The sequence below is a fragment of the Amycolatopsis nivea genome (assembly GCF_004522235.1).
In the GTDB taxonomy this organism is placed as follows: domain Bacteria; phylum Actinomycetota; class Actinomycetes; order Mycobacteriales; family Pseudonocardiaceae; genus Amycolatopsis; species Amycolatopsis nivea.
Map to the genome: position 1 here is coordinate 1 of NZ_SDLT01000007.1, position 111,709 is coordinate 111,709.

Below are 111,709 nucleotides of genomic sequence, written 5' to 3' on the forward strand. Positions count from 1 at the left end.
TCACCCGGCTGACCAACCTCCCTGGACATCACAGCTAGCCCTCGTCGGAGATCAGGGCTTCCAGCGCGGGCAGCGCGGCGATGATCGACTCGCGAGCCTCGGGCGTGAGCCGGTCGAGGCGGCGGTTGAGTTCCTGCACGCGGGTCGACCGCACGCCGGAGACGAGGCGTTCGCCTTCCTCGGTGGCGCGGGCGAGCCAGGCGCGCCGGTCGACCGGGTCGGATTCGCGCGTGACGTAACCGGCCTCCACCAGGGTGGCCACGATCCGCGACATCGTGGCCGCCGCGACGCCTTCCTTCGCGGCGAGGTCGCCGAGGCGCAGCTCGCCGAAGTGGACGAGCGTGGCCAGCGCGGAAATCGACCCGTGTCCGGGCCCGGGCGCGCCCGCCTGGCGCAGCGAGCGGGAAAGCCGCCCCACCGCTAGATACAACCGGCCCGTTACGTCCTGGACCGAGGAAAGAGTCACGATCGGCTCCTTCTGACGCTGGTGCCCGCCGCTGGGTGCGCCGGAAAGGGTGCCGTCAACCATACGGCGTACCCGTGCTCAATCCGTGTCAAGCGCGGGCGAAATCACCACAACCCGGCTATTCGTGCAGCTTGGCCGCCCCATTCAGAGCACCGACACGTCGAGCGGCAGCTCCGCGGGCGGCGGCAGCGGCGCGGCGGCCTCCGCCCGGAACGACTGCAGCAGGTAGCCGGCGAGTCGCCGCGACGCCGCCGGTGCCGCGGCTCCCGCACCGGACCGCAGCCCGCCGTTCGCCAGCAAGATCAACGACAGGTCAGAAACCGCGAAGTCGGCCCGCAGCGCACCGGCGTCCTGCGCCCGGCGGATCAACTCGGCGAACGCCCGCAACGCCCGGTCCCGCAACTCGGCGAAGGCGGCTTGATCCGGCAGCGCGGTCACGATCGCGGCGGAGAAACCGTGGTTGCGCGCCTGCATCGAGCACACCTCCTCGATCACCCGGCAGAACCCGCGCCACGGATCGGGGTCGGCGAGCGCCTCGTCAAGCATGCCTGCGCACTCGGCCATCGGCTCCGCGAAAGCTTCCGCGACCAGGTCGGCCTTGGTCGGGAAATGGCGGTACACCGTGGCGACGCCCAGACCTGCGCGGCGCGCCAGCTCGCTCATCGACACGTCGAGCCCCTCGGTCTCGAACGTGCGCTCGGCGACCTCGAGGAGGTGCGCGCGATTGTGGGCGGCGTCGGTGCGCAACCGAGTCGATTTTTCCGGCACTCTCTCACTTTACGTGAATCGGAAGACCCTTTCCACTTTCCGTGCTAGAAGTGGAACATGCCTTCCATTTCGATGCGCGCCATCACCTACGACCGCTACGGACCACCGGAAGTCCTGCGCGAGACCACTGTCCCGACGCCGACGCCCGGCCCCGGCGAAGTCCTCGTCCGAGTGCGCGCGCTGACAGTCAACGGCGGCGAACTAGCCATGCGGTCCGGGAAGCTGCTTCCGTTCAGCGGCAAGCGTTTCCCCAAGCGAATCGGCGTAGACCTGGTGGGTGAGGTCGTCGATCCCGGAACCAGCCGGTTCACACCCGGCGACCTAGTCTGGGGCGGCGGGCGGCGGATGGGCACCGCCGCCGAGTACCACGTGCTGGCCGCAGATCGACTGGACCACGTGCCAGCCGGGCTGGATCCCGCGCAGGCCGCGTCGCTGCTGGCGGGCATCACCGCGATCACCGCACTGCGGGACAAGGCCCATCTGAAACCGGGCGAACGCCTGCTGGTCCGCGGCGCGACCGGCGGGGTCGGCTTCGTGGCCACACAACTCGGCAAAGCAATGGGCGCGCACGTGACCGGTCTTGCCAGCGCCAAGAACCTTGAACTGGCACGGGATCTCGGTGCGGACGTCGCACTCGACTACCGCGATCCGGGCGACCTGGGGAAGTTCGACGTCATCCTCGACACCGTAGGCCGAGACCTAGACACGTTCCGGCAACTGCTGACCCCGCGCGGACGGATGGTCGCGATCGCGTTCGACCTCAACCGTCCGGCCCGTGCGGTTGGCTATGTCGCGGCCAATTCGCTACGACGTCGGCGGTGGGTGCGGGGGTTCAGCGGCAATCCGAAGGCAGACCTGCTGGCCGACCTGAGCCGCTGGGTCACCGCCGGGTTGGTGCGACCGTTGGTGGACCGGGTATTTCCGCTGGCGGATATCGCGGGGGCGCATCGAGCACTCGAGGAAGGCGGGGTGCGCGGCAAAGTGGTGATCGCAGTTCCGTGAAGTGCGCGCACCGGCGCTGACGCACCCTGGCCGACCAGCTGTTAAGCCTTTCCCGCGTTAGCTTTGAAGAGACACTCGAGCTGGTCGCCGCTCTGATTTTCCCGATGAATGTGCAGGCTGGCGGCATCAGCGAAGCCCTTCCGCTCACCACCGTCAATCTCGACAAGCAAGCGCGGATACCTCGGCCGAGGTTGCTGGTCAACAGACCACAGAGCCACTGGGCCGCCGTGCCCGATGCTCAATCCGATTTCCGAAACGCCGGAAAACAGGAGTTCTCGCTTCAAGCCACTCACGAACCGTTCCTCCCACACGGCAATCCGAAGGCAGACCTGCTCACCGACCTGAGCCAGTGGGTCACCGCCGGGTTGATCCGACCTCGCTGACACCCCCATCACCTGTCGCTTTGCCGGTCGCGTAGATAAGTTCCCCTTCACCGTCATCCCGCGTTCCACGAGTAATGCGAACACCACCGGCCGCGACGAAGCCCCGCTGGTCGCTTCCATGAATCTCGATCAGCATATGCGGAAACTTCGACGTCTCCCGGTACGAAGGATGATGATCGACCACCACTAACGACAGCGGACCACTGTAGCGGATAACCGTCTCCACCATCGAAACAGTGTGGAACAGGATTCGAATTACGTCCGAACCCTCATCGAATTCAGCACTGCGAAACAGCAGTTGCGAGTGACCGGAACCGTAGCGCCAGAGCAGGAAGCTTCTCTCACTCGACCACAGCACTTCCTTCGTATGATCGTTCAAAGGGGGTCTCACCTTCGTCCCGACGCCGTACCGATGGAGGGCAAGTGCACATCAGCGAGGCGGACTGGACGCCTGCGCCCAAAACCGCTGCGGCACCCTTCCCGCCCCGCGCGCCAGATACCCGGCCTCCACCGCGCTCCGCATCGCCAAGGCCATTCGTTCCGGGTCCGCCGCCCGGGTCACCGCGGTCGACAGCAGTACCGCCGAGCAGCCGAGTTCCATGGCCAGCGTGGCGTCCGACGCCGTGCCGATCCCGGCGTCCAGCACGATCGGCACCGACGCGCGCGAGACGATCAGTTCGATGTTGTGCGGGTTCCGGATTCCCAGCCCAGTACCGATCGGAGCACCGAGCGGCATCACCGCGGCGCAGCCCGCTTCCTCCAGGCGCAGGGCGAGCACCGGGTCGTCGTTGGTGTACGCGAACACCGTGAAGCCGTCCGCCACCAGGCGTTCGGCTGCTTCCAGGGTTTCCAGCGGATCGGGCAGCAGGGTGCGGTCGTCGGCGTGCACCTCGAGTTTGATCAGGTTCGTTTCCAGCGCCTCGCGGGCCAGCTGGGCGGTGAGCACGGCTTCCGCCGCCGTGCGGCAGCCTGCGGTGTTCGGCAGCAGCTCGATGTCCAAGCGCCGCAACAGCTCCAGTACGCCCGAGCCGCCCTCGGCGTCGGCTCGGCGCATCGCCACGGTGGTGAGCTGGGTGCCCGACGCGACGAGCGCTCGTTCCAGCACTTCGAGATTCGCCGCGCCACCGGTGCCGATGATCAGTCGCGACGACAGCTTGTGTTCGCCGATGATCAGGTCGTCCATGCTCAACCTCCTTGAACCGCAGTCAGCACTTCGAGCTGCGCGCCCTTCGGCACGACCGCTTCTTCCCATTCGCCACGCCGCACGACCTCGCCGTTGACCGCGACGGCCACGCCCCTGCGTTCCGCTCCCAGCGCGTCGAGGACCGCGGAAACGGTGCTGTCGTCGGGGAATTCCCGCCATTCGCCGTTGACCTTGATCTCCATCAGACTCGCTCCTTCTCGACCAGACGGGAGGGCGTCGCCGCGGCGACCTCCGGCGGCGGGGCTTCGCCGGCCAGCCACGCGACCACGGCGTCCGCAGTCGCGGGCGCCATCAGCAAACCGTTGCGGTGATGTCCTGTCGCCGCGTACACGCCCTCGCTCACTTCGCCGATGTACGGCAGAGCGTCGCGGCTCGCGGCACGCAGTCCGGCGGCGACTTCCACCAGCTCGTACTCCGTGATGCCGGGCAGAATACGTTCCGCGCCTTCCAGCAACTCACGTACGCCGCGCGCGGTGACAGCCTGATCGAAACCGGCTTCGTACTGCGTCGCGCCAAGGACCAGTTCGCCGTCTTCTCGCGGTACCAGATAGATCGGCCGCCCTTCGACCATCGCGCGCACCGTGTACGGCGGAGGCGGCAGACAGCCACGACGCGGACGCAGTCGCAAAATCTCGCCCTTCAGCGGGCGTACGGCGTGCTCCAGCAACGGATGCAGCTTCCCGGTCCACGCCCCCGCGGCGAGGATCACCGGGCCGGACACGTCGGAAAGACTCTCGAGCCGCTCACGCCGGAACTCGACCCCACGCTTCGTAGCCGCTTCGCTCAGCGCTGCGAGCAGTTTCCGGTTGTCCACGGCTAAATCGCCCGGGACGTGCAGGCCGCTGCGCACCGCACCGACGCCCGGCGCGAGCCGCTTCGCCTCGCGGCCGGTGAGCGTCTCGACGTCGCGGCCGAGCGAACGCAGGTACCCGGCGAGGATGTCGAGGTGCCCGGCATCGGCGCTGTCGAACCCGACGACGATCGTGCCGTGCTCGGCCAGCCCGGGATCGGTGCCCTCGTCGGCGAGGTCGCGTGCGAAGCCTGGCCAGCGCCGCAGCGACGCTTCCCCCAGGCTGAGCACGGCTTCCTCGCCTGGCCACGCCTCGGTGACCGGCGCGAGCATCCCGCCCGCCAGCCAGGACGCCCCGCCGCGCGCGGGCTCCGGGTCGACGACCGTGACGCGCCATCCGCGAGCGGCCGCGCGCCAGGCGACGGACAGCCCGATGACGCCGCCGCCGACGACAGTGACGGTTGTGGTGCTGGTGTTCACAGTGGAATCACGCTCCCTGCGCCGGCATGACCCGGATCAGGTTCCACGGTCGGAGCGGCAGCTCCCTCTCAGCCCGTTGCCTCGGGCTCCCGTGCGGACTCCCACACCGTAGCGCGCGGGTAACGTCACCGCCATGCCTGCCTTGACCGGAGACCAAATTCGCACCCGGCTAGCCGACGCCCGGCTGTACCTGTGCACCGACGCCCGCGCCTCCCGAGGCGACCTGGCCGAGTTCGCCGACGCAGCCTTGGCGGGCGGCGTGGACATCATCCAACTGCGGGACAAGACCGGCGGCGCCCCGCTCGAGGCCAAGCAGGAGATCGCAGCACTGGAAGTCCTGGCAGAGGCCTGCGCCCGACACGGAGCGCTGCTCTCGGTAAACGACCGAGCGGACGTAGCGCTGGCCGTCGGCGCCGACGTCCTGCACCTGGGCCAAGACGACATCCCAGTCTCCCTGGCCCGACGAGTCCTAGGCGACGACGTAGTCATCGGCCGATCCACCCATTCGGAGGAGCAAGCCACAGCAGCCGCCACCGAGGCAGGAGTGAACTACTTCTGCACCGGCCCCTGCTGGCCCACCCCGACCAAGCCCGGCCGCTTCGCCCCCGGCCTGGACCTGGTCCGCTCAACCGCAGCGAGCAACACCGAACGCCCGTGGTTCGCCATCGGCGGCATCGACGAACCCCGCCTACCCGAAGTACTGGCCGCAGGCGCAACCCGAATCGTCGTCGTCCGAGCAATCACCGAGGCGGAAGACCCCAAAGCAGCCGCACAAACCCTACGAGCCCACCTGGGATAACCACGCCCGCCGACGCACCCAACGAGCGAGGCACCTAGCCCCACCCGCAGCCAGTGCACCCAACGAGCGAGGCACCCACACCTCCCCCGCACCCCGATACGAAGCTCTCCTGCGGTTCGGGGGTGCTTGTCAAGGCATCTTTCCCGCCTTGACAAGCACCCCCGAACCGTCAGCACAATCAAGCTTCGGGGTGCCCCACGCACGCCAGAGAGCAATGTCGCCGCCAGGCGACGAGCTACTCCCCACCATTAGACGGAACCACAGGCGCAGTAGCCGTCTGACTGCCACTAGGCGCCTGCGAACTACTAGACGGCTTAGACGAAGAAGTCGGTGCCTGACTCTCCCGCGTAGCCGGCGAAGACGGCGGCGCACTAGCCGTAGTAGTAGGCGTAGACGTCGAACCGTTAGACCGAGACTCCCCAGTCGGCGGCGCCTGCGGCTGAGTACTGGGCGTGTTGTCCGGATGATCATCCCGCGGCTGACTGGTCTCCGGCTGCCGAGGAATCAACCCAGTCGACACATTCCCCTGAGTCGTCCAGTCAATCCCCACCAGCACAACCAGCGCCACGACAAACGCGACCACACTGGACGCGATGATCAACGGCCACCGCATCTTCCGCAGCTTCTCGCCCAGACCTTCAGCCGCATCCGGCTGAGTAGGACGCAACCGAACCGTCGGCATGTTCGCCACGTCAGCATCGACATGCACCGTCGCCGCGTCGCCGGAACCGGATTCCCGCACCGCCTCCACCGGCACCAGCGCGCCCCTGCTGCGCCGGGCAGCCGTCTCCATCGCCTTCCGCGCGGCATCGCGAGTGCGCTGCAAAGACCGCAGGTACAACTCGCCGCCGACGGTGCTGACCACACTGGCCACCCCGGCGCCGATGACTGTTCCCGCGACCCCCAGCGTCGAACCCAGCAACGCGGCGGTGACCGCCGCGAGCGCCGCGGCGAGCACCGAGGTCATGCGGAGTTTCTTCTTGTCCTCCGCGGTTTCCTTCTGCTCCTCGCTCATGATTCCGATCTGATCGTTTCCCAGCCCTGTTCCCTGCTTCTTCAACGGTTAAGTCGTCCGAGGTGCTCCCTTCGTTGCCCCAGCGTGAGGGACGCCACGTTGACTGTCCACAATGGATAGACTAAAGCTCACACTTTCCTGACATACTCGCCTCATGCACCTCGTGACGATCTCCGACATCGAAACCGCGGCCGGACGGCTGAAGGGCACCGCGGTGCACACCCCGCTGCTGCGCCAGCTCTGGGTTCCCGGCGAATTCTGGGTAAAACCCGAGAGCCTGCAACCGATCGGCGCGTTCAAGATCCGCGGCGCGTACAACGCGATCGCCGCGCTCACCGACGCCGAACGGGAACGCGGCGTGGTCGCGTATTCGAGCGGCAACCACGCGCAAGCGGTCGCCTACGCCGCGCGCGAATTCGGGATCACCGCGGTGATCGTGGTGCCGGACGTCACGCCGCGGCTGAAGGTCGAAGCGACCCGCCGCTGGGGCGCGGAAGTTCGCGAAGTGCCGATCGCGGAACGGGAATCGGCGGCGCTCGCCCTCGCCGAGGAACGCGGCCTCACGCTGATCCCGCCGTTCGACCACCCGGACATCATCGCCGGGCAGGGCACCGTCGGGCTGGAGATCGCACAGGACCTCCCGGACGTCGAGACTGTGCTGGTCCCGATCAGCGGCGGCGGCTTCGCCTCCGGGGTCGGCGTGGCGATCAAGGCGAAGTGCCCGAACGCGAAGGTCTACGGCGTCGAACCGGAACTGGCCGCCGACACCGCCGCCAGCCTCGCCGCGGGCGAGATCGTGGAGTGGCCCATCACGGACCGCGCCCGAACCATTGCGGACGGCCTGCGCGCGCAACCGTCCGAGCTCACGTTCGCGCACCTGCGGCACGTCCTGGACGGCGTGATCACGGTGACCGAGGACGAAATCCGCGACACCGTCCGCGCGCTCGCCCAGCAGGGCCGCCTGGTGACGGAACCCAGCGGCGCGACCGCTCCGGCCGCCTACCTGCACCACGCCGACGAACTCCCCGGCGGACGCACCGTCGCGGTCGTTTCCGGCGGCAACATCGATCCGGCGATGCTGGCCGAACTGCTCGCCTAGCCGAGCACCCAATGCGGCGCTCGGTGCATCTAGCGCACCCAATGCGGCATTCGGTGCGTCTAGCGCACCCAATGCGGCGCTCGGTGCGTCTAGCGCACCCAAAGTGGCGTTCGGTGCGTTTAGCGCACCCAAAGTGGCATTGGGGATGTTCAAGGCCGGTCACCAGTTGACGGTCTGCGCCTGCCGGTCCAGGTAGTGCAGCCCGCCCTTGCCCGCCCAAGCTTCGATCGTGTCGGCGACTCCGGGGATGCTCTCGTCGACGGTCAGCCGCGCGCTCGGGCCGCCCAGGTCCGTCTTCACCCAGCCCGGCGCCATCAGCAGCAGGGTGCGCGGGTCGTCGGCGTGCCGTGCGGCGAAGCTGCGCATGAGCTGGTTCAGCGCGGATTTGCTCGCCCGGTAGACCTCGAAGCCGCCGTTCGTGTTGCCGGAGACGCTGCCCTGGCCCGACGACATCACGCCGATGGTGCCCGTCGAGGGAACCAGGTCCTGCAGGGTTTCGACAACGCGCATCGGGCTCAGCGCGTTGGTCACCATGACCTGGGTGAAGTCCTCGGTGGACACGTCGGCGAAGGTCGCCGAGGGGTCGGTCGTGTAGTTGGTCCCGGCGTTGACGAACAGCAGGTCGAACCGGCCCGACCGGGCACGCAGCGCGGCGACCTGCTCGGGCGCCGTGATGTCGACGGTCTCCACCGTCAACCTGCCCTCGGCCGATTTGGCCAGCTCGTGCAGTGCGGACGGCGTGCGTTCGGTCGCGGTGACCTGCCAGCCGCGACGGAGGAACTCGGCGGCCAGCGCGTAGCCGAGCCCCCGCGACGCCCCGATGATCAACGCGCTCTTGCCTGTGGTCATGACTTCCCCTTAGCTATCAATTGATAGTTAACCTACTTCGCCGGGGAGATACCTGTCAAACGATAGGTATTGGGCTACGCTGGCCGGGTGAAAGACGAACAGCTCTTCGAGTTGGCCGACCTGATCCTCGCGGTGGCCCGGCACATCAACGCCGCCAAGGAAGCCAATGCCGAGTCGGGGACGCCGCTGGAAGGAGCGGTGATGCGGTTCGTCGACCGGCACCCCGGAACGACGGTCAACGCCGCGGCCGAGGCGACCCAGATGATCTCCAGCAACGTCAGCCGAGCCGTGCGGGGCCTGGAGAACAAGGGGCTGCTGCGCCGCGAAGCCGATCCCGACGACGCCCGCCGAGTACGGCTCTACCCCACCGACAAGGCAGCGGAGAACCTGCAACGGCTGCGCGACACATGGTCCGCTCTGCTGGAGGGAACGAAACCGGCCGAGGCCAGCGCCTTGATCACTGCCTTGCAGAGCATCGAGACCCGGCTAGTCGCCCGATCCCGCAGCACCACGTAGGCCAGCCAGCATTCCCACAAAGAATCAGCGATGCCCGCCCGGATGGACGTGCGTGGGCGGCCCTTCCACCCCGCAATGCAGACAATCCCCGGGATGCGGCGAATCGTCCGGTTCGGCAGCGCCGAGCACCCCGTTGTGAATTCCTAACGCGATCAGCCCGCCGACGATCGCCAGCACCGCACAGATCACCAACGCCGTCTGCCATCCGGCGGTCAGCGCGGTCGGATCGCGGTAAGCCGAACCGGTCAGACCCGCCGCGGCGGGCAGGACTGCCACCGCCAGAAGTCCACCCGATCGGGCGATCGCGTTGTTGACCCCGGACGCGACCCCGGCGTACCGGTCCGGGGCGGCGGCCAGCACAGTCGCGGTCACCGGGGCGACCACAGTGGCCAGTCCCAGCCCGAACACCACCACCGCGGGCAGCACCGACCCGAGGTACGACGACCCCGGTCCGACCCGCGTCAGCAGCAACATCCCGACGCCGACGACGATCGGCCCGACCACCAGCTGCAGCCGCGGTCCGATCCGCTGCGCGAGCGCCCCTGAGCGGCCGGAGAGCAACAGCATGATCACCGTGATCGGCAATCCGGCCAGCCCGGCCAGCGTCGGCGAATACCCCAGCGACACCTGAAGCTGCAGAACCAGCAGCATCATCACGCCGCCGAGCGCCGCGTAAACCACGAACGTCAGCGCGTTCGACAGCGTGAACGTCCGGTCGCGGAACAACGAGGGCGGCACCAGCGGTTCGGCAGCCCGGTGCTGGAGCCACAGAAACATCCCGAGCCCGGCGACACCGACCACCAGCACGACCAGCACGACCGGATCGCCGATCCCGCGCACCGGCGCCTCGACCAGCGCACCGGTCACCCCGGCCAGCCCGAGCGCGCCGACCGCAGCGGCGACGTAGTCCGGATGCCCGGTCGCCGCAGTATCGCGCGACTCCGGCACGAACCGTCGCGCCATCAGCACGACGATCACCGCGAGCGGCAGGTTGATCAGGAACGCCAGCCGCCACGACCACGCCTGCACCAGCAGTCCGCCGAGCAGCGGGCCGACCGCCGCGGCGATTCCGCCGAGCCCGGACCACGAGCCGATCGCCCGCGCGCGGTCTTCGTGCGAGAACGACGACTGCAGGATCGCCAGCGAACCCGGCGTCAGCAACGCCCCGCCGATTCCCTGCAGCACCCGGAACAGCACGAGCAGCTCGGTCGACGTCGCCGCCGCGCACAGCCCGGACGCGAGCCCGAACCACACGACCCCGATCAGGTACACCCGCCGCCTGCCGTAGCGGTCGCCGAGCGACCCGGCGACCAGGATCAGCGCGGCCAGCGCCAGCAGGTAGCCGTCGAGAATCCACTGCAGACCGGCGACGGACGCGCCCAGCTCCTCGCCGATCCGGGGCAGCGCGACGTTCACGATCGTGCCGTCGAGCATCGCCATCCCCGAACCGAGGATGGTCGTCCAGAGCACGCCGCGAGCCGCGGGCGTGCCCCAGCGGATGCCGGTGTCCCCCGCGACACTCACGCGATCAGGGCAGCAGCGTGGTGACGAACTTGTACCGGTCGCCGCGATAGACCGCGCGGGCGAACTCGACCGGCTTGCCGTCGGTGGCGAACGAATGCCGGGTCAGCATCATCACCGGCATGCCGACGTCCGCGCCGAGGATCTCCGCTTCCTGCGGCCCGGCCAGCGACGTCTCGATCGTCTCCTCCGCGCGCTCCAGCTCGACGCCGTAATGCTCGCGCAGCACCGCGTACAGCGAACCGCCCGCGGTGATGTGCTTGCGCAGCCCGCGGAACCGGCCGAGCGGCAGGTGCGTGGTCTCGAGCGCCATCGGCTGGCCGTCGGCGAGCCGGAGCCGGCGCAGCCGCAGGATCTTCGCGCCGTTGCGCAGCTGCAGCAGCTTCGTCATCTCGCCCTCGACCGGAAGCTCTTCGAGTTCCAGTAACTGGGACGACGGCTTCAGGCCCTGCTTGCGCATGTCCTCGGTATAAGAGGACAGCTGCAGCCGCTGCGCGAGCTTCGGCTCGGCGGCGAAGGTGCCCTTGCCCTGGACGCGGTGCAGTCTGCCCTCGGCGGTGAGATCCGCCAGCGCCTGGCGCACGGTGGTGCGCGAAACGGTGAATTCTCCCGCCAGCGCCCGCTCGGTCGGGATCGGCGATCCCGGCGGCAGTGCGTCGAGCAGGTCCAGCAGATGCTGCTTCAGCGCCCAGTACTTGGGTTCGCGCTGCCCTCGCGCAGCAGTCCCCGCCTCGCTCGCGGGGGGTGTCTCCAGCATGCCCGGCTCCCTCAGTCTTCCCACATTAAACGCGCCACTGCCCCGTGAGGAAACGTACCCTTCTCCCGACCCGCTCCGCCCGGCTAGCATTGGTCTAGACCTGACCGGACGCCGCTCAGCACACCGGGACACCCGTCCCGGCGGAGAGGAAAGTGATGACCCAACTACGTCCCGGCGAGCACATGGCCGCGGAAATCTCGGAGCAGCCCAGCATTCTGGCCGGGCTGGTCGAGCGGCGGTCCGGCATCGCAGCAGTCGCGGAAAAGATTTCACAGAACCCGCCGCGGTTCGCCCTGCTCGCCGCTCGCGGTTCGAGCGACCACGGCGCGCTGTACGCGAAATACCTGATCGAGGTACTCCTCGGCCTCCCGGCCGGGCTCGTGTCGCCGTCCACCGCGACGCTCTACGGCGCCCGTCCGGACCTGCGCGACGTGCTCTTCATCACCGTCAGCCAGAGCGGCGGGTCGCCGGACCTGATCGAGGTCACCGAGGCCGCCCGCCGCCAGGGCGCGCTGACCGTGTCGGTCACCAACACCCCGGACTCGCCGCTGCGCGCGGCTTCGGAACTGGGCGTGGACATCGGCGCCGGGGTCGAGAAGGCGGTCGCGGCGACCAAGACGTACTCGGCGACGCTGATGGCGCTGTACCTCTTCATCGACGCGATCCGCGGCGGCAAGGGCGAGGACGCGGAGAAGATCGGCGAACTGGCCCAGCAGACGCTGGACGGCGCCGCCGAAGGCGTGCAGCGCGCGGTGGACCGTTATCGCTTTGTCGACCGCGTGCTCACCACTGGCCGCGGTTACTCCTACGCCAGCGCGCTCGAAGCGTCGCTGAAGCTCGCCGAGACGAGCTACCTCGCGGCCCGCGCGTACAGCGGCGCGGACCTGCTGCACGGTCCGGTCGCGGCGGTCGACGGCGAGACCGCCGTGCTCGCCGCCACCAGCCTCGGCCGCGGCGGCGAGGCCATGCGCGAGGTCCTCGAAGCGGTCGGCGAGCGCGGCGCGGACGTGCTCGCGGTCGGCTCGGCGGCGAACGACGTGCCCGCCGCGGTGCGCATCCCGGTCGCCCCGACCGTCGAGGAATTGGCTCCAGTGCTGGAAATCCTGCCGATCCAGCGGATCGCGCTCGGGCTTTCGCTCGCGCGCGGCGGCAACCCGGACAACCCGCGCGGTCTGCTGAAGGTGACCAAGACCCGGTGAGCCTCGTAGTAGGCGTGGACGCCGGCGGCACGTCGACGCGAGCGATCGCGATCGACGCCGCCGGCGTCGTGCACGGCACCGGAGCCGCGGCGGGCGCGAACCCGAACTCGCATCCGCCCGCGGAGGCGGCGGCCCGGATCGCCGGGGCCATCGAGTCCGCAGTGGACGGACGGACCGACGTGCTCGGCGTCGTGGTCGGCATGGCGGGCGAGAGCAAGCTGTCCGACCCGGCGGTCGCGGCGGAGTTCACCGCGGCGTGGGAGCGGATCGGCCTCGCCGGCCGGGTCCGGGTGACCGGCGACGCCGAGGTGGCCTACGCGTCCGCGACGGCCGAGCCGGACGGCACCGTGCTCGTCGCGGGCACCGGCTCGATCGCCGGGCGCATCCGCGGCCGCCGGATGATCGCCACCGCGGGCGGGCACGGCTGGCTGCTCGGCGACGAGGGCTCGGGCTTCTGGCTCGGCCGCGAAGCCGTGCGCGCCACGCTCGCCGCGCTCGAGGGCGACGGCCCGCTCGGCGGATTGCCCGAGGCGGTCCTCGCCGAAGCGTTCGGACCGTCCGCAGCGGACCTGTCCGATCGCTTCAAGGTCATGTGGGCACTGGTGACCCATGCCAACGCGGAACCCCCGGTCCGGCTGGCGCGGTACGCGCCGCTGGTGAGTGCCGCCGCTGCCGCCGGAGAGCCCGCCGCGGAGGAGATCGTCGCGCGGGGCGCCCGGCATCTCGTGCGCGTCGCTCGCGCCACGCGCGAGCCGGGAGAAAAAACTCCGATCGTGCTCGTGGGCAGCGTGCTGGCCGAAAACGGCCCGGTCGGGGCTCGCGTGCGGGCCGAATTCGCCGGTCTTAACGTTCTGACCAGCTCCGATGGGGTGCTCGGCGCGGCCTGGCTCGCGGCGGTGCACGCGTGGGGCGAGGACACCCCGCGACCATCCCGACGGGTGAATGCCACCAAAACTTGAGCGGAAGAGTCGAAACCGTCGACTCAACCCCTCCGGTCCGGGTACCGTAGGAACCGGCCCCCGGACCCTCCCCCCTCGCCGGGGGCCGCCTTAACTTCCGGGTCCGGTTTCGGACTCGCCCGCACCCGGGTCTTTCGCCAGGCGAAGGCCCGGGTGTTCTGCTGGAAGGCTCCGGTAAAGGACCCAGCCGCTCACCGCGACGGTGGCGGCCACCAGCGGCCAGGAGAGCACGGTGCGCGCCACTCCGAGCGCGACCACCTGCCCGGTCCACCACAACAGCCCGTAAACGACCACTCGCAGCAAGTACTGCAGCACCCACACGGCGCTCGCCCACGAGTACGCGCGCAGCAGAGCCGGGTCGCGCCGCCAGCGCGTCTTCTGCCCGAGAAGCAGCCCCACGATCACGCCGAGCAGCGGCCAGCGGACCGCGATGCTCGCCGCGAACAGCAGCGCGCTCGCCGCGTTCGAGAACAGCTGCAGCAGGAAGAAGTCCTCGGCGCGGCCGGTGTGCATCGCGATCAGCGCGGCGATCACCACCGCGGCGAGGCTCACCACCACCGCGCGCGCCTTGTCGCCGCGAATCAGCCGGTACGCGCCGAGCAGCACGGCGACGCCGATCGCGACGCCCGCTCCCCAGGCGATCGACTGGCCGGAAACGAGCCAGCCGACGACGAACGCGGCGGGCGGGATGCTGGCGTCGATCGCGCCGCGCCGCCCGCCGAGGATCTGCGTGAGCGACTCCCGCGCCGGCCCTTTCGCAGTCTCGTCTGTCACACCTTCCAGCCTGCCGCAACTCCCGGCGGAGCCCCAGGTCGGGAGACCTACCCCACATGGCGCCCGGTACGGGGCGGAACGTGAGGTTCATCCCGGTGAAATTGCCGTAATAGGGAGGCGCGAACCCCCGACAAGGTAAGAGACTGTGACGTCCGGCTGAACCGGTCGTGTCCGGCGGGAAGGATATGGGGATATCCGACTGTTAGTTGGGGTGTACAACTAGATCCGGGACTTCACGGGGAACAGGCGCGCACCAGCGGGAAAGGGGAACCCAGCGTGTACGGGATCAACAGCTACGTAGCCATCGGGGACAGCTTCACCGAGGGCCTCAACGACCATCGGGGCGACGGGACGTTCCGGGGCTGGGCCGACCGGCTCGCGGAGATGCTGGCCGGCGACGAGCCCGGCTTCCAGTACGCGAACCTGTCGCTGCGCGGCAAGATGCTCGACGAGATCATGGACGAGCAGCTCCCGATCGCCCTCGAGCTGAAACCCGATCTGGTCACGCTGTGCGCGGGCGGCAACGACGTCATCGTGCCGGGGGCGGACGTCGACGCCATCGCGGAGCGCTTCGAAGCGGGGGTGGCGAAGCTGCGCGCGGCCGGGATCCCGGTGGTGATCTTCAACGGGCCGGACACCAAGACGCTGTCGGTGATGAGCGTGCTGCGCGGCAAGGTCGCGATCTACAACACGCATCTGTGGGCGATCGCGGCCCGGCACGGCGCGAAGATGGTCGACCTCTGGACGATGGAGCCGCTGCACGACCGGCGCGCCTGGAGCGACGACCGGCTGCACTTCACGCCGGACGCGCACCGCCGGATCGCGCTGCTCACCGCCGAGGTGCTCGGCGTCCCGGTCACCGAGGACTGGCGCGAGCCGTACCCGGCGAGCACCGAACCGGCCACCTGGATCACCTCGCGGCGCTCCGATCTCGCGTGGACCAAGGTGCACCTGCTGCCGTGGATCCGCCGTCAGCTGCGCGGCGAGTCCATGGGCGACGGACTGTCGCCGAAGCGCCCGGAACTGGCTCCGCTCGTCCCGCTCGTGCCGGACAACCCGGCGAGCATCGACCTCGACATGCGGGGCGACGTGCGGGGCAACGCGACCGCCTCCTGAACGCCGTCCCCCGACAGTGCCCGCGCCGGTCACCACCGGTGCGGGCACTGTCGCGAGAGCCACCCGAACGGCGGCCTTTACCAGGTCGCCAAGCCGACCGGCCCGGCATAGGGTCCTGTTATGTCCGGTGCACGAGGGTGGCTTCGCTTGATCCCCGTGGCAGTGGTGGTCACGGCCCTGCTCGCGGGCCTCGTGACTTGGCTGCAGGGCAGCGGAATCCAGGACGACCTCGCCGCGCGATCACGCTCCGCGCTCGACGCGGCGGGCCTGCGCGGCGGCGAGGTGAAGTTCTCCGGACGGCAGGCGACCCTCGAAGGGTTCCCGGCCGAAGAAGCCGGCCGCGCGCTGGGCATCGTGCAAGGGGTCGACGGGGTCGAATCCGCGCAAGCCTCCGGCGGGGCCGGGCCGGTGCAGTCCGCGCCGTCGCCCGAACCGTCGACGACGCCGCCGTCCAGCCCGCCGCCGAGTTCTTCCGCCCCGCCGCCCGCGCCGCCGACCGACCGCGACGGGATCCAGGCCGAAGTGGACCGCAAGCTCGCGGCCGCGCCGATCACCTTCGAACCGGACACCGCGAAGCTCACCGACGAAGGCGAGCAGGCCGCGCGCGATCTCGCGCCGCTGTTGCGCGACGCACCGGACAACTTCCGCTACCGCCTCGTCGGCCGGGTCGCCGACGGTCCGGGCGGGCGCAGCGCGGCGCTGAAGCTCTCCCGCAACCGGGCGCTGACCGTGATCCGGTTGCTGATCCGCGAGGACGTGCCGCCCGACCGCTTGCTCGCGGTGGCCAGCGCGAGCGGTTCGGACAGTTCGGGCAGTGCGAGCAATGGGGGCGACAGCGACCGGCGGGTCGAGATCACAGTGGAACAGAGGTGATGGCGGATGCTCTGGCTCTTCGGGCAGATCTGGCTGTGGCTGCTCGTCTCGTTCCTGCTCGGGGCGGCGGTCATGTGGCTGTTCACGCGGGCCGCCCGGCCGAAGGCCGAACCCGAGGCTGAGCCGTACCGGCCCGCGGCGGCTCCGGCGGAGGAAGCGGCCGAGGAGACCCGGCACATCCCGCCGGCGAACCCGTACGAGGACTACGAGGACTACGAGGAACCGGCGTACCCGCATTACGAGGACCAGCCGGAGCGCGTCTACAACGACTATCCGGAAGTCGACCCGGACGATCCGTACCACGGGCAGCACCCGGCGCACGACCCGGCCGGGCACCCGCTGCCCGATCCCGAGCCGCGGCTGTCGGGCGAACTGAGCTGGCCCGAGGACGACCAGCGGAGTCCGCACTGGCCGGCCGACGAACCCGCGCCCCGCCGACCTGGACGCAGTGGCTGACACCCACCTGGTAGATTCGGCTACGCACGGTAAGCGGGCGCCGAGGGCCCCGGACGACGTCAGGAGGTCCGATGGCGCTTCCGCACTGGACGCCACAGAACCTGCTGCCCCCCGGCCGCCATCACGCCGACCTCGCCGACGTCTACGAGCGCCTGGTCTACGACGCGCCGCACCAGAACGAGCGCGAGATCCTCTTCAGCGCGCTCAACAGCTACCTCGGGGTCGCCCAGCGGGTGATCACGTCCGGGCGGGCCTGGCTCGGCGGCGCGTTCGTCACCCGCACGGCGCATCCGCCGCGCGGGCTCGACGTGGTGCTGCTGCCGGACGAGTGGGGCGCGTTGAAGCGGCTTGACGACAGCGGCCGCACCGCGCTGTACGGGCTGCTGACCCTGCGCGGCATCATCGTCGGCCAGCCCGCGATGTACCTCGACCAGATCCAGCCGGTGGGCGGCATGCTCGACGGTTTCCTGTGCCGTCCCGGCGACGAGGACGTGTGGGAAGCGGTGTGGGCCGACGGCGGCAGAGGCATTCCGGAGATGGTGTGGTGAGGAACGAGTTCCGGCGGATCGCCGACGAGATCCCCGGCGGCACGTGGCTGGACGACCTCGCGCGCGCCTCGGCGATGGCGGCGAACGCGAAGTTCGAGCGGACCTGCCGCGCGCCGCTGCTGCACGTGTCGGTGATCGGCGAAACGCACATCGACGCGTACACCTTTTCCGACATCAGCCGCGCGCTCCAGGACGCGACGGCGAAGATCGGGCACATCATCCGCAATCCGTCGAACGAGGTCACCTTCGTCCAGCAGGCGGACCGGGACAAGGCCCCGCTGATCCAAAAAGGACAGGCGGGCAACGCGATCTTCTTCGGTTTCCCCGAACCGGCGGTCGACGACGCGCTGATCCACGACGGCATCGAAACGCTGTCCGAGCGCGCGGTGAAGGAACTCTGCGATTTCCTGCCCGCCAACGGTTCCGACGACGGCGCGCTCGACGCGGTGCTGCTGCAGCGCGACACGGTGCGCAACGCGGTCAGCGACGTCGTCAACGCGGTCAGCAAGCACGCCGGCATCGGGATGGCGCTCACGCCCACCGCGGGCGAGCAGGTGACCCGGAGCATGACCACCGAACAGGCGCGGGTGCTGCAGGGCAGCCTGCGCGAGTCCCGCGAGGCGGTCGGCTACGAGACGGTGACCGGACGCCTCGACGGCGTGCGCACCCGGCGGCGGATTTTCTACCTGGAGCGGGAATCGGGCGGAACCATTCAGGGCGCGGTCGCCCCGGATCTGCTCGACCAGATCAAAGAAAACCTCGATCGGCCGGTGACCGCGCGGTTGCGCGTAGTGCGCACGACGACCATCGACGGACGGCGCGGCAGGCCGGTGCACGAACTTCTCGAGATCACTCCGGAAGTCAATCTTTTCGATCAGTGAATGGCGCGCGCGGTGCCGCGTCGCCAGGTCAGGACCGCCGGGTAAGCGCGCGGTCGCTCTGCGGAATCACGCTGCCTTTTTCGGGCAGCGAATGGCGCCGCTTCGCGCAATCCGGCGGGAAATGACCCCGTCCGCCCGGACGCGGTAAATGGATGACATTGTCAGTCGATAACGATTATTCCAACCACGCGGGCATCTGCGTTAGCGTCTTCGCCATCCCAGCGGAAGAGGCACGCATGACGACCGAGCAGCCGTATCCGGCCGCACCCGCGCGACACAGCAGGACCACTGCTCGTCCTGGTCCGCACCGTCCGCCCCAGCAGGAGCCGTCCCGGAGACAGGCCAACTGGCCCGGCGGACTCGCGGTCACCCTCGGACTGGCCGCGGCGGGCGTCGCCTTCCTCCCGGATTGGGGCTTCCTCGCCTGGCCGCTCGCCGGCATCGGCCTCGCCGGCGGAATTGCGGGAATCGTCCTTTCCTCCAAGGGAAAAATGCGCGGATTGGGCGTCGCACTCACCGGAACCACGCTTTCCGCACTGGCTGCCCTGCTGTGCGGCGCGATGCTGCTCTACCCGTCGATGTTCGGCACCGCCCGCGCGGGCGATCTGCACATCCCGCCGCAGCCGGGCGAGAAGCATTCGGTCGACTTCGTGGTGAGCTCGGCGAACGGCGCGACGGTCCGCTACGGCACGCTGAACGACCAGCGCACCGCGACCACCCCGCCGAGCACCGACGACTGGCACGGGCACGCCTCCTACGACGGCGGCAGGCCGGTGCTTTCGCTGACCGCGGACACCGCCAACGCGGGCGTGACGAACCAGATCAGCTGCCAGATCATCGTCGACGGCAAGAAGGTCGCCGAAAGCAGCGGCAGTTCGATCGCGCTCTGCACGTCGAACGTCGAATAGGGCCTGGCGGCCGGCCGGCCTACCCCCATCTCGGCCGGCCAACCGCCACCGAACCGCTCCTGGCGGCTCTTCCAGGTCCGCGCGGTACTGCCGCGGTCCCGTCGCCGGCTTCACAGCCTGCCCCTCCCCTAGGGCTCCGCCAGCGTCGCGGCCGACCCTACGCGCGCTGACCGCCTGATGGCTAAGAATCCGCTAAGCGGACGCGATTATTACCACGGTGACCTGGGTAAACACAGCTGAACATTGTACAAGAGCCGGGCGCGGACGACTGCCCGCTCACTGTGCGCCGACTGCGTCTTCGGCCGAGCGGCGAATTCTCGGGTTGACCCAGCCGAGGAGCGACCGCTGCTACGAACCGGCCAGGTCCGCCGCTTCCTTTCGCAAGTCCTCGACCTGCCGCGGGTTCATCCGCTCGTACAGCGCCACCGCCAGCCGGTACTGCTCGCGCGCCGGCTCCAGCCGTTCCTGGCCGCGCAGGATCCGCGCCAGGGTCACCCGCAGGATGCCCTCCTGCAGCTCGAACTGCCGCGCGACCGCCAGCGACACGGCTTCCCGCGCGTAGCGTTCGGCGGCTTCCAGCTCGCCGATGCCCAGATGCAGTTCCGCGAGGTTGTTCAGCGACACCACGGCATAGCTGTCGTCGCCAAGTTCGCGGTCTATCTCCAGCGAGGCCAGCTGATGCGTGATCGCCTCGGCCGGACGTCCCGCGCGTTTCTCCGTCTCCGCGCAGTTGTTGAGCGCCTGGCCGCGCAGTTCGAGATCACCGGTGCGTTCGGTCTCCGCGACCGCCTCCAGCAGCCGTTCGATCGCCTCCGAATAGCGGCCGAGCAGGGTCAGCACGCTGCCGAGGTGGATCTTGGCGACGATGAGCGAGCGGCCGTCGAGCCGGGTGGCCAGCCCGACCGCTCGTTCGGCGTCGGCGATGCTGCCCTGCGACAGCTCGAAGGTGAGCGCGATGGCGCAGCGGGAGATCAGCATCCAGCACTGCCCGAGCGGTTCGTTCGCGGCTTCGGCGGCGGCGAGGCCGAGGTCGACCAGCCGGATCCATTCCTCGTACAGCGGGCAGACGACCCGGTAGGTGTGCGCGACGCGGGCGAGCCGCCAGACGTCGGCGTAGCGGCCGTCGGCGTGTGCGGCGTCCAGTACCGCGAGCAGGTTCGGCCACTCCGCGGCGAACCAGTCCTGGGCCTGGGCGAAGGTTTCCAGCGGCGGCAGCGCGTCCGGCGGCACGAGGCCGGTGAGGTCGAGCGGGTCGACGATGCGCAGCATCTTCCGCCGCGCGGTGTCCGAGGCGGCCTGGTGATAGCGGATGGCCCGGTCGAGCACCGCCGCGCGTTCCGCCGGGTCCAGTTCAGTTTCCGCCAGCTCGCGCAGGTACAGCCGGACGAGGTCGTGCGGGGCGAAGGCGTCGCGCGAGGTCTCGGCGACCAGGTTGTGCGCGGCCAGCGTGCGGAGTTCGCGGCGGGCCTGCTCGACCGGGATCTCCGCGATCGCCGCCGTCAGGTGCGGACCGGTGTGCCGCGCGGGCACCGCACCCAGGCGCAGCAGCGTCCGGGCCAGTCCGTCCGGAAGGCCGCGGAACGAGACGTCGAAGGCGGCCCGGACACCGTCTTCGGCTCCGGTGACGTCGAGTCCGGCCAGCCGGGTGCGTTCGTTTCCCAGCTCCCCGACCAGATCCTTGAGTGTCCATTGTGGACTGGCGGCAAGCTTGGCCCCGGCGATCCGCAGCGCGAGCGGCAGGTAGCCGCACAACCGGGCCAGCGCGTGGTTGAGGTCGAAGTCCGCCGGCCCGGCCAATTCCTCGATCACGCTCACCGCGGCTTCCGGCGCGAGCGTGCCGAGCACCCGCAGCTTCGCCGCGTGGGACACCGCCAGCGCCTCCAGCCGCGACCGGCTGGTCACCACCGTCATCGACCGTGCGCCCGGAGGGAGCAACGGACGCACCTGTTCGGCCGAACGCGCGTCGTCGAGCAGCACGAGCATCCGCCGCCCGGCGATCAGCGAGCGGTACAACGCCACGCGTTCGTGCACCTGCTCCGGCACCTCGTCGGCGGGCACGCCCAGCCCGAGCAGGAACTGCGACAGCAGATCGCCCGGTTCCAGCGGCGGCTGGTGCGGATCGAACCCTTGCAGCGCCGCGTACAGCACCCCGTCCGGGAACAGCCGGGCCGCGCGGTGCGCCCACCAGATGACCAGCGCGCTTTTGCCGACCCCGGCGGTGCCGGACACGATCACCGTGCTGTCGCCGCGTTCAGCGAGCCCGTCGAGCCATTCCAGCTCCGCCTCGCGCCCGGCCAGCGTCGGCAGCGCGGGCGGCAGCTGAGAAGGCGCGACGGCCTGTTCCGGAACCGCGCTCTCGTGCGCGGCGAGATCGTCGTTGAGCACCCGCTCGTGCAGCGAGCGCAGATCCGCGCCGGGTTCGACGCCGAGCGAACCGAGCGTCGCCCGCGAGACGGTGTGGTACAGCTCGAGCGCTTCCCCGCGCCGCCCGGCGTGGTAAAGCGCGCGCATCAACTGCCCGGCGACGCGCTCGGCGAGCGGGTCGGCGCGGACGATCGGGCTCAGCTCCACGATCAGCTCGTCGTAGCGGCCGAGGTCGAGATCCGCGTTGACCCGGGCGTAGCGGATGGCGCGCCGCAACTCGTCCAATTCGGGCGCCCGTACCGAATCAGGCACACCGGACAGCGTCGGCCCCTGCCACAGCGCGAGCGCCTCGGCGAGCAGCTTCGAGGCGCTCTCCGGCGATTCCAGCGCGGCCTGGTCCAGCAGCGCCCGCGCGCGGTGCGCGTCGATCCGGTCCGGCGCGAGGGAAAGCTGGTAGCCCGGCGGGCGGGTGCTGATCTCGGCGACCGGATCGGCCATCTCGCGCAGCAGCCGGCGCAGCTGCGACACATTGCCGTGCACGATGGTGCGGGCGGTGGCAGGCGGATCGTGGCCCCACAGCGCGTCGATGATCTCCTCGAGCGGCACCACCTTGCCCACGCGCAGCGCGAGCAGCGCCAGCAGCCCCCGCACCCCGGGGCCGCCGACGGGAACCGCACGGCTGCCGTCGAGCAGCCGCACCGGGCCGAGCAGTTCGACCCGCGCGCCGGCATCGGCCATGCTCGCGCGCACCTCCCAGGCTCACCCCCAGCCAGACAGGTCAACTTACCGTCAGCGGCGGCCCGCAGACACCGCTCTTTCGTGAATTTCGACCCTGAACAGACGAGTCCGGCCCCGCACCATCAGTCCCGATCTGATGGTGCGGGGCCGGACTCAATGATCGTCGGCCGGGCCGCCAGGGGGCGCGGTCCACCCGTGCATCGCGGCCGTCCGCCGGCGGTTCGGGGGGCTCACCCCGAGCAAGAACCCGGACCGCTGCGGACAACCGTGCCTCCGCAGACGAACTGCGAAGTGGCGACAACGTAACAGGGCGCACATTCTTCGTTACGAGCGACCCGCCGGTTGGCGGAAGTAACGCTGGTCACCGCGTGATCGGCGTCGAGTTGCGGCCGGCGATGAACGACGGCCGCGGCGCGCTCGCGGCGAACGGCTCCTGCAACGCGTTGTCCACGCTGTTGAACACCAGGAAGATGTTCGAGCGCGGATACGGCGTGATGTTGTTCGACGATCCGTGCATGATGTTCGAGTCGAACCACAGCGCCGAACCGGCCGAACCGGTGAACTGGTCGATGCCGCAGTCGGCCGCCAGCTTGGTGATGTCGTCCGGCGACGGCACGCCCACCCGCTGGTCCTTGAGCGAGCTCTTGTAGTTGGCGTCCGGGGTCTCGCCCACGCACTGCACGAACGTGCGCTGCGAACCCGGCATGACCATGAGCCCGCCGTTGTACGGGTAGTTGTCGGTGAGCGCGATCGAGCAGCTCACCGCACGCGGCGACGGCATGCCGTCCTCCGCGTGCCAGGTCTCGAAATCGGAATGCCAGTAGAAGCCGGTGCCCTTGAAGCCCGGCATGTAGTTGATCCGGCTCTGGTGGATGTAGACCTCGGAGCCGAGGATCTGCCGCGCCCGGTCGAGCACCCGGGGATCGCGCACCAGCTCGGCGATCAGGCCGGAGATCTCGTGCACGTCGAAGATCGACCGGACCTCGCCGGTCCGCGCCTCGGTGATCACGCGCTCGTCGTCGTGCAGCTTCTCGTCCGACGACAGCCGGACGACCTCCTGCCAGTACGTCTGGACCTCACCGGGCGAGAGCAGTCCGTCCACGACCGTGTAGCCCTTGGCATCGTGATTAGCCAGGGTCGCGGCGTCGATCGGGCCGTCAGCCTCGGTACCCCACACCGTGGGGTGCACGCGCGGAAGATGCTCCGGCGTACCGGTGATCCGGGTCGGGTAACCGTCTTCGACCCGGGTGTCCATGATCGTCACAGTGGCTCGCCTCCAGTTCTTCTGGCGTTTCTTCTTTCTCGGGGTGGTGGGAGTGGCTCAGTCTCAGGAGTCTTCGGTGACGAGCGGGTAGACCCCGTTCTCGTCGTGCACCTCGCGGCCGGTGACCGGCGGGTTGAACACGCACACGCACTTGATCTCGGTCTTCGGGCGGACCTGGTGCTTGTCGTGGTCGTTCAGCAGGTACAGCGTGCCCGGCTTGAGCTGGTGCACCTCGCCGGTGGCGAGGTCTTCGATCTCGCCCTCGCCGGAGGTGATGAACACGGCCTCGATGTGGTTGGCGTACCAGAAGTCGTTCACCGTGCCCGCGTACAGCGTCGTCTCGTGCACCGAGAAGCCGACGCCCTCCTTCGCGAGGATGATGCGCTTGCTTCGCCAGTTCGGGGTCTTGATGTCAGCGTCGGTGTCGGTGATCTCGTCGAGCGTGCGGACCAGCAAGTGAAAGGCTCCTTCTTGTTCTTCGGGGTGGTTACTTGAGGACGGCGGCGACGGACTCGGTGATGATCGCGAGGCCTTCGCTCAGCTCCTCGTCGGTGAGGGTAAGCGGCGGCAGCAGTTTCATCACTTCGCCGTCCGGGCCGGAAGTCTCCATCAGCAGGCCGCGTTCGAAGGCCGCCTTGCAGACCGCGCCCGCGAGCTCGCCGTTCGCGAATTCGAGACCGCGCGCCAGACCGCGGCCCTTCGCGACGAGGTTCGCCTCCGGGTAGCTCTCCACCAGGTCCTTGAAGGTGCTCGCGATGCGCTCGCCCTTGGCCTTGGTCGACTTCTCCAGCTCGTCGTCGCTCCAGTAGACGCGCAGCGCCTCGGTCGCGGTGACGAACGCCGGGCTGATGCCGCGGAAGGTGCCGTTGTGCTCGCCCGGCTCCCAGACGTCCAGCTCCGGCTTGATCAGCGTGAGCGCCATCGGGAGGCCGTAGCCGCCGATCGACTTCGACAGGCACACGATGTCCGGCGAGATGCCGGCGTCCTCGAAGCTGAAGAACGGGCCGGTGCGGCCGCAGCCCATCTGCACGTCGTCGAGGATCAGCAGGATGTTGTGCCGCTTGCACAGGTCGTCGAGGCCCTTGAGCCATTCCAGGCGCGCGGCGTTGATGCCGCCCTCGCCCTGCACGCCCTCCACGATCACCGCGGCGGGCTCGTTCAGGCCGCTGCCGGAGTCTTCGAGCAGCTTCTCGAAGTACATGAAGTCCGGCATCGCGCCGTCGAAGTACTTGTCGTACGGCATCGGCGTGGCGTGCACCAGCGGGATGCCCGCGGCGCCGCGCTTCATCGAGTTGCCGGTGACCGACAGCGCGCCGAGCGTCATGCCGTGGAACGCGTTGGTGAAGTTGATGACCGATTCCTTGCCGGTCACCTTGCGCGCGAGCTTCAGCGCGGCCTCCACGGCGTTCGCGCCGCCGGGGCCGGGGAAGACGATCTTGTAGTCCAGGTCGCGCGGCGCGAGGATCTTCTCCCGGAAGGTCTCCAGGAAGTCCCGCTTCGCGACCGTGTACATGTCGAGCGCGTGCGTGACGCCGTCGCGCTGGATGTAGTCGATCAGCGCCTGCTTGAGGTGCGGGTTGTTGTGCCCGTAGTTCAGCGCGCCGGCGCCGGCGAAGAAGTCGAGGTAGGCCTTGCCGTCCTCGCTGTAGAGCCTGCTGCCCTGCGCCCGGTCGAAGACGACCGGCCACCCCCGGCTGTAACTGCGGACTTCTGATTCGAGCTCTTCGAAGATGCTCATAACGATTTCTTTCGCTCCTACTCGGCGAAATTGACGGGTTATTGGCGGTGCAACGGCCCGATGCGGTAAAGATCCTCGGGTTCGTGCGCCTCCCCCTGCGGAAAATCAGCGACTTCGAACAACCGGCGGTGTTCCAGATCCGCGTTCCAGCGCTTCGCGAACGACTCGAAGAGACGGATCGACGCCGCGTTGTCCGGGGTGATCGTGGTTTCCAGGTACCGCACGCCCTCGCCGACCAGACGCGTGTACAGGCTGTCCAGCAACTGCCCGGCCAGGCCCTTTCCGCGTTGCGACGCGTCGACGGCGACCTGCCACACGAGCGCGGCGTCCGGCGCGGACGGCCTTCGGTAAGCGATCACGAATCCGACTGGCTCACCGTCGACGCGGGCGACGACCGAGGTCTCCGCGAAATCCTTGCACCACAACAGGTACGCATACGGCGAGTTGAGATCAAGCTTCTGCGAATCGCGTGCGATTCGCCAGAGAGCGGCACCATCGGCCTTGGTCGGGGATTCGATCAAGTGCTTTCCGGACATACTTTGGAAACGTAACAGAGAATTTTCGCGCCGCCAGCGATCCATGCCACGTCCACCGCCCTCACCAGGGACGACAGGGATACCCCGGTGAGGAGGACCACAAACATGTTTAGCGGGGGAAAGTTCTGGGCATGCGTGCGCCTGGGCCGCACACCATCGGTATGCGACCTGTGACCCCAGACCATGGGCCTTCCGCGCCGCTACCGCAACTCCAGCGCCGGAAAATCGTGGTCTACCTGGGGTTCAGCGTGGACTGTCCGGACGCGACCGCCGCCGCTTCTTCCGGCCGAGCCCGGACAGCGGCGTCCAGACCGCCGGGAGCAGGAGCAGCGCGACCACAGCGAGCCACCACAGCGGGGCCTGCCCGCGCCGCCAACCGTCCACAACGGTGCCGAGCCAGCCGAACAACGGCTGCGCGATGGGCGGCAGGAAAGCCGCGAACAGCAACGCGGCTATCACCAGCACGCCCAGCACGGTGAGCACCATTCGCCACGTGCGCCTCAAGGTCAGCAGGCTCACCACGAGGAACACGAGCGCACCGCCCGCCACCGGAAGACCGAGCCATTGCAGAACGGATCCGCCTTCGCCGCTGAGCACGAACCCGGCGACCGCGGTGATGGCGGCGGCCAGCAGGTTCCATGGCCGGCCCAGCCGGGTCGCGCCTTGCGTGACCCACCACGAACTGCGGCTGCTGAGCTGCGCGAATTTCGCCAGCGGCTGGAGCGTTTTCGGAACCCGGGTGGCCGTCGAAGCGGCATTGAGCCCGGCCGCTCCGGCTTTGACAATCGTTTTGGTGAGCAGGGTACTGCCGAGTTCGCCTTCGAAACGTTCGGCGGAAACCTGACAGGCTTGGAAAGCGCGTTGCGCCGCGTCCTGCTGGCCGGAGTTTTCCGGCTGGGCAGCCGTTTCCCGTTCGAGCGGCCGGGCGGCCATCAGCTTCCGGAAACTCTCCGAAGCCTTTCCGTTGCCCTCCTTCGCATCCGCCTCGGCCTGGCTCGCGAGCACCGGCAGTTCCTCCCGTGCGATGGCCAACTGCCGCGACTTCGCCAGCACCATCGACGTCACCGGAAGACTGGTCGGCACCTCCTTGCCGAAGTCGACCGGGGACAGATTCGCGTCCAGGCCAAGGAAAGCCAGTTCGTCGCCCAGTTGCGCGAGCAGGCCGGGCAGGTCCGAGGGCATCCCGTTGTCCGCGGGCGAGGGCGGCTCCCAGCCGATCTCGCGGAACGTCGTCCTTACCTGCTCCCGGAATTCCTCCGGGCCGACGATGTCGCGCAGCACCCGCAGGCGTTTCGGGTCGAGCAGGCACTGCATCAGCCAGCCAGCGCCGTCGATCCGGCCCCACATCCAGTCGTTCGCGCGCCAGGACGCTTTGTAGAACGCGCCGAAGTTGTTCGCCTGGGTGCCGGTCAGCTTGTCCCGGCCGCGGGGGCGCGCGAGGTCCAGCAGGGTCCGGCTGTCCGCGCTCAGCTGCACCAGGTCGACCCGCTGGTCTACCGCCGGCGCTTCGGCCAGCAGCCCGCGCGTCGCCATGTGCAGCAGCAAAAACCGGGCCAGCACGAACCCGTCCGCGACGTCCGCGTTGTCCAGGCCGAACCAGTCCAGCAGCGCCGTCACCGTGTCGGCGGCATCCGCGGACCACTGGTTTTCCTTGCCCGACAACGCTTGCAGCACCGGAGCGGCCGACCGCAGCGCGCCGGTCACCTCCGGCCACGCCTCGCGGACCGCGTCCGATGCCCCGAGATCCGCCCATTCGGCGGCGAGCTGACCGATCCAGTCCGGCATCGAGGTGCCGGACGGCGGCGGCTCGTGCCGGGCCACCCACGCGGACAGCCGCACGTCGCGAGCCGCGCTCCGGCGGGCGGCGTGCATTTTCGCGCGGGCCTCGTTGAGCTGGGTCGCCTGGTCGAGGTCCGGGCCCATCCGGAAGCCCGCGTTGATCAGCTGGATGCCGGTCGCGACCGCGTCATCCAGCGTCGAGGTGCGGTAGCGGACCAGGTCGCCGACCGTGACCGATTCGCCGGGCAGCGTGCTGGGAATCCCGCGGCGCAGTCCGTCGGCGGCGATGTCCTGCAGCAGCGCCGAATTCCCGGCTGCCCACCCACTGTCCTCATCGGACAGTTCGTAGCGGCGGGTGACCGCGCGGACCAGGTCGGCCGCGTCGAGCGCGACCCGGCGGTCGAGGTACGCCCGGTGCACCCGGTCGTCCACCAGCTGCCCGCCGCGCAGGCCGAGCGACGCGAGCGCGACCCGGGTGTCCCTGGCGCGCGTGACGGCGGAGTTGTGCCTGCTCAATTCCTCCAGCTCGACGCTGATGGTCTGGCTCATGATCGTGGACGCGACCTTCGCCAGCGCGGTGCCGAGCATCGGCGGCTCAGCCGGGTCGCAGGTCATCGGCTTGGCTTCGCCGTCGACCGTCGGGACGACGTACAGCAGCAGCCGCCGCACATCCGTCGACGACGAGCGTTCGAAGATCTCCCGCAACGCGGGCCGCAGCGGTTTGTTCACCAGCACGCCGCCGTCGGCGAGCCAATGCGAACGCACCAGCTCGGTGTAATCGGTCATGTCCGGATGCAGCCGGTCCGCCGCCTCGGGACCGATCGGCATGCGCGACAGCTCGAACGCGCCCGGGAAGGACGCGCTCGACCGGGCGGCGAGCGCGAGCGGGCCGTGCACCTGGTTGTTCCACAATGGACCGTCGAAGCGGAACAGCATGCGATGTTCGGTGTCCCGCACCCGGTTTCCGAGCGCGTCGTCGTACTGCGTGGTCTCGCCGTCGAGCATGGTTCCGGTGAGCAGCACGGTCACGTCCGGCGGCTCGGTGGGCACGACGCCGGATCCGGTGATGTCGTGCATCGCCTGGACGAGGCCGCCGAGCAGCACCTTGTCGCCGTTCAGCACCGAACGCGGCCGCGTCTCGCCGGGGTCGCGGATCAGATTCTCCAGCGACCCGGCCGAGAACCAGGTGTCGCGCAAGATCGCGGGCGTCGACCGGTACGCCTCGGCCAATCCGAGACACGCGGCGTTGATGCCGCCCGCGCTCGTCCCGGTGAGCACGTCCAGGCGCACCGAAGCGTGCAAAAGGTCGAGCAGTTTCCGATAGCCGTTACCTTCGTCCGGCGTGCGCGAAGCGTGCAGCAACGCCGACGTCTCGGTAGCGACTCCCCCCATCCACACTGCCAGGCTGGATCCCCCCACCATGGCCATCGCGATCCGGATTTCCTGCGGCCACGGCACCGCCGTCTCACCCATGAGGGTCAGTCTCCCGGCCCGGCCCGCTCCTCCACAAGGGGGGCGGATTCAGGAGGCGAGGTGCTCCAGCACCAGAACCTGCGCCTCGCCGACCGCGAACCCGAGCACCGCGCCGGTCGCGATGAGAATCCATTCGTCCTGCTGGAAAGCCGGGCGCAGCAGCTGCTCGAACTCCTCCGGCGACAATTCCTTCATCTTGCCGACCAGGACGTTCCGGATGTCCATCGCGTCGGTGGCGTAATCCTCGATGTAGCGCATGGTGTCCGGCAGCCGGGTCATGATCTGCTCGGAGATGGCGAGCTTCATGTCCTGGTAGCGGCGGCTGCCGATGGCGAAGACCAGCAACGGTTTCGCGACGTTCGCCGCCCGGCCCAGCTCGCGGTCGAGCTGCCGCTGGATGAGCGCGAGCACGCGGTCGGAAAGCGGGCCCTGCAGCACCGCCTCGATGACGTTGTGCGGCGTGATGATTTCTTTCGCGATCAACTCGCCGTACGCCTCGGCGACCTCCGCGCGCCGCTTGAGGAACAGGCCCTGCCAGGTGACGCCGAAGTATTTCTTGGGCTCCAGCGGGTAGAAAATCATCCGCAGCGCCAGCCAGTCGGTGAACCAGCCGGTGAAGAGACCGAACAACGGCATGATCGGCGGGAACTTGAACAGCACCCACGCGACCATCTGGATCACGCCGATCAGGCCGCCGAACACGAGCCCGGAGCGCGCGATGAACTTGAACTCCTCCGCGCCCGCTTCCTGGAAGATCCGGTTGAGCAGCCGTTTGTCCTTGACGAGGCTGGTGACCACCATGCCCTTGAGGTCGAACACACTGTCCACATCGGACTGGATGAGTTCGAGCACGGCCTTGACCATGTGCGGCGATTCGGCCTGCACGCGCTGGATCACCAGCCGCTGCACGCCGACCGGCAGCGATTCCCACAGACCCGACTGGTAGTGCCCGGCCACCTCGCGCACGATGTCCTCGACCGCCGCGAGCAGCGGTTTCTCGATTTCCTTCGCGATCCGGTCGGCGTCGAGCCGGGCGACGACCTCGGCCGGTTTGATCAGCTGCTCGGTCATCGTGTCGCAGGCGATGCTCGCCATCCGCGCGGCCCGTTTGGGCACGATGCCCTGCCAGCCCAGGAACGGCTTGACGCCGATGAACTCGACCGGCTGGAACATCATCCGGATCGCGACCAGCTTCGTGCCGTACCCGATCAGCGCGGCGACGATCGGGATGGAGACATACAGCGGCCAGTGCCGGACGAAGTCGTCGAGGAGCCTCGAGACGAACTCGCCCATCGGGGTCAGCCCAGGCTCGGGTCGCAGGCCTGCCAGAACTGCGCGCCGAGCCGCGAGACGTGGATGGTGCGGCGGATGATCTTGATCCGCTTCACCTGCTTCTCCACCTCGCGGACCGACTCGTCGGTCAGCAGGATCTCGTACTGCGTCTCGAGCGAGGGCACCTCCTCGTCCAGTTCGACCAGCCCGAGGCCGATCAGCCGGGTCACGTAGCCGGGCACCTGGTCCGGCAGCGACACCCCGGCCGCCTTGCCGACCGTCGAGGCGTTGCGCAGCACGATCCGGCCGGTGCCGCCGATGGCGCTGCGCTCGGCGACGTCGATCGCGGGGAACGGGGAGCCGTCCGACAGCGCGGAGAGGATGCGCGCCTCGTCGGGCGTGAGCTGGCGGAGGATGATCGCGTACAGGTATTCGCGGGCGCGCTCGCGGCCGAAGCCGATGGAGTGGTTGAGCAGTTCGGCCATCGCCGCGCGCAGCGGTTCGACGTGATCGCGGGCGGGCACCAGCGTCACGGTCGTTTCGACGGCGCGGCTGCCGACGTCGGCCCGGTTCATCGCGGACGCCGCGGTCAGCGCCGCGTGATAGGGATCGTCGACCTCGTCGAGGCGGCGGCGCAGTTCGCTCAGCAGCCCGCGTTCGACCTGCTTGAGGCCGCGTTCGGCGGTGTCGATCCCGGGGAGTTTGCGGGTCAGGTCGAAGCCGGTGCGCGCCGCCCATCCGGCGAGCTGGCCTGCCCGGCGGGCCAGGTTGGCCACGTCCTCGGCGGTGCCCCGGCCGTTCGGTCGCTGGTAGTCCACGGGCTGCTCCCCTCACTGTTCGCGCTGATGCTACCTGCGAGTAGGCCGAATGGCCCTGTGATGCCTTGCCGGTGGGTGTTGGATGACGCGCATGACCGCGCCGTGGGGACCGCCGATCGACGTGCTGCCGCTGCTCGTGCGCGAGGAACAGGCGCTGATCGGGGTTCTCTCCGACCTCCGGACGCCCGAGTGGACCCTGCCCGCGCTGGGTGAATGGACAGTGCACGACCTGACCGCGCACATCCTGGGACTGAAACTCAGGCGGCTCTCGCGGGACCGAGACGGCCACCTCGGCGAGGGGACGTCCTGGGTCTCTGCCTGCCGGCAACTGTCGCCGGAGGTGCTGTTCGCGATGCTCGTGGACAGTACGACGCAGCTGACCGAACTGTGGAAGCACCGCGACCTGGACGAACCAGCCGCGGCGCCGACGTGGCTGACGGTCGCTCGCGATTACGCGGAGCAGTGGGTGCTCCAGCAGCAGATCCGGGAGGCGGTGGAAGCTCCGCTGCTCGACGAGCCGGAGTTCCGGACGCCGGTGGTGGACACGTTGCTGCGTTCGCTGCCGCAGACGTTGCGGGCGGTGCCCGCGCGGGCCGGACGTCAGGTGGCGTGTTCGGTGGAGGGGGCCGGGCGGTGGACGCTCCGCGCTACCTCGGCGGGCTGGACGATCGACCGCGGTGCCGCGACGTCACGGTCTCCGCTCGCGGCTTTGGCGACCGACGCGGACGCGTTGTGGCGGCTGTGCAGCGGGACGTTGCCCGCAGTGGAAGCGGACGCGCGAGTGCAGGTCAGCGGGGATCCCGCGGTGTGCGAGATCCTGCTGAGCCTGCGGGCTCGCGAGCCCTTCACCGCCGACGCCGCGCCTGCTTCCTGAGCTGCAGGATCCGCGCCCCGCCGATCAGCGCGACCAGCGCCGCGCCCGCGATCGCGGCGAACAGCATCGCCACCGCGAGCGGCATGCTGCCGGACGCGCCGAGGAAGTGGACGGTCGCCGTGTCCAGGTTCTGCAGGATGAACACCAGCAGGAACGCCAGCACGACGATCGCCACGATCACGGCGATCCAGGTGCCGCTGATCCGGGTGGATTTGACCTTGCCCCGGCGGCCCGCGGGTTTCGCGGCGGACGGCCGCGGCCCGGGTTCGGCTCCCGGTGCGGTGCCCGGGGCGGCGTGGTCGAGTGCGCCGGGCACCTCAGTGCCCGGCGCCTCGGGAATTTCCGATTTCGCGGCCTCGTCGGGACCGTCGTTTCGCGCGTGGGACATATCGTGATTGTCCGCCCACTCGCCGTGATGCGCTAATTCAGCGCTTGCCGTCGACCTCGCGCAGCACCCGCAGCGTGTTGCGGCCGGCGAGTTTCGCGCAGTCCTCGTCGCTCCAGCCGCGTTCCATCAGGGCGGCGATGAGCACCGGGTACTTCGACACGTCCTCGAGGCCTTCGGGCAGTTCGCCGACGCCGTCGTAGTCGCCGCCGAGCCCGATGTGGTCGATCCCGGCGACCTCGCGCGCGTGCTCGATGTGCGCGACGACGTCCGCGATCGTCGACTTCGGCTTGGGCGGCGCGTCCCAGGTCTTCGCGAACCGGCCGCGCTGGCCGAGGTCGAGGAATTCCTGCCCGGCGGCGGTCATCGCGTCCCGGAGCTGGTTGTCCCACTCGGTGACCGCGGCGGAGATGAAGGCGGGCACGAAGGTGATCATCGCGACGCCGCCGTTGCCGGGCAGCTGGGCGAGGACGTCGTCGGGGATGTTGCGCGGATGGTCGTTGACCGCGCGGCACGACGAGTGGCTGAAGATCACCGGCGCGCTCGACACCTCGAGCGCGGCGCGCATGGTGCTCGGCGCGACGTGGGAAAGGTCGACCAGCATGCCGATCCGGTTCATCTCGCGCACGACCTCGCGGCCGAACTCGGTGAGCCCGTCGTGCTCGGGTTTGTCGGTCCCGGAATCCGCCCAGGTGGTGTTGAAGTTGTGGGTCAGCGTCATGTAGCGGACGCCGAGCCGGCGCAGAATCCGCAGCACCCCGAGGGATTCGGCGATGCTGTGCCCGCCTTCGGCCCCGAGCAACGACGCGATCCGCCCGTCCGCGAACGCCGCCTCAGCTTCGTCGGCCGTGGTGACCAGCCGCAGCCGCTCGGGGTAGCGCTCGGCGAGCTGGTAGACCACCTCGATCTGTTCCAGCACCGCGGTGACCGCGCTGTCGCCCTTGAACTCGCACGGCACGTACACCGACCAGAACTGCAGGCCCAGCTTGCCTTCGGCGAGTTTGGGGAAGTCGGTGTGCAGCGTCGGCTGCGGCACCGTGAGATCCACGCCGGCCACCGCCTCGACCGGGTTCGGCCCGGCTTTGTCGCGGAGCGCCCATGGGAGGTCGTTGTGTCCGTCGGCGAGGATCGTGGAGGCGAGCAGGTCTTGCGCGCGGGTCAGCTCGGTCATGCCTCGACCCTAGCGAGCCAGGCCTTCGCCGCGCTTATTCCTTCGACGGTCACCTGATGCCCTCCCGGCCAGCGGTGCGTCGTCACGTCCGCATGCCGCTCGCGGAACTGGCGCACGAGTTCGTCGTTGGCGGGCAGCGGAGCCATCGGGTCGTGCTCGCCGTTGGAAAGGAATATGCGAGTTCCGGCGAGGTCGAGGCTCGGCAATTCCGGCAATGGAGACATCGACGAGAACAGAATCGCTTCCCGGAGCGCGTCCGGCCGGGTGAGCGCTACCGCCGCGGCGATATTCGCCCCATTCGAAAACCCGACCGCCACCGCCCTGCCGAACCCGTACTTTTCCCGGGCGTCGTTGAGGAAATCCGCCAGCTCGTCCGCCCGCGCCCGGACGTCCTCGTGATCGAACACGCCCTCCGACAGCCGCCGAAACCACCGCGCCGCCCCGTTTTCCGAAACCGGCCCGGTCGGCGCGAGCGTTGCCGATTCCGGACTCAGTTCGCGCGCCACACTGAGCAAATCGTCTGGACCACCGCCGGTTCCGTGCAGGAGAACAAGCACCGGGAGATCCGGGTCGCCCTCGATGTACCGGTGCATCATCGTCGCTCCTCTGTGGACACCGCTTCCTTCATTGTCTAGGGTAACTTCTCGCGCGCAAGATGTATTCCGGGTAGACTCCGGCAGATGACCCCGGATCCGCAGACGGACGACGACGAGATCGTGACGTGGTGGGGCCTCGTGATCGAGGGCTATCTGGCCACACAGAACGCACTGATGGGAGAAATCGCCGACCGGTTCGGCCTGGCCCCCGCGTCGTTCGACATCCTGCTGCGCCTGGTGCGGTCGCCGGAACACCGCATGCCGATGACCCGCCTGGCCACCGAAGCCGCCCTGTCGAGCGGAGGCTTCACCAAGGTGGCGGACCGCTTGGTCGCCGCGGATTTGATCTGCCGCATCCCGAGCCCGGAAGACCGCCGGGTGACGTTCGCTTCCTTGACCGAGCACGGGTTGGAGGTAGCGCTCAAGGCACGAGCCGCGTGCGCGGAAATCTTGCGCCGAATCGTGCTGACGCCGCTGGGTCCTGATGCGGAGGGGTTGGCGGAGGCGATGCGGACACTTCGCTCGGTGAACGGGTGAGCCGGGTCATGGATAACTGAAGCCCTCGGCCTCCAGCCGACGACGGAGGACCGTCAAGCAGCGGTGTCGGATTCGGCTCACGCTCGACGGCGAGATGCCCAGTTCGGCGGCCAGCTGGTCGTGTCGCAGCTCCGGGCAGTGCGCCAGCAGGAGCAGCATCCGCCGGTGGCGTTCCGGGAACTTCTCCACCGCTCGCCACAGCGCAGCCGCCAGTTCTCCGGCCAAGGTCTTCGCCTCGGGTGACTCCGTCGGTTCGTGCGCGTCCAGGCACGCGTCATCGACCAACTGCACCCGTGCGCGATTTTCGGCTGCACGGAGCGCGTGCCGCCGCGCGACGGTCGTCAGCCAACCGGCCAGGCCGTTCGGATCCTGCAAGTCCGGTTGGCGGCTGAGCAATTCCAGCCAGGCCGTTTGGCAAGCGTCGTCCACCTCGGCGCGAAATCCCGGGTTCGCGCCGACGATCCGGTTCATTCTCGTCGACAGACGGCGTACTTCGTCCTCATTCCGCATTCCTTGCACGGGAACGCTGACGGGCCGAGTGGCTCGGCGGATCCGTTTCAGCAGCGCGGATGCCGGATTGAGTGATCAACTTCGGCTGGATGTATCCAGGGGCGGGCACGCGTCTCAGGCCCGCAGAGAAGAGGTCGACAAATCGATCCAAGCCAGCCACGTCAAGACCGCGCGACAGCCTCCGAATAAGCGGCCGCCAAGCGTTCCGTTGCTGTCGGTCCGTCGCCGTCCGGCCGAGGGATCCCAAGATGCCGCTCCCGCAACTCAGCCATGAACTCTTCCCACAGCGCCGGACCGCCAGCCTCAAGCAGTTCCGCTCGCACGCGCAATTCCGGCGTCGTCGGCCGGTGCCGCAAACCCCAGCTTCCCAGCGCTACCAAAACCGGCACCAGCTGGATCGCCGCTTCCGTCAAACTGTACGTCGCGCGCTGTCCGCGACCGGCTGAATCTCGGGTGAGCAAACCGGCTTCGGTGAGCGTGCGCAGGCGGTCGGCGAGGATATTCGACGCGATTCCCTCCTCCGACTGCGACTGCAATTGCCGGAAATGCCGCCGGTCGCCGAACATCACGTCGCGCAGGACCAGCAGGCTCCAGCGGTCGCCGACGACCTCGATCGCGGCGTTGATCGGGCACCCCGAGCGCGGGCCGTCCGGCATCGCATACCTCCTCCAAACCACTTGCACTTTACCATCGCCTCCGGCATAGTGCTTGCAAAAGACAAGCAGGGAGTATCGATGCTGGTACGCGTCCAGTGCTTCAACGTTTCCGCCGACGGCTACGGTGCCGGTCCGGACCAAACGCTCGAGCAGCCGTTCGGTCATCCGGACCCGGGACCGCTCTTCGCCTGGGCCGGGGCCACCGCCAGCTGGCCGATGCGCGGCGAGCCCGGCGGCACTCGCGGGCTCGACGACTACTTCACCCGGGACATGCACCGCGGTGACGTCGGCGCGGAAATCATGGGACGCAACAAGTTCGGCCCGCACCGCGGCCCGTGGGAGAACCACGACTGGCAGGGCTGGTGGGGCGACGAACCCCCGTTCCGCACCCCGGTCTTCGTCCTCACCCACCACGAACGCCCGTCGATCACCTTGGGCCAGACCACTTTCCACTTCCTCAATACAACCCCGGAGGAAGCACTCGCGCAGGCGAAGAAAGCCGCCGGCGACAAGGACGTGCGCATCGGCGGCGGCGTCACCACGGTGCGGGAATTCCTCGATGCCGGGCTCATCGACACGCTGCACATCGCCGTCTCGCCGGTCGAACTTGGTTCCGGGGAACGGCTTTGGACCAGCCCGGACGAGCTGACCGACCGCTACCACCTGGAGAAAATTCCCAGCCCCAGCGGAGTCGTGCACCACCTGTTCTGGCGCAAGTAACCTCAGCGCAGGCCGGGCATCAGCCGTAACGCGTTGCCGGACAGCACCCCGTCCAGCACCTCCGCGGGCAACCCCAAATCGGCGACCGCGCGGACATTCACGGCGGTTCCCGGAACCCCCGGCCAATCCGTGCCGAAGATCCATTTCCGGGCCAACCGCACGAGATCGAACCGCGCGTAATACTCCGGCAGCTTCTTCGGCGGCAGCCCGGCGAGGTCGAGCCACACGTTCGGCCTCGCCTGAGCCATGAACGCCGCCACGTCGTACCACCAGCCCCGGCCGCCGTGCGCGAACACGAAGTTCACCGACGGGAAGTCTTCGACCACATCGGACAGCAGCGAAGGATCCCCATAGCTGGCACGGGATCCGGGAAACACCGACAGTCCGGAGTGGAGGATCACCGGCACCCCGCGTTCGGCGCACAAGGCGTAAACCGGGTACAGCTCCTTGTCCGCCGGGGAAAACGCGCCGTGCACCGGGTGGATCTTCAACGCCACCGCGCCCAGCGCGAGCTGCCGTTCCACCTCGTCGACCAGCGGATGGTGCAGATGCGGATTCACGTTGGCCACCAACCGAAACCGCTCGGGGTTGTATGCGACCAACGGGAGATTGTCTTCAATCGCCTGGATACCAGTAGCCCGCGGACTGTATTCGCAAAACAGCAGCACGCGGTCGACGCCCTCCTGCGCCATGAGGTCGTCCATCGCCGCGGGGATCACCGCGCCGTCCGCGTCGTAGACCGTGCGCCACGGGTACTCGCCGGCGAAGTCGCGCGCCCAGTCCAGCCACGCGGGTTTGAGCGTGGGCAGCCGCGGGGTGTGCACGTGGGCGTCCACCACGAAATGCTCGTCGATCATGCCGGCCAGTCGATCACGATTGCGGCTGCGGCACGAGCAGCGACTCGCGCACCATTTCGCGGATCACGTTCCGCCGGATCTTCCCGGTCGCGGTCTTCGGCAGCTCGGCCATCTCGACCACTCCACGCGGCCGTTTGAACGCCGCCAAACCCTCCCGGCAAAACTCGATCAGCTCCTCAGCATCCACAGTGGACGAAGGGGCGGCGACAACGCAGGCCACCGGTTTGTCCAATCCGTCCTCGTCCGGCGCGGCCACCACCGCCACCTCGGCAACCGCCGGATGTTGCAGCAGCCGTTCCTCCACTTCGGACGGAGACACCCAAATCCCGCCCGCCTTCAACATGTCGCCAAACCGGCCGAGACACGTATACGTGCCATCCGAGTTGCGCACGTAGCTGTCCCCGGTCCGCAGCCACGGACCCTGGAAAACCTGTTTCGTGGTCTCGTATCGCGCCCAATACCCGGTCGCGATGGACGGGCCGGACACGAACAGCTCACCCGGCCGTCCCGCTTCCGAAATCACCGCACCCTGCTCGTCCCGGAGCTCGACGGAGTACCCCGGCACCGCCACCCCGGTGCTGCCCGGCCGCACCGCACCCGGCTGGTTGGACAGGAAGATGTGCAATGCCTCGGTCGACCCGATCCCGTCCAGAATCTCGACCCCGAACCGCTCGCGGAACCGCGTGAACAGTGCCGACGGCAACGGCTCCCCAGCCGAAACCGCGTACCGCACCGAGGAGAACGAGTCGTCCGGCACGTCGCTGGCCAATAGCGCCGCATAGAACGTCGGCACTCCGAAGAACAACGTCGGACGGTCCGCCCGCGCCCGCGCGGCGATGATCCCCGGCGTCGGACGGGCCGGTTCCAGCAGCGTCGTCCCTCCACAAGAGAGCGGGAAGAACGCCGAATTCCCGAGACCGTAAGCAAAGAACAACTTGGGCACCGACAAGAACCGGTCCGAAGAGGACACTTCCAGCACCTGAGCGGCGTAAGTCGAGCACACCGCGCGGATGCTCCCGTGCCGGTGCATCGCGCCCTTCGGCTTACCGGTCGTACCCGACGTGTACAGCCACAGCGCGGGCGAATCCTCCCAGGTCGGCGAGGCCACGACGTCGTCCGTCGGGGTCAGCGGCCACCGGTGCGTCCGCACTCCGGCGGGGAATTCCGCCGGGTCCGCCCGGTCGAGCACGACGTCGGTCACCTCGGGCGCACCGGTCAGCGCGCCCGCCGCCTGCGCGGAGAACTCCCCGGACACGCACAGCACCCGCGCCCGCGAATCGGCGAGCACCTGACCCAGTTCCAGCCCGGTGACCATAGTGGACACCGGCACCGCGACCGCGCCGACGAGCATCGCGCCGAGGATCCCGCTCAGCAGTTCGACGTCGTCGACCATGCAGAACATGACCCGCTCCTCCGGACGCACGCCGAGCGCGCGCAGTCCGGACGCGACCCGGTGGGTCTCGGCGGCGAGTTCGCCGTAGCTGAGCGTGCGCCGCGGCGAGACGACCGCGAGCGCGTCCGGACGGCCTTGGCCGAGCAGGTACTCCGCGGCGTTGAAGTTCGCGGGAACCGTCATCGGTGCCCCCTCAGGTGAGGTACACGTACTCGTAGTCGAAAGGTTTGCCGTTGATGCCCTGCCTCGGCGGCGCGACCCAGCTGGCGATCTTCCCGCGCTCGTACACCGGGTGCATGAGCGACCGGACGAACGTCAGGTCCTCGGCCGTCGGCAGCCACTTGTGCCGCGCTGCCTCCCACGTCGCCTCGTCGACGATGCTGCCGTCCGGAGTGACGTGGTGGCCGGAGTTTATGCCCACCTCGCGGTTGAAACCAGGGTGCGGCAACGCGAACCGGAAGTCGATGCCCGCGTCGCCGAGGATCTTGTTCCACCGGTTGACCCCGGTCTGGCAATCCGCGGTGTACTCGCCGCGCAGGTCGAGATTGAGCAGCAGGATGGCCTGCAATTCCTCGGACGTCCAGGTCCCGTCGTCGCGCGGACGCTCCAGCAGCCGGCTGTCCTCGGTGAGTTTGTGGTCGTCCTTGCGCCGCGTCTCCTGCCAGCGGCCCTTGAGCCCCGCGGTGTAGTAGTTCGCCGCGTTCGTCGACGTTTCACTGCCGAACAGGTCGAGCGACACGGTGTAGTGGAAGTTCAGGTACCGCTGGATCACGTCCAGCGGGATCCCGCCGTGCGACGCGATGTCGTACGTGTCGTGCTCGCGGATGAGCTCGGCGCTGCGCTGCACCACCCGGTCGACGCCGGTGGTGCCCACCATCATGTGGTGCGCCTCCTCCTTGAGCATGAACTCGCAGGTGCGCGACAGCGGGTCGAACGAGCTTTCCTTCAACGTGCCGAGCTGGTATTTCCCATCGCGGTCGGTGAAGTACGTGAACATGTAGAACGCGAGCCAGTCGGCCGTTTCCTCGTTGAACGCGCCGAGGATGCGCGGCGCGTCCGGACTGCCGGAGTTGCGCAGCAGCAGCCCCTCCGCCTCGTCGCGGCCTTCGCGGCCGAAGTACGCGTGCAGCAGGTACACCATCGCCCACAGGTGCCGCCCCTCTTCCACATTCACCTGGAAGAGATTGCGCAGGTCGTACAGCGACGGCGCGGTGAGCCCGAGCAGTCGCTGTTGCTCGACCGACGCCGGTTCGGTGTCGCCCTGGATCACGATCAGCCGCTGCAGATCGGCCCGGTACTCGCCGGGCACCTGCTGCCACACCGGTTCGCCGGCGTGCTCGCCGAATCCGATCCGCCGGTCCGGTTCCCGTTCGGCGAGGAAGATGCCCCAGCGGTAGTCCGGGACGTTGACGTGGTCGAAGTGCGCCCAGCCGTCGCGGCCGACGCTCACCGCGGTGCGCAGGTAGACGCCCTCGGTTTCCAGCGTGGGACCCATCTCGCCCCACCAGTTCATGAACTTCGGCTGCCAGCCCTCCAGCGCGCGCTGGAGCCTGCGGTCGTCGGCGAGCTGGACGTTGTTCGGGATTTTGGCGTCGTAGTCGATCTTTTCGGGCATCGGTTCAGACCCGCTTCCTGTCGAAGACCGCCTTCTGCCCGGTGCCGTACCGGCGCAGCGCGCCGTCGGGCCCGGAGGCGTTCGGTCGGGTGAAGATCCAGTTCTGCCAGGCGGTCAGCCGCCCGAAGATCTTGGTTTCGATCGTTTCCGGGCCGACGAACCGGTGGTTCGCCTCCATCCCGGTGAGCGCGTCGGGCGACAGCGAGGCGCGGCCTTCCAGCGCGATCCGGATCTCGTCCTCCCAGTCGAGGTCGTCCGGCGCGTCGGTGACCAGGCCGAGTTCGACGGCTTCGGCGGCGCTCAGCGCACGGTCGCGTTCGCGGGCCAGCCACGTCAGGTGGTCGTCGTCGCCGTAGAACCGCGACTGGAGCCGGGACAGTCCGTTGCCCATTGGGAACACGCCGAAGTTGGCTTCCGACAAGGTGATCGACGCGCGTTCCGGCGAGTCCTCGTCGTCGATCGGCGGCCCGTCCAGCAGGTACTGCCGGTCCGCCGCGAAGGCCAGTTCGAGCAGGCTGCCCGCGAAGCAGCTGCCCGGTTCGATCAACGCGATCAAGGTGCGGCTGGTGACGTCCAGCCGCTTCAGCATGCGCTTGTAGTAGTGCAGGATTTCGTTGCTCAGCCAGTCTTTCCCGCTGAGCACGACCTCCTCGTGCGCGAGCACCTGCTCCGGGTCGCCTTCGGTGCGCAGCACCCAGGTGCCGAGTTCCGGTTCGTTCGTGCGCAGCCGCAGGATCGCGTCGTCCAGTTCGCGGGTCAGCCGCAGCAGCCAGCCGTCGAGCGCCGGTTCCCCGTCCGGGCCGAGCACGGTGAGCGTGACCAGCGAGTTCGGCCGGTCGTACGCGATCCGGACGTGCCGGTACTCGATGCCGTCGTCGGTCACCGACGGCTCCAGCGGGGCCAGTTCGATCCCCTGCTCAGCGGGCAACCGGTCGGATTCGGCGGCCAGTTCGTGCGCCCGCGACAGCACCTTCTCGCGGAACCCGACGCGCGGCACCAGCTCGTCCACCAGCCGCCAGTCGACCGCGGTCTTGCCCTTGACCCCGTCCGGCCGCGTCGCGAACACGTCCGCGAGATCCCGGCGGACGCGCCGTTTGTCGACCACGCGGGTGAGCCCGCCGGTGCCGGGCAGCACGCCGAGCAGCGGCACCTCGGGCAACGCGACGGTGGACGAGTTGTCGTCGACCAGCAGGATCTTTTCGCAGGCCAGCGCGATCTCGTAGCCGCCGCCGGCGCAGCTGCCGTTCACCGCCGCGACGTAGGTCTGGCCGGAGAACTCGGTGGCGTCCTCGATGCCGTTGCGGGTCTCGTTGGTGAACTTGCAGAAGTTCACCTTCCACTCGTGCGGCGACGCGGCGAGCATCCGGATATTGGCCCCGGCGCAGAACACCTTGTCCTTGGCGCTCGTCACGATCACTGCGCGCACCTGCGGATGTTCGAACCGCAGCCGCTGCGTCGCGTCGTAGAACTCGATGTCGACGCCGAGGTCGTACGAGTTGAGCTTCAGCTCGTATCCGGGCACGAGGCCGCCCTGTTCGTCGACGTCCATCTCCAGCCAGGCGACCTCGCCGTCGACGGTCAGCCGCCAGTGCCGGTAAGTGTCCGGATGCCGCTCGAACGTGACAGGTGTGGTGGTGGTCACGCCCTCGATTGTCTACATGGTTTCAACGAACGTCAATGTTGTGTAGACATTTGCCCGGCAACGCTCACCCGGTTGAGCCGCATGGCTGCCCAGCACACGAATACCCACAACGCGAACGCCGCGAACGTGTCGGTGAAGATCGTCGCGAACCAGAACGCCGGGACCTGCGGCACGCCGACGAGGAAATGCCCCGCGCTCGCCAGCCCGGACAGCGAGTAGACCAGCAGAAACGCCAGCGAACGCCAGTACCGGCCCTGCCGGTAGGCGCGATAGCCGAGCACGCCGAACGCGGTGAAGACCACCCAGCTGATCGCCACCACGATCTGCGTGACGGGCACGCTGATCCCCGGCACCTGCGGGTAGTCCGCCGCGCGCACGACGTTGTGGGTGTAGTGCAGGACCGTGCTGACCAGCGTGAACGCCAGGATCAGCCGCAGCGGGCCGAGCCCCCTTGCGCGCAGAACGTCCATACCGCTCGCCCCCTTGCGATTTGATAGATCGCTCTAGCGGGAGCGTACCCGGACGGCGGCGACCGGCCAAGCCGTGCGCGAAACTGGAGCCATGACCGAGCAGACCATCGAGGCCGACGGCATCACCCTGTGCCACGAATCCTTCGGCGATCCGGACGCGCCGCCGTTGCTGCTGGTGATGGGCCTCGCCGCGCCGATGATCTGGTGGGACGACGAGTTCTGCGCCCAGCTCGCCGAGGCCGGTTTCCACGTGCACCGGTTCGACAACCGCGACGTCGGACGTTCGCAGTGGTGGACCGGCCGGGCCAGCCTGCCGCTCGCGTACTTCCTGCGGTCCGCGCCGTATTCCCTCGGCGACCTGGCCGACGACGCGGGCAAACTGCTCGACGCACTCGGCATCGAACGCGCGCACGTCGTCGGCACGTCGATGGGCGGGATGATCGCGCAGGAGTTCGCGATCCGGCATCCGCAACGCGTCCGGACGCTGACCTCGATCATGTCGACCACCGGCGCGCGGACCGTCGGCCTGCCCAGCCCGCGGGCCGCGCTCGCGATGCTGGCTCCGGGACCGCGCACGCGCGAGGACTACGTGACGCAGCTGGTGCGCACGTCAAAGCTGATCGGCTCGCGCGAGTACCTGTTCGACGAGGACCATTTCCGCCAGCGCGCGGAACGCACGTACGACCGCGGCCTCAACCCGGCGGGCGTGTTCCGGCAGCTCGCCGCGATCCTGTCCTCCCGCGACCGGACCGCCGATCTGCGCCGGCTTTCCGTGCCGTCCCTGGTGATTCACGGTACGGCCGACCCGCTCGTGCACGTGTCCGGCGGCCGCGCGACGGCCCGCGCGCTGGGCGCGGACCTCGACCTCATCCCAGGGATGGGACACGACCTGCCGCGCGAGGTGTGGCCGCGAGTGATCGCCGGGATCAAACGGCTCGCTACCCGCTGATCGTCACCGAGCCCAGGTTCGAGAAGTGCGCGGCGACGCGGGAGCCAGGGCGCAGTTCGACGGCGTCGGTCATCCCGCCGGTCAGCACGAGCCAGCCCGCCTCCAGCGCCAACCCGCGTGCGGCCAGCGAATTCGCCGCCAGCGCCAACGCTTCGGCCGGGTGCCCCTGCACGGCGGCCCCGGTCGCGGTGTCGACGATCTGACCGTCCACTTCGAGCAGCGCGGCTTCCAGCGAAAGGTCCAAAGAGGACGGTGAACGGCCGACCGAGCCGAGCCCGAACAGCGCCGACGAACCGTTGTCCGCGACGACGTCCGGCAGCGTGAAACGGTAGTCGCGGTAACGGCTGTCGATGATCTCGATTCCGCCGTACACCTGGGAAACCGCCGCGAGCGCGGTGGCCGCGGTGACGCCAGGACCGGCGAGCCGCTCGCCGAGCACGAACACCAGTTCCGTTTCCGCGCGCGGGTGGATGAGCTGCGGCGTCGGCGCGCCCGCGGGCAGCACCATCGCGTCGGTCAGCCACGCGAGCAGGGGTTCTTCGACGCCCATCCGCTGCTGCTTCGCGCGCGACGTGAGCCCGAGCTTCACCCCGATCAGCGTCTCGCCGCGTTCCTGACGCAGCCGCAGAGCCTCGTCCTGGATCGCGTACGCCGTGGCGAGGTCGAGGTCTGCCCACGTGTCGGTGAGCTGCGCGCCTTCGTCCGTCCGGTTGAGCAAATCCTGCGCGGCGGCAACGATTTCGGCGGTCACTTGTCCTCCTCCGGCGCGAACACCGCGGTCACACTGCCCAGTCCGGCCATGGTCGCCACGACAGTGTCGCCGGGGCGGACGGTCTGCGCGGCGGTCATCGAACCGGGCAGCACGACGTGGCCGGGCTCCAGCGTCACGCCGAGCGGGCCGACTGTGTTGGCCAGCCAGACCAAGGCGTTGATCGGCGAACCCAGCACCGCACCGCCCGCGCCGGTGGCCGCGAGCTGGCCGTTGACGTGCAGCGTGCAGCCGGCGAGCCGCAGGTCGACGTCGCGCAGATTGGTCGGGCTGCTGCCGAGGATGACGCCACCGGACGACGCGTTGTCCGCGACGGTGTCGAAGATCGAGATTTTCCAGTCGCGGACCCGCGAGTCGACGATCTCCAGCGACGGAAGCACGAAGTCGACCGCGCGGACGGCGTCGGCGACGGTCACGCCCGGACCCCGCAGCGGCGCGCCGAGCACGAACGCGATCTCCGGTTCGATGCGCGGCTGCAGGAACCGCGTCGTCGGGATCGGCTGGTGTTCGAGCAGGAACATCGAGCTGGTGAGGTGCCCGAAGTCGGGCTGGTTCACGCCCATCTGGCGCTGCATCGCCGCGGAGGCGAGGCCGACCTTGTGGCCGCGCACCACGTCGCCCGCCGCCACCCACGCGCGGACTTGCTCCTGTTGCACGCGGTAGGCGTCTTCGACGGTCGCGTCGGGGAAGGTCTTCACGAGCGGATCGATCGGCTCGCGTCGCTCGTACGCGCTTGTCAGCAGCGCGACGGCGTCCTGCAGCTCAGCGGGTTCCACGGGTCGGACTCTGCCTGACCGAGCCGCCCGCGCCAACCCGGTCGTTCCATTCACCGGTACGAGCCACTTCTCTCGCTCGCTAATCTCTTGCGCGCGAGAGTTTGTCGGCGTACTGTACTTCGTGTTGGCTCCCAGAGAGGACGTGACCCGCGATGGCACCCACCGAGACCGAAGTCGCCCAGCTCGCGCAGACCCGCGACCGGCTGCGGGAGCAGCATTTGCACCCGGCGGAGGAACGTCCGGCGACCGTTGGCCGCGGCATCCACCACACCGCGCTGCTGTCCAGCGACGTCGAGCGGACGATCACCTTCTACCAGGACATTCTCGGCTTCCCGCTCACCGAGCTGATCGAAAACCGCGACTACCCGGGGTCGAGCCACTTCTTCTTCGACGTCGGCAACGGCAACGCGGTCGCGTTCTTCGACCTGCCTGGCCTCGATCTCGGCCCGTACGCGGAGGTGCTCGGCGGCCTGCACCACCTGGCCCTGTCGCTCACCCCGGAAGCGTGGGCGGGCGCGCGCTCCCGGCTCGACGCCGCCGGTGTGAAGTACCAGGAAGAAAGCGGCACGTCGATCTACTTCGCGGACCCGGACGGCGCCCGGATCGAGCTGATCGCGGACGACCTCGGCGAGATGTACGGGTCGAAGATCGGCTGAACCACTGGACTCGGTGCGCCGCCGGGTTCAGAGTGTGGGCCCATGGGCGACTGGGCGGCTTCGCGGCAGAAAGCACGGCTCGACCGGCGGGAAGCGATCGACGAGCTGATCGCGCGGGTCCGTTTCGAGGTGCGGCTGCACCTGGCGGAACCGACCGCGATCAGCCGGTACGACGAGCTCGCCGAGGTTTTCGCCCTCGGCCACGGCGAGTGTGCCGCGCTCCTGGCGCACCGGCGGTTGCTGCCGTGGTGGGAGCGACGGCTGCTCACACGGTTCGCGCGTCGGCTGCACGGCCGCGCGATCGTGGGCAGTGTCGCGGACGTGCCCGCGGGCGAGCCGGTCGCTGGTGCTTTTCGCGCGGAGATCAGCCGTCTCCTTCCGGACGCGGGTGATACCGGTGCCCGCTATGACCTGCAAGGACGCGGTCTGCTGACCGCCTTTCGGCTAGCGCTCGGCGCCCGCGGCGAAGTGTGGCCGGACCGGAACGAAGTCGCGTCCACCGTCGCGCGCAATGTTTTGGCCTGCAGCTCCGCGTTCCTCCGGCGGTCGCCGTGGCACGTGCTGTGGCCGGTGTATCGCGTCCGCGGCCTGCGGCTGTGGCGGTTGTGACGTGGCGGAATCGTTCGCTGGGTCGGGATGTTGAGGAGAGTATGAAGCCTGAAGAGATCCTCGCTGGCGCGCGCACGATCGCTGTGGTCGGCCTGAGCCGTGACCCGGGCAAGGCCGCGCACGGCGTACCGGCTTCGCTGCAAGCGCACGGTTTCCGGATCATCCCGGTGCATCCGTCGGCGACTGAACTGCTCGGGGAGAAGGCTTACCGGTCGCTGGAGGAGATTCCGGAACCGGTGGATCTGGTGGACGTCTTCCGCCCGGCAGGGGAAGCACCGGACATCGCCCGTTCCGCGGTGGCGATCGGGGCTAAGGCGTTGTGGTTGCAGCAGGGGATCGTGTCGGCGGAGGCGCGGAAGATCGCTTCGGAGGCCGGGCTGGAGTATGTCGAGGACCGGTGCACTGCCGTGGTACGGGCAGTGGCGGGAATTTCACTGAATTAACCGGGCGAAAGCTTTGGAACGCCCTGGTTCCGCGATTGTTTGTGCGCATTCTTTTGGACTGTGCACTGACGTGTCGCATTCGAGGTCATAACCGCCGTGGGCGTGCACGATCGAATACTGCCGCTCCGCCAGACCGGCGGGGCGGTCGCCTCGCGCCTGCTCGCGCCGCTTTAGCTCTGGCAGCGGGCAATGCACACCTACGAAGGTAACTTCCTGATCCCGCAACACTTCCAGGCAGTCGGCAAGCCAGTGCGGCCGGAGTACGTGGTCGGCGATCACGCCGTTACCCGCCGCCGCGAGCCCGGCCAGCATGCGGTGGTAGCCGCGCACTGTCCGTTCGAAAATCGCATCGAACTCCGGCGTGCCGAATTCGGGGGTCCGCGACCGCGACCGCATGCTGTTGACCGCGTCTCGGGGCAGGTAGAAATAGGGGCCCGGCAGCAAATCCAGCAGTTCCGCCGCGATGCTCGACTTGCCGGAACTGGACGTGCCGTTGAGGAAAATGACGTGCCCGCTCATCCGACGAGCCGGTACCCCACCCCGCGCACCGTCTCGATCGTCCGCGTCCCGAACGGCGCGTCGATCTTCCGCCGCAAATACCCCACATAAACCTCGACCACGTTCTCGTCCCCCTCGTAATGCGCGTCCCAAACGTGTCCGAGGATCTCGTTCTTCGTCAACGCCGCCCCCTGCCGCCGCAGCAGAAACTCCAGCAACCCGAACTCCCGCGCGGTCAGCTCGATCCGCGTCTCTCCCCTGTGGACAGTGCGCGCAGCCGGGTCGAGCTGCAGATCCCCAGCGGTCAACACCGCCGGGCGAGCCGGTGCACCCCGGCGGAGCAACGCCCGGAGCCGAGCCAGCAAAACGACGAACGAGAACGGTTTCGAGAGATAATCGTCCGCGCCGAGGTCGAAAGCGTCGGCCTCGTCGTATTCGCCGTCCTTCGCCGTGAGCATCAGCACCGGCGTCCAATTCTCCGCTGCCCGCAAGCGTTTCAGCACTTCGTAGCCGGAAAGCTCGGGAAGCATGATGTCGAGCACCACGGCGTCGTAATCGTGCTCCATCGCCGACCAGAGCCCGTCCCGGCCGGTGTGCGCCACGTTCACCGTGAACCCCTCGGCGACCAGGCCGCGGCGAAGGGTTTCGGCGAACTCCAGCTCGTCCTCCACGATCAGCAACCGCATGCTCAGTCCTCCTCGATCCGGGGCAGTTCGATGCTCGGCAGTTCGATCACGAAATGCGCGCCCGGGTAACTCGGGTCGGCCACGTCGACGTACCGCGCGCGGCCGCCGTGCCGGGCCGCGATGCCGGCCACGATCGACAGGCCCAGTCCGGTCCCGCCGCGCCGCCGCGAAGCGTCCAGCCGCACGAACCGCTCGAACACCCGCTCCCGGTCGCCCTCGGCGACGCCCGGGCCGTCGTCGCTCACCTCCACGACGACCATCTCATCTTGCACCGAACTCGCAATCCGGATCCGCTCGCGCGCGTGCCCGCATGCGTTGTCGACGAGGTTGCGTACGGCGCGACGCAGCTGCGCCTCACTGCCACGCACCTTCGCTGGCCCCGCGCGCACTTCGATCTCGACAGCCGCTTCGCCGCGTACGCGTTCAGCTTCCGCACGAACGATGTCGTCCAGATCGACTTCGGTACGCGCGGGCCGGTCGGTGGCGTCGTCGGTGCGCGCGAGCATCAGGAGGTCGTCGACCAGCTCTCGCAGGCGCGCGGTCTCGCGGGTAATCACCGGCACCAATTCGTCGGTGGTCTCGGGGTGCTGGTTTGAAACGTCTAGCGCAGTGCTGATGGTCGACAGCGGCGAGCGCAGCTCGTGACTCGCGTCGGCGACGAAGCGGCGTTGCGCAGCCTGTGCGGACCCAAGCCGCTCAAGCATCTCGTTGAGCGTGACAGCGAGCCGGTGCACCTCGTCGCCGCCAGGCGGCAGCGGTACGCGCAACGCGAGGTCGCGCGTCGAGATCTCGGCGACAGTGCGCCGCATCCGCTCCACTGGGCGCAGCGCGGAGCCGACAGAGCGGTACACCGCGAAGCCGGCGATACCGAGCAGCGGCAGCGAGATCAGCCCTAGCAGCAGCGTAAGCCGAGCTGAGGCTTCGGTGACCGGCTCAAGCGACCGTGCGGAGATGACGGTGAACGGTCCGCCCGGTCCGTTGACGCCTTCCGAAACCAAGCGGTAGTCGCTGCCGTCGCCGTCTAAGCCGAGCGGCAGCGTCTCGACGGTCTCCTGTCCCGGAGCCGGGCGCGCGGCGGTGATGGCCGGACGGCCGACAATCGCCGGGTCGCTCGCGATAGGGGTGCTTCGCGGCCCGAGGACCTGCGTCACGGCTTCAGTGTCCCCAGTGCTCGCGACGTCGCTCGGGGACAGGTCTCGCGCGCCCGCGCGCACGAGTTGGACAGCAACCTGCCGAGCGGTACTTCGCGCGCTCTCGGTGACGCTTCGATCGAGGGACTGTTGCAGCAACAGCACCACGACAACGCACGCGGTCGCGATGGCCAACGCGAGCGCGAGCACGGCAACCCCGGTTGTCCGCATCCGGACACCTGCGGCAGCGAGAAGTCTCACGCACGCAGCGTAACGAGCGCGAAGGGACGTCATCGGGCGCGGCGTGCGGCCAGCCGTTCCGAGCGCAGCGTGTCCACCTCAGTCAGGTCCAACGGCTTCAGCGCATGGCCGAGCACCCACGACAACAGCAGGTCAGCCAGCTCGGGATTGCGCGCCAGCGCCGGGCCGTGGAGGTAGGTGCCGAGCACGTGATCGGTGACCGCGCCTTCGGTGCCGTCGCCGTTGCCGGTGCCCCGGACGACGCGGCCCAGCGGTGCGCTGCCCGGGCCGAGCACACTCGCGCCCTGATGGTTCTCGAAGCCGGTCAACGGCGTCTCGAGCAGGTTCGGTTCGACGATCAGCTCAGCCACCGCACGCTGCTCCGCCGGCTCGGTGACGAGGTCGAGCAACCCCAGCCCAGCGTGCTCGATGCCGTCGACGCCGCGGAAACGCTTGCCGAGAATCTGCAGACCCGCGCACACCCCGAACACCGGGCGTCCCGCATTCGCCGCGCTGCGCAGCCCCGCCGAGTTGCGCAGGAAGTCCGCGGCCAGCACCTGCGCCATGTCCTCGCCGCCGCCGAGCAAGTAGAGGTCCAAAGTGGACGGTACCTCGGAGTCCAGCGAAACCGGCACCACCTCGGCGTCGTAACCGCGCCACTGCAAGCGTTTGCAGAGCACCTGTGCGTTGCCGGAATCGCCGTAGGTCCCCAGCACCTCGGGGAGCAACAAGCCGATGCCGACGGTCGAATCAGACATCGGGCAACCGGTCCACCAGGTCGCGGAAGGCGGTGTAGTTCGCGACGAGTTCGACCCCGCCCGGCGGCAGCGTGTCGATCGCGCTGACCGGATCCGGGGCCGACCAATGCGGCACCTCGGCGTAGCAAAGCCGGACCGCGAGGTCCGCCGACCGCTCGCCGGCCACGACGACCTGACGACCGCGCAGCCGCTCGAAGTGCACGTCCCAGAGCCACGACAGGTCGCGGCCGTCCGCCTCGTGCGCGTTGACCGCGACGACGACCGGCGTGTCCTCGTCGAGCACGCGCAACGTTTCGGCCCAGCCGGCCGGATTTTTCGCAAGCATGAGCCGAACCGAATGCCGGGTGCGGCGAATCGTGCGGTAGCGGCCGCCGATGTCGGTGATTGTGCGCAGTCGCGCCGCGGCGGTGTGCGGCGGCACGCCTACGCAGTGCGCGGCGGCGAGCGCGAGAGCGGCGTTCGCCCGGTTGGCCTCGCCGGGCAGCCGCAGGTCGAGGTCGACTTGCCGGCCGCCGGGCGTGTGGACCAGATCGCCGTCGAGGGTCCAGGTCGGCTCCGGGCGAGCGAAAGCGCACACCGCGCAACGCCATTCGCGATCGGTGTGCGTGATCGCGCCGCCGCAGCGCGGACAGGAGACGGAATCGCCCGACCAGCGCCGTCCAGTGCCGACCCACACCGGGCGCGCCGCCGCTGCGGCCGCCGACGTGACCAGTACGTCGTCGCAGTTCGCGACCACGACCGTGCGCGACAGACCGGCGAAGGCGGCGCGGAGGTCGCGCTCCATCATCCGGACCTCGCCGACGCGGTCGAGCTGGTCACGGCTGAGGTTGAGCAGCACGAGCGCCGCAGGCTGCACCTGCTCGGCCACCCACGGAACGTAGGTTTCGTCCACCTCCAGCACCGCGTACGGCGCGTCGGGACTGGCGGCGAGCGCGGCCACCAGACCGTCGGGCATGTTCGCGCCGTCGCCGTTGTGCGCGACTTCGGCGAGGGCTTCGAGCGCGCGGGTCAGCATCAGCGACGTGGTGGTTTTGCCGTTCGTGCCGGTGACGATCACGACCGTGCGGTCGCGGCCGAGCCTGCGCAACGCCTTGGGGTCGAGCCGCAGCGTGACGCGGCCGCCGATCACCCCGCCGCGGCCCAGCCGGGCGGTACGGGAAAACCACGCGGTCAGCCGCCCGGCGGCGACCGACGCCCGGGTGCGCAGACGTGTGGACATCACCCAAACCGTGCGGCACGGGCGCTGTGATTTTCCTGAGAGGGTGACTCCAGTCTCCGTTACCCTTTGTAAGCACTCTTACCGATCGGAGGTTGAACCATTCGGCGCAACCTTGACCTTGCACAATGACAGAGTTCGGTCAAGATCTTCCGTCCATACATCGGAGGTGTTAGCGTCCAACCCCGCTTGATGGCACCACGCACCGGTGACCGGGAACGCAGAGCGACAGGCGGAGGGCGAACGTGGACGCAGCAGTACGCGGGCTGGACCAAAGCGGCACCCTGGAGCGTGGGCTGGCGGTGCTCGAACACGTCGGGCAGCACCAGGAAATTTCCACGAACGCGCTCGCCCGGCAACTGGGTTTGTCCCGCAGCGCCGCCTACCGGATCGTCGGCACGCTGAAGCGGCTGGAGTACCTGGAGGCCGACACCGTCACCGGACGCGTGCGGCTCGGCACCCGGCTGGTCGAACTGGGCGCCCGCGCGATGGCGGCGACCGACCTGCACCGCTGCGCGCCGCGGTATCTCACCGCGCTGGCCGAGCGGTCCGGGGAGACGACGTACCTCGCGGTGCCGGACAACGACGCGATGGTCTACGTCGCGACCGAACGCAGTGCCAGCGCGGTCACGCTGTCCTGCCGCCTCGGCACCCGACGGCCGCAGCACGCGACGTCGCTGGGCAAGGCCTGGCTGGCCGCGTTGCCGGAGGCTGACCGGGTGGAGCGCGTGCGCCGGATGAAGCTGGACAGCCTCACCCTCAAGACCATCAACGACCCGGTCCGGTTGCTGGACGAACTGGCGCGCACCCGGCGGCGCGGCTGGGCCGTCGACGACCTGGAGAACGAGCCGGACGTCGGCTGCGTCGCGGCGGCCGTACGGGACCACTCGGGCCGTCCGATCGCGGCGATCAGCGTCGCCGGGCCGGCTCCCCGGGTGATGCGCCGGGCGGACGAACTGGGCGCGACGGTCGCCGGGACCGCGGCCGCGTTGTCGATGCGGCTGGGGTACGTCCGGAACCGCTGAGGCCTTCGGTTTTAGCCGCGTGAACCGGCTAGTCGCGGATGCTCGCGGCGGCAGTACGAGTCGTCTCATTCCATCGGAGTTGAGACGTCGGATGAGCGCCCCGGACGGCCGAAGCATGCCGCCTTTCACCGGATCGGGTCGGACGGCCGGTTTCCGTCTTCGCTACCTGCGGAAACAGGTTATCCACAGGCGTGTCGACTTGTGGACAACCCTGGGGATGGCTGGTGGCGACAGCGGGAATTGTCGGCGTGGTGGTGGACCGTTGCGGGCATGTCTATCACTGCCGCACCGCACGGTGCCCCGCTATCTCGTTCCCGCTTCCAGCTTGCTGCACGACTCGGCCCGCCCCAGCAGCAGCACGCGCTCCCGTTCGTTGCCGGTCATCTTCGCCGCGCGCTCGAACTCGGCGCGCGCCTCGTCCCGGCGGCCCAGTTTGTACAGAAAATCGCCGCGCACGCTCGGCAGCAGGTGGTAGTTCTTCAGCGCGGGCTCAGTCAGCAATTTGTCCACCAGCGCGAGCCCGGCTTCCGGCCCCTCGGCCATCGAGACCGCGACGGCCCGGTTCAGCTCGATCACCGGAGACGGCGTGAGCTGCGCAAGGCCCGCGTACAGGGCCGCGATCCGCGCCCAGTCGGTCTCTTCCGGCGCGACCGCGACGGCGTGGCACGCGGCGATCGCGGCCTGCGCGGAATACGGCCCGTACGTGCCGTCCGCGAGCCGTTCGGACCGGGCCAGCGCGGTGAGGCCGCGCTGGATCAGCAGGCGGTCCCAGCGGCTGCGGTCCTGGTCCATCAGCAGCACCGGTTCGCCGTTCGGGCCGGTGCGCGCCGCCGAGCGCGACGCCTGGATTTCCATCAGCGCGACCAGTCCGTGCACTTCCGGTTCGGCGGGCATCAGTCCGGCCAGCACCCGGCCGAGCCGCAACGCGTCCTCGCACAGCGCGGGCCGCATCCAGTCGTCGCCGCGCGTGGCGGAGTAGCCCTCGTTGAAGATCAGGTAGATCACTTCGAGCACGGCCGGGACCCGCGCCACGCGTTCGTCGCCGACCGGCGTTTCGAACGGCACCTTGGCCTCGGCGAGCGTCTTCTTCGCCCGCACGATGCGTTGCGCGACAGTGGATTCCTTCACCAGGAACGCGCGGGCGATCTCGTCGGTGCTGAGCCCGCCGAGCATGCGCAGCGTGAGCGCCACCCGCGCCTGGGTGGACAGCACCGGATGGCACGCGGTGAACACCAGCCGCAGCAGGTCGTCCTCGATCTGCTCGTCGTCGAGCACGGCGTCGAAGTCCGGCAGCACGCCCTCGCCGAGCTGTTCGGCTTCCCGGCCGATCTCGTCCAGCTTGCGGCCGAGGGTTTCGTTCCGCCGGAACAGGTCGATGGCCCGCCGCTTCGCGATCGTCACCAGCCAGGCGCCCGGGTTGCGCGGCACCCCGGTCTCCGGCCACTGCTCGAGCGCGGCGACGAGCGCGTCCTGCGCCAACTCCTCGGCGAGGCCCACGTCGCGGGTCATCCGCGCGAGACCAGCGATCACTCTCGCCGACTCGATCCGCCAAACGGCCTCTACCGCACTTCGCGTGTCCACCGGCCCATCAGACCGGCCCGGCCCGCCCGAGGCAACCCTCGGGCGGGCACGGCGTCACAGCTCGCCGGACATCGGGCGGATCTCGACGGTGCCTGCCTGCCGGTCCGGATTGGGCGCCCGCTTCATCAACTCGACGATTTCGGCGAGCGACTCCCCCTCCAGAATCCACACGCCCGCGACGAGTTCCTTGGTCTCGGCGAACGGGCCGTCGACCACGCTCGGCTCCGCCTCGCCGTCGAACCACAGCAGCCGGGCGCCTTCCGCGCTGGGCGTCAGCCCGGCCGCCTGCACGAGGTGACCGGATTCAGCGAGTTCCTCGTTGAACCGGCCCATCTGCTCGAGCAATTCGGCGCTCGGCGCGGCTCCCGCTTCGGATTCCTCGCTGGCCTTCACCAGCACCATGAACCGCATCAGTTCTTCGCGGCCTGCTCGCGCAGCTTCTCCTCGGCCTCGCGCAGTTCCGGCGTGAGGTTGTCGCCGAAGTCCTCGGCGTCGAAGATCCGCCGGATCTCGATCTCGTGGTGCGCACCGTCGGTGTTGGGCACCCGCTTGATCCACTCCACGGCTTCCTCGAGCGAACGGACCTGGAGGATCCAGAACCCCGCGATCAGCTCCTTGGTCTCCGCGAACGGACCGTCGACCACGCTGGGCTCGCTGTCCCCGGAGAACTTCACCCGGGCACCCTCGGAGCTGGGAGCCAGTCCCTCGCCCGCGAGCATCACGCCGGCCTTCACCAGTTCCTCGTTGAACTTGCCCATCTCGGCGAGCAGTTCGGTGCTGGGCATCTGGCCCGCTTCGCTCTCTTCGCTGGCCTTCATGATCACCATGAATCGCATCTTCGGTTCCCCTTCGCTCTCGGCTTGCTTCCACCACTGCGTCGAACGGGCCGCGTCCGGATCGACAAGGTCCGCGAACTTTTTTTCTGACCGCGAAACTAGCAGGTCAGGCGAACCTCGGGGGACAAATCGGGCGTGGGAGAATCGTTGTCCGTGGCAGTACTCCCCGAAGCTCTCCGCGCCGCGCTCGACGACGAGCTGGCCCGGTTCCCCGAATCCCGGCTCGCACAGGCCGTGGACCGGCTCAGCAAGCGTTATCGACAAGGTGACTCGGCGACCTCGCCGATCCTCTCTTCGGAGCTGGATGTCGCCGCGTACGCCGGGTACCGGATGCCGGCGACGTACGCGGCGGTCAGCGCGGTGCTGGGCGAGGTGGCTGCCGCCGCGCCCGGTTTCGTCCCGAAGACGCACGTCGACATCGGCGGCGGCACCGGAGCAGCGGTGTGGGCCGCGGCCGACGTCTGGCCGTCGCTGGAGAAGTGCACTGTCCTGGAGCAGGTGGCGGCCGCGCTGGCGCTGGGACGCAAGCTGGCGGCGAACGCCGACGAGCCGGCCGTCCGCACCGCGGTCTGGCAGCGCGGACTGGTCGATTCCGCGTCCGCGGCGCCGGAGGCCGATCTGGTCACGCTCTCGTACGTCCTCGGCGAGCTTCCCGAACGCGGCCGTGCCGACGTCGTCCAGTGGCTCGCCGCGAAGGCTGGCACGGTCGTGCTCATCGAGCCCGGCACGCCAGCGGGGTTCGCGCGGATCCGCGAGGCTCGCGAAGTCCTGCGCGAGATGGGCCGCAGCGTGGTGGCGCCGTGCCCGCACGATGACGCCTGCCCGATCAAACCGGGCGAGGACTGGTGCCATTTCTCCGCACGGCTTCCCCGAAGCGGGGTGCACCGGCGGATCAAATCCGGCACTCTGGGATTCGAGGACGAGAAGTTCTCGTACGTGGCGGCCACGTCGGCACCGGTCGACCGTCCGTCGGCCCGGATCATCCGGCATCCGCGCAAGCACAAGGGGTTCGTGCAACTCGACCTCTGCACCGCCGACGGGCTCGCGCCCGGCACCGTCGTGTCGAAGCGGCACGGCGTGCGGTACCGCGCCGCTCGCGACGCGGAATGGGGAGACGCCTGGAGCGTGGAATAACCCGGGTTCTCCCGCCGCTGTGTCCGGATGGCTGAGTCGGCTCCGACTGTCTGGTGTCAGCGGATCTGAACCGGAGAGGACACCACATGGACTTCCACGAGCGTTGCGCCGAGATCCTGCGGCAGACGGAACTGCTCGCCGCGGCCGTCGAAGGCGCGGACCGCACGGTGCGGGTCGCGGCGTGCCCGGAGTGGGATCTCGGACAGTTGCTCGATCACGTCAGCACCGGGCACCGGTGGGCGGAAGAGACCGTGCGGACGCGGGCCGACCACTGGCTGCCGGAGGACCGGCTCCAGAACCCGGTGAGCACCCCGCAACCGGCGTCGTGGCTCATGGACGGGGCGAAGGCGCTGGTGGCGACCCTGCGCGAAGCGGGGCCGGACGCGGAGGTGTTCACGCCGGTCCCGAATGGACCGCCGCGAGCGGCGTTCTACGCGCGCCGGTTCATGAACGAGACGCTGATCCACCGTGCCGACGCGACATTGGCCGCGGGCGGGGAATTCACTGTCGCGCCGGAAGTCGCGCACGATGCGATGGAGGAATGGCTGGAGCTCGGGTCGCTGCCGCAATTGCTGGAGTACGTACCCCAACGCCGCGAACTGCTCGGCCCGGACCGCACGATCCACCTCGCGCCGACCGACCACGCGGCGTCCTGGACGGTCGACCTCACCGGCGATCAGCTGGCGTGGCATCCGGGTCCGCCGGCGGACGCGGCGGCCACCGCGTCCGCACCGCTGGGCGACCTGCTGCTGATGGTCTACGGCAGGCTGTCGCCGGAGATCGCGCACCGCACCGGCGACACGGAATACCTGGACCGCTGGCTTTCGCTCGTCGGGTTCGGCTGAGCCGGTCAGTCCCAGCGGATCGGGAGGCTCTTGATCCCGTTCTGGAAGTTCGACCGCAGCCGGCGGGGTTCGCCCGAGAGACGGACCTCGCCGAGCTGGTCGAACACCGCCGCGAACAACGCGCGCATCTGCATCCGCGCGAGGTGCGAACCGAGGCAGAAATGCGGGCCGTGGCCGAACGTCAGATGCTCGCTCGGCGCGCGCGTCACGTCGAACGCGTCCGGATCGGGAAAGACAGTCTCGTCGCGGTTGGCCGAGGAGAACCACACCACGACCTTGTCCCCGGCCTTGATGTCCACATCGGACAGTCGAGTGTCCTGGGTCGCGGTGCGGCGGAAGTGCATCACCGGCGTGTGCCAGCGCAGCATCTCTTCGACCGCGCCGGGAAGCAGGCTGCGGTCGTCGAGAAGCTTGCGGTACTGCTCGGGATGCGCGAGCAACGCGGCCATCCCGCCGGGCAGACCGTTGCGCAGGGTCTCGTTGCCCGCTACGGAAAACAGCCAGAAAAGGTTCTCGAACTCCTCGATCGACACGCGGCCGCCGTCGTCGTCCACGTAATGCATCAGGTTGCTCATCACGTCGTCGCCGGGGTGCTCGCGTTTGTGCTCGCCAAGCGCGTGCGCGTAGGCGTAGAGGTCCGGCATTCCGGCGCGGCTGCGCGGATCCGGCATCTGGCCGTCCGGGCCGGGTTCCGGACGCACGGCCAGTGCGGCCCGGGCGAGGTCGGTGACGTCGTCGGCGTTGACAGTCGCGCTCACCGCGTATTCGGCGTCCTGGAAGCCGATCACGCGGTTGCTCCAGTCGAACATCAGCCGGCGATCCTGTTCAGGCACGCCGAACACCTCGGCGAGCGTGAGCAACGGCAGATCGGCGGCGATGTCCTTGGCGAAATCGCATTCGCCGCGATCGGCCACCGCCGCGACGAGATCCTGTGCCCAGCCTTCGATCCGCTCCGTGATCCGGCCGACCGCGCGCGGGGTGAACGCCTTCGTGAGCAGCCCGCGCAGCCTGCCGTGCTCGGGCGGGTCCATGTTGAGCATCATCCGGCGCACGTACCGCAGATCCTCCGCGCTGGCCGGGTCGCGGATCTGCGTGCCGCCGAGCTGCGACGAAAACACCGCAGGGGTGCGGAGCACGTGCCGCACGTCGGCGTGGCGGAGCACCGCCCAGAAGTCGCCGATCCGCGTCACCGGCGTTTCCCGGCGCAGACGGGCAAGCAGGTCGTATGGCACGCCCGTGACGTAGGTGTCCGGGTCGGCGATGACAGCACTCGACACGTTCCGACCCTAGCCCCGAGACCGCCGCCTGCGGAAAGATCCGTCCGGTGGAAAAGCTGAAGCTGCGCGTCACCGGACAAGGCGAACCGCCGGTCCTGCTCCTGCACGGGCTCGGCGCCACCGGCACGGTCTGGGACCGCCTCGCCGGCCTGCTCGACCAGCGGCTGCTCGCACCGGACCTGCCCGGCCACGGCGGCTCGTCACGGCTGCCCGAGTACACGTTCGAAGCGCTCGCGGCCGCGGTCGCCGACGCGCTGGACGAGCCCGGCCCGGTCGCCGTCCTCGGCCATTCGCTCGGCGGGGTCGTCGCGCTGGAGCTCGCGAGCGGCCGCTACGGGCTCGACGTCAGCAGCGTGCTGGCGGTGGGCATCAAGGTCGAATGGAGCGAAGACGACCTGGCCCGTGCCGCCGCGATGGCAACCCGTCCGCCGCGGCTGTTCACCACTCGAGAGGAGGCTGAAACCGCCTATCTGAAGATCGCTGGGCTGACCGGCTTGGCCCCGGCCGACCCAGACGGCGTCACCGAAACCGCGGACGGCTGGCGGCTGGCCCTGGACTCGCCCGCCTTCGGCGTCGGCCGTCCGGACATGCCGAGGCTGCTGGCGGACGCGCGCTGCCCTGTGGTGCTCGCCACCGGGGAGAACGATCCGATGTGCCGTCCCGAGCAGCTGCGGGCCCTTGTTCCCGAGGCAGTGGTCCTGTCCGGGCTCGGGCACAACGCGCACGTCGAGGACCCGGCCGCGGTGGCGGCGCTGCTCACCCCGCGAAGCGACTGAGCAGGCGCTTAGACTGGCCGGGTGACGACGATCGATCCGACCCGGACCGGGCTAGACCAGCTGCTGAAGCTCGAACCGCTCGAGCTGAACCTGTTCCGCGGCTGGTGCCACCAGGGTTCGCCGCAGCGGGCGTTCGGCGGTCAGGTCGCGGCGCAGGCGCTCACCGCGGCCGGCGCGACCGTGCCCGCGGCGCGGCACGTGCACTCGCTGCACGGCTATTTCATCCGCGGCGGGCGCACCGACATGCCGATCATCTACGAGGTCGAGCGCACTCGGGACGGCGGTTCGTTCACCACCCGCCGGGTCGTCGCGATCCAGAACGGCGAGAGCATTTTCAGCCTGTCCGCGTCGTTCCAGACCGAGGCGGAGAGCAGTGCGCACCAGGCGCGGATGCCGGACGTCCCCGCCCCGGACGAGGCGGGCGTCGTCGAGCAGGACCGCTCGCCGATCGTCCTGTCCGCCATCGAGGTCCGCTTCGTCAGCAGCCCGGAAACCGGCCTCCCCGACACCGGCCGCGGCCCGCGTCAGCAGATCTGGGTCCGGGCGAAAGACGCGCTGCCAGATGCTCCGCTGGCGCACGTCTGCGCGCTCACTTACATCTCCGACATCCGCCTGGCAGGCACCGCCCTGCTGCCCCACCGCGACGACCCGGGCGAACCGCAGCTGACGTCGCTGGACCACGCGGTGTGGTTCCACCGCCCGTTCCGCGCGGACGAATGGCTGCTGTTCGACATGGAAAGCCCCAGTTACGCGAACACCCGAGGCCTGACCCACGGCGAATTCTTCACCACCGACGGACGGCTCGTCGCCTCAGTGACCCAAGAAGTGCTGCTGCGCAGGCGCTGACTCAGTCCGATGTAGACAGTTCAGCCAAGCCGAACCCGCACCGGCCCGGCAGGCTCCGCGGCAACCTCGGCAACCGGCTCGCGCAGCACCTTCGACAACTGCCACGCCTCGAGCCCGGCGAGAACGGTGTTCGCTACGACGAGCACCAAATACAACCCGGCCTGCACCGAAAGCCGGAACGGATGCTGGTCGGAAGCCCCGGCCAGCAACGAAATGTGGCACGCGACCACGACCACCATCGACGCCGCGGACAACCCGCCGAGCACGATAAGCAACACCCGCAGCACCCGCGTGCGCCGCCAGTTCAGGTAGCCGGTCTGGACCAACCCCGGCGTGCTGACCATGACCAGCCCGCAGCCGTACCCGGAAAACCCGCCGACCACGCCGCCGCCCGCGACCAGCGCGGTAGTCAGGTGGTACGAAACCGGAACCCGGTAGGCGGCGAGGATCGCGGCCACGCAGACCAGCAGCCCCAACGGCAGGTGCGGCCAGCCGTACCAGGGAAGCCGCCGCTCCATCCGGAGAATCGTCGGCAGATCGACGTCGCGGTACGCCTCGGGGTCGCGCAAAGCCATTCGCACCGTTCCTCTCGTCCCGGAAACCCCCGGTGTGTGCGCGGTGACCGGCGAAGCCTAGGGCAGGCCGTCCGACCGTGCAAAATCCACCCGAACCCGCCGCGGAGCGGGACCAGGTCACCGCCCCTTACTTTCGCACCCGGCGCGCAACCCACCCACCGACTGGGCAGACCGCGTGACCCACGCCACCCGTCGGCCCGCGCGCATCCTCCCGACCAGCAGGAATTATCCCGGAATCCGCATTCACTTCTTGCGCTTCCTCCAGGGTTGTCCCGGGATGTCCGGTAGAGCGATTTTCTGTCGGTGGTGCAAGTTAGGCTGCAGGCATGAACACCGACGAACCCACCGTCGCCGCCGAAGATCTCGCCCAAGGCCAGTGGTTCTGGCACGAACCCGCTCCCGGCCTGCGTTCCTGGCCGCTGCAGGTGGCCACGGCCGAGATCCTGGAAGACGCAGTCCGCATCATCACCACCGACGAGGTCCGGGAACTGGTCTCGTACGCCCGCGACCGCCGGGTCCGCCTGGCCGTCGCCTCCTGAGCCACAACACCAACAGCACCACCACTGGGGAATCTGGGGGACCGGGCCGGCCGCATCCGCGAGCGGCCCGTCCAATATGGACACCACGTCCGACGCTCCGGCTTTCGGCCGGATCTCACGCTGAATTTCCTGAACTTTTCGGCAGAGCTTGCTGCTGTGCTCACGTCGTGCTGTCCACGGCACGACGTGCTCCGCTCACGCCGCGTATTTGCTGTACGCATATCCGCCTCGCCACGTCCGCGGCGATCGCTGTCTCGGCGCTGCACCGCGCCTGCCGCAGCTCAACAACCACGCCGCGATCGGTGCCGTAGCGCGGGAATCTGTTGCCTTGCAAGCAGAACTCACCCGCGTCGCTCGCCGATTATGCGTGAAAAGCAAGCACCACCGCGTTGCCCGGCCAACCGGAAAGCCGCCCGCCGACCTCCGCTCGACGCGATCAGCCAAGGCCAGGGTCAGCGGGAAAGAACTCCTTGCAGCAGGACATCCAAGAGATGCCGAGCGCGGGAATCCCACTCGTCCTCGTCCAGGCGCGTCAGATAGCCCGACAAGATGAACAGGTCCCGGGCGTCGATGTCGGGGCGGATGGTTCCTTCGGCCTTCCCTGCGTCGAGCAGGAGGGTGATGGCGTCGCCGAGCGGGCCGTGGCTTTCTTCGGACAGGCCTTTCCACACCGCGGTTTCCAGTGCCGCGAAGACGCCTCGTTTGACTCGTGCGTATTCGGCGATCCGGTCGAACCAGCGGGACAGCGCCTCGACCGGTTCACACGCGGCCAGCAGTTCCGGCGCCAGCGCGACCAGGTCCTCCACTTCCTGCCGGTACACCTCGGCGAGCAGGTCCTCGCGTGTGGGGAAGTGCCGGTAGAGCGTTCCCTGCCCGACTCCGGCCGACTTGGCGACCGCGTTCAGGCGCAGCTCTCCCGTGGAGGCGATCGCCTCGCGGGCGATCTCGACGATCCGCTCCCGGTTCTCCCGGGCGTCGGCCCGTTGAGCCGCGCTCATCGCCTGCGACCGGTACCTGTGGAAACGCACATGCCGCAACGTTATCGCGGACCCTGCGAGAGCTGCATAATCTGCGGACCAAACGCTCCGTGGGGAAGGCCAGCGCCCCCATCGGTCGATGGCCGAGCGCACCCAGGGAACACCAGCCATCCGCCCGCCGAAGACCGACGTTGACCCGGGGAACGCCAGCGAGCTCAGCCGCCAATGACTGAGAGCATCTCGGGAACACCAGCGCTCCTAGGGACCGCGAGCAGCACCCGCAAGGAAACAACCCGCCCAGCAACAACGAAGAACCCCGGCCTAGCCATCCCAGCGCACCACTCCGAACAGGACACCCGCCCAAGACGTTGTCCGCCAACCCATTGATAACCCCCACCACCGGGTTGAAACACGCCACGCATAACTCACCGATTCGATTGACAACCCTTCCGACCCCGGCAGAGGCTGGTCACAAGCTGCCAATGCCCGGTGCGGTCCGGTTACCCTGTCAACGAGCCGAAAACCGCACCGAAAGGCCAACCCCGGCACGAAGCGCCAACCGGTCAACGACTTCCTAGCGAGGAAAACGATGTCTCTCGAGCACTCCGCACTGTCCGACGCCAGCCAGGACCGGCGGGTGGCCGCGTTGGAGGAGACTGTCGCGGGGCTGGTTCGGCGGGTCGGGGTGCTCGAGGCCGAGGCGGAGATCCGCCGGGTGCAGGCGCGCTACATGTTCCTCTGCGACACGCCTTGCCCCGAGTTCGGCGTCGGCGGCGACGACGAGCGGATCGATCTCATCATGGAGCTCTACACCGAGGACGCGGTCTGGGAGGGCGTCGGCGAGTACTACGACGGGCAGTTCGGGCGGGCCGAGGGCGCCGCGGCTATCCGGGCGCATTTCCAGCGGTTCTGGGGCGAGAAGAAAGACCCCGAACTTCTCCTGAACGCCCATTATCTCACTTCCGAGCAGATCCACGTGGACGGCGACGAGGCCACCGGACAATGGATCCACATGCAACCGTGGCTGTTCTCCGACGGGAAAGCGCTCCTGCGGTCCAGCCGGTTGAACAACGCGTTCCGCCGCGAAGGCGACACCTGGCGGATCACCCGCACGCGGACCGAAAACGTCTTCATCGCCCCGCTGCCGGAAGGCTGGGCCAGCGATTATCCCTCGGCCTCGGTGCTGATGAAGCCATGAGCGACGACCCGGTCGTGCACGTGGTGGACGACGACGAGGACCTCCGGCAGTCCCTGGTGTTCCTGCTGGAGAGCGTCGGCGTGCAGGCGTTGACCTATCCGGACGCCCAGACCTTCCTCGACGAATTCGACCCGGCCGAGCCCGCGGTCGTGATCGTCGACGTCCGCATGCCCGCGATCAGCGGTTTTCAGCTGCAGGAAAACCTCGCGGAAATCGACTGTCCGGCTCCGCTGATCTTCTGTTCCGCGCACGGCGACATTCCGATGTCGGTCCGTGCGCTCACCGCGGGGGCGGTCGATTTCCTCGAGAAGCCTTACCAGGCCCAGCGCATGGTCGAGGTGGTTCAGACCCAGCTCATCGAGGCGCGCCGCCGGTTCGCGGAGCACGCGGAGCGGCAGGCGGTCCGGGCCCGGCTCGACACGCTGACCCAGCGCGAGCGCGAGGTGCTGCGGCTGGTGGTCGACGGGATGCCCAGCCAGGCGATCGCGCACCGGCTGGGCACCAGCGTCAAAACCGTCGACGTGCATCGGGCGCGGATCAAGGCGAAGACGTCAGCGGACAGCCTCGGGACGCTGGTCCGCGACATCCTCACCCATCGCGTCACCGTTTGAGCGCGGTCTCCGCCCAGCAGCCCGTACCCAGCAGCGCGGCCTCGCCGGAAGCACTGCCGACCAGCTGCAATCCCAGCGGCAAACCGGCCTCGTCGCGCAGGCCCGGGACGGCGATAACCGGCAGGCCCAGCGCCTGCCACGGGCGGCTGAGCACTGGGTCGCCGGTCGCCGCCAGGCCCGCGGGGGCCGAGCCGAGCGCGGCTGGGGTGAGGACGGCGTCGTAGCCGGCCACGAGCTCCGCCAGCCGGGCAGCGCCGGAAGCGACGACGTCCAGCGCGGCCTCGTACTCCGCGCGCGGCATCTCCTCGCCGGTACGCAGCAGTTGCGAGAGAGGGGCGCTGAGACGGTCCGCAGAAGCGAGCTCGACAGAACGTTCGCGCGCGGCTTCGTAGGCCATCACCACTGGGTGTGCGGCGGTCAAGCCAAGCACCAGAGCGGGGTCCGGGAATTCATCGACAACGGCACCGGCAGCGCGCAGCAGAGAAACCGCAGTGCCAAGCGCGGTCTGCATTGCTGGGCTCGCGTCAGCCGGGGACCACACCAGCAATCGCGGTGCCGAAGAAGCAGCGACCTCCGGCTCCCCCGACAGCGCTGACCAGGCCAGGGCCAGATCGGAAACCGTCGCGGTGAACATGCCGTGGCTGTCCAGGCTCGGGCTCAGGCCGGTGACGCCATCGACCGGGAACCGGCCCCGGGTCATGACCAGCGACGCGACTCCGCAGAACGCGGCCGGTCGCGTAACCGAGCCAGCGGTCTGCGAGCCCAAAGCCAGCGGGACGTGTCCAGCAGCAACTGCAGCGGCAGAACCGCTCGAGGAACCGCCTGGGGTGTGGCCGGGTGCCGCGGGATTATCCGTGGGACCGGGTGCGAAGAAAGCGAATTCCGTGGTGACCGTCTTGCCGATCGGCACCGCGCCTGCCCGACGCCATTCGCTGACGATCGAAGCGTCCACAGTGGCCGGTGGAGCCTCCGCGCGCAGGACAGAGCCGCAGCGGGTCGGAAGTCCGGCCAGGTCGATGATGTCCTTGACGCCCAACGGAACTCCGCCCAGCGGCCCCGGCGAAGCAGGCACGTAAGCCGACGAAACCCAAGCGTCGTAGGAAGCGGCCGCGATCCGCGAGCGGGCCTCCGCCACCGCGGTTTCCGGTGTCGTCCGGCCAGCGGTCAGATCGGCGATCAGCGCGCGCAGCGACCACGGGCCGGTCACGGCTGGGTCCAGGCGGCGTCGGCGGTCCAGTAGTCCATGCCGCTCGCGCTGACCGCGTGCCGCCAGTCGGACGTCCGGCGCAGCAGCGGTTCGACGCGGGCGGTGGCCTCGTCGGCGGCGTCCGGGCCGTCGGCCGGGACCTGCCAGTGCACCCAGTCCAGCTCGCGGCCGTGCTCGTCGTGCACGAAGAGGTCGACGTGCCGCCAGCCGTAGCCGTGCGTGTCGTTGTAGCAGGTCAGGGTCATCCGGTCCACGGGTTCTCCTCGATCAGGCGCTGAGTGCGGCAAGCCGGTGGAAGCGGCGCTGGAAGTACACCAAAGCACCGCTGTCCGGCGCGGTCAGCACCTTCTCGATCTCGACGAACAGCACCGAATGCGATCCGTGCTCCTGTTCGCCGACGATCCGGCCGACCAGCGAGGCCGCCGCGCCGCGCAGGACCGGGGCGTCCTCGCTGTCGAGGTCCCAGCAGTCCTGGTCGAAGCGTTCGGAGGTCGGCACCTTGGTCGCGCCGGCGAAGTGCATGGCCAGGTCTTCCTGGCCGGGGCCGAGGACGTTGACGCAGACCTGGCCGTTGCCGACCAGGATCGCGTGCGACCGGCTCGACCGGTTCACGCAGACGAGCACGGTCGGCGGGCTGTCGGTGACCGAGCAGGCCGCGCTCACCGTCATCCCGGCGAGGCCGTGCGGGCCGGCGGTGGTGACGACGTTGACGGCCGCGGAGAGGTTGGCCATCGCGGTGCGGAATTCGCGCTGGGTCCGGGTCAGCTCGGACACGGTGCCTCCTAGGACTGGGGCCGGGACTTCTCTGACCGTACAAAGCCGCACCGGTCCCGGGATATCGAGAACTTCCCCGGCGTAGCTGAAGAATTCCTAACCCGGGCCGGTCGCGGGCAGTGCGAAGCCGAAGCGCGAACCGCCGCCCGCGCGGTGTTCGGCCCAGATCGTCCCGTGCTGGCGGGTGATGATGCGGTGGCTCAGCGCCAGTCCGATGCCGCTGCCGCGCTCCTTCGCGGTGAACGACTCGTCGAACGGGTTGCGCGGGAAGCCGCGGCCGCGGTCGTCCACGGTGACCACGCCGGTGTCGCCGTCGCGGCGCGTGGTGAGCACCAGGCTGCGCCGCTGCGCCGGGCACTGGGCCATTTCCTCGATCGCGTTGAAGCACAGGTTCAGCACGACCTGGCCGGTCAGCACGCGTTCGCAGTGCACGGGCACCGCTTCGGCCGACCGGTCGAAGGTCACCTCGATCGCGGCCGGTTCGGCTCGCAACCGCACGAAGTACAGGCATTCCTCGACGATCTCGTTGAGGTCGGCGACCTGCTCCACGTGCTCCAGATGCCCGACGAACGCGCGCACGGACGACACGATCTGGCTCGCCCGCTCGATCTGCCGGACCGCGCTGTCGATGCCGTACACGACCGGCGCGGCATCGAGCGTCCGCGACCGGACACCGGCCAGGAAGTTGCCCGCGGCGGCGAGCGGCTGGCTCAGCTCGTGCGCGATCGCCATCGCCATGTCGCCCATCGCGGTGTAGCGCGCGAGGTAGTTCTCCCGGTGCAGGTCACGCTCGCGCTGAACCTCGCCGCGGATGCGTTCGGACACGTCGTGGAGCAGCAGCAGAAACGCGTCTCCACCAGGCTCGCGAAGCCGTTCGACGCTGCCCTCCAGCCACACGCGACCCTGAATTTCCAGCCGAACTTGAGTGGCCGGCACGGCGCGTTCGCGGACCTCGTCCCAAGTGGCCGGACGGTCGTCGAGACGCAGAGCGGCGTAGTCGGTCAACCGGCCCAGCGGCTCATCCGGCGTCGCGCCGAACAGCGCGACCGCGGAATCCGTGGCGAACCGCAGCTCGCCCGAGCCGTCGAGCATCAGCGCGACCGCCGACGTCTGCCGGGCCAGCGCGTCCACCCAGGACGTGGTCAACCGCAGCTCACGCTCGATTTCCTGCTCGCGTTCGATGTCGCGGAACTGCACCATCACCGCCGGCCCCTGGGCCAGCTCGACCCGCGTGGCCACCGCGTCCGTCGGGATCACCCGGCCGGATTTCGTGCGGTAGTGCCATTCGATCCGGCTGACGCCCTTCTCGACCGCCTCCTGCAGCCACGCCCGCCCGATCACCCGGTCGTATTGCTGCGCGGAGCTGCTCATGTGGTTCGCCTTCAGCGGCCGCAGCTCGGTGACGCTCCATTCGAGCATCTCGCAGGCAGCCGGATTGGCCCACAGGATGTTCTTCGTCGCGCCGTCGTGCACGAGCACGCACGTGCGGCTGGCGTTGAGCATCGCGACGAAATCGTGCGTCGTCAGCTCGGGCGCGCGCGGGTCCGCTTCCATCGGCTCAGGGTAAAGCCCCTGGCTGGCGGCTCGCACTGAAGAAATCCCCTACGCCCGCTCAGGCACTACCAATTCCCGCGCGGCGGCGTCCTTCGTACCGTCGGACCGACCGCACCGGCATTCTGAGGAGCAGCGATGAGCGAAGTCACCATGGAGGAGGTGCTCGCCGAGCTCGCCACGCGCAAGGACGAGTTCCAGCAGCAGCGCTACGTGTCGCGCGACTTCATCGACCGGCTCAAGCAGGTCGGCGTCTACCGGGCCAGCACGCCCGCGAAGTTCGGCGGCAACCCGCTCCCGCCCGCCGAATTCCTCCGCCTGATCGAGCGGATTTCCACAGTGGACGGTTCGACCGGCTGGGTCGCCAGCTTCGGCTCGTCGCTGATCTACCTCGCCGCGCTCCCGCTGGACACCCAGGCCGAGCTGTACAAGAACGGTCCGGACGTCGCGTTCGCCGGCGGGCTTTTCCCGGTCCAGCCGGCCCCGGCGACCGAAACCGGCTTCCGCGTCGACGGCCGGTGGAAGTTCGCCAGCGGCTGCATGGGCGCGGACATCCTCGGCGTCGGCATCCCCGGCGACGAATCGACCGGCGGGAAACCGCGCACCGCGCTGCTGCGGCCCGACCAGGTCGAGATCGTGCGGGAATGGGACGTCGTCGGCATGCGCGGCACCGGTTCGTTCGACCTGGTCGTGCGCGACGTCGAGGTCCCGCGCGAGTGGACGTTCATCCGCGGCGGCGCGCCCACCGTGGACGAGCCGCTCTACCGCTATCCCACAATCGCTTACGCCGCGCAGGTTCTCGCCATCGTCGGCGCGGGCGTCGCACGGGCCGCGCTGGACCACGCCCGTGAGGTCGGCGCTGGCTACACCGGCGTCACTGGTGCGCCGAAGCTCGCCGACCGCGGCTACTACCGCACCGGGTACGCCGACGCCGAGGCCGCGCTGCGGTCCGCCCGCGCCTGGTTCTACGAGGTCAGCCACGAGGTCTGGGACACCGTCGTTTCCGGCGACGAGGCCACCGACGAACAGAACGCCCAGCTGCGGCTTTCGTCCGCGCACTTGGCGAAGACGGCGTCCGAGGTGGTGTCGAAGCTCGTCGAGATTTCCGGCACCGCGCCGATCTACTCGACGCACCCGCTGCGTGGACTTCAGGGCGACGCACTGGTACCCAAGCAGCATGCGTTCCTGGGCCCGGCCATCCACGACGCCGCCGGCGCGGTTCTCATGGGACAGCCGCCGACCAGCCCCGGCTTCCGCTGACCAGCCACCACCACGACGAGGAGTCTCCGACTGTGAGCACGCAGCCCCTGCGGGTGCTTTTCTGCATCGGCATCAACCAGAACTTCTTCGACCTGCCCGCCGACGGCATCACCATCGGCGACGTCTGGCAGTCCTTCGTGTCCATGATGGACCAGCTGAAAGCGTTGCCGGGCATCACGTTCATCGGCGACATCGACGACGACGCGCACATGGTCGGCCCGTCTGACGGCTGGCCGTGGACCTGCTACATCCTCGCCGACGCCGACAGCCAGGAAACCGTCAAGGCCGGCTGCAACCTGCTGCGCACCACGGAGGTCGGCAGCAATGGCGTCAAGCTGTGGCGCTTCGCCAAGATCGAAGCCCGGATCGGCCGTCCGCTGACCGTCCGCGAAGACGTCGACCTGCCCGACTGAAATCGGAGACCTCATGACTGAGAACACCGTTGTTCCCGCCGATTTCGCGGAGAGCGACCGCGTAGCCGCCCGGCTTTACACGGACCCGGAAATCTTCGAACGCGAGATGACGCAGATCTTCGAACGTTCGTGGGTGTGGGTCGCGCACGAAAGCGAATTGGCGCAGCCGGGGAACTTCAAATCCACTTACGTCGGCCGTCAGCCGGTAATCGTGACGCGGGATCGCAAGGGCACCCTGCACACGATGCTCAACCGCTGCCGCCACCGTGGTGCGAGCCTGTGCGAGAAGCCGAGCGGCAAGGCCAACGGCTTCACCTGCCCGTACCACGCCTGGAGCTACGGCCTCGACGGCAAGCTGCGCGGCATCCCCTACCCGGACGGCTACGAAGGCGTCCTGGAAAAGGGCGAACTGTCGCTGAAGAAACTGCGCACCGAATCGTACGGCGGCATGGTTTTCGCGACCTTCGCCGAGGACGGCGAGTCCCTCGAGGACTTCCTGGGCGACGCGAAACTGTGGATCGACCGCTTCATGAAGCAGGGCGGCGGTTACCCGATCAAGGTGCTGGGCAAGCACCAGTTCAAGTTCCGCGGCAACTGGAAGATCCAGTTGGAAAACACCACCGACGGTTACCACTTCCCGATCGTGCACCGGTCGTGGATGGCTTCGGTGGACGCGGAAACCGCCGACATGATGTCGTTCATGACCGATCCGTCGGCGATCACGCATTCGCTCGGCAACGGGCACAGCGTCATGCAGATGGTGCCGGAGCACTCCGATCTGGACGTCGACGACGGCACCGAGCCGTTGCAGGGCCGGTTCGACCACGTCGTGTCCGAACTGTCGAAGACGCTGGACGAGGCGCAGGTGCGCAAGGTGGTCCGGGCCATGCACGGCACCGGGTTCAACCTCAACCTGTTCCCGAACGTCTCGATGTCCGCGGCGTTTTTCCGCGTGCTGCGGCCGATTTCGGTCAACGAGACGCTGATCGAGCACGTCGCGATCGGTCCCGACGGGCCGCCGGAACTGGACGTGGTCAACCGCGAGCGGCTGCGCATCCACGAACACTTCCAGGGCCCGTTCGGGTTCGGCACGCCCGACGACGCCGAGGGCTGGGACCGCGTGCAGCGCGGGGCGCACGGCGGCCCGGACCTGCCGATCCTGGTCAACCGCGGGCTCGCGCGGGAAAAGGCGAGCCCCGAAGGCTGGCCGACCTCGCACGTCACCGACGAAACCGGCATGCGCGCCGCGTACGCCCAGTGGAAGGAGATGATGGGCGATGACTGAGACCATCCCCACCACCGACACGCGGGTCGCGCGCGCCGTCGAGCTGGTCAACCGCGAAGCGGAACTGCTGGACCGCACCGAATACCACGAGTGGGAAAAGCTGTTCGCCGAAGACGGGATTTACGTCATCCCGATCGACCGGGAAACCGATGATTTCGCCGGTTCGCTGAACATGGTCTACGACGACGCGCGGATGCGGCAGATGCGCGTCGCGCGGATGACCGAGGGCTACGCGCTCGCCGCCGTCGACTCCGCCCGCACCGTGCGCACGGTGTCGCGCTTCGTGCCGGAATCCGTTTCGGACGAAGAAGTCGTGCTGCGTTCGGCCCAGATCCTGGTCGCCTACAAGCGCGGCAACCACGACCTGTGGGCGGCGGATCTGGTGCACCGCATCCGGTTCTCGCCTGACGGTCCCGAAGGCGACCGGATCGCGTTGAAGGTCGTCCGGCTGGTCAACAGCGACGAAGCCGTTCCGGCCGCGGGATTCCTGCTGTGAGCGCGCAGACGGAGCCGCACGTCGCGGTAGTCACGGGTGGCGCGAACGGGCTCGGCGAAGCGATCGTGCGGCAACTGCACGCCGAGGGCTACCGCGTCGCGATCGTGGACATCAACGGTGAAGCGGCCGAAAAGCTGGCCGCATCCCTTGGCAACTGCCGCGGCTACGAGGTCGACGTCCGGGACCGGGCGGCGCTCGCGCAGCTGAAGGACGACGTCGTCCGCGATTTCGGCACCGTGCAGGTGCTGGTCAACAACGCGGCCCGCACCCAGGCGGCCCCGCTGATGGAGATCACGCCGGAAGACCTCGACGCGGTCCTCGCGGTCAACTTCACCGGCACGTTCACCGCCTGCCAGATCTTCGGCGCGTACTTCGCCGAGCAGGGTTACGGGCGGATCGTGAACATGGCGTCGCTGGCCGGCCAGAACGGCGGCACCGCGACCGGCGGGCACTACGCGTCGTCCAAGGGCGCGATCATGTCCGCGACGAAGGTGTTCGCGCGCGAACTCGCCTCGCGCGGGGTCACCGTGAACTCCGTGTCCCCCGGGCCGCTGGACAGCCCGATGGTGCATTCGATCGTCGGCGAGGACAACCTCGAGGCCTTCACGAAGAACATCCCCGTCGGACGGCTCGGCGACCCGGCGTTCATCGCACGGATGGTGTCGCTGCTCGCCTCGCCCGGCGCGGCCTCGGTCACCGGGGCCTGCTGGGACGCCAACGGCGGCCTTTACCTGCGCTGAACCGCTTGAAACGGAGAGCCGATGCCGAACACCGTGGTCCGCGTGGCCGAGGTCGTCGAGGAAGCGCCTGGAATCCGGGCGCTCCGCCTCGTGCGCGCCGACGGTCTGCCGTTCGACCCGCATCCCGCCGGTGCGCACGTCGACGTCACCGGTCCGACCGGGATCCTGCGCCAGTATTCGCTGTGCGGGCGGCCGGACGACACGTCCTCGCTGCTGATCGCGGTGAAGCGGGAGCCGGATTCGCGCGGTGGTTCCGAGGCGCTGCACACCGTCGCGGAGAATGACAAGCTCGAGATCGGCGAAACCCGGAACCTGCTCTCGCTGGCTCCGGACGCCGAGCGGCACGTGCTGATCGCGGGCGGCATCGGCATCACTCCGTTGCTGAGCCTGGCTTATCAGCTGCACGCGGACGGTGCGGAATTCGAACTGCACTACTTCGCGCGCAGCCGGGAGTCAGCGGCTTTTGTTTCCCTGCTTGAGGAACAGGCTGAATTCCGGGACCGAGTGCTGCTGTATTTCGGGGTACCGCGGGACGAACAGCCCGCGGTGCTTACCGAAGTGGCATCCGGGCTCGGTTCCGCTGGGCACGTGTACACCTGCGGCCCGGAAGGATTCATGGAGCAGGTCACCGGCGTGTTCGCGCCCGTGGTCGGCGAAACGCAGGTGCACGTCGAACATTTCACCGCGGCCGAGGTCGACACGAGCGGCGACCAGCCGTTCACCGTCGAACTCGACACCGGCGAGGTATTCGAGATCCCGGCCGACCGGTCGATCCTGTCGGTGCTGACCGACAACGGGATCGAGGTGTTCAAATCGTGCGAGGAAGGCATCTGCGGTTCGTGCGTTTCCGGGGTGCTGGAAGGCACGCCGGAGCACCGCGACCAGTGTCTTTCGGCCAGCGACAAGGCTTCCGGCGACCAGATGGCGCTGTGCGTGTCGCGGGCGCGCTCCGAAAAACTGGTGATCGAACTGTACTGAGCCGAGCGGCCGGAATCCTCGCGATTCCGGCCGTCTTGTCTATTAATTGATCGATTTTATTTATCAATCCGCCGCAAATCGGACTTTGCCTCCTTCGTCACGCTTTCCCTAAGCTGTGTCCACCGTTTCCCCACCACCGGACACTCCGCGCATTCCGCGCGAGACGACGAAAGGCCTGCTATGGCCAAGCGCGACGAAGCGCACTCTCCCGGCGTGCTGCGGCTCGGATTCGCCGCCGGCGTCGGCACTTCCCTGGAAATGTACGACTTCTCGATCTACGGCACCGCGGCGGCGCTGGTGTTCGGGTCGGTGTTCTTCAAAACCGGCAACGCCTGGTTCGGCACCTTCATGAGCCTCGCGACCTTCGCCATCGGTTTCGTGATGGCCCCGCTCGGCGCGGCGCTTTTCGGCTGGATCGGCGACCGTCGAGGCCGCCGCACCGCGCTGTACGCCGCGTTTCTGCTGATGGGTATCGCAACGCTGGGCATGGGCGTTCTCCCGCCGTACGCGGTGATCGGCATCGCCGCGCCGCTGCTGCTCGTCGGGCTGCGCCTGCTGCACGGCGCCGCCCGCGGTGGGGAAAGCGCCGGCGCGGCTGTATTCGCCGTTGAGCACGCGCCCGAAAAACGGCGCGGCCTCTACGGTTCCTTCGTCGCACTGGGCTCGCCGATCGGTGTCGTGCTGGCGAACCTGGCGTTCGCGCTGGTTCTCCTGCTGCCCAACGACGACATCATGAACTGGGGCTGGCGTCTCCCGTTCCTCGCCGGCGGCATCGTGCTGGCGATTGGCATCTGGGTCCGCCGCGGCGTTTCGGAAAGCCCGGAATTCGAGAAAATGGCCGCCGCGGAAACGCGTGCGAAAAAGCCGCTCGCCGACGTCCTCCGCTCGAATTGGCGACGACTGCTGCTGATCGCGGGCGCGAACCTCGGCCTCACCGCCTGCACTTTCGCACTCGTCACGTTCATGCTGTCCTACGCGACCGCCGCCGCCCCGGAAGGTCTCGGCCTCCCGCGCGCGCCGATCGTCACCATTTCGACGATCACCCTGCTGTGCCACGCCGCCGCGAACGTCGGATCCGCCTGGCTGTCCGACCGGATCGGCCGCAAACCGGTGATGGTGACCGGCGCGGTCCTGTCGATCATCGCCGCGCTCGTGATGTTCCCGATCGCGTCGGCGGGCACCATCAGCTCGGTATTCGTCGCGCTGCTCTTGGGTTTCGCCGCCACCGGAATCCTTTTCGGACCGATGTACACGTGGTTCGCCGAACTGTTCCCGCGCGAGCAGCGCCAGTCCGGTCTCGGCGTGGGCTACCACGTCGGCGCGGTGCTGGGCGGCGGTCTCTCCCCGATGATCGCCAACCGCATCGTCGCTGCGACCGGCGACGCCCTCGCGGTCGGCTACTACCTGGCCGCGCTGCTGGTGCTGAGCCTGGTCTGCTTGCTGATCCTCCCGGAAACCGCCCCCGCGCGGCGTGCCGCGAAACCGGCTCCCGAATTGGTCGGCTGACCTGAACGCGCCCCAGTCTCGCCGCTTCCGCGAGACTGGGGTCATGCGTGAGATCGACGAAGTCCTGGACGCGGTCGGCCCGCGGTTGCGCACCCTGCGCACCCGGCGCGGCATCACCCTGGCCGACCTGTCAGCGGAGACCGGCATCTCGGAAAGCACCCTGTCCCGCCTGGAAAACGGCCAGCGCCGGGCGAACCTGGAACTGCTGCTGCCGCTCTCGCGCGCCTACGACGTGCCGATCGACGACCTGGTGGGCGCACCCCGCGCCGGCGACCCGCGCGTCCACCTGCGCCCGATCCACCAGCACGGGATGACCTACGTACCGCTGACCCGGCGACCGGGCGGCGTGCACGCGTACAAAATGCTCATCCCCGGCCGCTCCGCCGAACCCGCGCTGAAAACGCACAGCGGTTACGAATGGCTGTACGTCCTCAACGGGCATCTCCGCCTGATCGTGGGCGCGAAGGACCTGACCGTCCCGCCCGGCGAGGCAGCGGAGTTCGACACGACGGAACCGCACTGGCTCGGCTCCGCCGACGGAGGCGCGGTCGAGCTGCTGATCCTCTTCGGACTCCAGGGCGAGCGAGTGCATGTGGAACCGCGCATGAATTGATACCAGACATCACGTAACACTCGGGGCGATCAGTGCGACCTGGTTGTGCACGTTCGATCACGAAAGGCTCTCATGTCCGCCCCTGATTATCCTCCGCCGCCCGCTCCCTACCCGGCCCCGCCCGCCCAGCCGAAGAACGGGCTCGGCACCGCCGGGTTCGTGCTCGGACTGATCGGCCTGATCTTCTCGTTCGTCCCGGTCGTCGGGCTCGTGGCGTGGCCGCTGGTGATCCTCGGGATCATTTTCTCGGCACTCGGCTTCGTCCGGACGCGGTCCGGAAAGGCCACGAACAAGGGCCTCTCGATCGCCGGTCTCGTGCTGTCGGTGATCGGCCTGGCGATCTGCATCGTGTGGACCGTGACGGCCGCCAAGGTGGTCAACGAGGTCAACAACGAAGCGAACCGCGTCGTGACGATCCACTACGAGGTCACCGGCACCGCGAAGGAAGCCTCGATCACCTACACCACCATCGGCGACGGCAACGCGTCCTCCAACCAGGACCAGCCGCAGACCCTGCCGTGGTCGAAAGACATCACCACGAAGGGCCTGTTCAAGGGCGGCAGCCTGTCGGTGACCACCGGCGCCGAGGGCGGAGAGGTGGCCTGCAAGGTCGTCGTGGACGGCAAGGAAGCCAAGACGGCAAAGGCATCGGGCAACTTCGCGACCGCCACCTGCGACGGCTTCTGATTCCGAGACCGTCCGCTCGCGGCGGCCCGCGCACCTGACCCGGTGCCGTCGCGAGCATCGCCACTCCACCTCATCTGGTACCGCGAGATAGGCTCGAAACTGGCTCTGGCTGGCACCAGATGGATCTCGCACAGTGGGAGGAAGCACTAAGCGAACCCACCCCAGCGAGGCAGTCATGTCGGCCCAGATCCTCCCGCTGAACCACCGCGAGCGAGCCACTCTCACCGCCGTCGGCCTCGGCCGCGCCGAAATGACCTGCAGCTGTGAACCCGACCTCTACATCGACGGCGTCCCCTGCTGCGACCAATTCACCGCCCACCGCCTCGCCCGGTTCGCCTTGGTGGTCCCACTGCGAGCAGGCCGCCGCGGCGAGCGCGTTCCGGCCCTCCTCACCGAGGCCGGTCGAGCCGCGATCGATTTGCCTGCCACGGACATCCCGCGGTCCGCTGCCTGAACTACTTCGTCGCGCCCGCTCTGTCGTTTCGGATACGGCATTCTCGCGGCATGGCATACCTCAACGGCACAGCCACGCGAGTGGTGGACGACGAGTTCCCTGGCTGGGTCGAGGTCCGGTTCCCCGAGGCTGACGGCATCGAGCGCGCGCTCGTCGAGAAATTGCCAATGCTCGCCGACGACCTCACGACAGCGTCGACGTATCCAGCGCCGGTTCGCATCCCTTGCCGCGTGGTGAAGACCGAAGACGACGGCGCGGTGGCTGTGGTCGAACTGGAGCACGGGACGACCGATCGCGGTGACCGAAACGTGTTTCGAGTGCCAGCCGGCGCGGTTATCACGGGCCCATGATCGAGACGGAGCCGGCAAGGGGGTTCGAACCCCTGACCTTCTGTTTACAAGACAGATGCTCTACCAACTGAGCTATACCGGCACGCACCCGGCGACGGGCGCGCCAAAAGTATATCGGGCCGCTTCCGCCGCAGCCGGACAACCCGCCCTAACTCCCAGGTCAGCACCGGAAATCGGCAAGATCCAACCCCATGCGGCACGATCGGTGGCAGGTGTGTCGGACACCACTGCAACAGCTGGGGCGGTACGGCCGATGGTCCCCGGGAACGAACGAGGAGGTGGGGATCGATCATGAAGATCAACGAGCGTGCCGGCCAGGGGGCTGCGCGCAGACGGTGGCCGATTCTCGAGCCTCCGCACCCGCGCTCCAGCCAGCGGCATCGGCCGAATCTGCTGCGCCGGCGCGCTTGGCACATTCTCGAGGCTCCGACCGCCGAACAGCCCGCGGTCGAGTCCGAGGAGGCGATCGGTCCCAAGCCGCCGGACGACGCGACCGTCAACTTCGTCCTGGATCTCACTCTGCGGATCGGCGAAGTGCAGATGGCCAGCGGCGCCGGGGCTTCCGACGTCACCGCGACCATTCTCGCGCTCACCTCCGCGCTCGGGCTGCCGCACTGCGAGGTCGACGTGATCTTCACGTCGATCACCGTCACCTGTCACCGCGGGACCGACCTCGCGCCGGTGACCGCGTTGCGAGTGGTCCGTTCGCGCAGTCTCGACTACACCCGGCTGACCGAGACCGAGGCGCTCGTGCGCCAGATCGTCCGCGGCAACACCGGGGCGGAGGAAGCGGTCACCGAACTGGACCGGATCACCTCCGCGCCGCACCCGTACGCGCGCTGGACCGCGACCGCCGCCTGGGGCGGGCTGGCCGGGTTCATCACGCTGCTGCTCGGCGGGGGCCTCGACATCGCGCTCGTCGCGATGGTCATCTCCGCCGCGGTCGACCGGATCGGCAGGCTGCTCAACAAGGTCAACCTGCCGTTCTTCTTCCAGCAGGTGGTCGGCGGGCTGTTCGCGACGCTGTCGGCGATGGTCATAGTCAGCAGCAACATCCTGACCACCGACCGGCCGACGCTGGTGGTCGCGGCGGCGGTCACCGTGCTGCTGTCCGGGCTCTCCACGGTTTCCGCGGTGCAGGACGGGATCACCGGCTATTACGTCACCGCGTCCGGCCGCACGATGGAAACCGCGTTGATGAGTGCCGGGCTGATCGCGGGCGTCGTGCTCGCCCTGCGACTCGCGGTGATGCTCGAACTGCCGCGCACGCCGTTGCCCGACGTTCCCGCCTCGACCGCGCAGCACTTGCCGATCATCGTCGTCGGCGGGGCCGGCGCGGCCGCCTGCTTCGCGCTCGCCTCGTATTCGAAGCTGCGCGCGATGCTCGTCGCCGCCGCAGCGGGCGCGATCGGTGCGCTCGTGTACGGCGCGTTGATCATCGCGACGCTTGACGCGGTGAGCGCTTCGGCGGTCGCGGCGACGCTCGTCGGGTTCTGCGGCGGCGTGATGGCGCGGCGGCTGAAAGTTACTCCGCTCGTGGTCGCCGTGTCCGGGATCACTCCGCTGCTGCCCGGCCTCTCCACCTATCGTGGTCTATACCAATTAGCGGTTTCGCCAGGCGGGAACATCTCGACCCTGATGACCGCGGTCGCCATCGGGCTCGCCCTCGCGGCGGGCGTTGTACTGGGCGAATACCTCGCCCAGCCGGTCCGCACCGGCCTCGGCAGGCTCGAGCGGAAGCTCTCCGGACCCCGGCTCGCCGGGCCGATGGAACCGACCGAACGGCGTTTGGAGTAACCAGTTGGTCACCGGCCGGTCACTCCTCGCGCGCTAGGGTTTCTCTTGGGGCCGCGACCCGCCGAGGACGAGGGAGCAGCTGGAGTGACTGACGCGATTGCCGACCGGAACAGCGGACCGTCCGCGGATTTCGTCGTGGTGGCCAACCGGCTGCCCGTCGACCTCGAACGGACCGCGGACGGGGAACAACGCTGGACCGCCAGCCCGGGCGGACTCGTTTCGGCACTCGAACCGTTCCTTCGCTCCCGCAAGGGCGCGTGGGTCGGCTGGCCGGGCGTGCCGGACGTCGACGTGGACGAGTTCGACGACGACGGGCTCGTCCTGCACCCGGTGTCGCTCAGCTCGGCCGAGGTCCGCGACTACTACGAGGGCTTCTCCAACGCCACGCTCTGGCCGCTCTACCACGACGTCGTCGAACGGCCGGTCTTCGACCGGTCGTGGTGGGACAGCTACGTGAAGGTCAACCGCCGCTTCGCCGAGGCCAGCGCCGCCGTCGCCGCGCAGGGGGCGACCGTGTGGATCCAGGACTACCAGCTGCAACTGGTGCCCCGGATGCTCCGCGAGCTGCGGCCCGACCTGCGCATCGGCTTCTTCCTGCACATCCCGTTCCCGCCGGTCGAGCTGTTCATGCAGCTCCCGTGGCGCGCGGAGATCGTGCGCGGCCTGATCGGCGCGGACCTGATCGGCTTCCACCGGCCCGGCGGCGCGCAGAACTTCCTGTGGCTGGCCCGGCAGCTGGTCGGCCTCGAACCCACGCGCGGCGCGGTCGGCGTCCGGTCCCGGCCGGGCATGGTGCAGGTCGGCGACCGCACGGTGCGCGTCGGCGCGTTCCCGATCTCCATCGACGCGGCGGGCCTCGACTCGCTCGCCCGCAGCAAGGGCGTCGTCGAGCGGACCAAGCAGATCCGCCGCGACCTCGGCAACCCGAAGACGGTGCTGCTCGGCGTCGACCGGCTCGACTACACCAAGGGCATCGACCTGCGGCTGCAGGCCCTGCACGAACTGCTGCACGAGGGCCGTCTCGAACCAGGCGACGTCACGTTCGTGCAGCTGGCCACCCCGAGCCGCGAACGGGTCGAGCACTACCAGCGGATGCGCGGCGAGATCGAGCAGATGGTCGGCCGGATCAACGGCGAGTTCGCCCGCGTCGGCCACCCGGTCGTGCACTATTTGCACCAATCCGTGAACCGCACCGAGCTGGCCGCCTTCTTCTCCGCGGCCGACGTCATGGTGGTGACTCCGCTGCGCGACGGGATGAATCTCGTCTGCAAGGAGTACGTCGCGTGCCGCCCCGATCTCGGCGGCGCGCTGGTGCTCAGCGAGTTCGCCGGCGCCGCGGCCGAACTGACCAGCGCTTTCCTCGTCAACCCGCACGATCTGGACGGGGTGAAGAACGCGTTGGAGGCTGCCATTACGCTCGACCCCGCCGAGGGCCGACGCAGGATGCGCGCCATGCGTCGCCAGGTCCTCACCCACGACGTCGACCGGTGGGCGCGTTCGTTCCTCCAGGCGCTGGGTGCCGAACCGGCCGACTGACCCCCTCCCCCGTACCGCGCTGGACCTCCTGAGGAGGAGTGTTGACCGCCGAGGCGTTGCCCGCGGAGCTACGGCGCGCGATCGTGCAGATCGCCCGTACCCCGCGCCTGCTGGTCGCCTGCGACTACGACGGCACGTTGGCCCCCATCACCGCGAACCCGGACGAGGCGCGGCCGCTGCCCGAGTCCGTCGGCGCGTTGAGATCGCTCGCCGGCCTGCACGAAACGACCACCGCCGTGATCTCCGGCCGGGCTCTTCGGGACCTCGCGACGCTGTCGCGGCTGCCGTCCGAGGTCAACCTGGTCGGCAGCCACGGGTCCGAGTTCGACATCGGCTTCATCCACGCGCTCGACGAGGACGCGAAGGCGCTGCACCGGCGGCTCGAACACGAGCTGGAACAGCTGGTGCTCGACGTGCCCGGGGTGTCGCTCGAGGTCAAGCCGGCGAGCATCGCGGTGCACGTGCGCCGCGCCGAGCACAACGCGGGCCGGCGCGTCCTCTCGGACGTGCACGAAGGCCCGTCGAAGTGGGAAGGCGTCACGACCACCGACGGCAAGGAAGTCGTCGAGCTGGCGGTCGTGAAGACCGACAAGGGCAACGCGCTGGACACCCTGCGCCACCAGGTCGGGGCCACCGCGGCGGTGTTCCTCGGCGACGACGTCACCGACGAGAAGGCGTTCGCCCGGCTGGCCGGTCCGGACCTCGGCATCAAGGTCGGCGACGGCGAATCGCTCGCCGAGTACCACGTGCCTGACACCGTCGACGTCGCGATGGTGCTCGCGTTCCTCCTGGAAGAGCGGCGCAACTGGCTCTACGGCGAGTCCGCGCCGCCGATCGAGCGGCTGTCGCTGCTCGCCAACGAGCGCTCGGTCGCGCTGGTGACGCCGGACGCGAAGCTGACCTGGCTGTGCCACCCCGGCCCGGACGCCCCCGCGGTGTTCGCCGACCTGCTCGGCGGTCCCGGGGCCGGGCACTTCTCGATCAAACCGCACCGCAACGGGCTCCCGCTCGGCCAGCGGTACCTGCCGAACACGATGACGGTCGAGACGCGCTGGTCGCGGCTGCTCGTCACGGACTATCTCGAGCCGGAAAGCCCCGGGCACCGCACCGACCTCGTGCGCGTGATCTCCGGCGAGGCGGTGGCGCAGGTCGTGTTCGCGCCGCGGCCGGAATTCGGCGGCGTGCCGGTGCGGCTGGTCGCCGAGGCCGAGGGCCTGCGCGTGCTGGGCACGTCGGAGCCGTTCGTGCTGCGCTCGCCGGGCGTCGAATGGTCGATCGCCTCCGATGGGCTGCAGGACACCGCGACCGCGCTCGTCCAGCCGACGCCGGAGCAGCCGGTGGTGCTCGAATTGCGCTGCGGCACCACGGATCTCGCCGCGCACGAACTGTCCGAAGTGGACCGCCGGGACCGGGCGGGCCGGTACTGGAGCGACTGGGCGGCGAAGCTCAAGCTGCCGACCGTGCAGACCGAACTGGTGCGCCGCTCCGCGCTGACCCTGCGCGGTCTGGTCAACACCGACACCGGCGGCGTGCTGGCCGCCGCGACGTCGTCGCTGCCGGAGGAGATCGGCGGGGTCCGCAACTGGGACTACCGCTACTGCTGGATCCGCGACGCCGCGATGACCGTCCGCGAACTGGTGCACCTCGGTTCGCACGAGGAGGCCGAGGGCTACCTGAAGTGGCTGCACGGCGTGCTCGCCACGCTGGCCGGCCCGGAGCGGCTGCACCCGCTGTACACGCTGGCCGGAAGCGTCATCGGCGCGGAGGCGGTCATCGAATCGCTGCCCGGGTACGCCGGTTCGCGGCCGGTACGCGTCGGCAACCTCGCCAACCACCAGGTGCAGCTCGACGTGTTCGGCCCGGTCGTGGAACTGGTCGCGACGCTGGCGGAGGTGCGCGGCGAACTGCGCGACGAGGACTGGCAGATGGTGCGCGCGATGGCCGAGGCCGTCACGCGGCGCTGGAACGAGCCGGACCACGGGATCTGGGAAGAGCGGCACGTGCCGCGGCACCGGGTGTACTCGCGGGTGATGTGCTGGGTGACCATCGACCGCGCGGTGCGGCTCGGCGACGAGTACGGCCGCGACGTCCCCGGCGCCTGGCCGACGCTGCGCGACGAGATCAAGGCCGACGTGCTCGAGCACGGCTGGAACGAAGAGGTGCAGGCGTTCACCACCGCCTACGACGGCACCGACCTCGACGCGGCGTCCCTGTTCGTGGGCCTCACCGGCCTCATCGACCCGGCGGACGACCGGTTCCAGAAGACCGTGACGGCGATCGAGGCCGAACTGCGCAGCGGTTCCACGGTGTACCGCTACCGGCGCGACGACGGCCTTCCCGGCGGCGAGGGCGGCTTCCACATCTGCGCGGCCTGGCTGATCGAGGCGTACCTGTGCACCGGGCGGCGCAACGAGGCCGAGGAGCTGTTCGCGCAGATCGTCGACGCGGCGGGCCCGACCGGACTGCTGCCCGAGCAGTTCGACCCGGTCGCGGAGCGCTCGCTCGGCAACCACCCGCAGGCGTACTCGCACATCGGCCTCATCCGGTGCGCGAATCTCCTTGCCGAGAAGGCTTGATCAGGCAAGCCCGTTAGCACGCCTCGGTGACAAGTGCCGTGAAGGCCGCCTTGCCGGAATCGCATTCCGTTAAGGTGGTCTTCACGAGCATTTGCACGTTCGTTCGGGTTGCCGGCGCGGAGGTGATGCGGTGAAGCAGTACTACGGGCAGCAGTCCGCGGAGTACGCCCCGCTGCCGCCGTTGTTCGCCGCCCGGGTGCGCGTCGCGTCCGTGGTCATCGGGGTTTCGCTGGCGATCGGCACGCTGCTCGTTTTCGGCATCACCGCGCTCGTGAACCGTCCGCTGCACGGGCACAGCCTGCCGCGCGGACTGCTCGGTCTCGCCGCGCTGCTGCTGCCGATGCTGTCCGTGCTCGCCATCGCCGTGGTCGTCCTGTCCGCGCGCCGCTGCCTGCAAGGCGACTACCTGGTGACCGCCAGGGCCCGCGGCACGCGCGCGACGCTGACCGCCTGTTTCACCGTGCTGTCGATCAGCTGCCTGATCGCGCTCGGGGTGTCCGCGCTGGTGGATCTCTGGGGCAACCACGGCAAGCTCGGCTTGCCCGAACTGCTCGCGACCTTCGCGAATTTCGCCATCGGCCTGATCGGCTACAGCGCCGGGCTCTGGTTCGTCCGGCCGTCGGTGAGCACGCTGGAGAAGTTCAGCGACCATCCCATCTGGTGAGGCCGTGAACGCTCGCCCGCGCCGCGGGCAAGAGTGGGTATGCAGGTGACCCACGACGGTCCCGAGCCGGTGTCGACCGGCCCGCAGGACCGCCCCGACCTGGGCGGACCCGATCCCGCCCCGGCCTTCGGGCGGCTGTTCGACGCGCACGCGGCGACCATGCACCGCTACCTCGCGCGCCGCGTCGGCCCGGATGCCGCGCACGATCTCGTCGCCGAGACGTTCCTCGTCGCGCTGCGCCGCCGGGAGTCGTACCGACCAGAGCTGGGCACCGCGCGCTCGTGGCTGTACGGGATCGCGACGAACCTGCTGCGCCACCACGTCCGCAGCGAAACCCGGGCGCTGCGAGCCACCGCGCGACTCGCCAATTCCGGCGACCGCGGCCACGGCGGACACGACACCAGGGTCGCCGAGCAGGTGGACGCACAGGCCCGCGCGGCACAGCTGGCGGGCGCGCTCGCGAAGCTGAGCGTCGCCGACCGCGACACGCTGCTGCTGGTCTCGTGGGCCGGGCTGGAACCGGTCGAAGTCGCCGAGGCGCTCGGCATCCCGCCGGGCACCGTCCGTTCGAGGCTGCACCGGATCCGCAGATGGCTGCGCACCAACGCAGGCGCGTCGACCCGCGAGGAGGCGAAAGACCAGTGAACGACGACACCGTGCGGCATCTGTGGTCCGATGCCGAACTCGACGAGGCCCTCGCCGCGCTGCACCCGCACGAGACAGCCCCCGACCGCACCGAACTCGACCGGGCCCGCGCGAGCATGATGCGGGCCGCCGCGGCAGTGAGCGAATCGGCCGAACCGGTTGTCCCGCAACGGAAAAAGCGCTCCGGCGCGTGGCGGTGGATCGCCGTGGCCGCTGCGGTCGCGCTCGTCACCGGCGGCGTGGTCGTGGTCCGGGAACTCGCCACCGCGCCGACGACACTGGCTCCCGCCGGCCCGGCCGCCCCGGCGGACCGTCGCGAAGCGGGCGCGCCGTTCACCCACGTCGTGACCAAGTACAGCCGCACCGTGCTGGTGAGCGGGAGCAGTGTGTTCAGGGTCCCGGAACAGGTGGACCTGTGGATCCCGGCCGATCCGTCCGGAGTGTGGAAACGACGCTGGACCCGCGCCGAGCCGCCGACGTTGCTCGGCGGGGATCCCCGGGACAGCGCGAAACTGCCCGGACCGTCCCAGGCCGAGGAGTCCGCGCCCGGCGGGCGGTTCACGCGCGACGCCCGCTTCCCCGGAGACGCGGCCGCCAGCACTCAGCTGGGCTGGTCCCAGCCGACCCCGGACTTCGTCGCGGGCCTGCCGACCGACCCGAACCAGCTGACCAATCGCCTCCTGAAGGACCGCATCCCTCCGGAGTTGTCGCCGGCGGGCGACGGGCCGCTGCCGCAGCCGTTGAACTACGGCGCTCCGAAGGACCCCAGCCCCATCACCTATCCGTCGGCGACCGGGATGGTCCTGAACGTCCTCGCTTCCGGGTACGCGTCGCGCGAGCTGCGGGGCGCCTTCCTGAAAGCGATGGACAACCCGGTGCTCGGATTCCAGTTGGTGCAGGACGCTCCGGACTTCGTGCAATACGCGGTGCTCGCCGGCCCGTACCGAGTGCTCGTCTCGCTCAACCGGACCCGGCTTCAGCTGACCGACCTCCAGGTGCTCTCCGCGAGCTCCGTCACCAGGTTCGCGCCCGGCACTCTGGTCAGCTCCGCGCAGTTCTCCTCCGAGACCACCGACCGGGCGGGAGACTGATCATTTCGCGTGGTTCGCCGCGTTGAGCGCGCTCGCCACGTCGGGCACCTCCAGCACCCGGATGCCGTCCGGGAGCTTGCCGGAATCCGGCGGCACCAACGCGTGCGTGAAGCCGAGCCGGGCCGCCTCGGCCAGCCGGCGCCCGACGTTCGGCACCCGCCGGATCTCGCCCGCCAGCCCGACCTCGCCCACCGCGACCAGCCGGGGGGACAGGGCCACGTCGTGCAGCGACGAGGTCAGCGCGAGCACCAGCGCCAGGTCGATGGCGGGCTCGGTGATCTTCATGCCGCCGACCGTCGCGACGTAGACGTCCTTGTCGCCCAGTTTCAGCCGGCCGCGCTTCTCCATCACGGCGAGCACCATGGCGACCCGTGCCGAATCGAGGCCGCTCACGGCACGTCGCGGCTGCGGCATGCCGCTGCTCGACACCAGCGCCTGCACCTCGCCCAGCAGCGGCCGCTTCCCCTCGACCGCGACCGTGACCGCGGTGCCCGGCACCGCTTCCGCGGTCCGGCTCAGGAACAGACCGGACGGGTCCGGCACTCCGACAATGCCGCCCTCGGTGAGCTCGAAACAGCCGATCTCGTCCGCCGCGCCGAACCGGTTCTTGATGCCGCGCACCATCCGCAGCGTGGAATGCTTGTCGCCCTCGAATTGCAGCACCACGTCCACCAGGTGCTCGAGCACGCGCGGACCGGCGACCGAACCGTCCTTCGTGACATGTCCCACGAGCAAGACCGGCAGCCCGCGTTCCTTGGCGAGCGCGACGAGTCCGGAGGTGACCGCGCGGACCTGCGTCACCCCGCCCGGCGAGCCCTCGACCTGCGGCGATGCCATGGTCTGGACCGAATCGACGATCAGCACGCCGGGCTTCACCGCGTCGACGTGCCCGAGGATCGCGGACAGGTCGCTCTCCGCCGCGAGGAACATCTCACCGTGCACGTTGCCGGTGCGCTCGGCGCGCAGCCGGACCTGTCCCGCGGATTCCTCGCCGGTGACGTACAGCGAACGCCCCGCCGTGACCGCCCATTGATACGCGACTTCGAGCAGCAGCGTGGATTTGCCGACCCCGGGTTCACCGGCCAGCAGCGCGACCGCGCCGGGCACGAGCCCGCCGCCGAGCACCCGGTCCAGCTCCGGCACACCGGTGGCCTTCGCCCTGGCCGCCTCGACGTCGACCTCGGCGATCGGCCTCGCGGGCGCGCTCGGTGCTCCTGCGGCCACCCGCGCGATCGCCGGTTTCGCGGAGCCGCGCTCCTCGAGCGTGCCCCACGCCTGGCATTCCGGGCAGCGACCGACCCACTTCGCCGTTTCGTACCCGCATTCCGCGCACCGGTGGACGGTGCTGGTCTTCTTCACCACTCCGCGAGGCTATCGGCGGACACCGACAAAACTCGCGGCGACGCGGTCAGGAGCCCGCGTGCGCGGGTGCCGCGACCGGCAGCTCGACCACGATCGGGCCGGCGTTCTGGAAGGTGAAGGTGACCTTGATCGTCGCGCCCGGCCACAGCGGCTGCTTGAGGCCCGGCAGCACGACCTTGCCGGAGCCGAGCTGGCTCGCCGCGCCGCCGCTCTCGCCCGTCTGCGGCGCGTTGGACGCCGAGTTGGGAGCCGAGCTGCTCGGGGCGGAGCTGGGCGCGCCGCTGGCCGGCTGGTTCAGCTCGGAGGCGGGCGTGCTGTTCGCCGACTCCGACTGCGGCGGGGCGCCCTGCTCGACCGCGTCGGCCGGGCCGATCACGAGCGAGTGGCCGGCGACGATCGCCGTGTCCCCGGAGATCTGCGCGGGGCCGGAAGCGCCCTCGGAGGTCACCGAGACGAGCTTGTCGTCCTTCTGGCCCTGGTTGATCACGGTGAGCGTGAGCGGGGCGGGCGAACCGGCCGCGTAGCCGGGGCCCTGCGCCGGGTACTGCACCGCGGCGTTGCGTAGCACGATCGTCTTCACCTGGGCGTAGGTGCCGTTGACGGCGGGCTGCTGGGTGTCGGTCTGAGTGATCTGACCGGCTCCGCAACCGGCGAGCACGAGTGCGGCGCCGAGCGCCGACACGCCTGCGCCGAGCACGCGGCGATTCTGCAGCCTCACGTCAGAGTCCTTCCCTTTCACGGCCTCGTCCTTCCCGAAGACTAGCCGGGCGGTTCTCCGCGCGCGGAACCGGTGTGCGTTCCCGGCCGATCGACTGTCCACAAAGGATCCCACAGCGCCGGTCGGGGCGCTGTCGGCTCACCTGCATGAGCACGGCGAAAACCGGTTTGTCAAGCCCTGCTCAGGCCGCTGACCTGCGACGACGATCCCGGGCCGCTAGGTGGCCGCCGACGGGCCGTGATAGGATGGAGTCAGCGAAAGGGGCAGAGGACACATGGTTTTCAAGGTCGGAGAGACCGTCGTCTACCCGCACCACGGTGCCGCACTCATCGAAGCGATCGAGACCCGCGTGATCAAGGGCGAGGAAAAGAAGTACCTCGTCCTCAAAGTCGCGCAAGGGGATCTTACGGTTCGCGTGCCCGCGGACAACGCCGAGATCGTCGGCGTGCGCGATGTCGTCGGGCAAGAAGGACTGGACAAGGTCTTCGATGTTCTGCGTGCTCCGCACACCGAAGAGCCCACGAACTGGTCTCGTCGGTACAAGGCCAACCTGGAGAAGCTCGCCTCCGGCGATGTGAACAAGGTGGCCGAAGTGGTGCGCGACCTCTGGCGGCGAGAAAAGGACCGCGGACTTTCAGCCGGCGAGAAACGCATGCTGGCGAAAGCACGGCAAATCCTGGTCAGCGAGCTCGCGCTCGCGGAGGGCACCGACGAGGGCAAGGCGGAAACGCTCCTCGACGAGGTGCTAGAGACCGCGACGGTCTGACCCCGGGTCCTCCGGTTCGCCGCCGAGGCAACCGGTTCCCTACGATCACGACCTGATGAACCCACAGGTGCACAGCGTCGCGTTCGTGACTGTCGCGCACCGTCCGGCCGATCCTGAGTTCGCGCTCGCGGCGGTCGGCGGTGCAGCACTACTCACGCACACCGTGCGGGGGCTGCTCGGCACACCGGAAGTCGATCTGGTGGTCGCCGCAGCCCCCGAGCGGTGTGCGAAGTCGTTTTCCGAGGCATTGCGCGGCCTCGAATGCCGGGTCGTTCCCGGTTCCTCGCTCCGGCAGGCGTTCGCCGCCGTCGAGCCGCTGCTTGCCTCCGGCGCCGTCGTGCTGGTGCACGACGCGCTGCGGGCGTTCACTCCACAACGGACGGTCCAGCGCGTGCTGGCCGCGGTCCGGGACGGCGCGCCCGTCGCGGTTCCGGTGCTGCCGATGTCCGACACGGTGAAAACCACCGACGAATCCGGAATTGTCACCGCCACCGTCGATCGCGACGGTCTTCGCAGTGCGCAAACCCCGGTTGGTTTTTCCCTTTCCGCTTTCCGTTCCGCACTCGCCGATTCCGCTGACCCCGGTCTCGCCGACACCGCGGGCGCGGCCACCGTCCCCGGCGATCCGGACGCGATGCGCGTCGCGAGCGCCTTCGAACTCACCCTCGCCGAGGCGCTCGTCGCCGGCGGGGACCGGGAGGATCCCCTGTGACCGATCTGCGGGTAGGCAACGGCGTCGACGTCCATCCGGTCGAGCCGGGCCGCGAATGCTGGATGGCCGGTCTGCGGTGGCCGGGCGTCGACGGCTGCGCGGGCCACTCGGACGGCGACGTCGCGGCACACGCCCTGTGCGACGCCCTGCTGTCCGCGGCTGGCCTCGGCGATCTCGGGGCGGTATTCGGCACCGGCGATCCGCGGATGGACGGCGCGCACGGCACCGACATGCTCGTCGAGGTGCGTGCCCTGCTGCAGGCGGAAGGCTGGCAGGTCTCCAACGCGACCGTGCAGGTCATCGGCAACCACCCGCGGATCGGGAAGCGGCGCGACGAGGCGCAGCAGGTGCTGAGCGACGCGATCGGCGGACCGGTGAGCGTTTCCGGGACCACGTCGGACGGGCTCGGCCTCACCGGACGCGGCGAGGGCATCGCGGCGGTCGCGACCGCGCTGCTGATCCGCGGCTGAGTTAAATTCGCTCACCCGGAATCGTAATATTCCATTCTTCGCGATACCTGACCAGCGCTAACCGCCCGGTCATCGGAAAACGATCTTCGCCGATCTCCGCTAACTTCTGCGCGGGTACCCGCGGCTCATTATAGTTATTCCGCGACGTTTGCGGCGGCAGGGAGCGGGGCCGCCCGGCCAAAGGGGGACGATGCCCGTCGATGCGCATCGATTGTCCGGAGTACGTTCGATCACCGGGAGGCTGGTCGAGGAACTGCTGTCCCGTCCGGGAGGGCAGAGCAGACCGCTGCCGATCGCGGTCGCGCTCGGCGTGCGCGGCGCGGGGAAGTCGGCGCTGCTGGAGGAATTGCGCATCCGGTGCGAGGACATCCCGCACGCGCTCGTCGATTTCGAGCGGCGCGACTGGGAGCAGATCCAGCCGCGGGAACTGCTGGGCCACTTGGCTTTTGATCTCGGTCGGCAATGGCGGCAATTCGGCCGTATCGCGTTTCCCCGGCTGTGGCTGTGCATGCTCGTGCTCAGCGCCCCGGTCGAACTCGGCGACCGCCGGGCCGCACTGCGCAAACTCCGGGATCTGATCGCGCAAAACCAGCCGCTGGAACGCAATCGCGACGCGATCGTGGACGTCGTGAAGCTCGTCGGCGGCGTCACTTCGGGCAACAGTCTTCCCGGCTGGAACGAGGCGACCGAACTGCTGCTGCGCGGGCTCAGCTGGTACGACCGGCGACGGCTGATGGGCAAGGTCAAAGCCATGCCGACCGGGTACGGCAACCACCAGGACTTCCTGATCGAAATCGCCAAGCACGCGCACGGCGACGACGAGGACCGGGCCGCGGTCGACGCGATCATCTGCGATGCGTTCCTCGCCGACCTGCGCCGCGCCTACTCCGGCATCTCCGGCACCCGCCGGACGATGAATTGCCTGGTATTGCTGGACAACGCGCACACGAAGGGCGGACAGGACTTCCTGCGCGCGCTCGCCGAGGCGCGCAGGCACACGCCGGACGAGGCCGATCCGCTGGTGGTGATCGCGACGAGCCGGACGTGGAATCCGGACTGGAGCGAAAGCTGGTCGATGGTCACCGCGCATCCGGGCAGCGACCGGGAGATCCGGCGCAACCCGGAGCACCGGACCAGCGGGCTCGACTGGCCGGTGCCGCGGCTGCCCGCGCACGTCGAAACCGATTGGATCCCCGGTCAGCCGGACAACCGCTGGTCCCCCTGGTACCTGCTGGAACTCGGCACGCTTTCCAGCGGCGACGTCGTCGATGTCGCCGCCGCGCACGACGTGCACCCGACGTCGCGGCTGCCGCGGTTCCTGTCCCGGCTCACCGACGGACACCCCGGCGCGGTGCGCGAGGTGCTGCAGACGCTCGCCGCGCGGTACGAGCCGGGCAACCCGAACACGTTGCGGGAATCCTTGTACACCAAGGTAACCCTGGACGACGGCAGCGAGTCCACTTTGCTCGCGCAGATGTGCGACTACCTGCTGCAGGACTTTTCCACCGCGAGCCGCCAGGAACTCGTCACCGCGAGCGCCGCGGTCGACGTGGAAATGCTGTTCCACAAGGAAATTCTCGATCTGCGCAATCCGATGGGCGAGGGGCCGCTGTTCAAGCAGCTCGCCGATCAGCTGTGGCTGCGCGCGGATCCGGACGACCCGTCGCGCTACGTCCTGCACCCGTGGCTGCGCCGGTTGCTGCTGCGGAAGCTGGCGACGCGCGCCGACGATCACCCGTTGAGCTGGGAAAAGGTGCACACGCGCTGCCGCGATTTCTACGAGAAGAACGGCCGCGTCGCCGCCGCTCGCTACCACGACCTGGCGCTCGAGAACGTCGACGCGGTGGTGACGCATCTGTGCAAACCGCTCAGCGCGCCGCACGCCGAGTTCGACGTGCCGACCGCCGAAGCGTGGCTGGCCGAACTGGACACGATCACCGCCGCGCCCAACCGGCTGGTGGAGAACGCGGATCCCTACACCCAGGTGCAGCAGCGCGTCGGCGAGTGGGAAGGCGAACTGGAGACGACCGTGGCGTGGCTGGTCGTTTCGCTGTGGCTGGCGCGCGATCCGCTCGGCGACCCGGGCGGCACCCTCAACGCCACCATCGAGAGCGGATTCCACCATCTGGCCCAAGGCCGGGGACGAGGATCGATGCTGTTGCACGAGCGAGCGGAGCGCTACCGATGACGCAACGGATCAAACCGCCGCGGCCGGCGTGGGCGAAGTGGCTCTGGGGCGGCGGCGCGGTGCTGCTGGTCGTGGTCATCGTCGTCGCCGCGTTCGTCGTCGTCCCGGCGATCAGCGAGGCGAACCGCACGTGCGGCGCCGGCGTCGAGGAACGCGGTGAGAATTCCGAATGCATCGGCACGACTGACGGCGAATTCGTGTTTTCTCCCGACCTCGCCGATGTGGAAAACAGAATTCATCAGGAAAATACCGAAACCGTCGGTTCCGGGAAGCCGTACGTGACCATCGCGGTGCTCCTGCCGATGACGCTCACCGACCACGACATTCTTTCCCGCGAATGGGTACGGCATCAGCTCGAAGGGGCGTATGTCGCCCAGCACCGGGCCAACAAAACGCAGTCGTGGGGCAGCGTGCCGCTCATCCGGCTGCTGCTGGCCAACCCCGGCAGCCAGCTCAAACAGTGGGAGCCGGTGGTCGACGACCTGATCGGCCGGACCGGGGCCGACCGGATCGTGGGCGTGACCGGCATCGGGCTGAGCCTCGACACCGCGCGCAGCGCCATCCAGAAGCTGTCCGACCACCGCGTCCCGGTCGTGGCCTCGCACCTGGCCGCCGATGAGTTTTCGCAGATCCCGGGCTTCCTGCGGGTGTCCCCGACCAGCTCGACCTACGGCAGTTCGATGGCGGGCTACGTGAAGCCGACCGCGCACACCGCGACCGTCGTGCAGGACCAGAACCCGGGCGACCTGTACCCGAAGACGCTGGCCACGGCCTTCACCAAGACGTTCGCCGACGCCACGCACCGGATCGTCGGGCGCACCGAGTCCTACGACTCCAGCCTGCCCGGGATCGAGAACACCTTCCTGCAGATGATGCCGAACATCTGCGGCGACAACCCGGACGTCGTGTACTTCGCCGGCCGCGAGGACCACCTGAAGTCGTTCGTCGCGCAGCTCGCCCAGCGGCCCTGCCTCGAGAAACACCTCACCGTGCTGACCGGCGACCTCGCCCAGGTCGGCCCGCCCGGCCCGGAGATGCGCCGCGGCCTCCAGGCGAACGTCACGGTGCTCGCGCCGGGACTCGCGCATCCGCAGGCCTGGCGCGACCATCCGGAGTCGTTCAACAAGGCGGCCGTCGCGAGCTTCGAGGAACCCGGGTGCGCCGGTTGCTTCACCGCGGTCTTCCCGAGGGAACGGCTGGACGACGGCATCGCGATCCTGGCGCACGACGCGGTGCTGACCGTGATCTGGGCCATCCGCGGCATCCCGCGGGTGTCTCCGGAGCAGGTCACCGCGCAGGACGTGCTGCAGGCGAGGAACCGGCTGCACGGACAGTCCGCGGTCCCGGGAGCGAGCGGCATGATCTCGTTCGACGACCGCGGCGACCCGGTGAACAAGGCGGTGCCGATCCTGCGCGTCCGGCTCGACGCGACGCCGGAGTTCGTGGAGCTTTACGTCCCGGCGGCGTGAGCCGGGCACCACAAACGGGCGGCGGCGCACCCGGGTCGCCCGATAGGGTTGGCGCGTGGCCATCAACGCGGTGTTGTTCGACTTCTCCGGCACTCTTTTCCGGCTTGAGCAGCAGGACGGCTGGCTCGAGGACGTGCGCGACGACGACGGCGAGGCGCTCGACGTCGAAGCGCAGACCGAGCTGATGCGGCGGATGACCGCGCCGGTCGAGCAGTCCGTCGAACTCGACGAGGAGCACCTGTACGCCTGGCACAACCGCGACCGCGACCCGGAGCTGCACCGGAAGGTGTACCTCGAGGTGCTGCGGCTGTCCGGCGTGCCCCGGCGCGACCAGGCCGAGGCGCTGTACGCCCAGCTCATCGCCCCGGACCAGTGGACGCCCTACCCGGACACCGAGGCCGCGCTCAAGGCGGTCGCGAGCAGCGGGCGCAAGGCGGGCGTGCTGAGCAACATCGCGTTCGACATCCGGCCCGCGTTCGGCCAGCGCGGCTGGGACGCGCACGTCGCCGAGTTCACCCTGTCCTTCGAGGTCGGAGCGGTGAAGCCGGAGCCGGAGATCTTCCAGTCGGCGATCGAGCGGCTCGGCGTGCGCGCCGAGGAGACGCTGATGGTCGGCGACAGCGAGGAGGCCGACGGCGGCGCCCGTGCGCTGGGCTGCCGGTTCGCCCTGGTCGACCCGCTGCCCACGGCGCAGCGGCCGGACGCGCTGCTGGGCGTGCTGCGGGAGCACGGCGTGCTCTGACGTCCTGCGACGTCTCCCACAGTGCCCCCGGTACCCTTTACCTCGTGGCTTTGCACCTGTACGACACCGCGACCCGTGCCCCCCGGGAGTTCTCTCCCGTCCGCAGCGGAACGGCGTCGATCTACGTGTGTGGTGCCACCGTGCAGGGAGTACCGCATATCGGGCACGTCCGCGGCATGCTGAACTACGACGTGCTCCGCCGCTGGCTGCTCCACAGTGGACTGGACGTCCTGCTGGTCCGCAACGTCACCGACATCGACGACAAGATCCTCGCCAAGGCCGCCGACGCCGGTCGTCCCTGGTGGGAATGGGCGGCGACGCACGAGCGGGCGTTCGAGAAGGCGTACGAGGATCTCGGCTGCCTCCCGCCGTCGGTCACGCCGCGCGCGACCGGGCACGTCACGCAGATGGTCCAGCTGATGGAGCGGCTGATCGAAGCCGGGCACGCGTACGCCGTCGACGGCGACGTGTACTTCTCGGTGAAGTCGTTCCCCGAGTACGGCACGCTGTCGGGACAGCAGCTCGACGAGGTCCAGCAGGGCGAGACGCCGACCCGCGGCAAGCGTGATTCGCGCGACTTCACGCTGTGGAAGAGCGCGAAGCCGGGCGAGCCGTCGTGGCCGACGCCGTGGGGCGAGGGGCGTCCCGGCTGGCACCTGGAGTGCTCGGCGATGGCGACCAACTACCTCGGCGCCGAGTTCGACATCCACGGCGGCGGCGTTGACCTGGTGTTCCCGCACCACGAGAACGAACGCGCACAGTCGAACGCGGCGGGCGACGGGTTCGCCCGCTACTGGCTGCACAACGCGTGGGTGACCATGTCCGGCGAGAAGATGTCGAAGTCGCTGGGCAACACGGTCGCGATCCCGGCGATGCTGGAGCGCTACCGCGCGCCCGAACTGCGCTACTACCTGGTGCAGCCGCACTACCGGTCCACCGTCGAGTACTCCGAAGGCGCGGTGACCGAAGCCGCGCAGGGCTACCGGCGGATCGAAGCGTTCCTGCGCCGGGCGGAGTCGGCCGGTTCGGTGGACATCGGCCCGGTCTCCCCGGAATTCGCCGCGGCGATGGACGACGACCTGGCGACGCCCGCCGCGTTCGCCGTGGTGCACAACACGGTCCGCGACGGTAACGCCGCCCTCGACGGGGGCGACACCACGAAGGCACTCGAATTGGCCGGCACGGTCCGCGGGATGACCGCCGTGCTCGGCATCGACCCGCTGTCGCCGGACTGGGCGGACGGCGGCTCGGACACTCCCGTCCGCGACGCGCTGGGCACGCTCGTGGAAGCCCTGCTGGCCGAACGCCAGGAGGCCCGTGCGGCGAAGGACTTCGCCCGCGCGGACGCCGCCCGCGACCGTCTCGTGGCGGCGGGGATCGCGGTGGAAGACACCCCGAACGGTCCGCAATGGACGGTCAGGAACTCCTGACCTCCTCGCGGCAGCAGAGATTGAGGATTCATGGCAGGCAACTCACAGCGCAAAGGTGCCATCCGCAAGACCGGCACCAAGAAGGGCGCCGTCGTCGGTTCGGGCGGGCAGCGGCGCAAGGCGCTCGAGGGCAAGGGCCCGACGCCGAGGGCTGAGGACCGGCCCGGGCACAAGGCGTACCGCGCTGCCAACGCCGCCAACAAGCGCGACCAGGCCCGGCAGAAGAAGGCCGACCGCCCGGAGCTGATCGCCGGCCGCAACCCGGTCGTCGAGGCGCTGCGCGCGGACGTGCCGGGCACGGCGCTGTACGTCGCGCTCAACATCGACATCGACGACCGGGTCAACGAGGCCGTCCGGCTGGCCGGTGACAAGGGCATCTCCATTCTGGAGATCCCGCGCGAGGAACTGGACCGCAAGACCAACCGGGCCATGCACCAGGGCCTCGGCCTGCAGGTGCCGCCGTTCGAGTACGCGCACCCGGACGACCTCATGCAGGCTGCGCGCGACTCGGGCAACACCCCGCTGTTCGTCGCGCTCGACGGCGTCACCGACCCGCGCAACCTCGGCGCGGTGATCCGCTCCGCCGCGGCGTTCGGCGCGCAGGGCGTGCTGCTGCCGGAACGCCGCAGCGCCGGAATGACCGCGGTCGCGTGGCGCACGAGTGCTGGTACCGCGGCGAAGCTGCCGATCGCGGTCGCCACGAACCTCACGCGCCAGCTGCGCGCGTGGGCTTCGAAGGGCCTGATGATCGTCGGCCTCGACGCCGACGGCACGGTCGACATCGACGCGCTCGAACTGGCCGCAGACCCGCTGGTCGTCGTCCTGGGCTCGGAAGGCCGCGGCCTGTCCCGGCTGGTCCGCGAAACCTGCGACGCGACCGTCTCGATCCCGATGGCGGCCGGCGTGGAATCGCTGAACGCCTCGGTCGCCGCCGGGGTGCTGCTGGCCGAGGTCGCCCGCCGTCGCCGGATCGCCGGACGCGTCTGAGTTTTTCGCTGGAATCAACGGGCTGTTATCGTCGATAACATGCCCGAAGACGCGCGCGCCCGCATCATCACGGCCGCACTGGACCTGCTGACCAGCGACGGCCCGGACGCGGTGTCGACCCGTGCGGTGAGCTCGGCGGCAGGCGTCCAACCTCCGACGATTTATCGACTGTTCGGAGACAAGGACGGTCTGCTCGACGCCATCACCGTCCAGGGCTACGAGGATTACCTGGAGGCGAAAACCGCCGAGCCGCCCGCCGAGGACCCACTGGACGACCTGCGGCGGGGCTGGGATCAGCACCTGGAGTTCGGCCTAGCCAACCCCGCGCTGTACCGGCTGATGACCACCCGTCCCGGCCGTTCGCCCGCGCTGGAGAAGTCCCTGGAGATCCTCGCGACGCGCGTCAGCCGCATCGCTTCAGCCGGACGACTCCGGGTGCCAGAGCCGCTTGCGGCGGCCTTGATCCACGCCGCCGGTTCGGGGGCGACGTTGAGCCTGATCTCGACGCCTGCGGATTCCCGCGACCTCGCGGTCTCGGCCGCGGCCCGGGAAGCGGTGATCGCAGCGATCACCACGGACCGGCCGGTGTCCCGCACACCTGGTCCCGCCGCGGCGGCTACGGCTTTGCGGGCGGTGCTGCCGCAGGTGTCGGGGTTGAGTGCGGCGGAGAAGGCATTGATGGGTGAGTGGTTGGACCGGATCACCGACTGAGCCTGGACGCTTCGCTTGCGCGGCTCTCTCGGGCTGCTTCCGCTGGTGGTCGCGCATCTTCACGGCCAGCGCTCTTCCGCTCCGGGGGCCCGGCTGCCGTCGCGCTGCCGTGTCGTGGGTCCATCACCTTCGCGCTCCGCCGCCCCAACCGCCGCTCGCGCACTGCCATCGCGCGCCCATCAACATCCCGCTCCGCCGCCCCCACATCGCACGCTCACCACTCTCGCGACCGCGCACCAATCGCCGCCCCGCGCACTGCCCGCGCGCCCACCGTCCCCGCGCGTTACCCCGTCGCACGCCCACCGCTCTCCCGCACCAACCCCACCCCGCCCTGCCCTCTCGCGCACCCACCGCCCTTCCACCCAGCCGCCGCCCCCGGCCTGCGCCCGCCCCATGAGACTCCCCGCCCCAGCCACGGCGCAGCTCCACGACCCGCCCACTTCCCCGTCGCGAAGGGCGAAATCCCCCCAAATCCGTCACCCTCGGTGATTCGTGCTGTGATCCGTCGGGCATCGCCCCGCGAAGCCACCCGCTCGGGCTAAGGTCTCCTCCGGAACCGAGGGGGTCCGTCACCGATGTCGTTCGTTTCGCCGCTGTTCTTGTGGTACTTCATGCCCGCGGTGCTGATCGCGGTCCTGGTGTGCCCGCGCAGTTGGCGCAACGGCATCGTCGCGGTCGCGAGCCTGCTGTTCTACACGATCGGCGCCGGCCCGTACCTGTTCCTGCTGCTGCTCTGCATGGCGGTGAACTTCCTGGCCGGACCGGCGCTGGAGCCGAGCCCGTGGGACGTCCGCGGCACGCGCCGGAAACGGATCCTGATCGGCGTCATCACGCTCGACGTCCTCGTGCTCGTCATCTGGAAGTACGCCGGTTTCGCGACGCAGCAGATCGCCGCCGTCGCGCACTGGTTCGGCGGCGACCTGGGCGTCGCGAACATCGTGGTGCCGATCGGCATTTCCTTCTACACCTTCCACCACATCTCGTACGTGGTGGACATCTACCGCGGCGAGCGGCACGCGCTGCGCAACCCGGTGTCGTTCGCCGCGTACATCGCGATGTTCCCGCAGTTGGTGGCGGGTCCCATCGTGCGCTACCGGGAGATCGCCGACCAGCTTCCGCAACGGCGTTCGCACCGGCTGGACGACATCGCCGCGGGTTTCCCGAGGTTCGCGCTGGGCCTGTGCAAGAAGTCGATCATCGCCGACTCGCTCAGCCCGATGGTCGAAGCCTGCTTCTCGACCCCCGCGAACCAGATGACCTTCACGACGGCCTGGCTCGGCGCGATCGGCTACACCCTGCAGCTGTTCTTCGACTTCTCGGGCTACTCGGACATGGCGATCGGCCTCGGCCGCATGCTCGGCTTCCGGCTGCCGGAAAACTTCGCGCGCCCGTACTCGTCGGTGACGATCACGGAGTTCTGGCGCCGCTGGCACATGTCGCTGTCCCGCTGGTTCCGCGACTACGTCTACATCCCGCTGGGCGGCAACCGTTCAGGTGCTGGAAAGACGTACCGGAACCTGTCGATCGTCTTCGTGCTGACCGGTTTCTGGCACGGCGCGCAATGGACGTTCCTGATCTGGGGCTGCTACCACGGCGCACTTCTGGTCATCGAACGCCGCTTCCACCTCGGCGACGCGCCGGCCAGCCCGGTCGCCCGCATCGCCCGCCGAGTGCTGACGCTGATCCTGGTCGTGTTCGGCTGGGTCTTCTTCCGCTCAGCCGATCTGGGCCACGCGCTGTCGATGATCGGCCACATGCTGATCCCGGATTTCGGCGGCCTCGGCGACGTCGTGGAAAGCGCGCTGACGAACCAGCGGCTGGTGATCCTGCTGCTGGCGCTGATCGTGTTCATCCTCCCGGCGCATCCGGTGACCGGCCCGCTGCTGGAATCGTCCCGAAGCCGCGGAGCGACCGCACTGCGCATCGGGGTCATGACGGTGGGCCTGGTTTACGCGGCGATCTTGGTGGCTACGGGGACGTTCAGCCCGTTCCTGTACTACCAGTTCTGATCGCGGAGCCGCTTTATTCCGGTTGACGTCCCGGACAGGCGAACGTCAGGCTTCCCGCATGAGGTCAGCAGCCAGCAACGGCGGGGAGCGGTTTCGCGACCAACAGCTGTGGATAGGGGATTTCACCGCTGACGAGGTGCTGGTTCGTTGCCCTCGTTGTGAGCGCTGCGCGAAAGTCGTCGTCGTACCAGGCGCGCCGCCGACTGAGAAGATCCTGTTCGCCCCGAGACGGCTAGTGTGCGGCCGTTGCGGTCACACTCAGGACGCGCGAAACTCCGTTCAGCTCGCGCCAGCTCCGCTGGGGAACGCGCGCGATCCTTTCCTGCAGCACCCGTTGTGGCTGCAAGCCGACTTCGACGAACATGTGCTGTGGGCCTACAACGAACGACACCTGGACTACCTCGAAGCCTATGTCGCCGCTCGGATTCGGGAGCAGCAGTTGCCCGCGGACGGCGGGGGTCTACGCCTCATGACCATGCTCGCCGCGCTTCCGACCTGGCTGAAAGCCGCGAAGAACCGCGAACGGATCCTGCGCCGAATCGGCCGGATGCGCGCGACTCTCCGGCCTTCGGCACCCGACGACCGATCCGTCGAGGGTAAGCTTCGCTCATCGCCCTGACGGAAGGCCCGGACCGATGACTGACCCGACCGAGCCGCCAGACCTGTCGTCCACCCCGAATGTCATCCCGTACGTCGACCCGCACGACGGTCCGCGGCGATTGCTCATGATCGACATTTCCACGCACATCTTCCACGCCGGTGCGTACATCCCGATCGCGGGAATCGACGGCCGCCAGTACGTCGTTTCCTGGGGCACCGTGTCGTTCGAGATTCCCGCTGACCGCAACGTCCACGTCAGCGTGCACCTGCAGAGCAACGGCGGGGCCGGGTACACGCCGTCGCCGTTCGCGTCGATCATTTTGTACCCGAATCCGTTGCCGCAACGCCTGTCGACCCAGTTCGTACGGGCGGGCATGGGAGCGCTCGTACCGCTGCCGTAAGTCGCGCCCTAGCCGGTCATCGCTGGCCGTATCCCTTGAGCTTCTCCACCACGTGCTCGATTTCCGCTGGCGGCAACAGAGTCGGAGTACCGGCGGATCGAGCCGTCAGCCACACCTGGCAAACCCATTCCAGTTGCTGCGCCCGGCTGTACGCACTCCCCAGCGAGTCGCCATAGGTGATCGTGCCGTGGTTGGCCAGGAGGCAGCCTCGGCGATCGTCCAGGGCTTGCAGCATCGCGTCGGCAAGTTCGGTGGTGCCGTAGGTCGCGTATGGCGCGACTCGAGCCGTCGGGCCGATTGCCGCGAGCATGTAGTGGATCGGCGGGACTTCGGTGACCAAAGTGGACACTGCGGTGGCGTGCACCGAATGCGTGTGCACGACCGCGTTCACCGGGGCGGATTCCGGGTCGGTGGCGCGGGTGTACACGGCCAGGTGCATCGGGAGTTCGCTCGTCGGCTTCAGCGCGCCGTCGGCGATCTTGCCGTCGAGGTCCACCACGGGAATGTCGGCGGGAGTGAGGGCGGCGTAGTCAACGCCGGTCGGGGTTACCGCGACCAGGTCGCCCGCCCGCGCCGACACGTTGCCTGAGGTGCCGACGACCAAGCCGTCCGCGGTCAGGCGGCGGGCGTACTCGCAGACCGCGGCACGCTCGTTCTCCAGGATCATTCACAGCCTCCACAGTCCGCGCGCGGCAGACAGGGAAGCCTGGTAGTCGGCGTAACCGCGCTCGTAGTCAGCCACATTTTCGGGCCGGGCCTCGACCGTTCGCGCGTTCGCGGCCCAGCGATCCCGATCGTACGGCGTTCCGAGCGCGTCCGCGGCGGTGAGCACGGCACCGCGCGCGCCGACGCCGGGATCGCTCGGGATCACGACCGGACGGCCGAGGACATCGGCGAAAATCTGCAGCCATTCGGGCGAACGGACTCCTCCGCCACAGGCGTAGAGCTGCCCCGACAGACCGGCGGCGTCAAAGCAATGCCTTGCGGCGTAAGCGATCGACTCGCACAGCGCCCGGACCAGGTCGGCCCGGCCGGTTTCGAGGCTCAGCCCGGAGAACTGTGCGCGTGCTCCGGCGTCGACGAACGGCGCGCGTTCCCCCGATACCGAAAGGAACGGCAATGCGCGCACCCCGCGAGCGCCCGGCTTGCTGTTCGCCAGCAACGGGTCGATTTCCTCGACGCTGATGCCCAGCAACTGGCAAGCCCAATCGATGCCTGCCGTGCCGACCATCGCGGGCATTGCGTGCAGGTACTCGTGCTCATCGGGCGTGCACAGGAACATGCCCGCGGGTTCAGCTTCGGGATCGAACGTCGGGTCGGAGGTGAGCACCTGACAGGCGAGCGTGGTCCCGGCGGTGAGGATGCCGTCGCCGGGTTTCCGTACGCCAGCACCGATCGCGCTGGCTGGCAGGTCGAACGGCCCTGCGGTGACTGGCAATCCGACCGGCAGCCCGAGCAGTTCGGCACCGCGCCGGTCGAGCCGGAACACGGACTTCGCCGGGGCTGGTTTCGCGAACAACGACCGGCGATGTCCCAGCCCGCAGGCTTCGATCGCACCGTCGTCGTAGCTGCGGGTGGCCGGGTTCAGGAACGGCAGCGACGCGTCCGAGACGTCGACCGTGATCTCGCCGGTGAGCCGCTGCAACACCGCGTCCACGCAGTACCCGGCCACGGCGGCACGGTCGAGCACCTCGGGTTCATGGGTGTCCAAATAGGACATGATGGCCGCGGTGCAGCCAGGGAACATGCCGGAACCGGTGCGCCGGAAGACTTCCGCGGTGACGCCGTCGGCCTGCCATTTCGCAAGCACCGTGTTCGCCCGGCCGTCGAGCCACGAGATGGCCGGGTGCACCGCGGTACCCGCTTCGTCGCGGAGCCAGAGCCCGTCGCCCTGTCCGGTCAAGGCCAGCGCGGACACCGGCTCGGGCAGCGCGGCCGCGACCTCGCGCACCACCTTCACGACCGTGCCGACGACCTGGTCGAGATCCTGCTCGACCCGGCCGCCCGACAGGTGGTGCACCTCGGACGGCGTGCACGCGCTCGCGATGGAGCTGCCGTCCTCGTCGAACACCACGGCTTTGGTGAGCGACGTCCCGATGTCGACCCCGACAATCACGGCCGCCGCTCCAGTACCTCGGGATTCGCGAGGTTGGCCAGCTGCTCGCCGCGGGCGTACCGGCCGACTTCCGCGGCGACGATCGCTGCCGCTCGCTCGGCGGTCTGCCTGCTCGCGCCGGCGAGATGCGGGGTCGCGATGACGTTGGGCGCGTCGCGCAGCGCCCAATCCGCCGGCGGCGGTTCGACATCGTAAACGTCGAGGGCGAGCGCTCCGAGCCGTCCGGAACGCAGGGCGTCGGGCAGCGGCGCGTAGTCGAGCAGGCCACCGCGAGCGGTGTTCACGAGGACCGCGCCCTCCGGCAGGAGAGCGAGTTTGCTCGCGTCGATCAGGTGCCGGGTTTCCTCGGTGAGCCGCGCATGAAGGCTCACGACTCGGCTCTGCCGGAGCAGTTCGTCAAGCTCGACGAGCTGCGCGCCATCGGCTGCCACCGCGGCACGGTCGGCATAGGGGTCGGCTACCAGGACGTTCGCCCCGAACGCGACGAGCACCTTCGTGACCCGCGACCCGATCGCGCCGTAGCCGACGAGCCCGACCGTGGTGCCGCCCAGCTCCAGCCCGGCCTGGTCGTAGGCGTAGTAGTCGCCACGCCAGGTGCCGGCGAGCAGTTCAGCCGAGGAGGTCGAGATCCGCCGCATCGCGGCGAGGATCATGCCGACCGCGAACTCGGCCGCCGCGCCCGCGTTGCGTCCCGGCGCGTACGTGACGGCGACTCCGGCCTCGGTGGCGGCGACGAGGTCGACGTTCACCGGCCCGCCGCGGCACACCGACACGAGCTTGAGCTCCGGCGCGGCGGCGAAGACCTTCTTGGTGAACGGGGCCATCTGCGTGACGACGGCCTCGGCACCGGCGAGTGCCTCGATCACCTGGTCTTCGGTACCGCTCGCCTCCAGCACGTTGCCGACCGGCCCGAACGGCTCGACCGGCCACGGCAGCGTCAGCTCGGCGACCTCGTGGCCGCCGCCGAGTTCCGCGCGGACGGCTCCGGCCAGCAGGCCGGGGCTGACGAAGTGGTCTCCCGCAGCGAGAATGTGCAACTCTGCTCCCTCACTCGCTCTGTGCCGATTGTGCGCCACGACGGACGCCTTGGTCAGTGGGCGTTCTCGTATTCGGTGATGTGCGCGACCTTGGTCGCGCTGGCCGACGCGGGATCGAAGCGGTACCCGACCCATTCGGCCACGATCTTCTTCGCCACCTCAGGGCCGATCGCGCGCGCTCCGAAGGTGATCACCTGGCAGTCGTTCGATTTGATCGACCGCTCGGCGGAGTACGAATCGTGCGCGACCGTCGCCCGCACGCCGGGCACCTTGTTCGCCGAGATCGCCATGCCGATGCCGGTGCCGCACACCAGGACGCCGCGGTCCGCTTCGCCGCGAGCGATGGCTTCCGCCGCGGCCAGCCCCAGCAACGGGTACGCCCGGTCGTCCGCCGCGTCGGGCACGCCGAGGTCGGTCACCTCGGCGACTCGTTCGTCGGCCTGCAGCAGGTCGCGCAGCTGATTCTTCAGTTCGACCCCGGCGTTGTCCGCCGCTACCACGATGCGCATCAGTCCGCGCTCCTTTCCAGCTCCTCGCCGACTGCAGTGACCAGCAGCGAGAACGACACCGCACCCGGGTCCGAATGACCCTCGCTCCGTTGCGCCAGCCGCGCCGCGCGTCCCTTCGCCGGACGCAAGTGCGCGGTCTCCTGCGCGGCTACGACCGCGGCTCCAGCGGCTTTCCGCCAGGCTTGCACTACTTCCGAGCCCGACTGCTCCCGCAGCGTCGCCCGGAACGGCTCGATCGCGTCGAGCATTGTCTTGTCGCCCAGTTCGGCCTTGCCCAGCTCGCAGAACGCGCGCACCGCACCGTCGACCGCGTCGGCGAGCATTGCCGTGGTGATGTCCCCGGCATCGACACCGCGCAGACCGGCACCGGTCTCCGCCAGCAGCACGCCGTACAACGCGCCCGAGGCACCGCCAGCCGCATCGGCGAACGCCGTACCGGCAGCCAGCAGCGCACCGGAAACCGTGTCCGGCTCGCGCCGCGCGGCAGCGACGGCGGCGCGCATCCCGCGCGTCATGCCGAGCCCGTGGTCTCCGTCCGCGGCCACCGCGTCGAGCCTGCCCAGTTCCGCTTCGTTTTCCTCGATGCTGCGCAGAGCCGCGGTGAGAACCCGGTCGACCACGCTGGTCCCCGGAGCCTCCTCGGTCAGCAATTCGTCCACTGTGGACTCAAGATCGACCGCGGTCAGCTCGGCACCGCTGGTGCGGTAGCCCGGGGTATCGCACGGCGCGGCGTACAACTCGGCCAATTCGTCGTCCAGCACCAGGATCGACAGCGAAACGCCGGCCATGTCGAGCGAGGTGACGAACTCCCCGACCTCGGAATGCACCGGACTGAGCCCGGCCTCGGCGAGCCGTTCGTGCACGCGGGTGTAGGTGACGAACATTTCCTCGTATTTGGTGCGGCCGAGCCCGTTCACCAGGACAACCACGCGGCCGTCCCCTTCCGGAAGCTCCGGCAGGAGGCCGTCGACCAATTCGTCGGCCAGTTCCGCCGCGGACAACCGGCCCACCGTGCGGACGCCCGGTTCGCCGTGAATTCCGAGGCCCAGCTCCATTTCCTGGTCCGCGACCGTGAACAGGGGCATGTCCGCGCCGGGCAGCGTGCAACCGCCGAACGCGACGCCGAAGGTCCGCGTGCGAGCGTTCGCCTTCGCCGCGACCTCGTACACCGCGTCGAGGCTGTAGCCGCGCTCCGCCGCCGCCCCGGCGATCTTGAAGACGAGGAAATCGCCCGCCACGCCGCGCCGCCGCTCCGGTTCGGTCGCCGGGCCGCTCGCGATGTCGTCGGTGACCAGGATGGTGCGGCTCGGGATGCCCTCCGCCGCCAGCCTGCGAGCGGCGAGTCCGAAGTGGAGCACATCGCCTTGGTAGTTGCCGAAACCGAAGAGCACGCCGGCACCGTTGTCCGCCGCCCGAGCCGTGCGGTAGACCTGCTCGGCACTCGGGCTCGTGAACACGTCGCCGACGACCGCGCCGTCGGCCAGCCCAGGGCCGACGAGACCGGCGAACGCCGGGTAGTGCCCGCATCCGCCGCCGATCACGACCGCGACCTTCGAGCTCGCCGGGGCCTCGCGGCGGACGACGCCGTAGGCGTCCGGCACCTTCTGGACCGTGCGGCCGTACGCGGTGACGAACCCGTCGAGCCACTGCCGCTTGAACGTGTCCGGGGAACCCAAGGTGGTCATGGTTCAGTCCCTCGCAGCCACCGGCTCGCCGGCCAGGTAGGCCAGGAGCTTCAGTCGGACGTCGTCATTGCTCTCGGCCACCGCGCTGGCCAGCTCCAGCGCGTCCGGCTTCGGCGGGTACGTCGGGTTGGGCAGCGCGATCACGGTGAGCCCGGCCGCGGCCGCCGCCCGGATGCCGTTGCTGGAGTCCTCGACCCCGAGGCATTCGCTGCCCGATTTGCCGAGCCGGGCCGCCGCCTCCAGGTACACGTCCGGATTCGGCTTGCCCCGCGCGACCTCGGCGCTGGACACCGTGGCGGTGAACTCGCCGGTGAGCTGATGCTTTTCGAGCACCGCGTCGATCACCCGGCGGGCCGCCGACGACGCGAGCGCGACCGGGACCCGCTCACTGACCTCACGCACCATCGCACCCGCACCGGGGAGCAGCGGCGCTTCGCCCGCGTCGATCGAGGCGATCATGCCGTCAACCACCGCGCGTTCCACCTCGTCCGCCTGGTCCGGCACCCCGCACCGCCGGGCGAGATAGCAGGCCCATTCGGGCGCGCTCATGCCTTGCACCGAGGCCGTGTCCTCCGCCGTCCACTCGACCTGGTGACGAGCTGCGAAAGCGACCCAGTTCTCCTCCCAGAGGTGTTCACTTTCCACCAGGACACCGTCGAGGTCGAACACCACCGCGTCGAGAGTCATCCACCAGATCCCTTCAGAGAGCGAGCCCGCTTCACACGAGCAATGTTAAGTTAACAGCGACGATGAGAAGTTCGCAAGGGTGTTCACACAAGGAGGGCACGAGTGGGTGCACGGCTGCTGCTCGCCAGGCACGGGCAGACCGAATGGCACGCGGAGAACCGCTACGCGGGCACCAGTGAGGTAGCGCTGACCGAGGAGGGGATCCGCCAGGCGGACGCGCTGGCCGCGTACGCCCGCCGGGTGAAACCGGACGCGCTGTTCTGTTCGCCGCAACGACGTGCCCGGCACACGATCGAACCGGCGGCCGAGGCACTCAACCTGGTCCCGGAAATCGTCCCCGACCTGCGGGAGACCTATTTCGGCATCGCCGAGGGCCGCACCCGCGACGAGGTGCGCGAGACCGATCCCGACGCGGTCAAACGCTTCCTCGCCGATCCGATCGCCGGCGCGTTCCCCGACGCCGACGATCCGGCCGCAGCGGCCAGGCGCGGGGCCCGCGCGCTCCGCTCGATTGCCGCCGCGACCAGCGGAACCGCACTGGTCGTCGCGCACAACACGCTGTTGCGGCTCACCCTCTGCGAGCTGCTCGGCATCCCGCTGTCCCGCTACCGCAGCGTGTTTCCGCGCCTGGACAACGCGGCCGTCACCGAACTGGAGGTGAGTGGTGACCGAACTGCCCTGGTGCGCTTCAACCTCCCAGTGGAACCGCGATAATCACGGCATGTCGAGCGAAAAGCCTGCCGCCCATCCCCGCGAGAACCGTCAGCAGAAGCTGACCGAGCACGTGTTCCGGCAGGGTTCGGCGACCATCGGCGAGCTCGTCGACCTGCTCGGCGTCAGCATGATGACGGTGCACCGGGACATCGACGAACTGTCCCGGCGCGGCCTGGTCCGCAAGTACCGCGGCGGGGTCTCGGCGATGCCGTCGACGGTGTTCGAGAGCAACGCCGAATACCGGATGAACGCGCACGTCGACGCCAAACGGGTGATCGCGATGCACGCGGTGGAGCAGGTCGAGCCGGGCATGTCGGTGCTGCTCGACGATTCCACCAGCGCGCTCGCGCTGGCCAGGCTCCTGGTCGAAGTGACGCCGCTGACCGTGGCCACGAACTACCTCGCCGCGATCGACGTGCTCAAGAACGTGCACGAACTGCGGCTGATCTGCATCGGCGGCGACTACTCGCCCACCCACGATTCGTTCCTCGGCATGCAGAGCATCGAGTCGATCGAACGGCTCTCGGTGGACATCGCGTTCGTGTCCACCTCGGCGATGAGCACGTCGATGAGCTTCCACCAGGAGCCCGAGATCGTGATGATCAAGCGGGCCATGCTGGCCGCCGCGCGGCACAAGGTGCTGCTGATGGACCACAGCAAGATGAAGCGCACGGCACTGCACCGGCTCGCGCCGCTGGACGACTACGACCTGCTGATCGTGGACGAGGGTGCCGATCCGCACTACGTCGACGAGATGCGCAGCCGGGTCGAGGTGCAGGTCGCCGAAGACCCTGAGAACTGATCGACTTCATAACACTCTTGCGTGCGAAGTTCACACAGTCCATGATACGTTGGATCTCGACGTCATGGAGGCGTGTATGAACGAGTCGGCAACAGCGGAGTTGCCCAAGTCGGGCTTCGGGCGCTTGCTCACGAAATGGGGGCTGCCCGCACCCCTGTTCCTCGGGTATGTCGGACTGCTCCTGTTCATGATCGGCGACGGAGTGGAATCCGGTTTCATCGCGCCGTACATGGCGGACAACGGCGCGGGTACGGAAATCAAGGCGTCGTACGTGATCACCGTGTACGGCGTCGCGGTGATGCTCGCGTCGTGGCTGTCGGGCGCACTGTCCGAACTGTGGGGCCCGCGGCGGGTCATGATCATCGGCCTGGTCATCTGGCTGGTGTTCGACGCGCTGTTCCTGACGATCGGCCTCGCCGGCGGGAACTACGCGGCGATGCTGATCTGCTACGGCATCCGCGGATTCGGCTATCCGATGTTCGCGTTCGGGTTCCTGGTGTGGATCACCGCGGTAGCCCCGGTCGCCCGGCTCGGCGCGGCGGTCGGCTGGTTCTACTTCGCCTTCACCGGCGGACTGCCCACGCTCGGCGCGCTCGTCGCCAGCTTCACCAATCCGCTGTTCGGCCACTACGGCACGCTGTGGGTGGCGGTCGTGCTGCTCGGCGTCGGCGGGATCGTGGCGGTGTTCGGCGTCCGGCAGCGCACGGGGTACCGCAGGCTCGCGCCGCCGGACGTGAAACCGGTGCAGAGCCTCGTTTCCAGCGTCTCGATCGCGTGGAAGAAGCCGCGGGTCGGCGTCGGCATGATCGTGCGGGTCATCAACACCGCACCCGAGTTCGGCATGCTCGTGTTCTTCCCGACGATCTTCATCTCCCAGATCGGATTCGGGGAAAGCCGCTGGCTGCTGCTTGTGTCGGTGATCTACGGGACGAACATCTTCTTCAACCTGATCTTCGGCGTGCTGAGCGACCGGATCGGCTGGCGCACCACGATTTTCTGGTTCGGCGCGATCGGCTGTGCAATCTCGATCCTGCTGCTGTACTTCGTGCCGGTCGCGATGGGCTCGCAGTACTACTGGCTCGCGCTGATCGTCGGCGCGCTCTACGGTGCGACGCTCGCCGGGTTCGTGCCGATCTCCGCGCTGCTGCCGTCGCTGGCCCCGGAGCACAAGGGCGGCGCGATGGCCCTGCTGAACCTCGGCGCGGGCGCGGCGGCGTTCGTCGGACCGGCGATCGTGTCGCTGTTTCTCGGACCGGCCGGTGCCGCCGGAGTCGTCATCATCTTCGCCGCGCTGTATCTGGTGGCCGCGGTGCTGGTGCGATTCCTGAAGCTGCCTGAGGAAACCGAGAAGGCACTCGCGAGCGACGGCAGCTTGCAAGATGTCGAAGAAAGGGTCAGCACGGCGTGAACGAGCCAGTCTCGGTCGGCATCGACGTCGCCACCGCGGGGGTTCGCGCCTTCGCGGTGCGCGACGGCTCGGTCCTCGCCACCGCATCGGCGTCGCTGCCGGCGCCGGTGCGCGCGGGCGGTGGCCGCAGCGAACAGGATCCGTCGGCGTGGTGGCCCGCGGTCGGTTCGGTGCTGAACGAGGTCACGGCCGCGCTGCCCGGCCGCGGCGCGGAAGTCTCGGCGGTGGCGATCGCGGCGACATCCGGAACGATCGTCGGAGTCGACGCCGCGGGCGAACCGGTGACGCCCGCGTTGATGTACGACGACCGGCGCGGAGCGGATTACAACGCGAAAGCCGTCGAACTCGGCGCCGGACGGTGGCAGAAACTGGGTTCGAGCGTCTCGCCGACCGCGGCACTCGGCCGGATCGCCTGGCTGGCCGAGCATACCGAGGCGGTCGCCGTCCGGCACACACCGGAGATGATCGCGGCGAAACTGACCGGACATCCAGTCGCGGCGGATTGGTCGCACGCACTCAAAAGCGGTTACGACCCGTTGGCTGAAGAATGGCCGTCCGAGGTATTCGCCGGTCTGGGCGTGCCAGACGGAATGCTGCCGCCGGTGGTCGCGCCGACGAGCGTGCTCGGCGAAATCTCGGTGCCGGTCGCCGGGTTGCCTGCCGGATGTCTCGTGGTGGCAGGCATGACAGACGGATGCGCGGGACAACTCGCCGCAGGCGCGGTCGAACCAGAGCGATTTGTGGGAATCCTCGGAACCACCTATGTCCTGAAGGGTGTTACGGAATCGCTCGTGCCGGATCCCACCGGAGTCATGTACAGCCACCGCCATCCAGACGGCTGGTGGCTGCCAGGCGGTGCGTCGAACACTGGCGGCGAGTCCGTTTCGGACAGTCCGCGGCTAGCCGAGTTGGATGCCGCCGCTGCTGCGCGCGGTCCGGCCGAGGTCGTGGCTTTCCCGTTGCGGCGCAAGGGAGAACGTTTTCCCTTCGCCCATGGTGACGCCGAGGGTTTCGTCCTCGGCACTCCAACCGACGACGTCGAACTGCATCGGGCACGATTGGAAGGGGTCGCCTTCCTGGAACGACTCGCCCTGGACCATTTGCGACGTCTGGGCGTCCCGGTCCGTGAACCACTCCTAGCGGCGGGCGGTGGCAGCAAGAGTCCTTTGTGGACGCAGATCCGGGCCACGGTGAGCGGGCTTGGGTTGCAAGTCGCACCGCAAGCAGAAACAGGCTACGGCGCAGCACTCCTCGCGGCGGCGGGGTGCACGTCGGGTGGGCTGAGTGCGGTGTGCAAGGGAACGCCGGTGGGGTCGTTGATTGAGCCCGTGCCGGGTGAGTCGGCGGCGATGTTGGCTTCGTACCAACGGTTTTGCCGAGAGCTGCGGGATCGTGGCTGGATCGACGACGAACTGTTCACCGTGGCGGCGGGGTGATGCTGCTGGGGACTTTTGCGCGGCTGACTGGGACTTGGATCCGATCGGCGGGCTGCGTTGGGCGGCTAGGCAGCCGGATGGTTTAGGACGAGGCAGGTCGAGTGCCTGGCAGGCGCTGGCCGGTCTGGCAGTCCGGCCAGCAAACCTGGCAATTCTCGTCGCGGACGAGCTAGCCCAACCGCCGACGAGAGCAGCGAGCTCGGAGCCTTGCGCGACCGGCAACTGAACGAGCCATCAGAGTGGCGAAGTCAACAGGTCTGCAGGCCGAGACCGAGCTAGAACGGCGAAGCCAGCGGATTCGCAGCCGTGGCCGAGCCAACCCGGCCACGCCAGCAGGCCCGCACGTCGGAGCCGAACCAGCCCGGCGAAGTCAGCAGATTCGCACGCCGAAGCCGTGCCAGCGCCATCACACCAGCAGACCCGCACGCCGAAGCCGAGGCAGCGCGGCGAAGTCAGCACACTCGCAGACCGAAGCCGAAGCAACCCGACCACGCCAGCAAACTCGCACGCCGACGCCGACGCCGAACCAACCCGACCACGCCAGCAAACTGGCGGGCCAGAGCCAAGGGCAAGGGCGCGGGCGAGCCAGCCCGGTCGCTCGCGAGTTGGGCTAGTCGAGACGGCTGGGGTGGCTCCGACGGTGCGGTCGAGGCGGTTAGCTGCGACCTGCGCGCGGGCGGCCGGGGCGGCGGCCGTTGCCGTTGCTGCGAGGGGTCGGCGGTTCGGAGGACTTGGCCGTTTGTTGCGGCCCCGCGGGCGACTGGGTGTCTGGGCGCGGGGTCGGCTGGGGCAAAGCCGGTGCGGACGAGCCGGTTGCTGAGGGGGCGTCGGTCGGTGACGTGGTTGATGGCTGGGAAGGTGCGTCAGCCGATGAAGACGTCGAGGTCTGCCCCGGCGCGGCAGTTCCGGAAGGAGCATCCGTCGGCGACGGAGCGGAGCCTTGCCGAGAAGCGGAAGTCGGCGACGAGGCGGAAGCTTGCGGCGGAGCGGAAGCGGCGTCCTCTTCCTGCGACCCGAGGAAGCGCAACGCCTCCTGGACAGCTTCGTTGGTCGCAGCGATCCGGTCCGCGACCTTGGTGCGCAAGTCCAGGGCCAGGGTGCGCGATTCGGTGGCTTCGGTTTGCTTTTGGAGAGCGTCGGCGAGGGCAGTCTCTGCCTGCGCCTTCTTGATGGCGATCTCTTCCGACGCTCGACGGTCGGCCTCGGCTCGGGCTTGGGCGGCGGCCGCTTCGGCAGCGGCGTCGGCTTCGGCGCGGCGTCGGGTGGATTCCTCGTCGGCGGCTTGGCGGGCGGCTTCGGCTGCGGCGTCTGCCTCGGCGCGGGCCTGGGCGGCGGCTTCGTCGGCTTCGGTGCGGATGCGGAGGGCTTCGGCGTCCTTCTCGTCGCGGATGCGGCGGGCTTCGGCGTCGGCGGCTAGGCGGGCGTGCTGGGCTTCCGCATCCGCCTTGGCACGGGCTTCGGCGGCCGCCTCGTCGGCCTGGGTGCGGGCAGTCAAGGCAGCCTGATCGGCTTCGGCGCGGGCTGCTGCGGAGGCCTGGTCTGCCTCGGCGCGGGCGCGGTCGGCGGCTTCGGTGCGGGACGCGATTTCGGCGTCGGCCGCAGCCGTGCGGGTGGTGATGTCCTCGTTGGCCGCTGCGGTGCGGGTGGCGATATCCGCGTCGGCGGCGGCGGTGCGCGTCGCGATGTCTTCTTCTGCGGCGGCTAGGCGGGTCGCGATCTCCGAATCAGCCGCGGCGGTCCGAGTGGCGATGTCTTCGTTCGCCGCTGCGGTGCGCGTGGAAATGTCCTCATCGGCTGCCGCGGTGCGGGTCGCGATATCCGAATCGGCTGCGGCCGTCCGGCTTGCGATGTCCTCATCGGCAGCCGCAGTCCGCGTCGCGATGTCTTCGTTTCCTGCCTTCAGTCGCGCTTCCAAGTCCGCCAGGCGGGTCGCGATCTCCTCGTCCGCTGCGGCCGTCCGGCTCGCGATGTCCGCTTCCGCGGCGGCGATCCGGGACTCCAGATCCGCTTGTCGCGCAGCCAGGTCCTGCTCCGCAGCCGCGACGCGGGCGTCCAGGGCTTCCGAGCGCGCGGCCAAGTCGGCGTGGGTCTCCGCTAGCAAACGCTGGCGTTCTGCTTCCGCTTCTTTGGCCGCTTTGTCCGCTGCCCGTTGGGTTTCGTGGGCGTAGCGGTCCGCTTCAGTACGCGTCGAGGACGCGTCCGCTTCCGCGGAGCGGCGCAGGTCGGCGATTTCCTCCTCGGCCAGCTGCACCATCATCCGCACGCGCTCGGAGATCGCGCCGGCACCGGCCGGGCTTGAGGTGACTCGGACCAGTGCGGCCTTCGCCTCGGACAGCTCCGACTGGGCTGTCGTCAGGGCCTTCGTGAGTTCGCCAGCGGTGGCCACCGCCTCGTCGCGGCCGTGGG

At 69.1% G+C, this 111,709-nt stretch carries 116 protein-coding genes, 1 tRNA gene and 1 riboswitch (1 of these 118 cut by a window edge); of the genes, 61 read left to right on the forward strand and 56 right to left on the reverse strand.

What is annotated here, in order from left to right:
• Positions 1-34 precede the first annotated feature (34 nt).
• Both EIZ44_RS10080 and EIZ44_RS10085 read right to left on the reverse strand, forming a co-directional pair.
• Positions 35-466 (reverse strand): MarR family winged helix-turn-helix transcriptional regulator, encoded by a 432-nt coding sequence (locus EIZ44_RS10080; protein WP_037718524.1) that lies wholly within the window; start codon positions 464-466, stop codon positions 35-37.
• A gap of 144 nt (positions 467-610) precedes the next feature.
• Positions 611-1,234 (reverse strand): TetR/AcrR family transcriptional regulator, encoded by a 624-nt coding sequence (locus EIZ44_RS10085; protein ID WP_037807937.1) that lies wholly within the window; start codon positions 1,232-1,234, stop codon positions 611-613.
• Positions 1,235-1,291: 57 nt separating this feature from the next.
• Between EIZ44_RS10085 and EIZ44_RS10090 the strand changes: the two genes are divergently transcribed.
• The gene (locus tag EIZ44_RS10090; protein ID WP_134728404.1) at positions 1,292-2,236 is read left to right on the forward strand and encodes an NAD(P)-dependent alcohol dehydrogenase; all 945 of its coding nucleotides are present in this window, start codon (positions 1,292-1,294) and stop codon (positions 2,234-2,236) included.
• A gap of 104 nt (positions 2,237-2,340) precedes the next feature.
• Entirely contained in the window at positions 2,341-2,619 is a 279-nt protein-coding gene (locus EIZ44_RS10095; protein ID WP_134728405.1) for a hypothetical protein, read from the forward strand.
• On the opposite strand, the gene EIZ44_RS10100 is transcribed toward EIZ44_RS10095, so the two are convergent.
• The 4 genes from EIZ44_RS10100 to thiO all read right to left on the reverse strand — a co-directional run bounded on the left by EIZ44_RS10100 (position 2,591) and on the right by thiO (position 5,093).
• Positions 2,591-2,998, reverse strand: a complete 408-nt coding sequence (locus tag EIZ44_RS10100) for a hypothetical protein (RefSeq protein WP_134728406.1) — start codon at positions 2,996-2,998, stop codon at positions 2,591-2,593. The genes EIZ44_RS10095 and EIZ44_RS10100 overlap by 29 nt on opposite strands.
• Positions 2,999-3,049: 51 nt before the next feature.
• A complete protein-coding gene (locus EIZ44_RS10105) occupies positions 3,050-3,802 on the reverse strand; it encodes a thiazole synthase (protein ID WP_037807946.1) in 753 nt (250 codons plus the stop codon).
• Positions 3,803-3,804: 2 nt separating this feature from the next.
• Positions 3,805-4,005: a sulfur carrier protein ThiS gene (thiS, locus tag EIZ44_RS10110; RefSeq protein WP_037361904.1), complete on the reverse strand. Its 201-nt coding sequence runs from the start codon at positions 4,003-4,005 to the stop codon at positions 3,805-3,807.
• Positions 4,005-5,093, reverse strand: coding sequence for a glycine oxidase ThiO (thiO, locus tag EIZ44_RS10115; protein ID WP_134728407.1), 1,089 nt, complete (start codon positions 5,091-5,093; stop codon positions 4,005-4,007). Before thiO ends, thiS begins: the two co-directional genes overlap by 1 nt.
• Positions 5,090-5,196, reverse strand: a riboswitch (TPP riboswitch). It overlaps the preceding gene by 4 nt.
• 30 nt (positions 5,197-5,226) lie before the next feature.
• On the opposite strand from thiO, the gene thiE reads away from it, so the two are divergent.
• Complete coding sequence (thiE, locus tag EIZ44_RS10120) at positions 5,227-5,892, forward strand: thiamine phosphate synthase (RefSeq protein ID WP_134728408.1); 666 nt, start codon at positions 5,227-5,229, stop codon at positions 5,890-5,892.
• Positions 5,893-6,127: 235 nt separating this feature from the next.
• Here thiE and EIZ44_RS10125 read toward each other — a convergent pair whose 3' ends face one another.
• Positions 6,128-6,907, reverse strand: coding sequence for a hypothetical protein (locus tag EIZ44_RS10125; RefSeq protein ID WP_134728409.1), 780 nt, complete (start codon positions 6,905-6,907; stop codon positions 6,128-6,130).
• Positions 6,908-7,061: 154 nt separating this feature from the next.
• On the opposite strand from EIZ44_RS10125, the gene EIZ44_RS10130 reads away from it, so the two are divergent.
• Complete coding sequence (locus EIZ44_RS10130) at positions 7,062-8,006, forward strand: threonine ammonia-lyase (protein ID WP_134728410.1); 945 nt, start codon at positions 7,062-7,064, stop codon at positions 8,004-8,006.
• 159 nt (positions 8,007-8,165) lie between these two features.
• Here the strand turns inward: EIZ44_RS10130 and EIZ44_RS10135 are convergent, their stop codons facing one another.
• On the reverse strand, positions 8,166-8,855 hold the full coding sequence (locus tag EIZ44_RS10135) for an SDR family NAD(P)-dependent oxidoreductase (RefSeq protein ID WP_134728411.1): 690 nt from the start codon (positions 8,853-8,855) through the stop codon (positions 8,166-8,168).
• A gap of 87 nt (positions 8,856-8,942) precedes the next feature.
• Here EIZ44_RS10135 and EIZ44_RS10140 point away from each other — a divergent pair, with 87 nt between their 5' ends.
• The gene (locus EIZ44_RS10140; RefSeq protein ID WP_037809291.1) at positions 8,943-9,371 is read left to right on the forward strand and encodes a MarR family winged helix-turn-helix transcriptional regulator; all 429 of its coding nucleotides are present in this window, start codon (positions 8,943-8,945) and stop codon (positions 9,369-9,371) included.
• 24 nt (positions 9,372-9,395) lie between these two features.
• On the opposite strand, the gene EIZ44_RS10145 is transcribed toward EIZ44_RS10140, so the two are convergent.
• The gene (locus EIZ44_RS10145) at positions 9,396-10,895 is read right to left on the reverse strand and encodes an MFS transporter (protein ID WP_134728412.1); all 1,500 of its coding nucleotides are present in this window, start codon (positions 10,893-10,895) and stop codon (positions 9,396-9,398) included.
• 4 nt (positions 10,896-10,899) lie between these two features.
• A complete protein-coding gene (locus tag EIZ44_RS10150) occupies positions 10,900-11,649 on the reverse strand; it encodes a GntR family transcriptional regulator (RefSeq protein WP_009084055.1) in 750 nt (249 codons plus the stop codon).
• A gap of 155 nt (positions 11,650-11,804) precedes the next feature.
• Here EIZ44_RS10150 and EIZ44_RS10155 point away from each other — a divergent pair, with 155 nt between their 5' ends.
• Entirely contained in the window at positions 11,805-12,848 is a 1,044-nt protein-coding gene (locus EIZ44_RS10155) for an SIS domain-containing protein (protein ID WP_037807968.1), read from the forward strand.
• Positions 12,845-13,807, forward strand: a complete 963-nt coding sequence (locus EIZ44_RS10160) for an N-acetylglucosamine kinase (RefSeq protein WP_134728413.1) — start codon at positions 12,845-12,847, stop codon at positions 13,805-13,807. The genes EIZ44_RS10155 and EIZ44_RS10160 overlap by 4 nt, the downstream gene beginning before the upstream one ends.
• Before the next feature lie 90 nt (positions 13,808-13,897).
• Here EIZ44_RS10160 and EIZ44_RS10165 read toward each other — a convergent pair whose 3' ends face one another.
• On the reverse strand, positions 13,898-14,581 hold the full coding sequence (locus EIZ44_RS10165; protein WP_043827250.1) for a DUF3159 domain-containing protein: 684 nt from the start codon (positions 14,579-14,581) through the stop codon (positions 13,898-13,900).
• Between the two features lie 276 nt (positions 14,582-14,857).
• Here EIZ44_RS10165 and EIZ44_RS10170 point away from each other — a divergent pair, with 276 nt between their 5' ends.
• The 6 genes from EIZ44_RS10170 to EIZ44_RS10195 all read left to right on the forward strand — a co-directional run bounded on the left by EIZ44_RS10170 (position 14,858) and on the right by EIZ44_RS10195 (position 19,363).
• Positions 14,858-15,697 (forward strand): SGNH/GDSL hydrolase family protein, encoded by an 840-nt coding sequence (locus EIZ44_RS10170; protein WP_037807977.1) that lies wholly within the window; start codon positions 14,858-14,860, stop codon positions 15,695-15,697.
• A 156-nt stretch (positions 15,698-15,853) separates the two neighbouring features.
• Entirely contained in the window at positions 15,854-16,570 is a 717-nt protein-coding gene (locus EIZ44_RS10175; RefSeq protein ID WP_240691271.1) for an OmpA family protein, read from the forward strand.
• Between the two features lie 6 nt (positions 16,571-16,576).
• Complete coding sequence (locus EIZ44_RS10180) at positions 16,577-17,026, forward strand: LapA family protein (RefSeq protein ID WP_134728415.1); 450 nt, start codon at positions 16,577-16,579, stop codon at positions 17,024-17,026.
• Between the two features lie 71 nt (positions 17,027-17,097).
• The gene (locus EIZ44_RS10185) at positions 17,098-17,574 is read left to right on the forward strand and encodes a DUF6932 family protein (protein ID WP_037807980.1); all 477 of its coding nucleotides are present in this window, start codon (positions 17,098-17,100) and stop codon (positions 17,572-17,574) included.
• Positions 17,571-18,455, forward strand: coding sequence for a hypothetical protein (locus tag EIZ44_RS10190; RefSeq protein WP_037809292.1), 885 nt, complete (start codon positions 17,571-17,573; stop codon positions 18,453-18,455). The genes EIZ44_RS10185 and EIZ44_RS10190 overlap by 4 nt, the downstream gene beginning before the upstream one ends.
• Positions 18,456-18,691: 236 nt before the next feature.
• Positions 18,692-19,363: a hypothetical protein gene (locus EIZ44_RS10195; RefSeq protein ID WP_037807985.1), complete on the forward strand. Its 672-nt coding sequence runs from the start codon at positions 18,692-18,694 to the stop codon at positions 19,361-19,363.
• A gap of 348 nt (positions 19,364-19,711) precedes the next feature.
• Here EIZ44_RS10195 and EIZ44_RS10200 read toward each other — a convergent pair whose 3' ends face one another.
• The 8 genes from EIZ44_RS10200 to EIZ44_RS10235 form a co-directional block, all read right to left on the reverse strand.
• Complete coding sequence (locus tag EIZ44_RS10200) at positions 19,712-22,465, reverse strand: AfsR/SARP family transcriptional regulator (RefSeq protein WP_134728416.1); 2,754 nt, start codon at positions 22,463-22,465, stop codon at positions 19,712-19,714.
• A 361-nt stretch (positions 22,466-22,826) separates the two neighbouring features.
• Positions 22,827-23,729, reverse strand: coding sequence for an ectoine hydroxylase (thpD, locus tag EIZ44_RS10205; protein WP_134728417.1), 903 nt, complete (start codon positions 23,727-23,729; stop codon positions 22,827-22,829).
• A gap of 63 nt (positions 23,730-23,792) precedes the next feature.
• Entirely contained in the window at positions 23,793-24,185 is a 393-nt protein-coding gene (locus EIZ44_RS10210; RefSeq protein WP_037807993.1) for an ectoine synthase, read from the reverse strand.
• 31 nt (positions 24,186-24,216) lie between these two features.
• Positions 24,217-25,467 (reverse strand): diaminobutyrate--2-oxoglutarate transaminase, encoded by a 1,251-nt coding sequence (gene ectB / locus EIZ44_RS10215; RefSeq protein ID WP_134728418.1) that lies wholly within the window; start codon positions 25,465-25,467, stop codon positions 24,217-24,219.
• Between the two features lie 38 nt (positions 25,468-25,505).
• Positions 25,506-26,003 (reverse strand): diaminobutyrate acetyltransferase, encoded by a 498-nt coding sequence (gene ectA / locus EIZ44_RS10220; protein ID WP_167754077.1) that lies wholly within the window; start codon positions 26,001-26,003, stop codon positions 25,506-25,508.
• Between the two features lie 243 nt (positions 26,004-26,246).
• On the reverse strand, positions 26,247-29,255 hold the full coding sequence (locus tag EIZ44_RS10225; RefSeq protein ID WP_134728419.1) for a patatin-like protein: 3,009 nt from the start codon (positions 29,253-29,255) through the stop codon (positions 26,247-26,249).
• Positions 29,256-29,303: 48 nt separating this feature from the next.
• Positions 29,304-30,548 (reverse strand): DUF445 domain-containing protein, encoded by a 1,245-nt coding sequence (locus EIZ44_RS10230; protein WP_134728420.1) that lies wholly within the window; start codon positions 30,546-30,548, stop codon positions 29,304-29,306.
• Positions 30,549-30,553: 5 nt separating this feature from the next.
• A complete protein-coding gene (locus EIZ44_RS10235; RefSeq protein ID WP_037808011.1) occupies positions 30,554-31,345 on the reverse strand; it encodes an Abi-alpha family protein in 792 nt (263 codons plus the stop codon).
• A gap of 91 nt (positions 31,346-31,436) precedes the next feature.
• On the opposite strand from EIZ44_RS10235, the gene EIZ44_RS10240 reads away from it, so the two are divergent.
• Entirely contained in the window at positions 31,437-32,219 is a 783-nt protein-coding gene (locus tag EIZ44_RS10240; RefSeq protein WP_439098590.1) for a maleylpyruvate isomerase mycothiol-dependent enzyme family protein, read from the forward strand.
• On the opposite strand, the gene EIZ44_RS10245 is transcribed toward EIZ44_RS10240, so the two are convergent.
• From EIZ44_RS10245 to EIZ44_RS10255, 3 genes are read right to left on the reverse strand one after another with little or no spacing between them, the layout of a single operon-like run.
• Positions 32,191-32,607: a LapA family protein gene (locus EIZ44_RS10245; protein WP_037808018.1), complete on the reverse strand. Its 417-nt coding sequence runs from the start codon at positions 32,605-32,607 to the stop codon at positions 32,191-32,193. The genes EIZ44_RS10240 and EIZ44_RS10245 overlap by 29 nt on opposite strands.
• 37 nt (positions 32,608-32,644) lie before the next feature.
• Complete coding sequence (locus EIZ44_RS10250; RefSeq protein WP_134728422.1) at positions 32,645-33,775, reverse strand: dipeptidase; 1,131 nt, start codon at positions 33,773-33,775, stop codon at positions 32,645-32,647.
• Entirely contained in the window at positions 33,772-34,371 is a 600-nt protein-coding gene (locus EIZ44_RS10255) for an alpha/beta hydrolase (protein WP_134728423.1), read from the reverse strand. Before EIZ44_RS10255 ends, EIZ44_RS10250 begins: the two co-directional genes overlap by 4 nt.
• 84 nt (positions 34,372-34,455) lie before the next feature.
• On the opposite strand from EIZ44_RS10255, the gene EIZ44_RS10260 reads away from it, so the two are divergent.
• Complete coding sequence (locus tag EIZ44_RS10260; protein ID WP_043827229.1) at positions 34,456-34,908, forward strand: MarR family winged helix-turn-helix transcriptional regulator; 453 nt, start codon at positions 34,456-34,458, stop codon at positions 34,906-34,908.
• 6 nt (positions 34,909-34,914) lie between these two features.
• Here the strand turns inward: EIZ44_RS10260 and EIZ44_RS10265 are convergent, their stop codons facing one another.
• Positions 34,915-35,418, reverse strand: coding sequence for an RNA polymerase sigma factor (locus EIZ44_RS10265; RefSeq protein WP_134661923.1), 504 nt, complete (start codon positions 35,416-35,418; stop codon positions 34,915-34,917).
• 161 nt (positions 35,419-35,579) lie between these two features.
• The gene (locus EIZ44_RS10270) at positions 35,580-36,074 is read right to left on the reverse strand and encodes a winged helix-turn-helix transcriptional regulator (protein WP_134728424.1); all 495 of its coding nucleotides are present in this window, start codon (positions 36,072-36,074) and stop codon (positions 35,580-35,582) included.
• 78 nt (positions 36,075-36,152) lie between these two features.
• Here EIZ44_RS10270 and EIZ44_RS10275 point away from each other — a divergent pair, with 78 nt between their 5' ends.
• Positions 36,153-36,794, forward strand: a complete 642-nt coding sequence (locus EIZ44_RS10275) for a dihydrofolate reductase family protein (RefSeq protein ID WP_134728425.1) — start codon at positions 36,153-36,155, stop codon at positions 36,792-36,794.
• A gap of 2 nt (positions 36,795-36,796) precedes the next feature.
• Here the strand turns inward: EIZ44_RS10275 and EIZ44_RS10280 are convergent, their stop codons facing one another.
• The 5 genes from EIZ44_RS10280 to EIZ44_RS10300 are packed head-to-tail and all read right to left on the reverse strand — an operon-like array spanning position 36,797 to position 42,771.
• Positions 36,797-37,651 carry an amidohydrolase family protein gene (locus tag EIZ44_RS10280; RefSeq protein ID WP_037808033.1) on the reverse strand — a complete coding sequence of 285 codons (855 nt, stop codon included), beginning with the start codon at positions 37,649-37,651 and terminating at the stop codon, positions 36,797-36,799.
• Between the two features lie 13 nt (positions 37,652-37,664).
• Positions 37,665-39,227 (reverse strand): benzoate-CoA ligase family protein, encoded by a 1,563-nt coding sequence (locus tag EIZ44_RS10285; RefSeq protein ID WP_134661926.1) that lies wholly within the window; start codon positions 39,225-39,227, stop codon positions 37,665-37,667.
• Positions 39,228-39,237: 10 nt separating this feature from the next.
• Positions 39,238-40,659, reverse strand: a complete 1,422-nt coding sequence (gene boxB / locus EIZ44_RS10290) for a benzoyl-CoA 2,3-epoxidase subunit BoxB (RefSeq protein ID WP_037808036.1) — start codon at positions 40,657-40,659, stop codon at positions 39,238-39,240.
• Positions 40,660-40,663: 4 nt separating this feature from the next.
• A complete protein-coding gene (gene boxC / locus EIZ44_RS10295) occupies positions 40,664-42,301 on the reverse strand; it encodes a 2,3-epoxybenzoyl-CoA dihydrolase (RefSeq protein ID WP_134728426.1) in 1,638 nt (545 codons plus the stop codon).
• Between the two features lie 32 nt (positions 42,302-42,333).
• Positions 42,334-42,771 carry a hypothetical protein gene (locus tag EIZ44_RS10300; protein ID WP_134728427.1) on the reverse strand — a complete coding sequence of 146 codons (438 nt, stop codon included), beginning with the start codon at positions 42,769-42,771 and terminating at the stop codon, positions 42,334-42,336.
• Between the two features lie 91 nt (positions 42,772-42,862).
• On the opposite strand from EIZ44_RS10300, the gene EIZ44_RS10305 reads away from it, so the two are divergent.
• Positions 42,863-43,720: an alpha/beta fold hydrolase gene (locus EIZ44_RS10305; protein ID WP_134728428.1), complete on the forward strand. Its 858-nt coding sequence runs from the start codon at positions 42,863-42,865 to the stop codon at positions 43,718-43,720.
• On the opposite strand, the gene EIZ44_RS10310 is transcribed toward EIZ44_RS10305, so the two are convergent.
• Entirely contained in the window at positions 43,710-44,471 is a 762-nt protein-coding gene (locus EIZ44_RS10310) for a 2-keto-4-pentenoate hydratase (protein ID WP_205673102.1), read from the reverse strand. The two genes, EIZ44_RS10305 and EIZ44_RS10310, sit on opposite strands and share 11 nt — an antisense overlap.
• Positions 44,468-45,265, reverse strand: a complete 798-nt coding sequence (locus EIZ44_RS10315) for a 2-keto-4-pentenoate hydratase (protein WP_037808043.1) — start codon at positions 45,263-45,265, stop codon at positions 44,468-44,470. The genes EIZ44_RS10310 and EIZ44_RS10315 overlap by 4 nt, the downstream gene beginning before the upstream one ends.
• A 152-nt stretch (positions 45,266-45,417) precedes the next feature.
• On the opposite strand from EIZ44_RS10315, the gene EIZ44_RS10320 reads away from it, so the two are divergent.
• From EIZ44_RS10320 to EIZ44_RS10330, 3 genes are read left to right on the forward strand one after another with little or no spacing between them, the layout of a single operon-like run.
• Positions 45,418-45,921, forward strand: coding sequence for a VOC family protein (locus tag EIZ44_RS10320; protein ID WP_037808045.1), 504 nt, complete (start codon positions 45,418-45,420; stop codon positions 45,919-45,921).
• Positions 45,922-45,963: 42 nt separating this feature from the next.
• Positions 45,964-46,530, forward strand: coding sequence for a hypothetical protein (locus tag EIZ44_RS10325; RefSeq protein WP_134728429.1), 567 nt, complete (start codon positions 45,964-45,966; stop codon positions 46,528-46,530).
• A 41-nt stretch (positions 46,531-46,571) separates the two neighbouring features.
• Entirely contained in the window at positions 46,572-46,973 is a 402-nt protein-coding gene (locus tag EIZ44_RS10330; RefSeq protein WP_037808048.1) for a CoA-binding protein, read from the forward strand.
• On the opposite strand, the gene EIZ44_RS10335 is transcribed toward EIZ44_RS10330, so the two are convergent.
• The 5 genes from EIZ44_RS10335 to EIZ44_RS10355 are packed head-to-tail and all read right to left on the reverse strand — an operon-like array spanning position 46,962 to position 51,504.
• Complete coding sequence (locus EIZ44_RS10335; RefSeq protein WP_134728430.1) at positions 46,962-47,492, reverse strand: chloramphenicol phosphotransferase CPT family protein; 531 nt, start codon at positions 47,490-47,492, stop codon at positions 46,962-46,964. The genes EIZ44_RS10330 and EIZ44_RS10335 overlap by 12 nt on opposite strands.
• Complete coding sequence (locus EIZ44_RS10340; RefSeq protein WP_009084133.1) at positions 47,489-48,157, reverse strand: response regulator transcription factor; 669 nt, start codon at positions 48,155-48,157, stop codon at positions 47,489-47,491. The genes EIZ44_RS10335 and EIZ44_RS10340 overlap by 4 nt, the downstream gene beginning before the upstream one ends.
• A 2-nt stretch (positions 48,158-48,159) precedes the next feature.
• Positions 48,160-49,518 (reverse strand): HAMP domain-containing sensor histidine kinase, encoded by a 1,359-nt coding sequence (locus EIZ44_RS10345; RefSeq protein WP_037808055.1) that lies wholly within the window; start codon positions 49,516-49,518, stop codon positions 48,160-48,162.
• Between the two features lie 59 nt (positions 49,519-49,577).
• Positions 49,578-50,285 carry a type 1 glutamine amidotransferase gene (locus EIZ44_RS10350; protein ID WP_037808058.1) on the reverse strand — a complete coding sequence of 236 codons (708 nt, stop codon included), beginning with the start codon at positions 50,283-50,285 and terminating at the stop codon, positions 49,578-49,580.
• Positions 50,278-51,504 carry a MurT ligase domain-containing protein gene (locus tag EIZ44_RS10355; protein ID WP_037808061.1) on the reverse strand — a complete coding sequence of 409 codons (1,227 nt, stop codon included), beginning with the start codon at positions 51,502-51,504 and terminating at the stop codon, positions 50,278-50,280. The genes EIZ44_RS10350 and EIZ44_RS10355 overlap by 8 nt, the downstream gene beginning before the upstream one ends.
• A 242-nt stretch (positions 51,505-51,746) precedes the next feature.
• On the opposite strand from EIZ44_RS10355, the gene EIZ44_RS10360 reads away from it, so the two are divergent.
• Positions 51,747-52,526 (forward strand): IclR family transcriptional regulator, encoded by a 780-nt coding sequence (locus tag EIZ44_RS10360; protein ID WP_078870254.1) that lies wholly within the window; start codon positions 51,747-51,749, stop codon positions 52,524-52,526.
• A 303-nt stretch (positions 52,527-52,829) separates the two neighbouring features.
• On the opposite strand, the gene EIZ44_RS10365 is transcribed toward EIZ44_RS10360, so the two are convergent.
• From EIZ44_RS10365 to EIZ44_RS10375, 3 genes are read right to left on the reverse strand one after another with little or no spacing between them, the layout of a single operon-like run.
• Positions 52,830-54,107, reverse strand: coding sequence for an RNA polymerase sigma factor (locus EIZ44_RS10365; RefSeq protein ID WP_134728431.1), 1,278 nt, complete (start codon positions 54,105-54,107; stop codon positions 52,830-52,832).
• 54 nt (positions 54,108-54,161) lie between these two features.
• Entirely contained in the window at positions 54,162-54,518 is a 357-nt protein-coding gene (locus EIZ44_RS10370; protein ID WP_134728432.1) for a YciI family protein, read from the reverse strand.
• Entirely contained in the window at positions 54,518-54,943 is a 426-nt protein-coding gene (locus EIZ44_RS10375) for a YciI family protein (protein ID WP_037808070.1), read from the reverse strand. The genes EIZ44_RS10370 and EIZ44_RS10375 overlap by 1 nt, the downstream gene beginning before the upstream one ends.
• Positions 54,944-55,096: 153 nt before the next feature.
• Between EIZ44_RS10375 and EIZ44_RS10380 the strand changes: the two genes are divergently transcribed.
• Positions 55,097-56,077 (forward strand): small ribosomal subunit Rsm22 family protein, encoded by a 981-nt coding sequence (locus tag EIZ44_RS10380; protein WP_134728433.1) that lies wholly within the window; start codon positions 55,097-55,099, stop codon positions 56,075-56,077.
• 86 nt (positions 56,078-56,163) lie between these two features.
• Positions 56,164-56,922, forward strand: a complete 759-nt coding sequence (locus tag EIZ44_RS10385; RefSeq protein ID WP_134728434.1) for a maleylpyruvate isomerase family mycothiol-dependent enzyme — start codon at positions 56,164-56,166, stop codon at positions 56,920-56,922.
• A gap of 5 nt (positions 56,923-56,927) precedes the next feature.
• Here the strand turns inward: EIZ44_RS10385 and EIZ44_RS10390 are convergent, their stop codons facing one another.
• On the reverse strand, positions 56,928-58,199 hold the full coding sequence (locus EIZ44_RS10390) for a cytochrome P450 (protein ID WP_134728435.1): 1,272 nt from the start codon (positions 58,197-58,199) through the stop codon (positions 56,928-56,930).
• A 47-nt stretch (positions 58,200-58,246) separates the two neighbouring features.
• On the opposite strand from EIZ44_RS10390, the gene EIZ44_RS10395 reads away from it, so the two are divergent.
• Entirely contained in the window at positions 58,247-58,975 is a 729-nt protein-coding gene (locus EIZ44_RS10395; RefSeq protein WP_134728436.1) for an alpha/beta fold hydrolase, read from the forward strand.
• 21 nt (positions 58,976-58,996) lie between these two features.
• The gene (locus EIZ44_RS10400; protein ID WP_037808080.1) at positions 58,997-59,821 is read left to right on the forward strand and encodes an acyl-CoA thioesterase; all 825 of its coding nucleotides are present in this window, start codon (positions 58,997-58,999) and stop codon (positions 59,819-59,821) included.
• Positions 59,822-59,841: 20 nt separating this feature from the next.
• Here EIZ44_RS10400 and EIZ44_RS10405 read toward each other — a convergent pair whose 3' ends face one another.
• On the reverse strand, positions 59,842-60,396 hold the full coding sequence (locus EIZ44_RS10405) for a hypothetical protein (RefSeq protein WP_134728437.1): 555 nt from the start codon (positions 60,394-60,396) through the stop codon (positions 59,842-59,844).
• A 326-nt stretch (positions 60,397-60,722) separates the two neighbouring features.
• Between EIZ44_RS10405 and EIZ44_RS10410 the strand changes: the two genes are divergently transcribed.
• Positions 60,723-60,935, forward strand: coding sequence for a hypothetical protein (locus EIZ44_RS10410; RefSeq protein WP_037354589.1), 213 nt, complete (start codon positions 60,723-60,725; stop codon positions 60,933-60,935).
• Between the two features lie 452 nt (positions 60,936-61,387).
• Here EIZ44_RS10410 and EIZ44_RS10415 read toward each other — a convergent pair whose 3' ends face one another.
• The gene (locus tag EIZ44_RS10415) at positions 61,388-61,933 is read right to left on the reverse strand and encodes a TetR/AcrR family transcriptional regulator (protein ID WP_037808084.1); all 546 of its coding nucleotides are present in this window, start codon (positions 61,931-61,933) and stop codon (positions 61,388-61,390) included.
• Positions 61,934-62,501: 568 nt separating this feature from the next.
• On the opposite strand from EIZ44_RS10415, the gene EIZ44_RS10420 reads away from it, so the two are divergent.
• The gene (locus EIZ44_RS10420; RefSeq protein ID WP_240691265.1) at positions 62,502-63,110 is read left to right on the forward strand and encodes a nuclear transport factor 2 family protein; all 609 of its coding nucleotides are present in this window, start codon (positions 62,502-62,504) and stop codon (positions 63,108-63,110) included.
• Positions 63,107-63,721, forward strand: a complete 615-nt coding sequence (locus tag EIZ44_RS10425; RefSeq protein WP_134728438.1) for a response regulator transcription factor — start codon at positions 63,107-63,109, stop codon at positions 63,719-63,721. Before EIZ44_RS10420 ends, EIZ44_RS10425 begins: the two co-directional genes overlap by 4 nt.
• Here EIZ44_RS10425 and EIZ44_RS10430 read toward each other — a convergent pair.
• From EIZ44_RS10430 to EIZ44_RS10445, 4 genes are all read right to left on the reverse strand, one after another.
• A complete protein-coding gene (locus EIZ44_RS10430; protein WP_167754078.1) occupies positions 63,711-64,928 on the reverse strand; it encodes an amidase in 1,218 nt (405 codons plus the stop codon). The genes EIZ44_RS10425 and EIZ44_RS10430 overlap by 11 nt on opposite strands.
• Positions 64,925-65,173, reverse strand: coding sequence for a hypothetical protein (locus EIZ44_RS10435; protein ID WP_051171481.1), 249 nt, complete (start codon positions 65,171-65,173; stop codon positions 64,925-64,927). The genes EIZ44_RS10430 and EIZ44_RS10435 overlap by 4 nt, the downstream gene beginning before the upstream one ends.
• A gap of 22 nt (positions 65,174-65,195) precedes the next feature.
• Positions 65,196-65,702 (reverse strand): flavin reductase, encoded by a 507-nt coding sequence (locus EIZ44_RS10440; protein ID WP_037808091.1) that lies wholly within the window; start codon positions 65,700-65,702, stop codon positions 65,196-65,198.
• Between the two features lie 96 nt (positions 65,703-65,798).
• Positions 65,799-67,256 (reverse strand): PAS domain-containing sensor histidine kinase, encoded by a 1,458-nt coding sequence (locus EIZ44_RS10445; RefSeq protein ID WP_037808094.1) that lies wholly within the window; start codon positions 67,254-67,256, stop codon positions 65,799-65,801.
• 135 nt (positions 67,257-67,391) lie between these two features.
• On the opposite strand from EIZ44_RS10445, the gene EIZ44_RS10450 reads away from it, so the two are divergent.
• The 11 genes from EIZ44_RS10450 to EIZ44_RS10500 all read left to right on the forward strand — a co-directional run bounded on the left by EIZ44_RS10450 (position 67,392) and on the right by EIZ44_RS10500 (position 76,035).
• Positions 67,392-68,513, forward strand: coding sequence for an acyl-CoA dehydrogenase family protein (locus EIZ44_RS10450; RefSeq protein ID WP_134728440.1), 1,122 nt, complete (start codon positions 67,392-67,394; stop codon positions 68,511-68,513).
• A 32-nt stretch (positions 68,514-68,545) separates the two neighbouring features.
• Positions 68,546-68,926: a hypothetical protein gene (locus EIZ44_RS10455; protein WP_037808097.1), complete on the forward strand. Its 381-nt coding sequence runs from the start codon at positions 68,546-68,548 to the stop codon at positions 68,924-68,926.
• Between the two features lie 13 nt (positions 68,927-68,939).
• Positions 68,940-70,211, forward strand: a complete 1,272-nt coding sequence (locus tag EIZ44_RS10460) for an aromatic ring-hydroxylating oxygenase subunit alpha (RefSeq protein WP_037808099.1) — start codon at positions 68,940-68,942, stop codon at positions 70,209-70,211.
• On the forward strand, positions 70,204-70,707 hold the full coding sequence (locus tag EIZ44_RS10465; RefSeq protein WP_037808101.1) for an aromatic-ring-hydroxylating dioxygenase subunit beta: 504 nt from the start codon (positions 70,204-70,206) through the stop codon (positions 70,705-70,707). The genes EIZ44_RS10460 and EIZ44_RS10465 overlap by 8 nt, the downstream gene beginning before the upstream one ends.
• Positions 70,704-71,447: an SDR family NAD(P)-dependent oxidoreductase gene (locus EIZ44_RS10470; protein ID WP_134728441.1), complete on the forward strand. Its 744-nt coding sequence runs from the start codon at positions 70,704-70,706 to the stop codon at positions 71,445-71,447. Before EIZ44_RS10465 ends, EIZ44_RS10470 begins: the two co-directional genes overlap by 4 nt.
• A gap of 21 nt (positions 71,448-71,468) precedes the next feature.
• A complete protein-coding gene (locus EIZ44_RS10475) occupies positions 71,469-72,425 on the forward strand; it encodes a PDR/VanB family oxidoreductase (RefSeq protein ID WP_037808104.1) in 957 nt (318 codons plus the stop codon).
• 180 nt (positions 72,426-72,605) lie between these two features.
• Positions 72,606-73,931 (forward strand): MFS transporter, encoded by a 1,326-nt coding sequence (locus tag EIZ44_RS10480; RefSeq protein ID WP_037808106.1) that lies wholly within the window; start codon positions 72,606-72,608, stop codon positions 73,929-73,931.
• Positions 73,932-73,974: 43 nt separating this feature from the next.
• Positions 73,975-74,544 (forward strand): helix-turn-helix domain-containing protein, encoded by a 570-nt coding sequence (locus EIZ44_RS10485; RefSeq protein WP_037808109.1) that lies wholly within the window; start codon positions 73,975-73,977, stop codon positions 74,542-74,544.
• 72 nt (positions 74,545-74,616) lie between these two features.
• The gene (locus EIZ44_RS10490) at positions 74,617-75,231 is read left to right on the forward strand and encodes a DUF4190 domain-containing protein (RefSeq protein ID WP_037808111.1); all 615 of its coding nucleotides are present in this window, start codon (positions 74,617-74,619) and stop codon (positions 75,229-75,231) included.
• A gap of 175 nt (positions 75,232-75,406) precedes the next feature.
• Complete coding sequence (locus tag EIZ44_RS10495) at positions 75,407-75,685, forward strand: hypothetical protein (RefSeq protein WP_037808121.1); 279 nt, start codon at positions 75,407-75,409, stop codon at positions 75,683-75,685.
• A 50-nt stretch (positions 75,686-75,735) separates the two neighbouring features.
• Positions 75,736-76,035: a hypothetical protein gene (locus EIZ44_RS10500; protein WP_134728442.1), complete on the forward strand. Its 300-nt coding sequence runs from the start codon at positions 75,736-75,738 to the stop codon at positions 76,033-76,035.
• 9 nt (positions 76,036-76,044) lie between these two features.
• Here EIZ44_RS10500 and EIZ44_RS10505 read toward each other — a convergent pair.
• Positions 76,045-76,117 (reverse strand) — tRNA-Thr (locus tag EIZ44_RS10505).
• A 209-nt stretch (positions 76,118-76,326) separates the two neighbouring features.
• Between EIZ44_RS10505 and EIZ44_RS10510 the strand changes: the two genes are divergently transcribed.
• The 6 genes from EIZ44_RS10510 (at position 76,327) to EIZ44_RS10535 (ending at position 84,344) form a co-directional block, all read left to right on the forward strand.
• Complete coding sequence (locus tag EIZ44_RS10510) at positions 76,327-77,832, forward strand: threonine/serine exporter family protein (protein WP_134661950.1); 1,506 nt, start codon at positions 76,327-76,329, stop codon at positions 77,830-77,832.
• A gap of 84 nt (positions 77,833-77,916) precedes the next feature.
• Complete coding sequence (locus EIZ44_RS10515) at positions 77,917-79,368, forward strand: alpha,alpha-trehalose-phosphate synthase (UDP-forming) (RefSeq protein WP_037808125.1); 1,452 nt, start codon at positions 77,917-77,919, stop codon at positions 79,366-79,368.
• A gap of 41 nt (positions 79,369-79,409) precedes the next feature.
• Complete coding sequence (gene otsB / locus EIZ44_RS10520) at positions 79,410-81,944, forward strand: trehalose-phosphatase (protein WP_167754079.1); 2,535 nt, start codon at positions 79,410-79,412, stop codon at positions 81,942-81,944.
• A gap of 130 nt (positions 81,945-82,074) precedes the next feature.
• Complete coding sequence (locus EIZ44_RS10525) at positions 82,075-82,608, forward strand: hypothetical protein (RefSeq protein WP_037808127.1); 534 nt, start codon at positions 82,075-82,077, stop codon at positions 82,606-82,608.
• Between the two features lie 39 nt (positions 82,609-82,647).
• Positions 82,648-83,253 (forward strand): RNA polymerase sigma factor, encoded by a 606-nt coding sequence (locus tag EIZ44_RS10530; RefSeq protein ID WP_134728444.1) that lies wholly within the window; start codon positions 82,648-82,650, stop codon positions 83,251-83,253.
• A complete protein-coding gene (locus tag EIZ44_RS10535; RefSeq protein ID WP_134728445.1) occupies positions 83,250-84,344 on the forward strand; it encodes a hypothetical protein in 1,095 nt (364 codons plus the stop codon). The genes EIZ44_RS10530 and EIZ44_RS10535 overlap by 4 nt, the downstream gene beginning before the upstream one ends.
• On the opposite strand, the gene radA is transcribed toward EIZ44_RS10535, so the two are convergent.
• The gene (gene radA / locus EIZ44_RS10540) at positions 84,345-85,706 is read right to left on the reverse strand and encodes a DNA repair protein RadA (RefSeq protein WP_037808135.1); all 1,362 of its coding nucleotides are present in this window, start codon (positions 85,704-85,706) and stop codon (positions 84,345-84,347) included. It abuts the gene before it with no gap.
• 46 nt (positions 85,707-85,752) lie between these two features.
• Entirely contained in the window at positions 85,753-86,424 is a 672-nt protein-coding gene (locus tag EIZ44_RS10545; RefSeq protein ID WP_037808136.1) for a copper chaperone PCu(A)C, read from the reverse strand.
• Positions 86,425-86,698: 274 nt separating this feature from the next.
• Here EIZ44_RS10545 and EIZ44_RS10550 point away from each other — a divergent pair, with 274 nt between their 5' ends.
• The 12 genes from EIZ44_RS10550 to EIZ44_RS10605 all read left to right on the forward strand — a co-directional run bounded on the left by EIZ44_RS10550 (position 86,699) and on the right by EIZ44_RS10605 (position 98,909).
• Complete coding sequence (locus EIZ44_RS10550) at positions 86,699-87,190, forward strand: CarD family transcriptional regulator (protein WP_009084200.1); 492 nt, start codon at positions 86,699-86,701, stop codon at positions 87,188-87,190.
• 67 nt (positions 87,191-87,257) lie between these two features.
• Positions 87,258-87,902 (forward strand): IspD/TarI family cytidylyltransferase, encoded by a 645-nt coding sequence (locus EIZ44_RS10555; RefSeq protein ID WP_167754089.1) that lies wholly within the window; start codon positions 87,258-87,260, stop codon positions 87,900-87,902.
• A gap of 5 nt (positions 87,903-87,907) precedes the next feature.
• Positions 87,908-88,372, forward strand: coding sequence for a 2-C-methyl-D-erythritol 2,4-cyclodiphosphate synthase (gene ispF / locus EIZ44_RS10560; protein WP_134728542.1), 465 nt, complete (start codon positions 87,908-87,910; stop codon positions 88,370-88,372).
• Between the two features lie 190 nt (positions 88,373-88,562).
• Positions 88,563-90,560 (forward strand): hypothetical protein, encoded by a 1,998-nt coding sequence (locus tag EIZ44_RS10565; RefSeq protein ID WP_134728447.1) that lies wholly within the window; start codon positions 88,563-88,565, stop codon positions 90,558-90,560.
• Positions 90,557-92,029, forward strand: coding sequence for a type 1 periplasmic-binding domain-containing protein (locus tag EIZ44_RS10570; RefSeq protein WP_134728448.1), 1,473 nt, complete (start codon positions 90,557-90,559; stop codon positions 92,027-92,029). Before EIZ44_RS10565 ends, EIZ44_RS10570 begins: the two co-directional genes overlap by 4 nt.
• A gap of 55 nt (positions 92,030-92,084) precedes the next feature.
• A complete protein-coding gene (locus tag EIZ44_RS10575; RefSeq protein ID WP_043827186.1) occupies positions 92,085-92,771 on the forward strand; it encodes an HAD family hydrolase in 687 nt (228 codons plus the stop codon).
• A 44-nt stretch (positions 92,772-92,815) separates the two neighbouring features.
• Entirely contained in the window at positions 92,816-94,201 is a 1,386-nt protein-coding gene (cysS, locus tag EIZ44_RS10580; protein ID WP_134661957.1) for a cysteine--tRNA ligase, read from the forward strand.
• Between the two features lie 30 nt (positions 94,202-94,231).
• Positions 94,232-95,188, forward strand: coding sequence for a 23S rRNA (guanosine(2251)-2'-O)-methyltransferase RlmB (gene rlmB, locus EIZ44_RS10585; protein WP_134661958.1), 957 nt, complete (start codon positions 94,232-94,234; stop codon positions 95,186-95,188).
• 39 nt (positions 95,189-95,227) lie between these two features.
• Positions 95,228-95,899, forward strand: coding sequence for a TetR/AcrR family transcriptional regulator (locus EIZ44_RS10590; protein WP_134661959.1), 672 nt, complete (start codon positions 95,228-95,230; stop codon positions 95,897-95,899).
• A gap of 575 nt (positions 95,900-96,474) precedes the next feature.
• Positions 96,475-97,908, forward strand: coding sequence for an MBOAT family O-acyltransferase (locus tag EIZ44_RS10595; RefSeq protein WP_037808156.1), 1,434 nt, complete (start codon positions 96,475-96,477; stop codon positions 97,906-97,908).
• Between the two features lie 334 nt (positions 97,909-98,242).
• Positions 98,243-98,527 carry a hypothetical protein gene (locus EIZ44_RS45420; RefSeq protein WP_240691266.1) on the forward strand — a complete coding sequence of 95 codons (285 nt, stop codon included), beginning with the start codon at positions 98,243-98,245 and terminating at the stop codon, positions 98,525-98,527.
• Between the two features lie 16 nt (positions 98,528-98,543).
• Entirely contained in the window at positions 98,544-98,909 is a 366-nt protein-coding gene (locus EIZ44_RS10605) for a hypothetical protein (RefSeq protein ID WP_037808158.1), read from the forward strand.
• Between the two features lie 16 nt (positions 98,910-98,925).
• Here the strand turns inward: EIZ44_RS10605 and EIZ44_RS10610 are convergent, their stop codons facing one another.
• Genes EIZ44_RS10610 through EIZ44_RS10635 form a run of 6 tightly spaced genes read right to left on the reverse strand, consistent with a single transcriptional unit; the run spans position 98,926 to position 104,943 of the window.
• The gene (locus EIZ44_RS10610) at positions 98,926-99,576 is read right to left on the reverse strand and encodes a class II aldolase/adducin family protein (protein ID WP_134728450.1); all 651 of its coding nucleotides are present in this window, start codon (positions 99,574-99,576) and stop codon (positions 98,926-98,928) included.
• On the reverse strand, positions 99,577-101,025 hold the full coding sequence (locus EIZ44_RS10615) for an FGGY-family carbohydrate kinase (protein WP_134728451.1): 1,449 nt from the start codon (positions 101,023-101,025) through the stop codon (positions 99,577-99,579).
• On the reverse strand, positions 101,022-102,062 hold the full coding sequence (locus EIZ44_RS10620; protein WP_134728452.1) for a 2-hydroxyacid dehydrogenase: 1,041 nt from the start codon (positions 102,060-102,062) through the stop codon (positions 101,022-101,024). The genes EIZ44_RS10615 and EIZ44_RS10620 overlap by 4 nt, the downstream gene beginning before the upstream one ends.
• Before the next feature lie 53 nt (positions 102,063-102,115).
• Positions 102,116-102,571, reverse strand: coding sequence for a ribose-5-phosphate isomerase (locus EIZ44_RS10625; RefSeq protein ID WP_037808168.1), 456 nt, complete (start codon positions 102,569-102,571; stop codon positions 102,116-102,118).
• Positions 102,571-104,256 carry a dihydroxyacetone kinase family protein gene (locus EIZ44_RS10630; RefSeq protein ID WP_134728453.1) on the reverse strand — a complete coding sequence of 562 codons (1,686 nt, stop codon included), beginning with the start codon at positions 104,254-104,256 and terminating at the stop codon, positions 102,571-102,573. Before EIZ44_RS10630 ends, EIZ44_RS10625 begins: the two co-directional genes overlap by 1 nt.
• A gap of 3 nt (positions 104,257-104,259) precedes the next feature.
• Positions 104,260-104,943, reverse strand: coding sequence for an HAD family hydrolase (locus EIZ44_RS10635; RefSeq protein ID WP_134728454.1), 684 nt, complete (start codon positions 104,941-104,943; stop codon positions 104,260-104,262).
• Between the two features lie 102 nt (positions 104,944-105,045).
• On the opposite strand from EIZ44_RS10635, the gene EIZ44_RS10640 reads away from it, so the two are divergent.
• The 4 genes from EIZ44_RS10640 (at position 105,046) to EIZ44_RS10655 (ending at position 109,303) form a co-directional block, all read left to right on the forward strand.
• Positions 105,046-105,657 carry a histidine phosphatase family protein gene (locus EIZ44_RS10640; RefSeq protein WP_134661965.1) on the forward strand — a complete coding sequence of 204 codons (612 nt, stop codon included), beginning with the start codon at positions 105,046-105,048 and terminating at the stop codon, positions 105,655-105,657.
• A gap of 7 nt (positions 105,658-105,664) precedes the next feature.
• The gene (locus tag EIZ44_RS10645) at positions 105,665-106,459 is read left to right on the forward strand and encodes a DeoR/GlpR family DNA-binding transcription regulator (protein ID WP_037808176.1); all 795 of its coding nucleotides are present in this window, start codon (positions 105,665-105,667) and stop codon (positions 106,457-106,459) included.
• A gap of 76 nt (positions 106,460-106,535) precedes the next feature.
• On the forward strand, positions 106,536-107,867 hold the full coding sequence (locus EIZ44_RS10650; RefSeq protein ID WP_167754080.1) for an MFS transporter: 1,332 nt from the start codon (positions 106,536-106,538) through the stop codon (positions 107,865-107,867).
• Entirely contained in the window at positions 107,864-109,303 is a 1,440-nt protein-coding gene (locus EIZ44_RS10655) for an FGGY-family carbohydrate kinase (protein WP_134728455.1), read from the forward strand. Before EIZ44_RS10650 ends, EIZ44_RS10655 begins: the two co-directional genes overlap by 4 nt.
• 655 nt (positions 109,304-109,958) lie before the next feature.
• Here the strand turns inward: EIZ44_RS10655 and EIZ44_RS10660 are convergent.
• Positions 109,959-111,709, reverse strand: partial view of a coiled-coil domain-containing protein gene (locus EIZ44_RS10660; RefSeq protein ID WP_134728456.1) — the 3' portion only. It continues 115 nt past the right edge of the window; only the last 1,751 of its 1,866 coding nucleotides appear in the window; its start codon lies beyond the right edge, outside the window — the gene reads right to left on this strand; it ends in the stop codon at positions 109,959-109,961.

What these genes read in the sequence shown, in the direction of transcription:
- EIZ44_RS10090 (WP_134728404.1), top strand. Translation starts at nt 1,292, where the DNA reads ATGCCTTCCATTTCGATGCGCGCCATCACCTACGACCGCTACGGACCA.
- EIZ44_RS10095 (WP_134728405.1), top strand. Translation starts at nt 2,341, where the DNA reads ATGAATGTGCAGGCTGGCGGCATCAGCGAAGCCCTTCCGCTCACCACC.
- EIZ44_RS10105 (WP_037807946.1), bottom strand. Translation starts at nt 3,802, where the DNA reads ATGGACGACCTGATCATCGGCGAACACAAGCTGTCGTCGCGACTGATC.
- thiS (WP_037361904.1), bottom strand. Translation starts at nt 4,005, where the DNA reads ATGGAGATCAAGGTCAACGGCGAATGGCGGGAATTCCCCGACGACAGC.
- thiE (WP_134728408.1), top strand. Translation starts at nt 5,227, where the DNA reads ATGCCTGCCTTGACCGGAGACCAAATTCGCACCCGGCTAGCCGACGCC.
- EIZ44_RS10125 (WP_134728409.1), bottom strand. Translation starts at nt 6,907, where the DNA reads ATGAGCGAGGAGCAGAAGGAAACCGCGGAGGACAAGAAGAAACTCCGC.
- EIZ44_RS10130 (WP_134728410.1), top strand. Translation starts at nt 7,062, where the DNA reads ATGCACCTCGTGACGATCTCCGACATCGAAACCGCGGCCGGACGGCTG.
- EIZ44_RS10135 (WP_134728411.1), bottom strand. Translation starts at nt 8,855, where the DNA reads ATGACCACAGGCAAGAGCGCGTTGATCATCGGGGCGTCGCGGGGGCTC.
- EIZ44_RS10150 (WP_009084055.1), bottom strand. Translation starts at nt 11,649, where the DNA reads ATGCTGGAGACACCCCCCGCGAGCGAGGCGGGGACTGCTGCGCGAGGG.
- EIZ44_RS10155 (WP_037807968.1), top strand. Translation starts at nt 11,805, where the DNA reads ATGACCCAACTACGTCCCGGCGAGCACATGGCCGCGGAAATCTCGGAG.
- EIZ44_RS10180 (WP_134728415.1), top strand. Translation starts at nt 16,577, where the DNA reads ATGCTCTGGCTCTTCGGGCAGATCTGGCTGTGGCTGCTCGTCTCGTTC.
- EIZ44_RS10185 (WP_037807980.1), top strand. Translation starts at nt 17,098, where the DNA reads ATGGCGCTTCCGCACTGGACGCCACAGAACCTGCTGCCCCCCGGCCGC.
- EIZ44_RS10195 (WP_037807985.1), top strand. Translation starts at nt 18,692, where the DNA reads ATGACGACCGAGCAGCCGTATCCGGCCGCACCCGCGCGACACAGCAGG.
- EIZ44_RS10200 (WP_134728416.1), bottom strand. Translation starts at nt 22,465, where the DNA reads ATGGCCGATGCCGGCGCGCGGGTCGAACTGCTCGGCCCGGTGCGGCTG.
- ectB (WP_134728418.1), bottom strand. Translation starts at nt 25,467, where the DNA reads ATGAGCATCTTCGAAGAGCTCGAATCAGAAGTCCGCAGTTACAGCCGG.
- ectA (WP_167754077.1), bottom strand. Translation starts at nt 26,003, where the DNA reads ATGTCCGGAAAGCACTTGATCGAATCCCCGACCAAGGCCGATGGTGCC.
- EIZ44_RS10225 (WP_134728419.1), bottom strand. Translation starts at nt 29,255, where the DNA reads ATGGGTGAGACGGCGGTGCCGTGGCCGCAGGAAATCCGGATCGCGATG.
- EIZ44_RS10230 (WP_134728420.1), bottom strand. Translation starts at nt 30,548, where the DNA reads ATGGGCGAGTTCGTCTCGAGGCTCCTCGACGACTTCGTCCGGCACTGG.
- EIZ44_RS10240 (WP_439098590.1), top strand. Translation starts at nt 31,437, where the DNA reads ATGACCGCGCCGTGGGGACCGCCGATCGACGTGCTGCCGCTGCTCGTG.
- EIZ44_RS10245 (WP_037808018.1), bottom strand. Translation starts at nt 32,607, where the DNA reads ATGTCCCACGCGCGAAACGACGGTCCCGACGAGGCCGCGAAATCGGAA.
- EIZ44_RS10250 (WP_134728422.1), bottom strand. Translation starts at nt 33,775, where the DNA reads ATGACCGAGCTGACCCGCGCGCAAGACCTGCTCGCCTCCACGATCCTC.
- EIZ44_RS10255 (WP_134728423.1), bottom strand. Translation starts at nt 34,371, where the DNA reads ATGATGCACCGGTACATCGAGGGCGACCCGGATCTCCCGGTGCTTGTT.
- EIZ44_RS10260 (WP_043827229.1), top strand. Translation starts at nt 34,456, where the DNA reads ATGACCCCGGATCCGCAGACGGACGACGACGAGATCGTGACGTGGTGG.
- EIZ44_RS10265 (WP_134661923.1), bottom strand. Translation starts at nt 35,418, where the DNA reads ATGCGGAATGAGGACGAAGTACGCCGTCTGTCGACGAGAATGAACCGG.
- EIZ44_RS10270 (WP_134728424.1), bottom strand. Translation starts at nt 36,074, where the DNA reads ATGCCGGACGGCCCGCGCTCGGGGTGCCCGATCAACGCCGCGATCGAG.
- EIZ44_RS10275 (WP_134728425.1), top strand. Translation starts at nt 36,153, where the DNA reads ATGCTGGTACGCGTCCAGTGCTTCAACGTTTCCGCCGACGGCTACGGT.
- EIZ44_RS10280 (WP_037808033.1), bottom strand. Translation starts at nt 37,651, where the DNA reads ATGATCGACGAGCATTTCGTGGTGGACGCCCACGTGCACACCCCGCGG.
- EIZ44_RS10285 (WP_134661926.1), bottom strand. Translation starts at nt 39,227, where the DNA reads ATGACGGTTCCCGCGAACTTCAACGCCGCGGAGTACCTGCTCGGCCAA.
- boxB (WP_037808036.1), bottom strand. Translation starts at nt 40,659, where the DNA reads ATGCCCGAAAAGATCGACTACGACGCCAAAATCCCGAACAACGTCCAG.
- EIZ44_RS10300 (WP_134728427.1), bottom strand. Translation starts at nt 42,771, where the DNA reads ATGGACGTTCTGCGCGCAAGGGGGCTCGGCCCGCTGCGGCTGATCCTG.
- EIZ44_RS10305 (WP_134728428.1), top strand. Translation starts at nt 42,863, where the DNA reads ATGACCGAGCAGACCATCGAGGCCGACGGCATCACCCTGTGCCACGAA.
- EIZ44_RS10320 (WP_037808045.1), top strand. Translation starts at nt 45,418, where the DNA reads ATGGCACCCACCGAGACCGAAGTCGCCCAGCTCGCGCAGACCCGCGAC.
- EIZ44_RS10325 (WP_134728429.1), top strand. Translation starts at nt 45,964, where the DNA reads ATGGGCGACTGGGCGGCTTCGCGGCAGAAAGCACGGCTCGACCGGCGG.
- EIZ44_RS10330 (WP_037808048.1), top strand. Translation starts at nt 46,572, where the DNA reads ATGAAGCCTGAAGAGATCCTCGCTGGCGCGCGCACGATCGCTGTGGTC.
- EIZ44_RS10335 (WP_134728430.1), bottom strand. Translation starts at nt 47,492, where the DNA reads ATGAGCGGGCACGTCATTTTCCTCAACGGCACGTCCAGTTCCGGCAAG.
- EIZ44_RS10340 (WP_009084133.1), bottom strand. Translation starts at nt 48,157, where the DNA reads ATGCGGTTGCTGATCGTGGAGGACGAGCTGGAGTTCGCCGAAACCCTT.
- EIZ44_RS10345 (WP_037808055.1), bottom strand. Translation starts at nt 49,518, where the DNA reads ATGCGGACAACCGGGGTTGCCGTGCTCGCGCTCGCGTTGGCCATCGCG.
- EIZ44_RS10350 (WP_037808058.1), bottom strand. Translation starts at nt 50,285, where the DNA reads ATGTCTGATTCGACCGTCGGCATCGGCTTGTTGCTCCCCGAGGTGCTG.
- EIZ44_RS10355 (WP_037808061.1), bottom strand. Translation starts at nt 51,504, where the DNA reads ATGTCCACACGTCTGCGCACCCGGGCGTCGGTCGCCGCCGGGCGGCTG.
- EIZ44_RS10370 (WP_134728432.1), bottom strand. Translation starts at nt 54,518, where the DNA reads ATGCGGTTCATGGTGCTGGTGAAGGCCAGCGAGGAATCCGAAGCGGGA.
- EIZ44_RS10375 (WP_037808070.1), bottom strand. Translation starts at nt 54,943, where the DNA reads ATGCGATTCATGGTGATCATGAAGGCCAGCGAAGAGAGCGAAGCGGGC.
- EIZ44_RS10385 (WP_134728434.1), top strand. Translation starts at nt 56,164, where the DNA reads ATGGACTTCCACGAGCGTTGCGCCGAGATCCTGCGGCAGACGGAACTG.
- EIZ44_RS10405 (WP_134728437.1), bottom strand. Translation starts at nt 60,396, where the DNA reads ATGGCTTTGCGCGACCCCGAGGCGTACCGCGACGTCGATCTGCCGACG.
- EIZ44_RS10410 (WP_037354589.1), top strand. Translation starts at nt 60,723, where the DNA reads ATGAACACCGACGAACCCACCGTCGCCGCCGAAGATCTCGCCCAAGGC.
- EIZ44_RS10415 (WP_037808084.1), bottom strand. Translation starts at nt 61,933, where the DNA reads ATGAGCGCGGCTCAACGGGCCGACGCCCGGGAGAACCGGGAGCGGATC.
- EIZ44_RS10420 (WP_240691265.1), top strand. Translation starts at nt 62,502, where the DNA reads ATGTCTCTCGAGCACTCCGCACTGTCCGACGCCAGCCAGGACCGGCGG.
- EIZ44_RS10425 (WP_134728438.1), top strand. Translation starts at nt 63,107, where the DNA reads ATGAGCGACGACCCGGTCGTGCACGTGGTGGACGACGACGAGGACCTC.
- EIZ44_RS10435 (WP_051171481.1), bottom strand. Translation starts at nt 65,173, where the DNA reads ATGACCCTGACCTGCTACAACGACACGCACGGCTACGGCTGGCGGCAC.
- EIZ44_RS10445 (WP_037808094.1), bottom strand. Translation starts at nt 67,256, where the DNA reads ATGGAAGCGGACCCGCGCGCGCCCGAGCTGACGACGCACGATTTCGTC.
- EIZ44_RS10450 (WP_134728440.1), top strand. Translation starts at nt 67,392, where the DNA reads ATGAGCGAAGTCACCATGGAGGAGGTGCTCGCCGAGCTCGCCACGCGC.
- EIZ44_RS10460 (WP_037808099.1), top strand. Translation starts at nt 68,940, where the DNA reads ATGACTGAGAACACCGTTGTTCCCGCCGATTTCGCGGAGAGCGACCGC.
- EIZ44_RS10465 (WP_037808101.1), top strand. Translation starts at nt 70,204, where the DNA reads ATGACTGAGACCATCCCCACCACCGACACGCGGGTCGCGCGCGCCGTC.
- EIZ44_RS10475 (WP_037808104.1), top strand. Translation starts at nt 71,469, where the DNA reads ATGCCGAACACCGTGGTCCGCGTGGCCGAGGTCGTCGAGGAAGCGCCT.
- EIZ44_RS10480 (WP_037808106.1), top strand. Translation starts at nt 72,606, where the DNA reads ATGGCCAAGCGCGACGAAGCGCACTCTCCCGGCGTGCTGCGGCTCGGA.
- EIZ44_RS10485 (WP_037808109.1), top strand. Translation starts at nt 73,975, where the DNA reads ATGCGTGAGATCGACGAAGTCCTGGACGCGGTCGGCCCGCGGTTGCGC.
- EIZ44_RS10490 (WP_037808111.1), top strand. Translation starts at nt 74,617, where the DNA reads ATGTCCGCCCCTGATTATCCTCCGCCGCCCGCTCCCTACCCGGCCCCG.
- EIZ44_RS10495 (WP_037808121.1), top strand. Translation starts at nt 75,407, where the DNA reads ATGTCGGCCCAGATCCTCCCGCTGAACCACCGCGAGCGAGCCACTCTC.
- EIZ44_RS10500 (WP_134728442.1), top strand. Translation starts at nt 75,736, where the DNA reads ATGGCATACCTCAACGGCACAGCCACGCGAGTGGTGGACGACGAGTTC.
- EIZ44_RS10510 (WP_134661950.1), top strand. Translation starts at nt 76,327, where the DNA reads ATGAAGATCAACGAGCGTGCCGGCCAGGGGGCTGCGCGCAGACGGTGG.
- EIZ44_RS10530 (WP_134728444.1), top strand. Translation starts at nt 82,648, where the DNA reads ATGCAGGTGACCCACGACGGTCCCGAGCCGGTGTCGACCGGCCCGCAG.
- EIZ44_RS10550 (WP_009084200.1), top strand. Translation starts at nt 86,699, where the DNA reads ATGGTTTTCAAGGTCGGAGAGACCGTCGTCTACCCGCACCACGGTGCC.
- EIZ44_RS10565 (WP_134728447.1), top strand. Translation starts at nt 88,563, where the DNA reads ATGCCCGTCGATGCGCATCGATTGTCCGGAGTACGTTCGATCACCGGG.
- EIZ44_RS10570 (WP_134728448.1), top strand. Translation starts at nt 90,557, where the DNA reads ATGACGCAACGGATCAAACCGCCGCGGCCGGCGTGGGCGAAGTGGCTC.
- rlmB (WP_134661958.1), top strand. Translation starts at nt 94,232, where the DNA reads ATGGCAGGCAACTCACAGCGCAAAGGTGCCATCCGCAAGACCGGCACC.
- EIZ44_RS10590 (WP_134661959.1), top strand. Translation starts at nt 95,228, where the DNA reads ATGCCCGAAGACGCGCGCGCCCGCATCATCACGGCCGCACTGGACCTG.
- EIZ44_RS10595 (WP_037808156.1), top strand. Translation starts at nt 96,475, where the DNA reads ATGTCGTTCGTTTCGCCGCTGTTCTTGTGGTACTTCATGCCCGCGGTG.
- EIZ44_RS10605 (WP_037808158.1), top strand. Translation starts at nt 98,544, where the DNA reads ATGACTGACCCGACCGAGCCGCCAGACCTGTCGTCCACCCCGAATGTC.
- EIZ44_RS10610 (WP_134728450.1), bottom strand. Translation starts at nt 99,576, where the DNA reads ATGATCCTGGAGAACGAGCGTGCCGCGGTCTGCGAGTACGCCCGCCGC.
- EIZ44_RS10625 (WP_037808168.1), bottom strand. Translation starts at nt 102,571, where the DNA reads ATGCGCATCGTGGTAGCGGCGGACAACGCCGGGGTCGAACTGAAGAAT.
- EIZ44_RS10630 (WP_134728453.1), bottom strand. Translation starts at nt 104,256, where the DNA reads ATGACCACCTTGGGTTCCCCGGACACGTTCAAGCGGCAGTGGCTCGAC.
- EIZ44_RS10635 (WP_134728454.1), bottom strand. Translation starts at nt 104,943, where the DNA reads ATGACTCTCGACGCGGTGGTGTTCGACCTCGACGGTGTCCTGGTGGAA.
- EIZ44_RS10645 (WP_037808176.1), top strand. Translation starts at nt 105,665, where the DNA reads ATGTCGAGCGAAAAGCCTGCCGCCCATCCCCGCGAGAACCGTCAGCAG.
- EIZ44_RS10650 (WP_167754080.1), top strand. Translation starts at nt 106,536, where the DNA reads ATGAACGAGTCGGCAACAGCGGAGTTGCCCAAGTCGGGCTTCGGGCGC.